Origin of the sequence: Tenacibaculum sp. IB213877 (genome assembly GCF_034043975.1) — a bacterium.
Classification (GTDB): domain Bacteria; phylum Bacteroidota; class Bacteroidia; order Flavobacteriales; family Flavobacteriaceae; genus Polaribacter.
In genome coordinates this window covers 57,672-173,014 of sequence record NZ_JAXCHH010000006.1, presented here as the reverse complement: position 1 = coordinate 173,014, position 115,343 = coordinate 57,672, and the positions used below count along the sequence as shown (strand labels likewise).

The 115,343-nt window shown below is 31.5% G+C and carries 116 protein-coding genes and 4 tRNA genes (2 of these 120 cut by a window edge); 69 read left to right on the top strand and 51 right to left on the bottom strand.

The genetic code is table 11. The features are described 5' to 3' along the window. From SLH33_RS08440 to SLH33_RS08425, 4 genes are all read right to left on the bottom strand, one after another. Positions 1–552: the 5' portion of an ATP-binding protein gene (locus tag SLH33_RS08440; protein ID WP_320418646.1), read on the bottom strand. It extends 99 nt beyond the left edge of the window; only the first 552 of its 651 coding nucleotides appear in the window; the start codon lies at positions 550–552; the stop codon falls past the left edge of the window. Beyond that, positions 513–1,145 carry a nicotinamide riboside transporter PnuC gene (gene pnuC / locus SLH33_RS08435; protein ID WP_320418645.1) on the bottom strand — a complete coding sequence of 211 codons (633 nt, stop codon included), beginning with the start codon at positions 1,143–1,145 and terminating at the stop codon, positions 513–515. The genes SLH33_RS08440 and pnuC overlap by 40 nt, the downstream gene beginning before the upstream one ends. Beyond that, positions 1,129–1,389: a thiamine-binding protein gene (locus SLH33_RS08430; protein ID WP_320418644.1), complete on the bottom strand. Its 261-nt coding sequence runs from the start codon at positions 1,387–1,389 to the stop codon at positions 1,129–1,131. The genes pnuC and SLH33_RS08430 overlap by 17 nt, the downstream gene beginning before the upstream one ends. Positions 1,390–1,539: 150 nt before the next feature. Continuing rightward, a complete protein-coding gene (locus tag SLH33_RS08425; RefSeq protein WP_320418643.1) occupies positions 1,540–2,166 on the bottom strand; it encodes a 4'-phosphopantetheinyl transferase family protein in 627 nt (208 codons plus the stop codon). Between the two features lie 61 nt (positions 2,167–2,227). Between SLH33_RS08425 and ahcY the strand changes: the two genes are divergently transcribed. Next, positions 2,228–3,544: an adenosylhomocysteinase gene (gene ahcY / locus SLH33_RS08420; protein ID WP_320418642.1), complete on the top strand. Its 1,317-nt coding sequence runs from the start codon at positions 2,228–2,230 to the stop codon at positions 3,542–3,544. 97 nt (positions 3,545–3,641) lie between these two features. Beyond that, positions 3,642–4,502, top strand: coding sequence for a hypothetical protein (locus SLH33_RS08415; RefSeq protein ID WP_320418641.1), 861 nt, complete (start codon positions 3,642–3,644; stop codon positions 4,500–4,502). A gap of 52 nt (positions 4,503–4,554) precedes the next feature. Here the strand turns inward: SLH33_RS08415 and SLH33_RS08410 are convergent, their stop codons facing one another. The 3 genes from SLH33_RS08410 to SLH33_RS08400 all read right to left on the bottom strand — a co-directional run bounded on the left by SLH33_RS08410 (position 4,555) and on the right by SLH33_RS08400 (position 7,639). Next, the gene (locus tag SLH33_RS08410; protein ID WP_320418640.1) at positions 4,555–5,556 is read right to left on the bottom strand and encodes a TlpA disulfide reductase family protein; all 1,002 of its coding nucleotides are present in this window, start codon (positions 5,554–5,556) and stop codon (positions 4,555–4,557) included. Positions 5,557–5,622: 66 nt separating this feature from the next. Next, on the bottom strand, positions 5,623–6,099 hold the full coding sequence (locus SLH33_RS08405; RefSeq protein WP_320418639.1) for a hypothetical protein: 477 nt from the start codon (positions 6,097–6,099) through the stop codon (positions 5,623–5,625). 4 nt (positions 6,100–6,103) lie between these two features. Continuing rightward, on the bottom strand, positions 6,104–7,639 hold the full coding sequence (locus SLH33_RS08400; RefSeq protein ID WP_320418638.1) for a YifB family Mg chelatase-like AAA ATPase: 1,536 nt from the start codon (positions 7,637–7,639) through the stop codon (positions 6,104–6,106). 187 nt (positions 7,640–7,826) lie between these two features. Between SLH33_RS08400 and SLH33_RS08395 the strand changes: the two genes are divergently transcribed. The 17 genes from SLH33_RS08395 (at position 7,827) to SLH33_RS08315 (ending at position 16,752) form a co-directional block, all read left to right on the top strand. Then, positions 7,827–9,443 carry a vitamin K epoxide reductase family protein gene (locus SLH33_RS08395; RefSeq protein WP_320418637.1) on the top strand — a complete coding sequence of 539 codons (1,617 nt, stop codon included), beginning with the start codon at positions 7,827–7,829 and terminating at the stop codon, positions 9,441–9,443. A gap of 118 nt (positions 9,444–9,561) precedes the next feature. Next, complete coding sequence (locus tag SLH33_RS08390; protein WP_320418636.1) at positions 9,562–9,729, top strand: hypothetical protein; 168 nt, start codon at positions 9,562–9,564, stop codon at positions 9,727–9,729. A 297-nt stretch (positions 9,730–10,026) separates the two neighbouring features. Continuing rightward, positions 10,027–10,266, top strand: coding sequence for a hypothetical protein (locus SLH33_RS08385; RefSeq protein WP_320418635.1), 240 nt, complete (start codon positions 10,027–10,029; stop codon positions 10,264–10,266). 90 nt (positions 10,267–10,356) lie between these two features. Next, positions 10,357–10,521, top strand: a complete 165-nt coding sequence (locus SLH33_RS08380; protein ID WP_320418634.1) for a hypothetical protein — start codon at positions 10,357–10,359, stop codon at positions 10,519–10,521. A 62-nt stretch (positions 10,522–10,583) separates the two neighbouring features. Further along, entirely contained in the window at positions 10,584–10,829 is a 246-nt protein-coding gene (locus tag SLH33_RS08375; RefSeq protein WP_320418633.1) for a hypothetical protein, read from the top strand. Positions 10,830–10,850: 21 nt separating this feature from the next. After that, on the top strand, positions 10,851–11,015 hold the full coding sequence (locus SLH33_RS08370; protein ID WP_320418632.1) for a hypothetical protein: 165 nt from the start codon (positions 10,851–10,853) through the stop codon (positions 11,013–11,015). 54 nt (positions 11,016–11,069) lie between these two features. Further along, positions 11,070–13,256: a peptidase domain-containing ABC transporter gene (locus SLH33_RS08365; RefSeq protein ID WP_320418631.1), complete on the top strand. Its 2,187-nt coding sequence runs from the start codon at positions 11,070–11,072 to the stop codon at positions 13,254–13,256. A 120-nt stretch (positions 13,257–13,376) separates the two neighbouring features. Next, positions 13,377–13,553: a hypothetical protein gene (locus SLH33_RS08360; protein WP_320418630.1), complete on the top strand. Its 177-nt coding sequence runs from the start codon at positions 13,377–13,379 to the stop codon at positions 13,551–13,553. Between the two features lie 6 nt (positions 13,554–13,559). After that, positions 13,560–13,736: a hypothetical protein gene (locus SLH33_RS08355; protein ID WP_320418629.1), complete on the top strand. Its 177-nt coding sequence runs from the start codon at positions 13,560–13,562 to the stop codon at positions 13,734–13,736. Positions 13,737–13,747: 11 nt separating this feature from the next. Continuing rightward, positions 13,748–13,960, top strand: a complete 213-nt coding sequence (locus SLH33_RS08350; protein ID WP_320418628.1) for a hypothetical protein — start codon at positions 13,748–13,750, stop codon at positions 13,958–13,960. Between the two features lie 119 nt (positions 13,961–14,079). Continuing rightward, a complete protein-coding gene (locus tag SLH33_RS08345; RefSeq protein ID WP_320418627.1) occupies positions 14,080–14,250 on the top strand; it encodes a hypothetical protein in 171 nt (56 codons plus the stop codon). 93 nt (positions 14,251–14,343) lie between these two features. After that, positions 14,344–14,505, top strand: a complete 162-nt coding sequence (locus SLH33_RS08340) for a hypothetical protein (protein ID WP_320418626.1) — start codon at positions 14,344–14,346, stop codon at positions 14,503–14,505. A 17-nt stretch (positions 14,506–14,522) separates the two neighbouring features. After that, positions 14,523–14,693, top strand: a complete 171-nt coding sequence (locus tag SLH33_RS08335; protein ID WP_320418625.1) for a hypothetical protein — start codon at positions 14,523–14,525, stop codon at positions 14,691–14,693. 17 nt (positions 14,694–14,710) lie between these two features. Continuing rightward, positions 14,711–14,896, top strand: coding sequence for a hypothetical protein (locus SLH33_RS08330; RefSeq protein ID WP_320418624.1), 186 nt, complete (start codon positions 14,711–14,713; stop codon positions 14,894–14,896). Positions 14,897–14,996: 100 nt separating this feature from the next. After that, on the top strand, positions 14,997–16,289 hold the full coding sequence (locus SLH33_RS08325; RefSeq protein WP_320418623.1) for an HlyD family secretion protein: 1,293 nt from the start codon (positions 14,997–14,999) through the stop codon (positions 16,287–16,289). An 81-nt stretch (positions 16,290–16,370) separates the two neighbouring features. Beyond that, the gene (locus SLH33_RS08320) at positions 16,371–16,532 is read left to right on the top strand and encodes a hypothetical protein (RefSeq protein WP_320418622.1); all 162 of its coding nucleotides are present in this window, start codon (positions 16,371–16,373) and stop codon (positions 16,530–16,532) included. Between the two features lie 28 nt (positions 16,533–16,560). Beyond that, a complete protein-coding gene (locus tag SLH33_RS08315) occupies positions 16,561–16,752 on the top strand; it encodes a hypothetical protein (RefSeq protein WP_320418621.1) in 192 nt (63 codons plus the stop codon). 109 nt (positions 16,753–16,861) lie between these two features. Here the strand turns inward: SLH33_RS08315 and SLH33_RS08310 are convergent, their stop codons facing one another. Beyond that, a complete protein-coding gene (locus tag SLH33_RS08310; protein WP_320418620.1) occupies positions 16,862–17,848 on the bottom strand; it encodes a P63C domain-containing protein in 987 nt (328 codons plus the stop codon). A gap of 2 nt (positions 17,849–17,850) precedes the next feature. Continuing rightward, positions 17,851–18,225 (bottom strand): hypothetical protein, encoded by a 375-nt coding sequence (locus SLH33_RS08305; RefSeq protein ID WP_320418619.1) that lies wholly within the window; start codon positions 18,223–18,225, stop codon positions 17,851–17,853. A gap of 377 nt (positions 18,226–18,602) precedes the next feature. Between SLH33_RS08305 and SLH33_RS08300 the strand changes: the two genes are divergently transcribed. The 3 genes from SLH33_RS08300 to SLH33_RS08290 all read left to right on the top strand — a co-directional run bounded on the left by SLH33_RS08300 (position 18,603) and on the right by SLH33_RS08290 (position 19,662). After that, on the top strand, positions 18,603–18,941 hold the full coding sequence (locus SLH33_RS08300; protein ID WP_320418618.1) for a roadblock/LC7 domain-containing protein: 339 nt from the start codon (positions 18,603–18,605) through the stop codon (positions 18,939–18,941). Between the two features lie 50 nt (positions 18,942–18,991). Continuing rightward, the gene (locus SLH33_RS08295) at positions 18,992–19,366 is read left to right on the top strand and encodes a hypothetical protein (protein WP_320418617.1); all 375 of its coding nucleotides are present in this window, start codon (positions 18,992–18,994) and stop codon (positions 19,364–19,366) included. An 89-nt stretch (positions 19,367–19,455) separates the two neighbouring features. Then, complete coding sequence (locus SLH33_RS08290; RefSeq protein ID WP_320418616.1) at positions 19,456–19,662, top strand: hypothetical protein; 207 nt, start codon at positions 19,456–19,458, stop codon at positions 19,660–19,662. Between the two features lie 195 nt (positions 19,663–19,857). Here the strand turns inward: SLH33_RS08290 and SLH33_RS08285 are convergent, their stop codons facing one another. The 9 genes from SLH33_RS08285 to SLH33_RS08245 form a co-directional block, all read right to left on the bottom strand. Further along, the gene (locus tag SLH33_RS08285) at positions 19,858–21,846 is read right to left on the bottom strand and encodes a protein-disulfide reductase DsbD family protein (RefSeq protein WP_320418615.1); all 1,989 of its coding nucleotides are present in this window, start codon (positions 21,844–21,846) and stop codon (positions 19,858–19,860) included. Positions 21,847–21,865: 19 nt separating this feature from the next. Next, the gene (gene tilS, locus SLH33_RS08280; protein ID WP_320418614.1) at positions 21,866–23,179 is read right to left on the bottom strand and encodes a tRNA lysidine(34) synthetase TilS; all 1,314 of its coding nucleotides are present in this window, start codon (positions 23,177–23,179) and stop codon (positions 21,866–21,868) included. A gap of 21 nt (positions 23,180–23,200) precedes the next feature. Beyond that, complete coding sequence (locus SLH33_RS08275) at positions 23,201–24,025, bottom strand: alpha/beta hydrolase (protein ID WP_320418613.1); 825 nt, start codon at positions 24,023–24,025, stop codon at positions 23,201–23,203. 1 nt (position 24,026) lies between these two features. Continuing rightward, complete coding sequence (locus SLH33_RS08270; RefSeq protein ID WP_320418612.1) at positions 24,027–24,539, bottom strand: hypothetical protein; 513 nt, start codon at positions 24,537–24,539, stop codon at positions 24,027–24,029. 21 nt (positions 24,540–24,560) lie between these two features. Next, on the bottom strand, positions 24,561–25,880 hold the full coding sequence (pabB, locus tag SLH33_RS08265) for an aminodeoxychorismate synthase component I (RefSeq protein WP_320418611.1): 1,320 nt from the start codon (positions 25,878–25,880) through the stop codon (positions 24,561–24,563). A 66-nt stretch (positions 25,881–25,946) separates the two neighbouring features. Continuing rightward, a complete protein-coding gene (locus tag SLH33_RS08260; RefSeq protein WP_320418610.1) occupies positions 25,947–28,364 on the bottom strand; it encodes a sodium-translocating pyrophosphatase in 2,418 nt (805 codons plus the stop codon). Positions 28,365–28,474: 110 nt separating this feature from the next. Next, positions 28,475–29,002, bottom strand: a complete 528-nt coding sequence (locus SLH33_RS08255; protein WP_320418609.1) for an inorganic diphosphatase — start codon at positions 29,000–29,002, stop codon at positions 28,475–28,477. A 98-nt stretch (positions 29,003–29,100) separates the two neighbouring features. Next, the gene (locus tag SLH33_RS08250; protein WP_320418608.1) at positions 29,101–31,608 is read right to left on the bottom strand and encodes a DUF5686 and carboxypeptidase-like regulatory domain-containing protein; all 2,508 of its coding nucleotides are present in this window, start codon (positions 31,606–31,608) and stop codon (positions 29,101–29,103) included. Positions 31,609–31,691: 83 nt separating this feature from the next. After that, positions 31,692–32,669: a pyruvate dehydrogenase complex E1 component subunit beta gene (locus tag SLH33_RS08245; RefSeq protein WP_320418607.1), complete on the bottom strand. Its 978-nt coding sequence runs from the start codon at positions 32,667–32,669 to the stop codon at positions 31,692–31,694. Positions 32,670–32,868: 199 nt separating this feature from the next. Here SLH33_RS08245 and SLH33_RS08240 point away from each other — a divergent pair, with 199 nt between their 5' ends. The 10 genes from SLH33_RS08240 (at position 32,869) to SLH33_RS08195 (ending at position 40,743) form a co-directional block, all read left to right on the top strand. Then, entirely contained in the window at positions 32,869–33,609 is a 741-nt protein-coding gene (locus SLH33_RS08240) for an electron transfer flavoprotein subunit beta/FixA family protein (protein ID WP_320418606.1), read from the top strand. Between the two features lie 58 nt (positions 33,610–33,667). Next, positions 33,668–34,621, top strand: coding sequence for an electron transfer flavoprotein subunit alpha/FixB family protein (locus SLH33_RS08235; RefSeq protein ID WP_320418605.1), 954 nt, complete (start codon positions 33,668–33,670; stop codon positions 34,619–34,621). Between the two features lie 164 nt (positions 34,622–34,785). Next, the gene (locus SLH33_RS08230; protein WP_320418604.1) at positions 34,786–35,403 is read left to right on the top strand and encodes a bifunctional nuclease family protein; all 618 of its coding nucleotides are present in this window, start codon (positions 34,786–34,788) and stop codon (positions 35,401–35,403) included. Between the two features lie 16 nt (positions 35,404–35,419). Next, positions 35,420–37,153, top strand: coding sequence for a NupC/NupG family nucleoside CNT transporter (locus SLH33_RS08225; protein WP_320418603.1), 1,734 nt, complete (start codon positions 35,420–35,422; stop codon positions 37,151–37,153). Positions 37,154–37,175: 22 nt separating this feature from the next. After that, entirely contained in the window at positions 37,176–37,535 is a 360-nt protein-coding gene (locus tag SLH33_RS08220; RefSeq protein WP_320418602.1) for a hypothetical protein, read from the top strand. 81 nt (positions 37,536–37,616) lie between these two features. Next, on the top strand, positions 37,617–38,441 hold the full coding sequence (locus SLH33_RS08215; protein ID WP_320418601.1) for a thymidylate synthase: 825 nt from the start codon (positions 37,617–37,619) through the stop codon (positions 38,439–38,441). Positions 38,442–38,502: 61 nt separating this feature from the next. Continuing rightward, complete coding sequence (locus SLH33_RS08210; protein WP_320418600.1) at positions 38,503–38,685, top strand: hypothetical protein; 183 nt, start codon at positions 38,503–38,505, stop codon at positions 38,683–38,685. A gap of 30 nt (positions 38,686–38,715) precedes the next feature. Next, a complete protein-coding gene (locus SLH33_RS08205; protein ID WP_320418599.1) occupies positions 38,716–39,204 on the top strand; it encodes a dihydrofolate reductase in 489 nt (162 codons plus the stop codon). Between the two features lie 87 nt (positions 39,205–39,291). Next, a complete protein-coding gene (gldA, locus tag SLH33_RS08200; protein ID WP_320418832.1) occupies positions 39,292–40,185 on the top strand; it encodes a gliding motility-associated ABC transporter ATP-binding subunit GldA in 894 nt (297 codons plus the stop codon). A gap of 27 nt (positions 40,186–40,212) precedes the next feature. Continuing rightward, a complete protein-coding gene (locus SLH33_RS08195; protein WP_320418598.1) occupies positions 40,213–40,743 on the top strand; it encodes an STM3941 family protein in 531 nt (176 codons plus the stop codon). A gap of 19 nt (positions 40,744–40,762) precedes the next feature. Here the strand turns inward: SLH33_RS08195 and dnaE are convergent, their stop codons facing one another. Then, the gene (dnaE, locus tag SLH33_RS08190; RefSeq protein ID WP_320418597.1) at positions 40,763–45,097 is read right to left on the bottom strand and encodes a DNA polymerase III subunit alpha; all 4,335 of its coding nucleotides are present in this window, start codon (positions 45,095–45,097) and stop codon (positions 40,763–40,765) included. Positions 45,098–45,371: 274 nt separating this feature from the next. Between dnaE and SLH33_RS08185 the strand changes: the two genes are divergently transcribed. The 4 genes from SLH33_RS08185 to SLH33_RS08170 all read left to right on the top strand — a co-directional run bounded on the left by SLH33_RS08185 (position 45,372) and on the right by SLH33_RS08170 (position 47,390). Beyond that, positions 45,372–45,563 (top strand): cold shock domain-containing protein, encoded by a 192-nt coding sequence (locus SLH33_RS08185; RefSeq protein WP_320418596.1) that lies wholly within the window; start codon positions 45,372–45,374, stop codon positions 45,561–45,563. Between the two features lie 175 nt (positions 45,564–45,738). Next, positions 45,739–46,236, top strand: coding sequence for a 30S ribosomal protein S16 (locus SLH33_RS08180; protein WP_320418595.1), 498 nt, complete (start codon positions 45,739–45,741; stop codon positions 46,234–46,236). A 15-nt stretch (positions 46,237–46,251) separates the two neighbouring features. After that, entirely contained in the window at positions 46,252–46,779 is a 528-nt protein-coding gene (gene rimM, locus SLH33_RS08175) for a ribosome maturation factor RimM (RefSeq protein WP_320418831.1), read from the top strand. 20 nt (positions 46,780–46,799) lie between these two features. Then, positions 46,800–47,390 carry a PhnA domain-containing protein gene (locus tag SLH33_RS08170; RefSeq protein WP_320418594.1) on the top strand — a complete coding sequence of 197 codons (591 nt, stop codon included), beginning with the start codon at positions 46,800–46,802 and terminating at the stop codon, positions 47,388–47,390. Positions 47,391–47,500: 110 nt separating this feature from the next. Here the strand turns inward: SLH33_RS08170 and SLH33_RS08165 are convergent, their stop codons facing one another. Both SLH33_RS08165 and SLH33_RS08160 read right to left on the bottom strand, forming a co-directional pair. Continuing rightward, positions 47,501–48,550, bottom strand: coding sequence for a nucleoid-associated protein (locus SLH33_RS08165; protein ID WP_320418593.1), 1,050 nt, complete (start codon positions 48,548–48,550; stop codon positions 47,501–47,503). A 33-nt stretch (positions 48,551–48,583) separates the two neighbouring features. Continuing rightward, positions 48,584–49,183 (bottom strand): ribonuclease HII, encoded by a 600-nt coding sequence (locus SLH33_RS08160; protein ID WP_320418592.1) that lies wholly within the window; start codon positions 49,181–49,183, stop codon positions 48,584–48,586. A gap of 70 nt (positions 49,184–49,253) precedes the next feature. Here SLH33_RS08160 and SLH33_RS08155 point away from each other — a divergent pair, with 70 nt between their 5' ends. After that, positions 49,254–51,221, top strand: coding sequence for a putative porin (locus SLH33_RS08155; RefSeq protein ID WP_320418591.1), 1,968 nt, complete (start codon positions 49,254–49,256; stop codon positions 51,219–51,221). Between the two features lie 35 nt (positions 51,222–51,256). On the opposite strand, the gene SLH33_RS08150 is transcribed toward SLH33_RS08155, so the two are convergent. After that, positions 51,257–52,921 carry a Na+/H+ antiporter NhaC family protein gene (locus tag SLH33_RS08150; protein WP_413818260.1) on the bottom strand — a complete coding sequence of 555 codons (1,665 nt, stop codon included), beginning with the start codon at positions 52,919–52,921 and terminating at the stop codon, positions 51,257–51,259. 81 nt (positions 52,922–53,002) lie between these two features. On the opposite strand from SLH33_RS08150, the gene SLH33_RS08145 reads away from it, so the two are divergent. After that, positions 53,003–54,028 (top strand): metal-dependent hydrolase, encoded by a 1,026-nt coding sequence (locus tag SLH33_RS08145; RefSeq protein WP_320418590.1) that lies wholly within the window; start codon positions 53,003–53,005, stop codon positions 54,026–54,028. Here the strand turns inward: SLH33_RS08145 and SLH33_RS08140 are convergent. Continuing rightward, positions 54,023–55,222, bottom strand: a complete 1,200-nt coding sequence (locus tag SLH33_RS08140) for an aminotransferase class I/II-fold pyridoxal phosphate-dependent enzyme (RefSeq protein ID WP_320418589.1) — start codon at positions 55,220–55,222, stop codon at positions 54,023–54,025. The two genes, SLH33_RS08145 and SLH33_RS08140, sit on opposite strands and share 6 nt — an antisense overlap. A 155-nt stretch (positions 55,223–55,377) precedes the next feature. Here SLH33_RS08140 and SLH33_RS08135 point away from each other — a divergent pair, with 155 nt between their 5' ends. Next, positions 55,378–55,836, top strand: coding sequence for an Lrp/AsnC family transcriptional regulator (locus SLH33_RS08135; RefSeq protein ID WP_320418588.1), 459 nt, complete (start codon positions 55,378–55,380; stop codon positions 55,834–55,836). Positions 55,837–55,868: 32 nt separating this feature from the next. Here SLH33_RS08135 and SLH33_RS08130 read toward each other — a convergent pair whose 3' ends face one another. The 4 genes from SLH33_RS08130 to SLH33_RS08115 form a co-directional block, all read right to left on the bottom strand. Further along, entirely contained in the window at positions 55,869–57,881 is a 2,013-nt protein-coding gene (locus tag SLH33_RS08130) for a DUF3857 domain-containing protein (protein ID WP_320418587.1), read from the bottom strand. Between the two features lie 5 nt (positions 57,882–57,886). Then, on the bottom strand, positions 57,887–59,851 hold the full coding sequence (locus tag SLH33_RS08125; protein ID WP_320418586.1) for a hypothetical protein: 1,965 nt from the start codon (positions 59,849–59,851) through the stop codon (positions 57,887–57,889). Continuing rightward, positions 59,841–61,760, bottom strand: a complete 1,920-nt coding sequence (locus SLH33_RS08120; RefSeq protein WP_320418585.1) for a DUF3857 domain-containing protein — start codon at positions 61,758–61,760, stop codon at positions 59,841–59,843. The genes SLH33_RS08125 and SLH33_RS08120 overlap by 11 nt, the downstream gene beginning before the upstream one ends. 76 nt (positions 61,761–61,836) lie before the next feature. Continuing rightward, positions 61,837–62,937: a DUF4407 domain-containing protein gene (locus tag SLH33_RS08115; RefSeq protein ID WP_320418584.1), complete on the bottom strand. Its 1,101-nt coding sequence runs from the start codon at positions 62,935–62,937 to the stop codon at positions 61,837–61,839. Positions 62,938–63,085: 148 nt separating this feature from the next. Between SLH33_RS08115 and SLH33_RS08110 the strand changes: the two genes are divergently transcribed. Continuing rightward, positions 63,086–63,652, top strand: coding sequence for a hypothetical protein (locus tag SLH33_RS08110; protein WP_320418583.1), 567 nt, complete (start codon positions 63,086–63,088; stop codon positions 63,650–63,652). A gap of 1 nt (position 63,653) precedes the next feature. Further along, positions 63,654–64,304: a DUF2490 domain-containing protein gene (locus tag SLH33_RS08105; protein WP_320418582.1), complete on the top strand. Its 651-nt coding sequence runs from the start codon at positions 63,654–63,656 to the stop codon at positions 64,302–64,304. Between the two features lie 34 nt (positions 64,305–64,338). Here the strand turns inward: SLH33_RS08105 and SLH33_RS08100 are convergent, their stop codons facing one another. Further along, positions 64,339–65,727: a dipeptidase gene (locus tag SLH33_RS08100; RefSeq protein ID WP_320418581.1), complete on the bottom strand. Its 1,389-nt coding sequence runs from the start codon at positions 65,725–65,727 to the stop codon at positions 64,339–64,341. Between the two features lie 136 nt (positions 65,728–65,863). On the opposite strand from SLH33_RS08100, the gene SLH33_RS08095 reads away from it, so the two are divergent. From SLH33_RS08095 to SLH33_RS08085, 3 genes are all read left to right on the top strand, one after another. Then, on the top strand, positions 65,864–66,361 hold the full coding sequence (locus tag SLH33_RS08095; protein ID WP_320418580.1) for a hypothetical protein: 498 nt from the start codon (positions 65,864–65,866) through the stop codon (positions 66,359–66,361). A gap of 114 nt (positions 66,362–66,475) precedes the next feature. Then, positions 66,476–66,557: transfer RNA gene (locus SLH33_RS08090), tRNA-Leu, on the top strand. A gap of 171 nt (positions 66,558–66,728) precedes the next feature. Continuing rightward, positions 66,729–69,485: a substrate-binding domain-containing protein gene (locus SLH33_RS08085; protein WP_320418579.1), complete on the top strand. Its 2,757-nt coding sequence runs from the start codon at positions 66,729–66,731 to the stop codon at positions 69,483–69,485. A 598-nt stretch (positions 69,486–70,083) separates the two neighbouring features. Here SLH33_RS08085 and SLH33_RS08080 read toward each other — a convergent pair. The 5 genes from SLH33_RS08080 to SLH33_RS08060 all read right to left on the bottom strand — a co-directional run bounded on the left by SLH33_RS08080 (position 70,084) and on the right by SLH33_RS08060 (position 74,514). Next, on the bottom strand, positions 70,084–70,893 hold the full coding sequence (locus SLH33_RS08080) for a DNA/RNA non-specific endonuclease (protein ID WP_413818259.1): 810 nt from the start codon (positions 70,891–70,893) through the stop codon (positions 70,084–70,086). Next, entirely contained in the window at positions 70,883–71,332 is a 450-nt protein-coding gene (locus tag SLH33_RS08075) for an acyl-CoA thioesterase (protein ID WP_320418578.1), read from the bottom strand. Before SLH33_RS08075 ends, SLH33_RS08080 begins: the two co-directional genes overlap by 11 nt. A gap of 138 nt (positions 71,333–71,470) precedes the next feature. Further along, positions 71,471–72,553, bottom strand: a complete 1,083-nt coding sequence (locus SLH33_RS08070; protein WP_320418577.1) for an ABC transporter permease — start codon at positions 72,551–72,553, stop codon at positions 71,471–71,473. Next, positions 72,543–73,649, bottom strand: coding sequence for a mechanosensitive ion channel family protein (locus tag SLH33_RS08065; protein ID WP_320418576.1), 1,107 nt, complete (start codon positions 73,647–73,649; stop codon positions 72,543–72,545). The genes SLH33_RS08070 and SLH33_RS08065 overlap by 11 nt, the downstream gene beginning before the upstream one ends. A gap of 175 nt (positions 73,650–73,824) precedes the next feature. Further along, a complete protein-coding gene (locus SLH33_RS08060; protein WP_320418575.1) occupies positions 73,825–74,514 on the bottom strand; it encodes a queuosine precursor transporter in 690 nt (229 codons plus the stop codon). A 71-nt stretch (positions 74,515–74,585) separates the two neighbouring features. Here SLH33_RS08060 and fabD point away from each other — a divergent pair, with 71 nt between their 5' ends. Then, complete coding sequence (gene fabD, locus SLH33_RS08055) at positions 74,586–75,473, top strand: ACP S-malonyltransferase (RefSeq protein ID WP_320418574.1); 888 nt, start codon at positions 74,586–74,588, stop codon at positions 75,471–75,473. A 53-nt stretch (positions 75,474–75,526) separates the two neighbouring features. Here the strand turns inward: fabD and SLH33_RS08050 are convergent, their stop codons facing one another. Genes SLH33_RS08050 through SLH33_RS08040 form a run of 3 tightly spaced genes read right to left on the bottom strand, consistent with a single transcriptional unit; the run spans position 75,527 to position 78,002 of the window. Further along, positions 75,527–75,823 carry a hypothetical protein gene (locus SLH33_RS08050; protein ID WP_320418573.1) on the bottom strand — a complete coding sequence of 99 codons (297 nt, stop codon included), beginning with the start codon at positions 75,821–75,823 and terminating at the stop codon, positions 75,527–75,529. A 2-nt stretch (positions 75,824–75,825) separates the two neighbouring features. Then, positions 75,826–76,833 carry a UDP-glucose 4-epimerase GalE gene (gene galE / locus SLH33_RS08045; protein ID WP_320418572.1) on the bottom strand — a complete coding sequence of 336 codons (1,008 nt, stop codon included), beginning with the start codon at positions 76,831–76,833 and terminating at the stop codon, positions 75,826–75,828. Between the two features lie 41 nt (positions 76,834–76,874). Beyond that, complete coding sequence (locus SLH33_RS08040; protein ID WP_320418571.1) at positions 76,875–78,002, bottom strand: DegT/DnrJ/EryC1/StrS family aminotransferase; 1,128 nt, start codon at positions 78,000–78,002, stop codon at positions 76,875–76,877. A gap of 219 nt (positions 78,003–78,221) precedes the next feature. Here SLH33_RS08040 and SLH33_RS08035 point away from each other — a divergent pair, with 219 nt between their 5' ends. Beyond that, positions 78,222–80,522, top strand: coding sequence for a penicillin acylase family protein (locus SLH33_RS08035; RefSeq protein WP_320418570.1), 2,301 nt, complete (start codon positions 78,222–78,224; stop codon positions 80,520–80,522). 27 nt (positions 80,523–80,549) lie between these two features. After that, on the top strand, positions 80,550–81,098 hold the full coding sequence (locus SLH33_RS08030; protein ID WP_320418569.1) for a hypothetical protein: 549 nt from the start codon (positions 80,550–80,552) through the stop codon (positions 81,096–81,098). A gap of 32 nt (positions 81,099–81,130) precedes the next feature. Here the strand turns inward: SLH33_RS08030 and SLH33_RS08025 are convergent, their stop codons facing one another. Genes SLH33_RS08025 through SLH33_RS08000 form a run of 6 tightly spaced genes read right to left on the bottom strand, consistent with a single transcriptional unit; the run spans position 81,131 to position 86,397 of the window. Continuing rightward, on the bottom strand, positions 81,131–81,865 hold the full coding sequence (locus tag SLH33_RS08025; RefSeq protein ID WP_320418568.1) for a nitroreductase family protein: 735 nt from the start codon (positions 81,863–81,865) through the stop codon (positions 81,131–81,133). Between the two features lie 19 nt (positions 81,866–81,884). After that, positions 81,885–83,258 (bottom strand): aldehyde dehydrogenase, encoded by a 1,374-nt coding sequence (locus SLH33_RS08020; protein ID WP_320418567.1) that lies wholly within the window; start codon positions 83,256–83,258, stop codon positions 81,885–81,887. Between the two features lie 4 nt (positions 83,259–83,262). After that, the gene (locus SLH33_RS08015; RefSeq protein WP_320418566.1) at positions 83,263–84,294 is read right to left on the bottom strand and encodes an alkane 1-monooxygenase; all 1,032 of its coding nucleotides are present in this window, start codon (positions 84,292–84,294) and stop codon (positions 83,263–83,265) included. Positions 84,295–84,325: 31 nt separating this feature from the next. Then, a complete protein-coding gene (locus SLH33_RS08010) occupies positions 84,326–85,012 on the bottom strand; it encodes an RluA family pseudouridine synthase (protein WP_320418565.1) in 687 nt (228 codons plus the stop codon). A 6-nt stretch (positions 85,013–85,018) separates the two neighbouring features. Continuing rightward, on the bottom strand, positions 85,019–85,630 hold the full coding sequence (gene yihA / locus SLH33_RS08005) for a ribosome biogenesis GTP-binding protein YihA/YsxC (protein WP_320418564.1): 612 nt from the start codon (positions 85,628–85,630) through the stop codon (positions 85,019–85,021). A 2-nt stretch (positions 85,631–85,632) separates the two neighbouring features. Then, positions 85,633–86,397 (bottom strand): alpha/beta hydrolase, encoded by a 765-nt coding sequence (locus tag SLH33_RS08000; RefSeq protein WP_320418563.1) that lies wholly within the window; start codon positions 86,395–86,397, stop codon positions 85,633–85,635. Between the two features lie 202 nt (positions 86,398–86,599). Between SLH33_RS08000 and mraZ the strand changes: the two genes are divergently transcribed. The 15 genes from mraZ to SLH33_RS07925 all read left to right on the top strand — a co-directional run bounded on the left by mraZ (position 86,600) and on the right by SLH33_RS07925 (position 102,582). After that, on the top strand, positions 86,600–87,064 hold the full coding sequence (gene mraZ, locus SLH33_RS07995) for a division/cell wall cluster transcriptional repressor MraZ (RefSeq protein WP_320418562.1): 465 nt from the start codon (positions 86,600–86,602) through the stop codon (positions 87,062–87,064). Beyond that, the gene (rsmH, locus tag SLH33_RS07990; protein ID WP_320418561.1) at positions 87,051–87,950 is read left to right on the top strand and encodes a 16S rRNA (cytosine(1402)-N(4))-methyltransferase RsmH; all 900 of its coding nucleotides are present in this window, start codon (positions 87,051–87,053) and stop codon (positions 87,948–87,950) included. Before mraZ ends, rsmH begins: the two co-directional genes overlap by 14 nt. Next, the gene (locus SLH33_RS07985) at positions 87,947–88,267 is read left to right on the top strand and encodes an FtsL-like putative cell division protein (RefSeq protein WP_320418560.1); all 321 of its coding nucleotides are present in this window, start codon (positions 87,947–87,949) and stop codon (positions 88,265–88,267) included. The genes rsmH and SLH33_RS07985 overlap by 4 nt, the downstream gene beginning before the upstream one ends. 58 nt (positions 88,268–88,325) lie before the next feature. Continuing rightward, a complete protein-coding gene (locus tag SLH33_RS07980) occupies positions 88,326–90,287 on the top strand; it encodes a penicillin-binding protein (RefSeq protein ID WP_320418828.1) in 1,962 nt (653 codons plus the stop codon). Next, complete coding sequence (locus tag SLH33_RS07975) at positions 90,288–91,751, top strand: UDP-N-acetylmuramoyl-L-alanyl-D-glutamate--2,6-diaminopimelate ligase (protein ID WP_320418559.1); 1,464 nt, start codon at positions 90,288–90,290, stop codon at positions 91,749–91,751. A gap of 4 nt (positions 91,752–91,755) precedes the next feature. Continuing rightward, positions 91,756–92,982 carry a phospho-N-acetylmuramoyl-pentapeptide-transferase gene (gene mraY / locus SLH33_RS07970; RefSeq protein WP_320418558.1) on the top strand — a complete coding sequence of 409 codons (1,227 nt, stop codon included), beginning with the start codon at positions 91,756–91,758 and terminating at the stop codon, positions 92,980–92,982. Then, complete coding sequence (gene murD, locus SLH33_RS07965) at positions 92,983–94,317, top strand: UDP-N-acetylmuramoyl-L-alanine--D-glutamate ligase (RefSeq protein ID WP_320418557.1); 1,335 nt, start codon at positions 92,983–92,985, stop codon at positions 94,315–94,317. Positions 94,318–94,330: 13 nt separating this feature from the next. After that, on the top strand, positions 94,331–95,521 hold the full coding sequence (locus SLH33_RS07960) for an FtsW/RodA/SpoVE family cell cycle protein (RefSeq protein WP_320418556.1): 1,191 nt from the start codon (positions 94,331–94,333) through the stop codon (positions 95,519–95,521). Continuing rightward, entirely contained in the window at positions 95,505–96,596 is a 1,092-nt protein-coding gene (gene murG / locus SLH33_RS07955; protein ID WP_320418555.1) for an undecaprenyldiphospho-muramoylpentapeptide beta-N-acetylglucosaminyltransferase, read from the top strand. Before SLH33_RS07960 ends, murG begins: the two co-directional genes overlap by 17 nt. After that, the gene (murC, locus tag SLH33_RS07950) at positions 96,596–97,936 is read left to right on the top strand and encodes a UDP-N-acetylmuramate--L-alanine ligase (RefSeq protein ID WP_320418554.1); all 1,341 of its coding nucleotides are present in this window, start codon (positions 96,596–96,598) and stop codon (positions 97,934–97,936) included. Before murG ends, murC begins: the two co-directional genes overlap by 1 nt. 7 nt (positions 97,937–97,943) lie before the next feature. Continuing rightward, positions 97,944–98,669, top strand: coding sequence for a cell division protein FtsQ (locus SLH33_RS07945; RefSeq protein WP_320418553.1), 726 nt, complete (start codon positions 97,944–97,946; stop codon positions 98,667–98,669). A 1-nt stretch (position 98,670) separates the two neighbouring features. After that, the gene (gene ftsA, locus SLH33_RS07940; RefSeq protein ID WP_320418552.1) at positions 98,671–100,029 is read left to right on the top strand and encodes a cell division protein FtsA; all 1,359 of its coding nucleotides are present in this window, start codon (positions 98,671–98,673) and stop codon (positions 100,027–100,029) included. 85 nt (positions 100,030–100,114) lie between these two features. Then, positions 100,115–101,968 (top strand): cell division protein FtsZ, encoded by a 1,854-nt coding sequence (ftsZ, locus tag SLH33_RS07935; RefSeq protein WP_320418551.1) that lies wholly within the window; start codon positions 100,115–100,117, stop codon positions 101,966–101,968. 83 nt (positions 101,969–102,051) lie between these two features. Further along, positions 102,052–102,498, top strand: a complete 447-nt coding sequence (locus tag SLH33_RS07930; protein ID WP_320418550.1) for a GatB/YqeY domain-containing protein — start codon at positions 102,052–102,054, stop codon at positions 102,496–102,498. Between the two features lie 10 nt (positions 102,499–102,508). Further along, a tRNA-Arg gene (locus SLH33_RS07925) sits at positions 102,509–102,582 on the top strand. A 44-nt stretch (positions 102,583–102,626) separates the two neighbouring features. Here the strand turns inward: SLH33_RS07925 and rpe are convergent. Further along, on the bottom strand, positions 102,627–103,283 hold the full coding sequence (gene rpe / locus SLH33_RS07920) for a ribulose-phosphate 3-epimerase (protein WP_320418549.1): 657 nt from the start codon (positions 103,281–103,283) through the stop codon (positions 102,627–102,629). 132 nt (positions 103,284–103,415) lie between these two features. Continuing rightward, entirely contained in the window at positions 103,416–104,279 is an 864-nt protein-coding gene (locus SLH33_RS07915; protein ID WP_320418548.1) for an RNA polymerase sigma factor RpoD/SigA, read from the bottom strand. 215 nt (positions 104,280–104,494) lie between these two features. Here SLH33_RS07915 and SLH33_RS07910 point away from each other — a divergent pair, with 215 nt between their 5' ends. From SLH33_RS07910 to SLH33_RS07900, 3 genes are read left to right on the top strand one after another with little or no spacing between them, the layout of a single operon-like run. Then, positions 104,495–105,070 carry a sigma-70 family RNA polymerase sigma factor gene (locus tag SLH33_RS07910; RefSeq protein ID WP_320418547.1) on the top strand — a complete coding sequence of 192 codons (576 nt, stop codon included), beginning with the start codon at positions 104,495–104,497 and terminating at the stop codon, positions 105,068–105,070. A 41-nt stretch (positions 105,071–105,111) separates the two neighbouring features. Next, positions 105,112–105,261, top strand: a complete 150-nt coding sequence (locus tag SLH33_RS07905) for a hypothetical protein (protein ID WP_320418546.1) — start codon at positions 105,112–105,114, stop codon at positions 105,259–105,261. Between the two features lie 35 nt (positions 105,262–105,296). Continuing rightward, complete coding sequence (locus SLH33_RS07900; protein WP_320418545.1) at positions 105,297–106,118, top strand: mechanosensitive ion channel family protein; 822 nt, start codon at positions 105,297–105,299, stop codon at positions 106,116–106,118. 191 nt (positions 106,119–106,309) lie between these two features. Here SLH33_RS07900 and SLH33_RS07895 read toward each other — a convergent pair whose 3' ends face one another. The 5 genes from SLH33_RS07895 to SLH33_RS07875 all read right to left on the bottom strand — a co-directional run bounded on the left by SLH33_RS07895 (position 106,310) and on the right by SLH33_RS07875 (position 111,343). Continuing rightward, positions 106,310–107,011 (bottom strand): porin family protein, encoded by a 702-nt coding sequence (locus SLH33_RS07895; RefSeq protein ID WP_320418544.1) that lies wholly within the window; start codon positions 107,009–107,011, stop codon positions 106,310–106,312. A 1-nt stretch (position 107,012) separates the two neighbouring features. Further along, on the bottom strand, positions 107,013–107,741 hold the full coding sequence (ubiE, locus tag SLH33_RS07890; protein WP_320418543.1) for a bifunctional demethylmenaquinone methyltransferase/2-methoxy-6-polyprenyl-1,4-benzoquinol methylase UbiE: 729 nt from the start codon (positions 107,739–107,741) through the stop codon (positions 107,013–107,015). After that, entirely contained in the window at positions 107,734–108,630 is an 897-nt protein-coding gene (locus SLH33_RS07885; RefSeq protein WP_320418542.1) for a NifU family protein, read from the bottom strand. The genes ubiE and SLH33_RS07885 overlap by 8 nt, the downstream gene beginning before the upstream one ends. 87 nt (positions 108,631–108,717) lie before the next feature. Continuing rightward, complete coding sequence (locus tag SLH33_RS07880) at positions 108,718–110,070, bottom strand: hemin receptor (RefSeq protein WP_320418541.1); 1,353 nt, start codon at positions 110,068–110,070, stop codon at positions 108,718–108,720. Between the two features lie 25 nt (positions 110,071–110,095). Beyond that, the gene (locus SLH33_RS07875; protein WP_320418540.1) at positions 110,096–111,343 is read right to left on the bottom strand and encodes a hypothetical protein; all 1,248 of its coding nucleotides are present in this window, start codon (positions 111,341–111,343) and stop codon (positions 110,096–110,098) included. 148 nt (positions 111,344–111,491) lie between these two features. Here SLH33_RS07875 and proS point away from each other — a divergent pair, with 148 nt between their 5' ends. From proS to rpsT, 4 genes are all read left to right on the top strand, one after another. After that, complete coding sequence (gene proS, locus SLH33_RS07870) at positions 111,492–112,970, top strand: proline--tRNA ligase (protein WP_320418539.1); 1,479 nt, start codon at positions 111,492–111,494, stop codon at positions 112,968–112,970. Positions 112,971–113,043: 73 nt separating this feature from the next. Beyond that, positions 113,044–113,115 (top strand) — tRNA-Glu (locus SLH33_RS07865). A 125-nt stretch (positions 113,116–113,240) separates the two neighbouring features. Continuing rightward, positions 113,241–113,312: transfer RNA gene (locus SLH33_RS07860), tRNA-Glu, on the top strand. Between the two features lie 35 nt (positions 113,313–113,347). Further along, positions 113,348–113,599, top strand: a complete 252-nt coding sequence (rpsT, locus tag SLH33_RS07855; protein WP_320418538.1) for a 30S ribosomal protein S20 — start codon at positions 113,348–113,350, stop codon at positions 113,597–113,599. A gap of 101 nt (positions 113,600–113,700) precedes the next feature. On the opposite strand, the gene rodA is transcribed toward rpsT, so the two are convergent. After that, the gene (gene rodA, locus SLH33_RS07850) at positions 113,701–114,978 is read right to left on the bottom strand and encodes a rod shape-determining protein RodA (protein ID WP_320418537.1); all 1,278 of its coding nucleotides are present in this window, start codon (positions 114,976–114,978) and stop codon (positions 113,701–113,703) included. Then, positions 114,941–115,343: the 3' end of a penicillin-binding protein 2 gene (mrdA, locus tag SLH33_RS07845; RefSeq protein WP_320418536.1), read on the bottom strand. The gene runs 1,496 nt beyond the window's last position; 403 of the gene's 1,899 nt are visible here — the last part of the coding sequence; the start codon falls outside the window, past its right edge; the stop codon is at positions 114,941–114,943. The genes rodA and mrdA overlap by 38 nt, the downstream gene beginning before the upstream one ends.

Genomic DNA, 115,343 nt, shown 5'->3' with positions numbered 1-115,343 from the left:
TAATTTATCAATGACTCCAACTGCTTTTTTTAATCGAGTTTCCTTATCGCCTTTTAATAAAACATAAGGTCTGTTGTATTTTTTCAAAGCATTTTCAAACGCATTGAACATCTCTAAACGTTGCTCGGGTCTGTCACGTAAATCATCGGCTTCCCAAGGAGTATCTATGTAGGTTAAAAAGTAAATGTCGTAACTATTCCCAATGGCAGCTTCGTCTAACAACGGATCTACAAATCCGCCATAATATTCTTCAGAATATACTTTGGTTTCTAGCAAATCGGTATCACAAATAAGTAACTTGTCTGCTTTTTTAGCCAATTGATTTTCCAATCGCATTTGTCCTTCAGCAATCGGAATCAAATCTTTTTGCTCACAGGTTTTACGTTCGTTATTCCATTTGTCTTGCAAATATTCACGGGCATATTCAGGAGCCCATACAGTATGGTAATGACGAGCTAACTGACCAGAAAGTGTTGTTTTTCCAGTGCTTTCAGGCCCAAATAAAACTACCTTTACAAGGTTGATGGGTTGTTGTTTAAGTGTTTTTTCCATGCTAAATATCCAGCTACTGCTATAAAGGTAAAGATTAAATATTGAAAACTCGTAAAGGTAAAACCTTTGTAAAAATACAATGGAACCGAAATGATGTCACCAATAATCCAGTAAATCCAGTTTTCTATTTTTCGTTTTGCCATCAACCACATTCCTACAAAGAAAATGGCGGTGGTAACGGTATCTACATAAGCCGTCCAACTCGTCCACTTATCAAAAAACGTATATACTAAATACACAAAAACAAGGGTTGCTATAAAAATGAAAACACTTTGTTTTTTTTCTTTGTATGTAGTTTCAGAAATGGGTGTTACATGCGTTGCATCTACTTTTCGAGTCCAAATATACCAACCATATACACTCATGATAAAATAGTAACCATTGATCATCATATCGCCCAACAATTCCCATTTTAAAAGTAGATACACAAAAATGGCGGTGCTAATCATTCCCGTAGGGAAAACCCAAATTTTATTTTGTTTTGAATACCAAACTGATAAAAAACCAAAGATTACCGCTATAATTTCCAGCCAAATATCTAACGTTTCATATTCGGCATATTGACCGAAGAAAAAATCAAAAAGTTGGTTCATAATCGCTACGATCAGATTTTACAATTTTCATGTATAAAAGTCCTCTGTCAATCAATTCAAAAGCTTCTTTTATTTCGGTAGTTAAAAGCTGCATTACTTTATCATAATCACCGTACACTTGAGTACTCAACGGATTTTCGAGCACAGTTAAACCTGAAGCTCGTAATTTTTTAATAAAGTTGATGATGGGTTCTTCAAATTCGTTTTGAAGTGGAGTTAAGGTTAGTTCTACGGAGATTTTCATAGTTTTTTTGAATTGAAAAGAAACAAAGTTACAAAGATTAATAATGTCATTCCTGCGCAGGCAGGAATCTTTTAATAAGGAAATAGATTTTATGATATTAGCTTACGCTGAAATTATGTTTCTATCTAAGCGGGAATGATAATTATATTTTTAAAAAGCATACACACAGGTAAATCCATCCATTTCTAAGAAGTGTACATTATATGCTGATGTTTCTCCTGCGTATCGAATTTCACCAGTAGTTTTCTCGTCTTCAAAAGAAAAATCTTCAATATATATGTCGTGTAAAAACAGCAATTTTTTCTTTCCGTAGATTTTGTATAAACTTTCTTTTGCACCCCAAACAATAGTTAATTTACTAACCAATGCATCATGGTTGGCAATAGATTTATATTCTTCTATAGGAGTGAATTTATGAGCAATTTTTACAATTTTATCACGTTGCTTTTCAATGTCAATTCCTACCGGTTTTTCATCAGAAACTATTAAAGCAGAAAAGATGAACGAGTGTGTGATAGAAATGTATTTTCCGTTTTTTAAATGTGGTTTTCCGTACTCGTCATACCAAAGATCATCATCAGAATATCCTACTTCCTTAAGTAAATGACGCACACTTAAAAAGCCTCTTCTGTGTATTTCTGACTTCATAGAATTTACTCTATCAGTGCTATTTTGGGTAAGTAAAATTCCGTCAGACAATTCATCAAAAGATTCTTCAATCTTCCAAATCAATGCTTTAGTGTTATCGTTTACCGTTAATGTTTTGTAAAGAGGCATATATTAAAAAGTTATTCCGTAATTTTGCAATTCTAAAAATAGAATTAAATATACAAAAAATATGAGCACAAAAACAGCTGCATACGTTCCTTACAAAGTTAAAGATATTTCTTTAGCAGACTGGGGAAGAAAAGAAATTGAGTTGGCAGAAGCAGAAATGCCAGGGTTAATGAGTTTACGTGAAGAGTACAAAGATGAGCAACCTTTAAAAGGAGCACGCATTGCTGGATGTTTACACATGACCATTCAAACAGCGGTTTTAATTGAAACATTAGTGGCTTTAGGTGCTGAGGTTACCTGGAGTTCTTGTAATATTTTCTCTACGCAAGATCAAGCTGCTGCGGCAATTGCTGCTGCTGGAGTTCCTGTGTATGCTTGGAAAGGTATGAATGAAGAAGAATTTGATTGGTGTATTGAACAAACGTTGTTTTTTGGTGAAGATAGAAAGCCATTAAACATGATTTTAGATGATGGTGGAGATTTAACCAATATGGTGTTAGATAAATATCCAGAGTTAGCACCGGGAGTTAAAGGTATTTCTGAAGAAACTACCACAGGGGTTCACCGTTTATATGAAAGAGTTAAGAATGGTACATTACCAATGCCGGCAATCAATATTAATGATTCGGTTACCAAATCTAAATTTGATAACAAATACGGATGTCGTGAATCTGCAGTAGATGCTATTCGTCGTGCAACAGATGTAATGTTAGCAGGTAAAAGAGTAGTAGTCTGTGGTTATGGAGATGTTGGTAAAGGTACTGCTGCTTCTTTTAAAGGAGCGGGTTCTATTGTAACTGTTACTGAAATTGATCCTATTTGTGCTTTACAAGCGGCAATGGACGGTTTTGAAGTGAAGAAATTAGAAACTGTTGTGGGTAATGCTGATATCGTAATTACTACTACAGGTAACAAAGATATCGTTCGTGCAGAGCATTTCGAAGCGATGAAAGATAAAACTATCGTATGTAACATCGGTCACTTTGATAATGAAATTCAAATGGCTTGGTTAAATGACAACCACGGAGCGTCTAAAGTAGAAATTAAACCTCAAGTTGATAAATACACTGTGAACGGTAAGGATATTATCATTTTAGCAGAAGGACGTTTAGTAAACTTAGGATGTGCAACTGGTCACCCAAGTTTTGTAATGTCTAACTCATTTACCAATCAAACCTTAGCGCAAATTGAGTTATGGAAAGATGGTGATAAATATGAAAACAAAGTATATATGTTGCCAAAGCATTTAGATGAAAAAGTAGCGAAATTACACTTAGCTAAGATTGGTGTTGAGTTAACAGAACTTAACAAAGAGCAAGCTGAATATATTGGTGTAACGGTTGAAGGGCCATTTAAGCCTGAATATTACAGATACTAATCTTAAGAGTTAAGACTCATAGAGTCAAGAATCAAGATAAAGCCCTTACTATAAATTGTGAGGGTTTTTTTATATTTATAAGTATAATCAGTTTGTTATGTTAAACACAATAATTAATATCATTCTTGTACTAATTTTACTTTATACAAGTTACTTATTATGGAAAATTGGAAAAAAAAGGAAAGTTAATGGCTTATTATTTAAAATGATTTCATTGTTCATTTTAATTCATGTCGTGATTTTTCCAATTATTTACATTCTAATTATAAATAATGATCCAACTAGTATTGAAATTGACAATAAGATTCTTTCTCTTGAAAAAGAAGCTAAATTGAAAGGTTTAGAGTCAGAGTATAATATAAAAGATATAGAATATCAGGAATTTATTATAGAGGACATATTAAAATCTGAAACTGAATTATTAATAGAGAGCAATATTTATTGGTCTGATAATAATGAGACTTTTGATGAAGATGAGCCTGATAATTTTATAATAACTAAGAATAGCACATTGTATTTTTATGAGAAATATAGAGAAGCCCCAAAAGATCCTTATGGAAGGTTTATAGTTATCAATCCCAAAAATGAAGATTATAAAAAAATCGAATTGAAAAGTGGGTTTAATGTAAAAGCAATAGATATATTGAGGAAAAAGCTAGAAGAGCTAAAGCTATTAAAAAAGCAAAGGTTTACTCAATTAAATATTATCAATTCTAACAAATTTTGGAGTTATAAAGAAGTCCTTCCATATACTATTAATATATTATTTACAGATAGCTTTAAACCGAATAATAGAACTTCACAAATAGTTCATTTTCTCCATAATATTATAGTGCTAGTTTTTTTATTAAGTTTAATAGTTAGTTTGTTACAGAGTTATATTACTAAAGACGTTAAAATTACAAGTGTTGAAGAGAGACTTGATAGAATCGAAAAATTGCTTAACAAAGAAAAATAAAAAATCCCGCAACGTAGTTGAGGGATTTTTTTATTTACTATTATTTTGAATTTTATAAACTCAAAGTGTTCAATAATTCTACTAATTTAGGACTTGATGGTCTTGGAGCATTTGCATCTACAATTTTTCCTTCAGCATCTAGTAAAATAAAACGTGGAATTCCGCTTACTTTATAAGCATCAACAAATGTTTTATCGTCTCCTGCATACAGTTGAGTTCCTCCTAAATTCTTTGCTTCAACCATTTCTTTCCATTCAAAATAATCTTCTTGACTGTCTAAAGAAATACTAACAAACTCAATATTTTTATCATGAAACTGCTCTTCAACTTTTTGTAAAAACGGAATTTCATTTTTACATGGTTGGCACCAAGTAGCCCATAGATCTATATACACATATTTACCTTTTAAATCATCTAAAGAAGTTTCTCCTCCTTTAAAATTTTCATAATTAGCAAATTTTGGAGAGTCATTTCCTTTTGCTAATACAGTAGCTATATAATTCGTTTCTTCATATTTTCTGTCTACAAATTTTTGTAAACCTTCAATATTTCTTTTTTGAGCACTTACAAAAGCAGTATCTAAAGAACTTCCAGTCAAACGGCTGTTAAAATCAGTTACAAAAGCATCTATTTTACTTTTAAATTCTTCTTTAGGTAAAGTAAACATTGTTTGATCTTTAAAAAATGCTTCTTGGTTTAAAGCAGATTTTGCTAAAAAGTTACTTTCCTCAGCACCTTTACCAGTAAAGGTAATACTTTCATCAAATTCTTTAGCGTTTAAAGACATATTGATGTTGTCACCATTCTCTAAATAAACAGTAGCATATTCTTTTCCGTCAAAGACAGAGAAAAATCCGTTTTCAACCTTCATGGTGTCTTTAAAAGCACCGGTTTCGTCTAATTTAATTACTTTTTTGAATCCAACTTGGGGATTAGAAACTACTAATGAATCAGAGTTTTGATTGGTAACTTTACCCGAAAAAGTTACGTAGTCATTTTTTTTACAAGAAACAATTGCAAGGGTAAAAATTGATAAATAAACAAGTTTTTTCATTATATACTTTTTTGTTGGGAATGGTAAAAATACATTAAAAATTGACATAGAAAATTAAATAAAACGTTAATTACAATGAATTTTCCTGAATGTGTTTACTTTTTCTATGGATACTTTTTCACCATCTATTTCATATTCGTTTTTGGCTTTAGGAAAAAGTAAGGCAATAATTCTATTGATAATTATAAGCAGAGGAATGCAAAAAATAATGACTAATAGAAACAATAAAACCTTAGAGAAAAAGTGACCTTCATCAAATTGCTCTTCTTTGTCATAACAATAAGCAACAAAACAATGTTTGATGCCATCAATAGGTTTAAAGGTAAAATCAACAATACCTTCTAAAATTGCCCAATACGCACTTGGATTTCCGTTTTCATTGTGCATAAAATATCCAATTCTTGCAGATATGGTATTATCTGGATTACCTCTGGCTAGTGTGTTTCCTAATTGGTCTAATGAAACTAAAACGTTCATAAACCAACTGGTTTTACGCTCTATACTTTTTTCACTAATTAATTGGCAGTAATTGTGTTTATCCATTGTTTTAGCTTAACCAACCTTCTCTATCTAAACTTCTGTACTGAATTGCTTCTGCAATATGATTCGGTTCAATGTTTTTTGAACTGTCTAAATCAGCAATAGTACGAGATACTTTTAAAATTCTATCGTATGCACGTGCTGATAAATTGAGTTTTTCCATAGCATTTTTTAATAAATTCTTGCTTTCTTCGGATAGTTTGCAAAACTTCCGTATTTGTTTAACGTTCATTTGCGCATTATAATGTGTGTTCTCGTACTCTTGAAATCTTTCCGATTGTAATTCTCGAGCTTCAGTAACTCGTTTTCTAATATCTACACTATTCTCTCCTTTTCTTTCTTCGGAAAGTTTTTCAAAAGGAACCGGAGTTACTTCAATATGAATATCGATACGATCTAACAACGGCCCCGATATTTTACTTAAATACCGTTGCATTTCGGCAGGAGATGAGGTAACCGGACTATTTCCATCGTTAAAATATCCTGACGGACTCGGATTCATGCTCGCCACCAACATAAAACTACTCGGATAGTTTACCGTGAATCGTGCTCTTGAAATTGTAACTTCTCGGTCTTCCAACGGTTGACGCATCACTTCTAAAACCGTTCTTTTAAACTCTGGGAGTTCGTCTAAAAACAATACGCCATTATGAGCTAACGAAATTTCTCCAGGTTGCGGATATTGTCCGCCACCAACTAATGCGACATCCGAAATTGTATGATGAGGTGAACGGAAAGGACGTTGATACATTAATCCAGAATTTTTCACTTTACCAACTACTGAATGAATTTTGGTAGTTTCTAAAGCTTCATGTAAGGTCATAGGAGGCAGGATTGAGGGTAAGCGTTTTGCTAACATGGTTTTTCCTGCTCCTGGTGGACCAATTAAAATAATATTATGTCCGCCGGCAGCAGCAATTTCCATGCAACGCTTAATGCTTTCTTGCCCTTTTACATCGGCAAAATCATGTTCTGGAAAATCTATGTTTTTATAAAATTCAGCACGAGTATCTACAATAGTAGGTTCTAGTATCTCTTTTCCATTAAAATGATTAATGACTTGCAGAATATTATCTACTCCATACACATTTACATCATTTACTATAGCTGCTTCTTTTGCATTTTCTTTAGGAAGGATGAAATTTTTAAAACCTTCTTCTCGAGCTTTAATAGCTATGGGTAATGCACCTTTTATGGGTTGTAAGCTTCCATCGAGAGAAAGTTCTCCCATAATAATGTAGTCTTCAATGTTTTCTGATTGTATTTGATTGGAAGCAGCAAGAATTCCGATTGCTAAGGTTAAATCATACGCGGCGCCTTCTTTTCTGATATCAGCAGGCGCCATATTTATAATGATTTTTTTCCCGGGAAGTTTATAATTATTATTAGCAAGTGCAGCGGAAATTCGATAAGAACTTTCTCTTACAGCATTATCGGGTAACCCTACTAAATGATATCCAATACCTTTATCAATATTTACTTCAACGGTAATTGTAGTTGCTTCTACTCCAAAAACTGCAGATCCATAGACTTTTACCAACATACTTTTTCTTTTGGTTAAAGATATAAATATGTATTTAATAAACAATAAGTCTTTTGAATGGTATATGTGTTGATAAAATTAAACTATGTTAACAAATGTTTAAAAAATTGAATCAAATAATGAGATTATGTAAAAATATGTATATATTTGGGTAAATTGTATTAATTTTCAAAACGTCCCCCGCGCTATGAAAGACACGCTATTTATTCTAGTGCAGCGATTGCTGTCTAGAAATAAAATCTCGTACGATAAAAACGAGTTATCATTTCAAATTCAGAGTCATCCTTCTTACCCAAGTTTACATGCGGTAACAGGAGTTTTAGATCATTTTAATCTAGAAAATGTTGCTGCAGAAGTACCAGTAAATTCTGAGACCTTAGAACAATTGCCCAATTGTTTTTTGGCACAAATAATTACCGATAAGGGTAATGATTTGGTGGTAGTTGAAAGACTAAAGAAAGCTACACAATACAAGGTTTTTTTAGCTAATAAAAAAGAAGAAATTTTTACTGAAGAAGAATTTCTAAAAAAATTTACAGGTATTATTGTTGCTGTTGAGAAGACAGAAGAAAGTGCAGTAACTTCTATCAATAGAAGCACTAAAAATATTGTTTTTTTAGGGGTAGTTTTGGTAGCGTTATCTGCTTTCTTGGTCAAAGTAGATATTACTTGGCATTCTTTGATTCATTTAACTTTATCTGTATTAGGAATTTTTATCAGTTATAGTATTTTAAAACAAGAGCAGGGGCAAGAAACGGCTATCGGAAACGCTTTTTGTTCAGGAAATACTGAAAAGAAAGATTGTGACGCTGTATTAAGTTCAAAAGGAGCAGAAATTATAAAAGGTCATAAACTAAGTGATTTAAGTTTAGTGTTTTTTTCTGGGCTTTTTCTATCTAGCTTGTTTTTATTGCCTCATTTCCAAGAGCCCTACTTAATAAGCTTATTGGCGTTACCTATAACCATTTATTCAATTTACTATCAGTATGCAGTGGTTAAGAAATGGTGTTTGTTATGTCTGTCTATCGTAGGAGTGTTATGGTTGCAGGCAATCATATCTATACCTTATTTTGATTTTTCATTTACTACAATTGTTAATTATCAACCTTGGGCAATACTAGTGATTGGTTTTACATCGGTTTACTTAGTATGGAGTTATTTAAAGCCAATGTTTACGGATTTAAATCTCCTTAAAAAGGATAAAATTGAGTTTGTTAAATTTAAAAGAAACTTCAATTTATTTAATAGTTTACTTCAAAAATCACCAAAATTAAACACGAAACTTTTCACTAAACAAAAGGAGATTGTTTTAGGGAATACAGAGTCAAATTTAGAAATTGTTATAGTTACCAATCCTTTTTGTGGGCATTGTAAACCCGTGCATAAAATGGTGAATGCTCTTATGGAAAAATATCAAGATAAGGTAAAAGTCGTTCTTCGATTTAATGTTCCTCTGAATGATCATGAATCAAAAGGAGTTGTAGTAACAACTAAATTGCTTGAAATATACAATACTAAAGGAATATCAAATTGTTTAGAGGCTATGGATGAGATTTACGGTAATATTGGTTATGATGAATGGTTAAGTAAATGGGGAGTAACTGAAAATAAAAATATTTATATAGAAACAGTAAAAGCTCAAAAAGAGTGGTGTACTGAAAATGCTATTAATTTTACCCCAGAAATATTAATTAATGGTAAATCTTTTCCAAAGGAATATAATAGAGAAGATTTATTATTTTTTATTGAAGATTTAGAAGAAAACTGTTGTAATGAAACAGTAAATGTATCATTTATAGAATAAAATAGTAATGCCCCAAATGGGGCATTACGTTTTTTGAACATATTCTCTCGCGAAGAATAGACACAAACGGTGAGTGTCTTAAAATGTTCGCCGCAAAAGTAACTTTAAAATTTTAATTATGAAAACACAAATTTTAAACTTAGGAAAGGCTTTGAATAAAGATGAGCAAAAGCAAGTTAAAGGAAGTGGTCGACCACGCTACATTTGTAATGAAAATGGGCCTATAGTAGTATGTACATACCCTAAAGTTTGTACGCTTGGGTCTAACGGTTGGTATTGTAGCTAAAAACTGAATTTTAAAATTTTTCTCGCAAAGAATAGACACATACCTTGAATGTCTTAAAATAATCAAGGATTTACACTATTTTAAATCTTATTTATTATGAAAAAAACAAATTTCAAACTTAGGAAAGGCTTTAAATAAAGCTGAACAAAAATTGGTTAATGGAGGCAGACATGGATATTGTGGTTCAATCTACTGTTCATCTGACCTCGACTGTGAAATAGTTGATGGATTTTGTACCCCAGCAGGGTTGTGTTTGTATTTGTCGAGTATTGAGGATTGTGATTAAAAAAAGAAAAAATGAAAAAAAGAATTTTAAATCTGGGGTTGCTTTTAAATAAAACTGATCAAAAATTAGTTAATGGAGGAATTCCAGTAGCATTTTGTGAGGCTGATGGAAGTTGTCCGCAAGGGTATTATTGTGAAGGTTATTTTTGTCATAAGGAAGATTCTGGAGGTTCAGGTGGAGGTAACCCAGGAGGAGGATGTGTTCCGGATAGATTTTGTGTAGATGAGTTCGATACATGTTGTATAGGATAATAAATACAAAAAATATTTCGCGGAGAATAGACATAAACCTTGAGTGTCTTTAAATGATCAAGGGTTTAATAATTTTAAATCTTAATTAAAATGAAAAAATCAATTTTAAACTTAGGAAAGACGTTGAACAAAGATGAGCAAAAGCTAATAAATGGAGGAGTACCTCCAAAACGTTGTGATTTACCAGATCATACTCCGTGTCCAGGAGGAGGGTGGTGTTGGAAAGGAATTTGTGGTCCTGTAAACCCTAATTAAGAGCTATAAAAAGAAGTAGGAAGTCTTTCTTTATAATGTTATTAATATAAAAACTAATAATTATGAAAACACAAATTTTAAGCTTAGGAAAAGCTTTAAATAGAACTGAACAAAAGCTAATAAATGGTGGTGGACCATTATCATTTTGTGCTGCTGACGGAAGTTGTCCAGAAGGTTATTATTGTGAAGGTTATGTTTGTCTAGAAGATAATTCAGGAGGCTCAGGAGGTACAGGTGGAGGTAATCCAGGAGGATGTGTTCCAGATAGATTTTGTGTAGACGAGTTTGATACATGTTGTATTGGTTAATTTAATTTTAAAATATTAAAAATGAAAAATTCAATTTTAAGCTTAGGAAAATCTTTAAATAAATTAGAGCAACAATTAATAAAAGGAACTGGAGCTGGATTTTGTTGTGAATGGTGTCCTGATGGTAGTTGTTTAGACTGGGTAAGTTCACCAAGAGAACAATGTCCCATTTCAGCTGGATGTTAGTTTAATTATTACATAGACTCCTGTAAAACAGGAGTCTTAAATTCTTAAAAAAGATTGAAAAAATTCCCTCATTACAAACAAACTGAAGCTAAAGATTGTGGGCCTACCTGTATTAAAATTTTAGCAAAATATTACGGTAGAACCATAAACACACAACAATTAAGAAATTTAAGTGAAACGACTCGTGAAGGTAGTAGTTTGCTTGGTTTAAGTGAAGCAGTAGAGTCCATTGGTTTTAAATCCTTAGGGATTAAGTTAGCTTATAATAAGTTATTAGAAGCACCATTGCCTTGTGTAGTTCACTGGAATAAAAACCACTACGTTGTAGTGTATAAAATTAAGAATGATACCGTGTATATATCCGATCCTGCTCATGGTTTAATAACTTTTACCAAGGATGAATTTATTCAGCATTGGATTGGTAATAATGCAGATGAAAACACAGAAGAAGGTATAGCTTTGTTAATTGAGCCAACCCCAAGATTTTATAGCGAAGAATTTGAAGAAGATGAAAAATTTGGTTTTTCATTTATTTTTAAATACTTGATTAAGTATAAAAAATTCATTGTTCAACTTGCTGTAGGTTTACTAGCAGGAAGTTTACTACAATTAATTCTGCCTTTTTTAACGCAAAGTGTGGTTGATGTTGGTATCAAAAACCAAGATATCAATTTTGTGTATTTGATTTTATTTGCTCAGTTGTTTTTGTTTATAGGAAAAGCGTCATTAGAAATTATTAGAAGCTGGATTCTACTTCATTTAAGTACTAGAATCAATATTTCATTAATATCGGATTTTTTCATCAAGTTAATGAAGTTGCCTATTTCCTATTTTGATGTAAGGATGACGGGGGATTTACTGCAAAGAATTAATGATCATAAAAGGATAGAAAGAATTTTAACCACATCGTCATTAACTGTTCTTTTTTCTCTTTTTAATTTGATCATTTTCAGTTTGGTGTTGGGATATTACAGTTTACAGATTTTTGGAGTTTTTGTGTTAGGAAGCTTACTTTATTTTGGATGGGTATTGTTTTTTTTCAAGAAAAGAAAAGAGCTTGATTACAAACGTTTTTCGCAAGTAAGCCAGGAACAAAGTAAGGTAATTGAACTTATTAATGGGATGCAAGAAATTAAATTACATAATGCAGAAAAAAGAATGCGTTGGAATTGGGAGTATGTACAAGCTCGATTATTTAAGATTGCTACCAAAAGTTTAGCGTTAGAACAAACACAAAGTGTAGGCTCTAATTTTATCAATGAACTTAAAAATATGTTTATTACCATTTTATCAGCAAAATTGGTAATTGATGGCGAAATTACATTGGGTATGATGATGGCAATTACTTACATTGTTGGACAACTGAATTCGCCAATTACTCAGCTAATTAGTTTTATGAGAGATGTTCAAGATGCTCAAATTTCTTTAGATAGGTTAGGAGAGATACATAATATGGAAGATGAGGAAAAACCAGGAGATGAAAAAGTAACCAACATTCCGGAAGATGCATCTATCAGAATTCAAAATATTTCCTTTCGTTATACAGGTGGTTTAGAGCCTGTTTTAAAAGATTTATCATTAGAAATTCCAGCTAATAAGACTACTGCTATCGTTGGGGTGAGTGGAAGTGGAAAATCTACTTTAATGAAGTTATTGCTTGGTTTTTACAAGGTTGATAAAGGAGAGGTTTTAATCAATAATTTCAATTTGAAAAGTATTTCACAAAAAGTTTGGAGAGATCACTGTGGAGTAGTGATGCAAGAAGGATATATTTTTAATGATACTATAGCGAAAAATATTGCAGTTGGAGAAGATTATGTAGATAAAGAAAAGCTAGCGCATGCAATTCATGTAGCCAATATTTCTGATTATATTGATGGATTACCACTCGGTTACAATACTAAAATTGGATCTGAAGGGTCTGGATTAAGTACAGGTCAAAAACAGCGATTGCTAATTGCTAGATCAGTGTATAAGAATCCAAAATTCTTGTTTTTTGATGAAGCAACATCAGCTTTAGATGCTAACAATGAAAAGGTAATTATGGAAAAGCTGAATACATTTTTCAAAAATAAAACAGCCGTGGTAATTGCACATCGATTAAGTACTGTAAAAAATGCACATCAAATAGTGGTGTTAGATAAAGGAAAAATTATAGAAAAAGGAAACCATGAAGAGTTGATTGCTTTAAAAGGAAATTACTTCCATTTGGTAAAAAATCAACTGGATTTAGGTAAATAAAATGTCAGGTTGAGCGCAGTCGAAACCAAAACAATAAAAATATTTTTTCGCGAAGAATAGACATACACCTTGAGTGTCTTAAAACGATCAAGGATTTAATCAAATTAAATCTTACTTATTATGAAAAAACAAATTTTGAATTTAGGAACAGCTTTAGAAAAAGTCCAGCAAAAAGAAATTAGTGGAGGACGTATGTTTACATGTGAAGAGTTTTGCAATGCTTCACCATTAGTGCAACAACTTCAGTTAGATCTCTATGGTTATGAGGCTTTTAGTAAATGTCCGTGCTTATTATAATTTATTATGAAAAAATCAATTTTAAATTTAGGAAAGGCTTTGAGTAAATCAGAGCTGTTGCAAATTAATGGAGGTGCTCATGAATTTTGTATAACACACAAAGATTGTCCTGCAGGTCAAGGTTGTTGTCTTGAACTAGGATTATGCTTTAGAGATGATTATCCAAGATGTGATTTAATTTAAAATATAGAATTATGAAAAAACAAATTTTAAACTTAGGAAAAGTTTTAAATAAAGCTAAGCAGAAACAAATTTCTGGAGGAATATCAAGTTGTGATACATATTCTGGTCCTTCATGTTATGGTAGCGTCTCTGGAATGAGATGTGGTACTTGTGAGGCATATCATGCATTACCAAATGAACACAAAATGTGTGTATTAGTTAGTGTTGATTGTTTTCCAATGTAAAAAATAAGGAGCCTGATAATCTCCTTTTATTAACTAGTATTAAAATATTTTTTGAATAGACACAAAACTTGGATGTCTTTAAATAAACAAGGACTTAATTATTATAAATCTTATTTATTATGAAAAAACAAATTTTAAACTTAGGAAAGACTTTAAATAAAAAAGAACAGAAAGAAATATTAGGAGGAAATTATAAAACCAAAGAAGAGTGTGATGCTGCTGGATGTTTTTGGGGGCAAGATGGAATTACTGGTGAGTGGTATTGTACATGTCCACCAATATTTCTGTAAAAATTATAAAAATATTCTTTCGCGAAGAATAGACACAAGCCTTGAGTGTCTTAAAATAATCAAGGATTTAAATAATTTAAATCTTAATTTATTATGAAAAAACAAATTTTAAATTTAGGAAAAGCTCTAAATAAAGTAGAGCAAAGACAGGTTAATGGAGGTAAAGTAGTTAATTGTTATGACTATCCAGAATGTCCGCCATATGATGAAATTGCATGTATTATTATCGCAGGGACTTGTAGATATATGGGCTAATCTAAATCTTAATTATTATGAAAAATTCAATTTTAAATTTAGGAAAGACTTTAAACAAGTTAGAGCAACAACAGATAACAGGAGGATTTCCTTGTTACTGTAATGGGAGTTATGTAGGAGATGCTTCTTCTGTATCTCAATGCTGGAATATGTGTCCAGCCGATAAAGAATTAGAACAAGCTTATTAATTATAAAATAGTTTATTATGAAAAATTCAATTTTAAATTTAGGTAAAGCTTTATTAAAAGCAGACCAAAAGAAAATTAAAGGAGGGGCAGGGTATTCATGCTATCAAGATGGTAGATTATGCTGTCAAACAGGACCATCAGGGTTCACTATTTGCGATGCTGGAGTTTGTAATTATCCAGGGCAAAGATGTATGTTCTATTAAAAGATGCATGCTCTTTTAATTTGAGTTAAGCAAATAAAGTAAGGAGAAATATATATTCTCCTTACTTTATAAAAAAGTAATGAATAGAATTTAAAATAGAATGCCGCAAAACAACCAAGACATACAAATTCGTAGTGAAGAAGTACAGGAAATATTAAGTTACGTGCCCAATTGGATGATACGTTGGGGCAACACTTTAATTTTTTTATTGATCATTATGTTACTTTTTCTTACATGGTTTATAAAATACCCCGATATCATTTCAACAGAAGTAATGTTAACTACTTCATTACCTCCGGAAAAATTGTATGCAAAAACAGGCGGGCAGTTTGAAACTTTTTTAGTTAAAGATGGAGAAGAAGTTTCAAAAAATAAAGTTTTAGCAATTTTAGAAAATAGCGCTTCTTACCAAGATGTATTATTTTTAAAAAGTATCATAGATACTATTAGTATTGATAAAAATAAATTTGCTTTTCCATTAAATGATATACCACCGTTAGTATTGGGAGATATAACTTCCAGTTTTTCACAATTTGAAAATGATTATTCAGAATATATCTTAAATCAAAAATTAACTCCATTTAAATCAGAAAACATCGCTAATAAAATGTCGGTGATTGAAGCAAGAGGTAGATTACAAATCTTACTTTCTCAAAAAGAAATTAATCTCAAAGAACTCGAGTTTAAACAGAATGATTTGGGTAGAAGTAGAAAAATGTTTGAACAAGGAGTAATTTCTGAAAAAGAAAAAGAATTAAAAGAAGTAGAGTTTTTACAAGCAAAAAGAGCTTATAAATCGCTTGAAACTTCTATTTCACAAATAAGAGAATTAATTAGTAACTCTAATAAGAATTTAGAAGGAACTACTATTAAAGAAACTCAAAATAATATCAGATTACAAAATAAAGCTATTCAGTCATTTTTGTATTTAAAAAAAGCTATTAGAGATTGGGAAAAGACCTATGCACTAACATCTTCTGTAAGTGGTAAAGTTTCTTATTTATCGTTTTGGGATAAAAACCAAACAGTAAAATCTGGCGACTTGATTTTTACAATTGTTCCAGGAAGTAGCGATAATTCCTTTATAGGTAAAATTAAGGCACCTGCACAAAATTCCGGAAAAATTAAAAAAGGACAGAAAGTGCAAATAAAATTATTGAATTATCCATCTGATGAATTTGGAGAGATCAACGGAAAAGTAATGTCAATTTCAGTAATTCCTGATGAAAAAGGAAATTATTTAATTGATGTAGCTGTTCCGCAAAATTTGGTTACTACATATAAAAAACAAATAAATTTTAAACAAGAAATGATGGGTACTGCAGATATAGTTACTGAAGATTTACGATTGATAGAACGTTTCTTCTATCAGCTTAAAAATATAATTAGTTAAAATATTCTTTCGCGAAGAATAGACATACACCTTGAGTGTCTTTAAATAATCAAGGATTTAACAATTTTAAATCTTTTTATTATGAAAAATTCAATTTTAAATTTAGGAAAAGCTTTGAATAAAGCAGAGCAAAGAACTATTAACGGAGGTAAAAAACAATGTATTCTTCCTTGGGGAGATGGAACTTGTAGTGAGTATGGATTACAATGTGCGGAAAGACAATGTCAATTACTTCCTTTATAAGGAATAATAATATTTTAAATCTTTTATTATGAAAAAACAGATTTTAAACTTAGGAAAAGTTTTAAGCAAGTCTGAGCAAAAACAAGTTAATGGTGCTGTATTTGGTGCTTGTGATGGCTTTGAAATGTATTATGTAGATGACTGTAGTCAATGTGAAAATATTTTACTTCCTGGAGCACCTACATTATGTCATAATAATTGTTGTGTAATGGCCTATTAAAGAGGGTTGTTAATAGATATGATTTAAAAATATTTTTGAAAATAATTTAAGCCGCTTATATGATTAAGCGGCTTTTCTATCTTTTAAGTTAGAATAGAAATAGTAGTTATCAATTGTTCTTAGGATTAAAATTTAGTGCTATCCTTAGTTTTTTATTAAAGTCTGATAAAAAGCTTTCTTCAATAGGCTCTATAGTTTCACCTTTTTCATTAAATAGAAATGGTGATTTTACTTTAACTCTTTGATGTAGTTTTAATGTGTTTATATGATTCCACGTATCGTACATATTTTCAGAGATTTGAAAAAGTGTTATAATTTGATTTAATTGACCTTTTAAGTGTGAATTTCCAATGCTTTCAGTAATAAGCCAATTTTTAAAGTTGTAATTGTTTAAATTTTCAATTTTTGGATCTTTTTCCTTTAATTCAGTTGAAATACTTTGAGGAAGCTGATCAAATACAAGCGTTTTTATCCAGGTAGCAATAATACTAGGTCTTTTTTCTATTTCTAACACCGTAAAATCCCAACCATTGTTGCGAAAGAGTTCTATATAAAATAAAATTGGAATTACTTTTATCCATTCATAAATATCACTTTCAAAAAAAGGAAGAAGTACGTTTAGCAACTTTTTATATTCTTTCTCAAAAGAATAATTAAGGTTGTAATAAATTAATTGATGTATATCTACTTTAAATAAATCATTAAGTATTTTTTCTCCTTCAATTGCTATGACTTCTTGACTTGGAGGGAGCTTACTGTCACGTTTTCTTTTTGTGTAGATTTTAGAAAGATCTTTTAATATTTCAGCAGGATACCCTTCTGTATTTTGATTCTTTAGTGTTTTGTAACTTGTTGAAGTTAGTTTTTTTATAAGCTCTTCATCAAGTAAATCAGAAAAAAGATCAATATTAACAAAAGAGAGAATTTTTTTCTTTTCATTTTCTTTACTTAATCTGCCTCTTCTTGTTTTTCCAAAAACTTTATATACAGAAACGTGGTTAATCAGTTTCATTCCATTTTCTAAAATAGCAACATCTAATTTCTTATTGTTTATAGTAATAAAACCTTCGTAAGTAGCATTTAATATCTGATTCATAGTTAGTTGGGTTGATAACATTTTTTAATACGAGTCAACATAAACCAAGCGCTTTTTTGTGAGATGCCTAAATATTTACTTAATTCAATAGAATTAATATTAGGTTTGAATGAAGTAACAATCCATATAGCTATAAACCATTTTTGTAATGATGTTTTGGTATTGTCAAACATAGTACCAGTTCTAACGTTAAAATATTTTCCGGTGTTTTTACATCTGTATTTATTTGCTTTACATTTATAGACTTTTGAAGAGTTATCAAACGGACTAATAACTTTTTTATTCCATCTAATTCTTTCTAGATGGTAAATACAAACTTGTTCGTTGGGAAATGTTATTTTTATTTCAGATATATTTTTAAACTCACTGTTAAACATATAGTTAATTTTATGAAAATTAAAAATAGTATAATTATACATATATTTTATTTTTTTTTGTGTAAAATAGATTTATACTTTTTTAAGTAACTGAAAATCAAGATAAAAAAGATGATTTTAATTATTTTTTTAAAAAAAGTTTGTTTGAAGTGACTCTTGTAAAAAAAATGTGTCATATATTTGTACTGTTAATAAATTTAACGAGAAAGAAATTAGTTTACTTCCCCCTTCAATTTAAATTAATGTAATTCTTGTTTCACCTTGATAATGCAGTAATGGTTTTTGGTGATGATGAAGAATTAAAAAACTCTAAAAAAATGAGTTTATATATAATTTAAATTTCAACAATCTATACATACACAGTTTTATTTATACATATGGATAAACAATTTGATTTAGCAGAATTCCTTAAAAGGACAAATGCAGACGGTGCAATAATAATTAATTCTGGAGGAGAGCTTATTGAAGCGGAAAATGTTGATTATGGCAATAACTTTGCTGCAATGATGGGAGTTATGACCAAAATGGCAGAAGACTTTACAGATGATATTAAAATTGGTAAGTTAAGACAAGTAGTTTTTAAAGCTACTGAAGGAGTTTTTGTGTTGGATAAATTTGATGAAGACTTTATAGTGGGAATATATTCAAAAGACTTGGCAAAGGCTGGTATGATTATGATGTTGATGGATAATTTAACCAAAAAGAAAAAAGCTTAAATAAAAATAAGAATACAAATAAATAATTAATAACCAATAATTTTTTTACCATGAATGATGTATTAAATACTTTTATTGAGAACATGAAAAATAATGTTCCAGGTTTCATCGCAGTTGCAGTAACAGAAATTGAGTCGGGTGTGGCTTATGAATCAGTAACTGTTGATGATAATTTTGATCCTAATTTAGCATCTGCTTATAACTTAGAAGTTGTTAAAGCTAAGTTAAATGCAGTAAAAGCATTAGGATTATCAGAAAATATTGAAGATATTACAATTACATTATCAAGTCAGGTTCATATTATTAACATTGCTCCTAGTGGTGCTTACTTTATTTATTTAGCTGTAGATTCAGCTAAGGCTAATTTAGGAATTACTAAATCATTGTTAAATAAATTCAAAAAGGAACTTAATGAAGTTTTATAATAATTAAACTGTTGATAGTTTAATTATTAAGTTTTTTTGTCCCCCTAATTCTATTTTAATTAAGATGTTTAATAAAATATTTAATTATTATGAATGTGTATACATTACCTATAGAAGAAGGGTTAAAACAAAAACTAGATTCATTTTTGAAAGAATATGAATCCTATAGATTAATTCATGGCAATCTTGTCAACAACAAGCTTTCTATAAGTAAAAAAGAAAGTAAAGCTATTGAAAAGAAAAAAGCTAATTTCTTTAGTAAGTTTTTCTTTAGCGAATTTGATAAAGCAAGCTGAAAATAATTTTAAAATACTAAACCCTGTTGTTAAAACAGGGTTTTTTTGTTTCTACTAATATCTAATTGCATCATCATTGATAGGATAATTAATGAACGTCAAATAATTTAATTATGGTATATTAGAGTAGAAGCGGATAAAAAAAAGCCGAAGAATATTATTCTTCGGCTTATGCATTATAACTAAACTTACGTTTTAGTTACTTCCATATTTTTGGTAATTCTGTAATCCTTCTTTTAACCAATCATAATAAGTAGATTTGTCTGTATATTGCTGAGGTGAGTTTAAGACTTCTAAATCAGGACTCATCAATACATAGTATGGTTGAGATGCATTTTTAAAGTTTACAGTTTGTAGAGTTGTCCATTTGTCACCATAGGTTTTTATTTTTTTAACTCTACCGTTAGGTTTAACAAAATCAAATTGTTTATCTGCTGGAAGTTTATTTTCGTTATCATCTACGTATAAAGAGATTAAAACATATTTATCTTTTAATGTTCTATAAATATCTGCTTGACTCCAAACATTTTCTTCCATTTTACGGCAATTAACACAAGCCCACCCTGTAAAGTCTAATAAAACGGGTTTATTAACAGATTTAGCATATGCCATTCCTTCATCAAAATCTTTAAAACAAGTTAATGCAAGCGGACAGTTGTTGTCTTGTTTGTACACGCTGTAAAATTGAGGAGGAGCAAAACCACTTAATAAATTTTGGTTCCAAATAGGTTTTTTAGTAACACCTGGTGCTAAATAAACAGCAAAGCCTAACATTAATAAACCTAAAAGGACTCTAAATCCAGCTACTCTTCTAATTCTGGCGCCTCCAGGAAAGACTAATCTACCGAATAAAAATAATGCAGATAATAGAGCTATTAAGATCCAAATACCTATAAAAATTTCTCTTTTAAATACATTCCAGTGTCCTACTAAATCTGCATTAGACAAGAATTTAAATGCCATTGCTAATTCAATAAAACCTAACATTACAGTAATCATGTTCATCCATGAACCTGATTTAGGTAATGAGCTCAGTAAATTAGGGAATAAAGCAAAGAAAGCAAAAGGTAATGCTAAAGCTACACCAAAACCTCCCATACCAGCAGTTAACTGCATAGCACCACCATCAGAAGTTAAAGATCCTGCAAGTAATGAACCTAAAATAGGGCCCGTACAAGAAAAGGACACAATAGCTAATGTTAAAGCCATAAAGAAAATTCCTATTAATCCTCCAATATCTGAAGCACTGTCAATCTTTGTTCCCCATGAACTTGGTAATGTAATTGTGTAAAAACCAAAGAAAGAACCTGCAAAAAATACTAGAACAATAAAGAAGAATAAATTCAACCAAATATTTGTTGAAATAGTATTTAATATTTCAGGATCTAATGAATCCATATAATGGAAAGGAGCACTTAATAATAAATATATAGCAGCAATAAAGAAACCATACAACAATGCGTTTCTTACTCCTTTACCTCTTGTTTTTGCTTGTTTTGTAAAAAATGATACCGTTAAAGGTATTAATGGGAATACACATGGAGTTAAAAATGCAAGTAAACCACCTGCAAAACCTAATAAGAAAATTTGAAGCAAATTAGCTTGTTTTTCATCGTCATTACCAGTTGGTTTGTTTCCCTCTAATAAATCAGTGTTTTTTAAATCTAATTTTAAAGAATTAGACATTGCTTGACTTTTTTCATCAACTTCAGCAACTGTAGCAACTACCGCTCCTCCGTCTAATGAAAAAGTAAAGTCTTCATCATATGGCAAACAAAACGTTTTACAAACCTGTGCATCCATATTTAAAGTAACTTGTCTTAAAGTTGGGTCATCAAGCTTAATACGTTGTGTTATTACTGCTTCTTCAACAAAAAATATTTCATCTACACCCCATATATCACTAAATTCAGTATGGGTTTCACTTTCTTTAGCTTTACCTACCAATGTAAAACCTTTCTCGCCTTCTGCAGGCTTTATACTCATGGGTAAGGAAGCATCTTCTGGATTGTACTGAGAGTACAAGTGCCAATTTTCATCAATAAATACTTCAAAAACTAAATCATACTCAGTGTCAGATACTTTAACGACCCGAGTTTCTATTTCAACAGGAGCTTCATCTTGAGAAAAAGTTGATAATGAAAATCCTAAAATACATAAAAATAGGGTAATGACTTTTTTCATATTACAAAGGGGGTTGGGATTATTTACTTATTTTAATTATATTACTTGTTTTGCTGTTTGCTAAGAACCTTCTGTCCTGTCTCATGCCAATTATCCAAACAATTTCATCTTTTGAAGTGCAAAGTAACCAAGTTTTATTTTTTTCAAACATTGATAATTTTTTGTCTTTAAAAAACTTGCTTACTTTTTTTTTACCCTGCATTCCTGTAGGATAAAACACATCTCCATTTTTCCACTTTCGAATAATGAGTGGGAAAAATAATAAATTTTTATCAACTACAATAGAATTTTTCGATTCTATAGCGTTTTGATCTATTTCTTGTATGGTTAATTGAATAGGATGATTTATTTTTTTTGTTCCCTCATCAATTTTAGAAATTGATTTTTCATTTAAATCACCTCTCTTAGTGGGCGAAAATAATAAAAATTCTCTGTTTTTCAAGAGGATATGAGATTTTGTTGAAATAAATTTACCAGATTGCGCATGTAATAAGTTGTAAATTTTATCCCATTCATTAAAACCATAACCTTTTAAAAATTGATATAAATATGCTTTCGGATTGGAAAGTTGTAATAGTTTTTCTATGTTAAATTGAAGGGTTTCATTGTTTTTTGTAGTAACTTTCTCAGCAACTTCAGAAACTCTATCATCAATAATTTGGTGACTTTCTTGTAAATAGGTAGAGGTGTTATTAAAGCTTTGGATTAATTTGGGGTTGATTTCTTTAAGGATAGGAATTACTTGATGTCTAATTTTATTTCGGAGATATTTAGCAGAAGCATTGCTTGCGTCTTCTCGCCAGCTAATTGAATTCTGTTTGGCGAAATTTTCAATTTCTTCTCTTGAAAAAATAAGAAGTGGCCTAATAATATTCCCGTTTTGTGCAGGAATTCCAGTTAAGCCTTCTAAACCTGTACCACGAGTTAAATTGATTAAAAAGGTTTCTAAATTATCATCTGCATGATGCGCAGTAGCTATAAAATCAAATTGATTTTCTTCTGTAAGTTTTTGAAACCAATTGTATCGTAGTTCTCTAGCTGCTAGTTGGGTAGATAGTTTTTTTTCTTCAGCGTAATTAGTTGTATCAAATTGAGTGCTGAAGATAGTAACATTCAAATCCTTTGCTAATTCTTTTACAAAAATTTCATCGCCATTACTTTCTTCACCTCGTAATTGAAAATTACAATGAGCCAGTGAAAAAGAGATATGTAATTGATGAAATAAATGAGCAAGCACAACACTGTCTATACCTCCAGAAATAGCAAGTAAAACTTTCTTATCTAAAAGAAAAGGAAAGTTTTGATGGATATGTTGTGTGAACTTTTCTAACATCAAGTACTTGTTTAATTGTAATTATAAATGAGAGTTTAACCAATTAGTTACATCTTGTAAAACTTCTTCTTTACAAAGATCATTATGTAACTCATGGTAACCATTTTCATATAGTTTTACCGTAGCTAAAGGTGTGTTCTTAGCAAAATCAATAGATCCTTTATAATCAATAATTTTATCACCTGTACCATGAATTAATAATAGAGGTACGGTTAATTTGTTAGCATTTTTAATTGCCCACTCACCAGCATCTATAAACGGTAAGGAAAAATTAGGACTCACTTTGTCATGTACCAGCGGATCAGCAATGTATTTGTCAACTTCTTCTTTGATACGAGAAACATCGTTAGGATCAAGCTCATTACCTAACGTGATGGACGGAGCAATTTTCAACATCATCTTACCTAAAAACATTTTCCATGCTGGTGGCTGAAACGCTAATCGTAAAAAGGCACTTGAAGCGATTACTCCTTTAACTTCGGATTGTCTTCTCAATACATAATTAATAACAACATTTCCCCCCATAGAATGCCCATATAAAAATATAGGTTTGTTAGGGTAGAGTTCCTTAGCTTTTTCAATGGCAGAAGCAACACTATTTAATACGGCATCATAACTTGGAGCATGACCTCGTTTTCCTTTAGTTTTGCCATGACCAAAATGATCAAAACTTACGACAGCAATATTATTTTCAATCATTTTAGGAACTACGGAAGTGGTATATCTTGTAGAATGTTCTCCCATACCATGCACTAAAACAACCACTACTTTAGTGGTTTCAGGTTGCCAATACTGACCAAAGAAATCAATGTTGTTTAATTGAAAAGTAAATTCTTGATGCATCATTTTATTCTCTAGTAATTTGACCGTTTTCTAAAATATTAAATTTAATAGTGGATGGATTTTCAGAAATATACTCAGTCAAAACAATACTATCTTTATATATTGTTGAAGTTGTTTTTAACATACTTTCAGCAATTTCATCATAAGCTAACATTTGACTGTTAATGATATTGAATTTTTCATCGTAATTAACCAACATAACCAATAATTCTGATTGGTTTGGGTAGAGATAATACACAACCGATTGATAGTTTTCTGAAATTTTTGGGAGGTAAGAAATTCCTACTTTAGTGTTTTCACCTTCCAACTGACCTTCAAAAATTACAGGTAATTTTAAAAGCTCTTGCTCTTTTTTGCTTAATAACTTCCCTTCAACATGATTGCTAAAGTTTGTGCTATCAATAACCGGAACAGTTTTTACAGGATAATTACTTAAAAAAGAATATTTATTGGTTTTACAAGAGGTAATTGCAGTTACTAAAACAACGATTGCCATTAAGTTTTTAATTTTTCTCATCGTATAAATATAGTTAAGTTTTTAAAGGTTAGAATTTAAAAGTACATATTTCATAGCTTTTGCTTTAAGCAAACATTCTTCATACTCTTTTTCGGGAGTAGATTTGGCGGTAATAGCCCCACCTACCGAATAGGAAACGTATTTTTTTTCTTCATTGTATAAAATACTTCGGATAATTACGTTGAAATCAAAATCACCCTCAGGAGTAAAATAGCCAACAGTACCGGAATACAATCCACGTTTGGTTTCCTCTAACTCTTCAATAATCTGCATTGCAGAAACTTTTGGAGCACCCGTCATACTTCCCATAGGAAAAGTGTCTCTGATAACATCAACAGAGTGAGTCGTGTTTTCAACTTCTGAAACAATTGTTGAAATCATTTGATGCACTTGCTTAAATGAATACACTTTACATAACTCCTCAACTTTTACCGATCCTTTTTTGGCAGTTCTTGACAGATCATTACGAACCAGATCAACAATCATAATATTTTCCGATCGCTCTTTTTCATCTCTAGCCAAATCAAACGCAATTTTATCGTCTTGAATAGTATCAATTAACCGTTTTGCTGTCCCTTTAATAGGTTGTGAAATAATTTTGGATCCTTGTTTTCTGATATAGCGCTCTGGCGATGCGGATAGCAAATATTTCTCATCAAATTTTACAAAAGTAGCAAAAGGAGGTTCAGATATTTCGTTGAGTTGTTGATAGATTTTATACGGATGAATGGTTGTGTTTTCAGCAAAAAACTCCTGACAAAAATTGGCTTCGTAAATATCACCTCGATGAATATGTTCTAAAACTTTACTTACTTTTTCATGGTATTCATCTTTGTGAATACGAAGTTTAATTTTAATATCTTTTGTTGATTTTAATGTGATCTCGGGTAGCACATTCGGATTCGTTTCAAAAATATCTTCAAAATCTTCTTCCAACTCATCATCTATCATTTTTAAATAATGAAATTCTGCTTTGTCACCTTTAATAAAGATGATTTTTTGAGGTTGAAAAAAATGTAGATCGTCAAATTCTAAACCATCAAAATTATTAGAAGTCAGCTTTTCTACATCATTTTTTACATCATAACTAATGTAACCAAAAATATAATCTTTGCTAAATGATTGATATTCTTTTAGCTTATCAAAGGCACCATGATAATCCGTTTTGATAGAGGTAAACTCTTCTACAGCTAAAGCGCAATCAAATGATGAATAGGTTTGATCGTATTTGTTAGAATCTAACCAAACCACAGTTTCAAATTGTTGCGCCCAAACCAATAATTTTTCTTTAAAGGTTTGTGGATTATCGATTGCAAAAGATTGATGTGTTCTTACAGACATGTAGCAAAAATAAGAAACCCGATAGAAATTAAAACTATCGGGTTTTGCTTTATTGTTGTTATTGATTTATTCTACTTTTTCAACATCTACTTTGATCTCTTTGGTAACCGTTTCAGCTTCTTTTTTAACATTTACTTCTACGATTTCGCCCTCTTTCTTAGCTTGTGCTTCGATTTCTTGAACAGTACCTTCTAAGTTTTTAACTTCTGTAGTAATTTCACCATCTTTTGTTGTGGTAGTGGTTATAGTAGCTTTAGCTAATTCACTATCAGAACCTGAAATTTCTACTTTTACTTCTTTTTTAACTTCATGTGTAGCATGACTTTCAGAACCATGTCCGCTTCCTAAAATAGGAGCGATTACTAAACCTACTAAACATGTCAGTTTAATTAAAATATTCATCGAGGGGCCAGAAGTATCTTTAAAAGGATCTCCAACTGTATCACCAGTTACAGCTGCTTTATGAGCGTCACTTCCTTTATACGTCATTTCCCCATTTATTTCTATTCCAGCTTCAAAAGATTTTTTAGCATTATCCCAAGCACCACCGGCATTGTTTTGGAAAATAGCCCACATAACACCACTTACACAAACACCTGCCATATAACCACCTAATGGTTCAGCACCAAATAATAATCCGATAATAATAGGGGTGATGATAGTAATTAATCCAGGTAATAACATTTCTTTTAAAGCAGCTTTAGTTGAAATGTCTACACATTTAGCATAATCAGGAGTTCCGGTTCCTTCCATAATCCCTGGGATTTCTTTAAACTGACGGCGTACTTCATGTACCATTTCCATGGCAGCTTTACCAACCGATTCCATAGCTAAAGCAGAAAAAATAACAGGAATCATTCCACCAACAAATAACATTGCTAATACATCGGCTTTAAAAATGTTAATTCCGTCAATTCCTGTAAATGTTACATAAGCAGCAAATAAAGCTAAAGCTGTTAATGCTGCAGAGGCAATTGCGAAACCTTTACCAACTGCTGCAGTCGTATTTCCAACAGAATCTAAAATATCTGTACGTTCACGAACATGGTCTTCTAATTCACTCATTTCAGCAACACCACCTGCGTTATCAGCAATTGGGCCAAAAGCATCAATAGCTAATTGCATTGCAGTAGTAGCCATCATAGCAGACGCTGCTAATGCAACTCCGTAAAATCCAGCTAAAGCATACGAACCAAAAATGGCCGCAGCAAATAAAATAACCGATAAAAATGTAGATTTCATCCCAACCGCTAAACCAGCAATAATGTTAGTGGCAGCTCCTGTTGATGAGTTTTGAACAATATGCAATACTGGTTTTTTACCTAAACTGGTATAATACGCAGTAACTATCGAAATTAAAGCACCTACCGCTAAACCGATGCATGCAGCAAAAAATACATTCATTGATGATACTTCTCTAAAACCTTCTCCGAAGAATTTCATGTTGATGGTTTCTGGCAACATCCATTTGATTAAAAAGAAACTTGCAGCTAGCGTTAATATGATTGATACCCAGTTACCCAAATCTAAAGCCGATTGTACCTGAGCTTCTTTTGCGTTATTATCTTTAATTCTCACTAAAAACGTTCCGATAATAGAAGCTACAATTCCTACACCAGCAATCACTAATGGTAATAAAATAGGTCCCATTCCGCCAAATTCATCTGTAAATGAACTGTTCACCGACATGTCTCTGATTACATAATTTCCTAATACCATGGCAGCTAACACGGTAGCAACATAACTACCAAATAAATCGGCCCCCATACCAGCTACGTCACCCACATTATCACCAACGTTATCAGCAATAGTTGCTGGGTTACGCGGATCATCTTCTGGGATTCCTGCTTCTACTTTTCCTACTAAATCAGCACCTACATCAGCGGCTTTGGTGTAAATTCCTCCACCTACACGTGCAAAAAGAGCAATAGATTCAGCACCTAATGAAAAACCTGCTAGCGCTTCTAGAGCCATGGTCATTTCGTTGTAAAAGTCGCCTCCATTGGTTACAAACATTTTTAGAAATAATAAAAAGAATAAACTTAATCCTAAAACCGCTAAACCCGCTACGCCAAGCCCCATTACAGTTCCGCCTCCAAAAGAAACTTGCAAGGCTTTTGGCAAACTCGTTTTTGCGGCTTCTGTTGTGCGAGCATTAGCATCGGTTGCTATACGCATACCAATGTTTCCTGCTAAAGCAGAAAAAAAGGCACCTACTATAAAAGCGATTACAATAATCCAATGCGTGGTGGGGACTATAGTTGAAATGATAAAAAGAGCTATAGAAGCAACAATTGCAAATACAAAAAGTAAACGGTACTCTGCTGATAAAAATGCTAAAGCACCATCTTTTATGCTTTTTGAAATGGATTTCATTTTATCTGATCCAGCGTCTTGTTTTTTTACCCAAGACATTTTAATGAACATAAAAATCAATCCTAAAACGGCCAAAATAGTTGGCACATACATTATGTTTGTAGTCATAAGTTTGTTGTTTGATTAGTTAATATTGATGATAAATATAACAAAATCAACAACTAAACAAAAAGCTCGTTAGAATATTCTAACGAGCTTTTTGTTTTTATAGTAAAAACTTAGATTTTAAAATCGTCTGTTTTTTTATTTTCACTATTAGCATAACGTTCTATACATTTATCTAAAATGTCATAAGCTTCATCTGCATTACCCCAGTCTCCAATATCAACTTTTTTCTTCTCTAGGTCTTTGTAAACTTGGAAGAAATGTGTAATTTCTTTTTGACGATGAGGGTTTAAATCTGCAATGTCATTATATCTATTCCAGATAGGGTCAGATACGGGTACGCAAACAATTTTTTCGTCTGGACCCTTTTCGTCTGCCATATGGAAAACCCCAATAGGTTTTACTTCCATAACACACATTGGAAAAGTAGGTTCTGCACCTAAAACTAATACATCTAACGGGTCACCGTCTAATGCTAAAGTTTCTGGAATAAATCCATAGTCTCCTGGGTACATCATTGATGAGAATAGCATTCTATCAAAACGAATTTTCTTTAATTCGAAATCGTATTCATATTTGTTTCTGCTTCCTTTAGGAATTTCAATTAAAACGTCTACTGTTTTTTTCTCTTTTGCAGTCATATTTTCGTTCTTCGTTTCTAAAATCGGGAGGCAAAAGTACGGAATTTTAACGTTTTTTTACTAAAAAAGTTAGGTTATTTTAAGGTTAAATTAATGGATTACAATCCAGGACGTATTCCTAATCGAATAGCAAATGTTGGTGTTGGTTCAGCAATACTGCCAGGAGCGGGTGTATAATCGCTTCTCCAAATGGCATCAATTCTTAAAAAACGTAAATTTCCATAACCAATATTTTCAAGACCTACACCATATTCGTAATATACTTTATTTGGCGCATTATAATTTAAATTTGATTGATTAATGTCAATGTTTTCATCAGAAATAGTTCCGTAAGCAGCTCTAAATGTTACTAAACTTCTTAAGTTGAGTTTTTTTAGTAATGGTATTCTGTTTAGAATAAAACCATTAAAATGATGCTCTAAATGAGTAGCAGCATAAGTATCTGTAACAAAATCATAATAATTCATTAGAGCAAATGTGTTTTTTACTAATGAAAATGATTGATTAGCAGGAATTGGACTTAACAACGAAATAGGAACTGTTCCAAAAGTTTTACCACCTTCTATAGTTGCATCTAATAGTCCAAATTTTCCTAATAAGATTGGTTGACTGTATTTAATTTGAACTTTATCATAATCATGAGTTCCTCCAAAAACTCCTTTATAACCATGACGATAGTTTACAACTATACTTGGAAATATATTCTTTCCAAAACGTTGTTGAACTCCTAACCCATATACAAATCGTCCAGGAGTAAATGACATGTAAACATCTGATGCTACATTGGTAACGGAATTTTGTAGGTTACCATTATCATCAAAATAATTAATAGAAAAGTATTCTTCAGTAGTAGCAGATTTTATTTTAGATCGAGTAAAATTAAATCCGATATGAAAATTATTATGAATAGCATAGTCAAAGTTTGCTGCATATTTAACAACACTCGATAAAAAATAGTTGTTACCTCTTGAGAGGATAGCAGATGAACCAAATGACCTTCCTAATAGTTGATTGGTGTTTAAAAGAGTACTACCTAATTGTTCAATATCATCTTGATAAGCAATATTTGTGGTAATTCTGGGTTTATAAGAAAGAAGGTATTGTGCTTCGGCACCATAGTTTACTTTTTTATTGCCAAAACCATACGCAACATGACCGGAAATTCTGAACCTGTCATCTTTTGTTTTGAAGGAACGGAAGCCTAATTTAGTTCTGAAACCTTCAACCTCATTGTATGCAAAAGCTGTCCATAAAGGCCCTAGTTGCAGATTTAGAGGTAGATTTACATATCCACTTGCTATGGTGTTTATTAATCCTGTAAGCTTTTTAATTTTCTTTTTTCCCTTAACGGTTTCAATGAGCTGATAAGTAGATTGAGTATCTGTATCTTGATGATTATTCCAAAATTCTTGATTTTTTTGAAATTGATCAGGTCTTATTTTTACCTGTTCAATATCGTAGAAGTTTGCCGGTTTTGGGGTATTTAAAATGTAGTTTTTAAAACCTACTGTTTTTTTGATAGTTAGTCCTTTGTTACTATCACTTTTATCAACTAAAGTAAAATCACCTGCATATGCGTTTTTTGTAGGTAAATAAATGCTGTCATTTTTTACTTCAAATTCTTTATCAAAAGTTAAACCACGAACAAAATTTAAATTAGCGCCTTTGGTAACTTGCATTTTAATTTTTTTGATAGCAAAATTTTTATCAGCTACCCAAAAATTACCTTTAAAGGCTAAATCTTGATTTCTTATAGGGAAAAAGTAAATATTATATAACTTTTTATCATTTTCAACTACACTATCATATAAAACATAATCATAGGTAGCGAAACCATCGGTAGATAAGGGGCTTACAAATGCTTTGTTTAATAAAGTAATGTTGTTTTCAAATACATCAATATTATTAAAAGTGTTAGACATTCTATCAAAAATAAAGCCTTGAGCACCTAAGCCTTCTTCTTTTTCTGCTTCTATATCTTCTTTTATTTGATTGGTATTATTATTACCATATACTTTTGAAATTTTTTCAGAAAGATATATAGGTATATAATAGTTTATTCCATCACTATCGTAATTAATTTTTGAGATTACTTCATTATATTGTCCATTAAAAATGGTTTTTATAAAAGCTGTATCTAAGTTATTTAACCCAATTTCGATTAATTCATGCTTTTTATATTGATAATGATCTACTAAGGCTACTCCATTTTTGCGTTTACGTTTCCAGATTTCTTTTAAGATTCTATAGGCAGGATTTTCTTTCTTTTTTAATCTTTTTTTTGGTTTTGTAACTACAATTACTTCTTCTAAAACATTAGAACCTTCTTTTAAAACAATGTTTAAAAATTTTGTTTTGGGAGTTACTTTTAGGGTTTGTGTTTGAAAACCTATAAAAGAAACCTCTAAAGTTCCTCTTTTTTTCTTCATCCAGAATGAGAAGCGACCTTCATCATCAGTAGTGGTTCCGTAAGGAGTTCCTTTTATGTATACATTTACAAAAGGAAGAGGGTTTTTAAATTCGTCAACAACCTTTCCTTTTAGTGTTAATTGTGCTTGAATTGTGGTGGTAAGCAGCAATAATAAAATAGCAAATTTTAATTTCATGGGAGGTATTTAAGTCAAAATCCTTTTGGTAAAAGAGTATTACCAAAAGGATTTATTATTATTTCATTGATTAAATTAGTTTTTTAAAGATATAGTACCTCTTTAACTGCTTTAACAACATCGTTGGCATTAGGTAGCCATTTTTCTAATAACACTGGAGAATAAGGAGCAGGTGTATCTGCTGTGGTTATTCTTTTAATTGGAGCATCTAAATAGTCAAATGCTTCGTCTTGTACTCTAAATGTAATTTCTGAAGCTACACTTCCAAATGGCCATGCTTCTTCTAAAATTACTAACCTATTTGTCTTTTTTACAGATTCTAAAATTGTTTTATGATCCATTGGACGTACGGTACGTAAATCGATAATTTCAATAGAAATTCCTTCTTTAGCTAACTCATCGGCAGCTTTGTATGCTTCTTTGATTATTTTTCCAAAAGATACTACAGTAACATCTGTACCTTCTCTTTTAATGTCTGCTACTCCGATAGGAATAATATATTCCCCTTCTGGAATTTCCATCTTATCTCCATACATTTGTTCCGATTCCATAAAAATTACCGGATCATCATCTCTAATAGCTGCTTTTAACAAACCTTTAGCATCGTATGGGTTTGAAGGAACAATCACTTTTAATCCAGGACAGTTAGCGTACCAACTTTCAAAAGCTTGAGAGTGTGTAGCTGCTAATTGACCAGCCGATGCTGTTGGCCCACGAAAAACAATAGGGCAGTTAAATTGACCACCACTCATTTGACGAATCTTTGCTGCATTGTTTATAATTTGATCAATTCCAACTAAAGAGAAGTTAAAGGTCATATACTCTACAATAGGGCGGTTACCATTCATAGCAGACCCTACTGCAATACCACCAAAACCTAATTCGGCAATAGGAGTATCAATAACTCTTTTTGAGCCAAATTCATCTAACATTCCTTTACTGGCTTTATATGCACCATTATATTCGGCAACTTCTTCACCCATTAAGTAAATGCTTTCATCTCTGCGCATTTCTTCGCTCATTGCTTCACAAATAGCTTCTCTAAATTGAACTGTTTTCATTTGTTTTATAAAGTAGTTGTTTATTTAATTGGCAAAAATAATAAATTTAGTGGTAACCCCGAGGTTAGATATTTTAAAATTATCATTAAATGAATTTTTAAAAGCTTTTTACGAATAAAATTTATTATGCATGCATAATAAATTAAAAAAAATGTGTAAATTCGTCGCATAAAATTAAGTTTCTTTAAAACAACGATATATGAAAATATTAGTATGTATCAGCCATGTGCCAGATACCACTTCAAAAATTAATTTTACAGATAACGATACAAAGTTTGATACTAACGGTGTACAATTTGTTATTAATCCATATGATGAGTTTAGTTTAACACGTGCTATGTGGTTTAAAGAAAAGCAAGGAGCGTCTGTTACAGTAGTAAATGTTGGTGGACCAGAAACCGAACCAACTTTACGTAAGGCATTAGCGATTGGGGCAGATGATGCAATTCGTGTAAATACTCAACCAACTGACGGTTTTTTAGTAGCAAAAGAATTAGCAGAAATAGTTAAAAATGGAGGATTTGATTTAGTATTAGCTGGAAAAGAATCTGCTGATTATAATGGACAAATGGTTCCAGGGATGTTAGCTTCTTTAGTAGATTTTAACTTTGTAAACGCTTGTGTAGGAATTGAAGTAGAGGGAGCAAATGTTACTTTAGAAAGAGAAATTGATGGAGGAGAAGAAAAATTATCTTCAACTTTACCAATAGTGGTAGCAGGACAAAAAGGAATTGTAGAAGAAAAAGATTTACGTATTCCTAATATGCGTGGTATTATGATGGCACGTAAAAAACCTTTAAGTGTTGTTGAGCCTGCGGGAGCAAATGCTACTACAGCAACTCAATCATTTGAAAAGCCTGCACCAAAAGGAGCAGTAAAATTAGTGGATAATGTGGATGAATTAATTAATTTATTACACAACGAAGCAAAAGCAATTTAATTTAAAAACCATACATTTTAGATGATATATCATTTAAAATCAAAAAAATATTAAAAATATGTCTGTATTAGTTTTTGCCGATTCATCGGAAGGAAAATTCAAAAAAACAGCTTTTGAAGTTGTTTCATACGGAAAAAAAGTAGCAGAACAATTAGGAACAAACGTAGTTACTTTAACAATTAATGGAGGCGATGCTTCTGAATTATATACATACGGAGCCGAAAAAGTAGTAGAAGTAAAAAATGAGTTAGCTTCTTTTAATGCAAAGGCGTATGCTTCAATTATTAAGCAAGTTGCAGATGCCCAAGAATCTGATGTAGTTGTAATAGATTCATCTGTAGATGGATTAACAGTTGCGCCATTAGTAGCTGTTGAGTTAGAAGCGGGTTATGCATCAAACGTAGTTGCTTTACCAAGTAGTACTAGTCCGTTTGTGGTTAAACGTAAGGCTTTTTCTAATAAAGGGTTCAATAATACTGAAATAACTACAAACAAAAAAGTAATAGGAGTTGCTAAAAACTCATACGGAGCTCATGAAAATGTAGTTTCAGGTTCAGCTGAAAGCTTTGATGCAACTTTACCAGAAATGGGAGTAAAATCTGAAGAAATCAGTAGAGCTAAAGGAAAAGTAACAATTGCTGATGCAGATATTGTTGTATCTGCCGGTCGTGGATTAAAAGGTCCTGAAAATTGGGGAATGATTGAAGAATTGGCAGAGGTTTTAGGAGCAGCAACAGCTTGTTCTAAACCTGTTTCTGATTTAGGATGGAGGCCTCATAGTGAGCACGTAGGGCAAACAGGTAAGCCAGTAGCATCTAACTTATATATAGCCATTGGTATTTCAGGAGCTATCCAGCATTTAGCAGGAGTTAACGCTTCTAAAGTAAAAGTGGTTATTAATAATGATCCAGAAGCTCCTTTCTTTAAAGCTGCTGATTATGGTATTGTTGGTGATGCTTTTGAAGTAGTACCGCAATTAATAGAAAAATTAAAAGCTTTTAAACAGTCGTAAAAAAAGCTTAAAAAAATAAAATATAAAACCTCGAATTGAAGTAATTCTTTCGAGGTTTATCTTTTTTAAGAATAAAATCATACAAACTCATAATTTTTAGTAAATTGTGCCACCTTTTGAGCTGTCTGAATAAGGCGGTTTTTTGTATGATGAATAGATAATGAATGAGCCTAATAAGATTAACGATTAAAGGAATTTCTTACAGTCAAACCCAAAGCGGAGCCTATGCATTGGTGTTAAGTGAAATGGAAGGTACTAGAACTTTACCAATTATTATAGGTGCGTTTGAAGCACAATCAATAGCCATAGCACTTGAAAAAGAAATTCGCCCTCCTAGACCACTTACCCACGATTTGTTTAAAACCTTTGCTGATACTTTTAAAATTGAAGTAAAACAAATTATTATTCATAAGTTGGTAGATGGTGTTTTCTTTTCTAGCTTAGTTTGTGAAAGAGATGGCGCAGAAGAGGTAATTGATGCCCGAACTTCAGATGCTATTGCTTTAGCTGTACGTTTTCAAGCGCCAATTTTTACGTATGAAAATATTTTAGATAAAGCAGGAATTTATTTAAAAATGGATGAAGAACTTCTAGATGATGCACAAGAAGAAGAATTAGAGGAGGAAGATGAATTAGAGATTGATTTTGAGCAAGAATCTTCTGTAAGTGATTTTTCTACACTATCATTACAAGAATTACATAAACAACTTAATGAGGCTGTAACAAATGAAAACTACGAATTAGCAGCCAAAATTCGAGACGAAATTAGCAAACGCTCTTAATTTAATATATATAATAATGAAGAAGTTACCTATCTTGCTATTACTTTGTATGTCAGTATTTAGCTTTGGACAGAGTATAGAAAAGAATTGGAATTTTATATCGGTAAAAGATACCCAAGGGAACGAAATTTTTACCACTTCTAAAGAAGATACATTTAATCTATCTAATGGTCAATTTAATTATTTATTAAAAGATAAAGATAGTTTTGAACTTTCAGGAACCTACATTCATCAAAATAATTTATTAATATTTAATCAGACACAACCCAAAGATACAGTTAGGTATTTTAATGTAGTGGAACTATCTGATAACAAACTGACCTTGTCAGAAAAAAATAATATATATAACTTCACAACTCAAGAAGTAATAAATTCATCTATTATTGATTCTGTAGCAGATAATGCTAGTGAAGTAAAAGTTAAAGAAAGTAAAATAATTCCAAGTCAAGGATTTTCTTTTAGTAGTCTATGGAGAGGAATTTTAGGAATGATAGTCCTTCTAGCTTTGGCCTTTTTATTTAGTTCAAATAGAAAAGGAATTGATTGGAAAACAGTAGGTGTAGGTTTAATATTTCAATTATTAATTGCTATTGGAGTATTAAAGGTGCCTTTTATTCAAAAAGCATTTGAATTCATAGGAGGACTTTTTGTAAGCGTACTTGATTTTACAAGAGCAGGTAGTAAATTTCTATTTGAAGGTTTAGTTGTTGATATGGATACTTTCGGATTTATCTTTGCGTTTCAAGTATTACCAACCATTATATTTTTCTCAGCGTTAACATCATTGTTGTTTTATTTAGGTGTTATTCAAAAAGTAGTAAAAGCGCTAGCTTGGTTACTTTCAAAAGGATTAAAAATATCAGGAGCAGAAAGTTTATCAGTAGCAGGAAATATTTTCTTAGGTCAAACTGAAGCACCATTATTAATTAAAGCCTACTTAGAAAAAATGAACCGATCTGAAATTTTATTAGTAATGATCGGAGGAATGGCAACAGTAGCAGGAGCTGTATTAGCGGCTTATATAGGTTTTTTAGGAGGTGATGATCCAGAAATGCGATTAATGTATGCGAAGCACTTATTAGCGGCATCTGTTATGGCAGCACCGGGTGCAATTGTAATTTCTAAAATGCTATATCCACAAACAGAAGAGGTAAATACAGAAGTAAAAGTTTCTTCAGAAAAAATAGGGTCAAATGTGTTAGACGCTATTGCTAATGGTACTACTGAAGGATTACAATTAGCAATGAATGTAGGAGCTATGTTATTAGTTTTTGTAGCATTTATAGCTATGTTAAACGGAATATTAGGATGGTTTGGAGATATAACTTCATTAAATGATTGGATTGCAGTAAACACCCCTTACCAAAAATTTTCTCTTGAAGCTGTTTTAGGATATATTTTTGCGCCATTAATGTGGTTAATTGGTGTAGCTACAGAAGATATGGCTTTAATGGGACAGTTATTAGGAATTAAATTGGCAGCGAGTGAGTTTGTTGGATACATTCAGCTAGCAGATTTAAAAAATGTAACCAACGTTACACATTTAACTTATAATAAATCAATTATTATGGCTACCTATATGCTATGTGGTTTTGCTAATTTTGCTTCAATTGGAATACAAATTGGAGGAATTGGATCATTAGCGCCAGGGCAGCGTAAAACGTTGTCAGAGTTTGGAATTAAGGCACTAATTGGAGGTACTATTGCTTCATTGATGTCAGCAACTATTGCAGGTATGATAATAGGATAGATTAAATTAAACCTATTTTGTTGTGGAAGCTGTAATTGTCTTTTTAATTGGTTTAACGGCTGTTACAATATATGATATTGTAGGTTCTATAATGTCTAGAGTTTTAAATTTTCAATATGTATGGCTAACTTTTGGTTCTTTTATTATTTACGGAGCCATAGCGTTATACTTACAAAGTTATGCTGGTTTTTTGATGGCTATTGCAGGTAGTTTTATTGTTGGGGTTTATGATTCTACCATCGGTCTCTTAATTTCAATAAAACTAAAGGCAAATATTAAAGAAGAAGATTTATATGTAGTTAGAATTAGGCCTTCGTTGGTTTTAAGAATGGGACTTTTAGCTTCAATAATTGGATTTTTGAGTATTGAGTTATTTAGTTAATAACTTATGAATATAATTTTAAAAAGCATCAACAATTTTTGTTGATGCTTTTTTATTTTTACCAAAATCAAGATTGAAAAGATGAAGCAGTATTTAGATTTAGTAAAACACGTTTTAGAAAACGGAAATGAAAAAAGTGATAGAACAGGTACAGGTACTAAAAGTGTTTTTGGGTATCAAATGCGATTTGATTTAAGCGAAGGGTTCCCTATGGTAACCACCAAAAAATTACATTTAAAATCCATTATTTATGAATTATTATGGTTTATAAAAGGAGACACTAATGTTAACTATTTACAAGAAAACGGCGTAAGAATTTGGAATGAATGGGCAGATGAAAATGGTGATTTAGGTCCAGTTTATGGACATCAATGGAGAAATTGGAATAGTGATGAAATTGATCAGCTGCAAGAAGTAATAGAAACATTAAAAAAGAATCCCGATAGCAGACGTATGTTAATTTCTGCATGGAACCCAAGTGTTTTGCCAGATACTTCAAAATCATTTGCAGAAAATGTAGCCAATAACAAAGCGGCATTACCACCATGTCATGCTTTTTTTCAGTTTTATGTAGCAGATGGTAAATTATCTTGTCAATTGTATCAACGAAGTGCAGATATTTTTTTAGGAGTCCCTTTTAATATTGCTAGTTATGCATTGTTTACTATGATGATTGCTCAGGTATGTGGTTATGAACCGGGAGAATTCATACATACCTTTGGAGATGCACACATTTATAACAATCACTTAGAGCAATTAGAGTTACAGCTATCAAGAGAGCCAAAACCGTTGCCAACAATGAAAATAAATCCGAAGATAAAAAATATTGAAGATTTTACTTTTGAAGATTTTGAATTAGTAGATTATGATCCGCACCCACACATTAAAGGTGTGGTTGCAATATAATTTAACTTTATTTTTTGCAGTTTGTTTAGTAAATTAGTAAACTAAAATAAAAGCTATAAAAATGACTACACAAACAGATATTATTAAAGATACTATTTATGAGAGAATAGCTGAAATTAATGATGAAAATGTATTAAATGCTATTAAAACATTGATAGACAATTTAGAAAATCAAGCAATAAATCAAATAACTTCTAAAAGAGACCTTACAGGTTACATTAAAGAGTGGGTAAAAAGCATGTAAATGCTTAAAATTGTTCCTTTACAATAAAATATGATTACAATTATTGCTGCAATAGGTAAAAACTACGAATTAGGAAAAGATAATGACTTAATTTGGCACTTACCTGCAGATCTTAAAAGGTTTAAAAAAATTACATCGGGTTTTCCTATTTTAATGGGACGAAATACTTTTGAAAGTATAGGAAAACCTTTGCCAAATAGAACTAATATTATTATAACATCTCGTGATGATTATTTTGTAGATGGTTGTTTGATTGCAAACTCTATTAAACAAGCAATAGAACTGGCTGATAATGATACTATTTTTATTATAGGAGGTGCGCAAATATATAAACAAGCTATTAAAAACAATATAGCAGATAGGTTAGATATTACCATTGTACATTCTTCTTTTAATGCAGATGTTTTTTTTCCAGAAATTGATGAAAATAATTGGAAAGAAGTTTCAAGAGAAGATTTTAAAGCCGACGAAAAAAATAAATTTGACTATAGTTTCGTTACTTACGAAAGAATACAATAAAATTGCTATTCCTATGAAAGTAGGAATCTCATGAATCATATAACGAATACTTTAAAGATTCCTGCCTTCGCAGGAATGACAAAGAAAATGTCTATACAACTTACCCAAATATCAAAAAACTACGGAGAACAAAAAGCTGTTAATCAAATATCATTTTCAGCTAAAAAAGGTGAAGTAGTTGGCTTTTTAGGCCCAAATGGAGCAGGAAAATCTACAACTATGAAAATCTTAACAGGCTTTATCAAACCTACGGAAGGATCTGTTTTAGTTAATGATGTAGATGTAGTGGTAAATCCTATTGAAGCTCAAAAAAATATTGGGTACTTGCCAGAGCACAATCCGTTGTATTTAGATATGTATGTGAAGGAATATTTGCAGTTTAGCGCAGCTATTCATAAGATAGATTTATCAAAAATAGATGAGGCTATTGAAAAGGTTGGCTTGGAGAAAGAAGCTCATAAAAAAATAGGACAACTTTCTAAAGGATACCGTCAACGTGTTGGGTTAGCTGGAGCCATTTTACACAATCCGGATGTGCTGATTTTAGATGAGCCTACTACAGGGTTAGACCCTAATCAATTGGTTGAAATCCGCCAGTTGATAAAAGAATTAGGAAAAGACAAAACTGTATTGTTTTCTACTCACATCATGCAGGAAGTTGAAGCGGTATGTGATAGAGTTATCATTATTAATAAAGGAGAAATAGTTGTTGATAAACAATTAAAAGAGTTAAAAGAAAGCAATAAACAGGTAATTACAGTTGGCTTTGATTATAAAATTGAAGAACAGTTTTTACAACGATTACCAAATGTTGATTCTATTAAGAACAATTATGATAATTCTTGGACCATAACTTTTGTTTCAAAAGAAGATATGCGCCCAAAATTGTTTGATTTTGCTCAAGAACATGGATTAAAAATCCTTGAGCTTAATTCTGAAAACAAGAATTTAGAGAGCTTGTTTAGAGAGTTGACACAATAATTTTATTTTCTTCTTAAATCCTCAATAATGAAAGAAATTAAACTTTATAAATCAAAGAAAAAGGCAATACAAATGATGTTGCTTTGTACGCCATTTGTATTGATTGGAATATGGATGATTCCTGAAAAACCAATTTTAGGTTGGTTGAGTATTGCTTTATTTGGTTTGGCTTATCCTTTTGGAATTTTCAATTTATTTGATAAAAAACCAATCATAATTATAAATGAAATTGGTATTTATGATAGAAGTACAAATACCGATTTTATAAACTGGGAACTAATTCAAGATGCTTATCCGCTAGATATAAACGGACAAAAATTTGTGTGTTTAGTTATCGATGAAAAATACAAGCCTTCAAATAATAAAAGTTCATTATATAAAAACGCAGTAAAGCTTAATGAAGCTATTGGAGCTCAAGAACTGAATATTCATTTAGGGCAAATTCAAAAAATAGATGAAGTTAAACTAACTCAATTTATTCTTGAAATGTCTAAAGCCAATAAAACAACCAAAGCAGAAATGATTAAAATGCTGCCAAAGAACAAACAGTTTTTATAACTTGAAAGTTAGATGAAGCTTAATTCAATTTATAATTTATAAACTGATCGTCTAAAGCTTTTAAAAAGCCATTGGTTATATTAACTTTTGTTGTTCTGCTTGGTACTTCTAGCTCAATTTTTTCTTCCACATCGTAAATCACAAATTTTAAAGTATGTGATCCGCCATTGGTAGCAAAAATGTGTTGAAGTTCTTTTATTGTGTTTTCCTTTACGTCTTCTAATGGTAGCTTAACCGTAATTTTTTTACACATCTTCTCCATGATATCATGTAAAAGTAAAAATTCTGTAAACTGAACTCTAGGTTCGCCTTTAACACCATCTTTATTCGTCCAACCGGGTTTAATAGTAGTTTTTACATACAAAAACGAGTTAGGAACCAAAAAGTGTTTGAATTTTAAGTAATCTTCTCCAAAAATCCTGAATTCAAAATTATCATTGTAATCTTCCATGGTAAAAGCAGCCCATCCTTTTCCTGCTTTAGAAACTCTATGTTGAACGTCGGAAATAGTGCCGCCAAAAGAAAGTCCCATTCCTTCATATTTAGCCAAATCTTTAAAGTGACTTAAAGTAGCATTACAAAACTTTAATTCGTTCTTAAAATCATCTAACGGATGCGCAGAAATATACATTCCTACCATTTCTTTTTCTTTGGCAAGAAGTTCCATGGTTCCCCAATGTTCGCAATCTGGAATTGGAGGTTCTGGTAAATCAACTTCAGAAGCTTCTCCAAAAAGAGAAACTTGAGAAGAATTCTGATTTTCTTGAAACTTATTACCGAATCTTAAGGCTTTTTCTAAAAAGGTTTGTCCTTTCTCGTCAGTTACATAATATTGAGCTCTATGAGTATCTGAAAATGAATCAAATCCGCCGGCTAACACCAAACCTTCAAAAGCTTTTTTGTTGGCTACACGTAAATCTACACGTTTAGCAACATCAAAAATAGATTTGTAAGGGCCGTTTTCTTTTCGTTCGTCAATAATTGCTTTAACAGCTGCACCACCAACTCCTTTAATAGCAGCCATTCCAAAACGAACAGCTCCATCTTTGTTAACAGAGAATTTAGAGTAGGATTCATTGATGTCTGGACCTAATACTTCTAATCCCATACGTTTGCATTCTTCCATGAAAAAAGACACCGACTTTATATCGTTCATGTTGTTAGAAAGTACAGCGGCCATATATTCGGCAGGGTAATGAGCTTTTAAATAAGCAGTTTGGTAGGCTATCCACGCATAACAAGTAGAATGCGATTTGTTAAATGCGTACGATGCAAAAGCTTCCCAATCCTTCCATATTTTTTCTAGCTTTTTTTCATCATGACCGTTTGCTTTTGCTTGTTCTACAAACTTTGGTTTCATTTTAGCAAGAACAGCAGCTTGCTTTTTACCCATGGCTTTACGTAATACATCGGCTTCACCTTTTGTGAAATCTGCTAATTTTTGAGAAAGTAACATAACTTGCTCCTGGTAAACCGTAATTCCGTAGGTTTCTGCTAAATATTCTTCCATAGCAGGAAGATCATATTCAATTTCTTCTACACCATGCTTTCTGTTAATAAACGAAGGAATATATTCCATAGGCCCTGGTCTATAAAGGGCGTTCATGGCAATTAAATCTTCAAAAACAGTAGGTTTTAAAGATCTCATGTGTTTTTGCATTCCAGGAGATTCGTACTGGAAAATACCAACAGTTTCTCCTCTTTGGAATAATTCATATGTTGGAACATCATCCAAAGGAAAATTCTCAGGGTCTAACTCAACACCATGACGCGCTTTAACAATTTTAACCGTGTCTTTAATTAATGTTAAAGTTTTTAAACCAAGGAAATCCATTTTTAATAATCCTGCACTTTCTACTACCGAGTTATCAAACTGGGTAACGTACATGTCAGAGTCTTTTGCTACAGAAACCGGAACAAAGTTGGTAATATCATCAGGAGTAATAATAACCCCACAAGCATGAATACCAGTGTTGCGAACAGAACCTTCTAAGACGGAAGCTTGGTTAATGGTTTCGGCTTCTAGACCAGTGCCTTGAGCAATGGAGCGAAGTTCTTCAACCATTTCTCTTTCTTCGGAACGTAGTCCTGCAACTTTTCCTTTACTTTTATCATCTTCACCAAAAATATTTCCAAGTTTAATTCCGGGAATTAATTTGGCAATTCTATCAGCTTCAAATAAGGGTAAATCAAGTACACGAGCAGTGTCTCTAATAGAAGATTTAGCTGCCATTGTACCATAGGTGATAATTTGAGCCACCTGATTTGCACCATATTTGTTGATTACGTAGTCCATCACTCTACCGCGACCTTCATCATCAAAATCGATATCAATATCGGGCATGGATACACGTTCAGGATTTAAAAAACGCTCAAAAAGTAAGTCGTACTTAATAGGATCAATATTGGTGATCCATAAACAATATGCAACTACACTTCCTGCAGCAGATCCACGACCGGGACCTACTGAAACATCCATATTTCGGGCTTCTCGGATAAAATCTTCAACAATCAAAAAGTATCCAGGATATCCAGTTTTAGCAATTACATCCAGCTCAAAATCTAATCGTTCTTTAATGCTTTCGGTTATTTCACCATATCTTTTTTTTGCACCTTCGTAGGTTAGGTGTTTTAAATAATTGTTTTCTCCTCGTTTTCCTCCGTCTTCTTTATCAGCTTCATCTTGAAACTCTTCAGGAATATCGAAAGCAGGTAATAATACATCGCGAGCTAAGGTGAACGCCTCTATTTTGTCAACTATTTCTTGAATATTACTGATAGCATCAGGAGTATCAGCAAATAGTTTTTTCATCTCTTCAGATGACTTGAAGTAATATTCGTTATTAGGTAATCCATATCTGTAACCACGACCTCGGCCAATTGGGGTTGCTTGTTTTTCTCCATCTTTTACACAGAGTAAAATATCGTGGGCATTAGCATCTTCTTTCTCTAAATAAAAAGTATTATTAGTCGCAACAAGTTTTACGTTGTGTTTTTCTGAAAACTCAACTAAGGTTTTGTTAACCACATCTTCATCCTGTTGCCCGTGGCGCATTAATTCAATATATAAATCATCACCAAATTCTTCTTTCCACCACAATAAGGCTTCTTCAGCTTGTGCTTCCCCAACATTTAAAATTTTACTAGGAACCTCACCATATAAATTTCCAGTTAGTACAATAATATCTTCTTTGTACTTTTTGATGACTTCCTTGTCAATACGTGGAACATAATAAAATCCATCTACGAAAGCAATAGATGACATTTTTGCCAAATTGTGATAACCATTTTTATTCTTTGCAAGCAATACAATTTGGTATCCGTTATCTTTTCTTGTTTTGTCAGTATGGTCATCACAAACAAAAAACTCACATCCTACTACGGGTTTTAAAGGTTTTTCTACGGATTTATTATAGTTATTAACCGCAGAGGTAAAATGAAAAGCGGCCATCATATTACCAGTGTCAGTCAAAGCTACAGCACTCATATTGTCTTTTGCAGCAGCATTTACTAATGCGTTTATTTGAATGGTAGATTGTAAGACCGAAAATTGTGAATGATTATGCAAGTGAGCAAATTGTACATCTTTTAAAACAGCTAAACCCTCTGAAGTAGAAATTGTATCAGCATCTTTTGTTTGTTTAGCTATGCGAGTACGAATTTTGTCACTTTCAGCTTTTAAGTTTAGGTGTTTTAATCCAATAAGCTGAATTGGCATCGGATTTTCTTCCGAGTATTTTTGAAAATAATCTTCCGTTACATCTAGCTGTTCTTTGGTATAATGTTTTAAACGAACAAGTTCTAAAAAACAACGTGTAGTTGCTTCAACATCGGCAGTAGCATTGTGTGCCTCGTTAAATTCACTTCCAAATAAATGACTATGTAATTCGGTTAGGGTAGGTAGTTTGAATTTTCCTCCACGCCCTCCAGGAATTTGACATAATTCAGCAGTTTCTTCAGTACATGTATCTAAAACAGGTAATTCAGTTAAATTGTTTTCAACACCTAAACGATGGAATTCACATCCCATAATGTTTACATCAAAGCCAACATTTTGCCCTACAATAAATTTGGTTTTACTTAAGGCTTCTTTGAAAAGTTCTAACCCTTCGATTAAAGTAATTCCTTGTTCTTGGGCAAGTTCTGTTGAAATACCATGAATTCTTTCTGCATCAAAAGGAATGTTAAATCCATCTGGTTGAATCAAAAAATCATTATGCTCCACCAAATTACCCATTTCATCATGGAGTTGCCATGCAATTTGAATGGCTCTTGGCCAGTTGTCAGTATCAGTAATTGGAGCATTCCAACTCTTAGGTAAACCTGTAGTTTCGGTGTCAAAAATTAAATACATGTAACGTGTAAAGTTGTTGAGATTTATGCTGAAAAATAGAATGTAAAATTACGCTTTTTAGTTGGTATTTTTTTAGGAAGTTATTAACTATCTATTAAAAAGTAATATGGAAATAATGAAAAACTATTTTATAATAAGCGACAGTATTTGATTTTTTTAAATCAACAATTAAGAATTTAGTGGAAACCAAAAAAATAAAAATTATTTTTCTCAAAATGAGCAGATAACAAATTTTAAGTGTACCTTTGTTTTTTTTAATTTAATATTTTTTATAATGAAACAAGGAACGGTAAAGTTCTTTAATGAATCTAAAGGATTTGGATTTATTACTGAGAAAGGTACGAACACAGATCATTTTGTACACATTTCTGGATTAGTTGATGATGTAAATGAAGGTGACGAAGTAGAATTTGAGCTAAAGGAAGGGAAAAAAGGATTAAACGCTGTTAACGTTAAAGTAATTTAATATATATCAAAGATTTAATTTTTTTAAGCATCTGTTTATCAGATGCTTTTTTGTTTAAATAAGGTGAATTTTTGTATCTTTTTATCAAAAAGATTTTATACATTTGCGCCCACTTACTACGAGATGGTAAGATTTTTAATAATCAAGGTCGCGTACCTTAAAAAATTAATAAATTATGTCTGTAAAAATTAGATTACAAAGACACGGTAAAAAAGGAAAGCCATTTTACTGGGTAGTAGCAGCAAATTCAACTGCTAAAAGAGACGGTCGTTTCTTAGAAAAAATTGGAACGTATAATCCAAACACGAACCCTGCAACTATTGATTTAGATGTTGATGTTGCTGTAAAGTGGTTACAAAATGGTGCTCAACCAACTGATACTGCAAGAGCAATCTTATCTTACAAAGGAGCTTTATTAAAGAATCATTTAGCTGGTGGAGTAAGAAAAGGAGCTTTAACTGAAGAGCAAGCAGAAGCTAAATTTAATGCTTGGTTAGAAGAAAAAGCAGCTAAAGTTGCTGGTAAAGCAGATGGTTTAGCAAAAGCTGAAGCAGAAGCTAAGGCAAAAGCATTAGAAGCTGAAAAAGCAGCTAATGAAGCACGTATTGCAGCAAAAGCTCCTGTAGCTGATACAGAAGATGTAGCTGAAACTGCTGGAGATAGCGAAGAATAAATTCGTTATACGATGATGCAACTTAAAGATTGTTTTTATCTTGGCAAAATCGTAAAAAAGCATAGCTTTAAGGGTGAGGTTATCATAAAATTAGATACCGATGAACCCGAATTGTATAGAAATATGGAATCAGTATTTGTCGAATTAGGCAATAATCTGGTTCCATTTTTTATTGAAAAATCTTCTTTAAGTAGAGGTACTATGCTTCGTGTTAAATTTGAAGATGTTGACACGGAAGAAGATGCTGAGGCAATAATGAAATCGGGTATATACTTACCACTCGATTTACTTCCAAAACTAACCGGAAATAAATTTTATTACCATGAAGTAATTGGTTTTACAGTTGTAGATGCCAGTTATGGTGAAGTGGGAAAAATTACCAACATTAACGATTCTGCTGCGCAACCCTTGTTTGAAATTGATAGGGATGGACGAGAAGTCTTTATTCCTATGATTGATGATTTTATCAAAAAAATAGATAGAGAAAATAAAGTGGTTGAGGTAGAAACTCCGGAAGGATTAATAGCGTTGTATTTAGAATAATACAATCATAAAATTACAAAATGAGTTTATTACAAGAGTTACAAGATAGAAGCAGTAATCAATGTGAGTTATGTGCTTCAAAAGATAATTTAAAAATATATGAAGTACCCCCTATTTCAACAGGTGGTGTAGATGGAAGTTTGTTGGCTTGTGAAACATGTATTGATCAAATTGAAAATCCGGAAAATACAGATGCTAATCATTGGCGATGTTTAAATGATAGTATGTGGAGCGAGTTTAGAGCAGTGAAAGTAGTGGCTTGGAGAATGCTAAACAGGCTAAAAAAAGAAGGTTGGCCTCAAGATCTGTTAGACATGATGTATTTAGAAGATGAAGAATTGCGTTTTGCTGAAGCTACCGGTGAACATTTAGATGAAAGTGAAAAAGTAATTCACAGAGATAGTAACGGAGCTATTTTACAAGCGGGTGATAATGTAGTATTGATTAAAGATTTAAAAGTAAAAGGATCTAGCATGGTGGCAAAACAAGGTACCGCTGTTAGAAGAATTTCATTAGACCCTGAAAACGCAAAATATATAGAAGGTAAAGTAGATGGACAAACCATTGTAATTATTAGCGACTACGTTAAGAAAATGTCTGAGAAAGAGTAGTTTTTTAGTCTCAAAGTAGCAAAGGTTCAAAGAATAAGATTTAACTTTTGCTACTTTGCTACTTTGCTACTTTGCTACTTTGCTACTTTGCTACTTTGCTACTTTGCTACTTATTTCTCAGCGTTATAATACACTTTGTAGTATTTCATTTTTTTCTCTTCATCATACCCTCTTTCCATATATTCTGAAGCGGCATCCGGCGCATCCACATCAATTTTTATTTGAATGTTAGTGTCGAGTTTTATTTCCGTTTTAAACTTGCTTTTTTCCTTTTTTAATACAATGTCAGAAACTTCAAAATTGTTTCTAATTAATACATCGTTCAGTTTTTCAAAGTGTTTTTTATAGTCATCAAACAAGTCACGATGTTTGTCTTCTTCAAAAATTTCATCTTTAAAAGTATGATAATCTACATTTTCATGCTCTTTAAAATAATCAACTGTGTTAGCTAAAAAGTTACTTTGTTCGTGTTTTCCGTATTCAGGTTTAATCACTTCTTCAGAGAATTCTTTACACATTTCTAAATAATTTTGTGTGTGTAAATTTCGATCATCAGCAAATTTTACACTTAAAAAATTCTTAATCCAATATTGAGCATCATAATTGTTGTTATCTACCGATAATACAACGGTACCTTCTGTATCAGAAGAATTTAAAATCAAACAACCTTTATCCAGTTTATTAGTTGAAATTCCTTTTTGAACCACCACGTCAAAACTATCCTCATCTAAATAAGTTTGAAAAAAGTCTACTTTACTTTCAATTTTAAAAATACCAACAGCTTCAGTTAGTACATCTTTATATTCAATTCCTTCAAACAATACTACTAACACATCACCTGTTTTGATTTGTGCAGAATTTGATTGTTCGTATAAATGATTGACGATGTTTTTAGAATGATCAATAAACGTATTTTCATCTTCAAAAATATCTGAAGTATACTTGTTAATTTCATTTAATCTAACATCGGCATGATGACTAAAACGATAACTTTGAGTAACCGTACCAAAGGGTTTTAGTAAAAAAGGTAGCAATAACTCATAACTTTCCTCATCAAAACGAACTAAATTCTCTGATAAGGAATTACTTCCGCTATTGTACTTGTTAGCCACTTTATGAATGATACACTTCGTTATTTCGGCACGAGTTCTTTTTATCATGATAACCAAATTTAGATGGCAAAAATAGAAAAACTAAAATTCCAATTTTAATTGCTCGGGTAATAATTTAAAAGATTTTCGATGATACTTAGTAGCACCAAACTCTCTTATAGCATTTCTGTGTTGTTGGGTAGGGTAACCTTTATTTTGTTTCCAGTTATATTCAGGATGTTCTTGATGAATTTTTTCCATAAACTCATCACGATAGGTTTTTGCTAACACTGAAGCCGCAGCAATACTCATGAATTTAGCATCACCTTTTACAATGGTTTTATGTTCAATATTTGGATAGGGATTGAATTTATTTCCATCTACAATAATAAACTCCGGAATAATTTTTAATTGTTGGATAGATCGATGCATTCCAGTAATTGAAGCTTGCAAAACGTTAAGTTCATCCACTTCCTCATTATGAATAAAAGAAACGGAATATGCCAACGCGTTTTTTTCAATAAACGGACGAAGTTCTTGTCGTTTTATTTCTGAGAGTTGTTTTGAATCATTTAACAAAGGATGTTCAAAATTTGCAGGTAAAATAACTGCTGCCGCTACTACTGGTCCTGATAAACATCCTCTGCCGGCTTCATCAGTACCTGCTTCTAAAGTAAATCCGCTATAGTTTAGTGTAAGCATGCAACAAATTAACAGTTTTCAAAGTTATTATTCACATTAATTTTCGTTTTAATGTTCTATTTTTGTTTTTATGAAGAAATTTTTTGTCCTGTTAATAATTGCAGTAACTCCAACACTTGTTTTATCGCAAATTAGACAATTAGATAAAGGTTTAGGTAGTTTTGGAAGAACAAATCAAAATCAATCTTTAGATTCCTTATCCAATGATGAAATTAGTGTGAAGTTGAGCGGTAAAACAAAGTATACTGATTATAAAATTATCAGTCATAAAAATGACACAACGTATATTGACACTACCTTAACTATTCAAAAAGAATATAAATTTAACTTTAGAAGAAAGGATAATTTTGAATTGTTACCTTTTCATAACCAAGGACAAACATTCAATAATTTAGCGTACGATTTTAATAGCTTATCTCAATTTCCAGATATTGGTTTTAAAGCCAAACAATTCAATTATTTAAATATTGAAGACATTAATTATTACCATGTTCCTACACCTACAACAGAAATTATGTACAGAACTGGGCAGGAACAAGGACAAGTGTTAGATGCGTTATTCACTTTGAATTTTAACAAAAGATTGAATTTTAGCATTGCTTATAAGGGGTTACGATCTTTAGGACAATATCGTCGTTCGTTGGCAAGTACGGGGAATTTTAGAACAACGTTTACTTACAGTACACCAAAAGACCAATATGCAATTAGAGCACATATAGCTACACAAGATTTTACCAATCAAGAAAGTGGAGGATTAACAGACGTAGCTTTACAAAATTTTATAAATAATAATCCTAACTTTACTGATAGAGGAAGACTTGATGTTAACTTAAATGATGCCGAAAATGTTTTTGAAGGATCTCGCTTTTACGTGGATCATAATTACAAACTTTTTTCAAGTAAAGATTCAACCCATCAAAAAGATTTTAGTAATTTAAAATTAGGACATGTTCTTTTGTATGAAAAGAAAAATTACAATTTCAAACAAACCACAACAACTACTTCATTTTTTGGAGATACTTATGGTGTAACGGGTAATGTTAATGAAACTTCAAATTATAGTTTAACAAATAATCAAGCTTATTTAGAATTCAATTCAAAATACATTTTAGGGAGATTCAAAGCTAAAGTTAATTACACTTCAGTAATGTATGGTTATGATAGTTTAGTGAATCCTTTTTCGGGTATTGACAAAGTAAAGTTAAAAGGAAAAGCGGTTTCAGTAGGAGGAGAGTGGAGAGGAAACATAGGTAATTTTCAAGTAAATGCAGATGCTGTATTAACTCCAGGAAGTGGTCATTTAGCAGGGAATTATTTAAACGGGGAAGCATTTTACAAAAAAGATAGTGTATTTACATTAAAAGGAAGTTTACATATATCATCAAAAGCCCCCAATTTTAATTATCAACTTTTTCAAAGTAGGTATAATGAATATAATTGGAGTAATGATTTTAATAATGTTGGAACTAGAAATCTTGGTTTTTCTTTTCTCTCTAAATGGGGAAATGCCTCTGTAGATTTTACCAATATTGAAGATTATACATATTTTAATGAGAATAATAAGCCTCAACAATCAGATGAAGCTGTAACTTATGTAAAAGTTAAGGCAAATAAAGAATTCAAATTCTTTAATAATTTTGCTTTAGACAATACATTGATGTATCAAAATGTATCAAGCGGAAGTAGTGTGTTTAGAGTTCCTGAATTTGTAACAAGAAATACTTTGTATTATACAGGAGAGTGGTTTAGAGGAAAGCCACTGTTAGTACAAATAGGAGCAACATTCAATTATTTTACAAAATATAAAATGAATGCATACAATCCGTTGTTAGCAGAATTTACTTTACAAAATGATTCAGAAATTGGATATCCGACCTTGGATGTATTTTTTAATGCAAGAGTGCGCAGAACCAGAATTTACTTTCAGTTAGATAATGTAACCTCTAGTTTTGCTAAGAAGAATTATTTTTCAGCTCCTAATTATCCTTATAGAGATATGTCTATTCGTTTTGGAGTTGTATGGAATTGGTTTATTTAGAGCAATAAAAAAGCGTCTGAAAAGACGCTTTTTTATTATTTTGTTATTTCTCTTATTTTAATTCTTAAAGCCGCAAATAACAAGGTCATAAACGGGCTTAAATAATTAAATACGGCATACATAAAGTATTCACCTACACCAACTCCTAAAACACCCGATTGATATGCGCCACAAGTATTCCAAGGAATTAATACGGAGGTTACGGTACCTGAATCTTCTAGGGTTCTACTTAAGTTTTCAGGAGCTAAATTTTTATCTTCAAAAGCTTTTTTAAACATTTTTCCAGGTATTACAATTGCTAAATACTGGTCAGAAGCAATGGCATTTAATCCTAAACAACTTACTACAGTACTTGTAAATAAACCAAAAATTGAAGTAGCAATAGATAATAAAGCATTAGTTATTTTTGCTAAAGCACCAATAGCATCCATAATACCTCCAAAAACCATGGCACAAACAATTAAAAAAATGGTCCAAAGCATACCATTCATTCCTCCGGCACTAAATAATTTTTTAAGTTGTTTTATGGTAATTAATTTTTCTACACTTTCTACCTTACTATTAATAACGTCTTGTGTATAAGTTTCTGAAGAAAAAAATGAAGTTAATTTCTCTTTAGAGAATACTCCTTCCAAATCATTATCGGTAAATAAGTTTTTTAATTTACTATCCTTATTTATATTAACAATATCTTCTTCAGTAAGTTGAGCAATATATTCTGAATTATCAATAGGAATTGAAGTGTCTGTGAAAACTGAAGTTATAATTGTTTTTGTGCTGGATTCTGTTAATGAGTTAATTAGTTTAGGTTGAAAAACTAAAGCAAAGATTCCGGCAAGAACAACACCAGACCCAAGAGCAACCAAAGGTTTGGTTTTTAATAATATCATACCTATAACTACTAAAGGCACTACAAATAACCAAGGTGAAATTTTAAAATATTTATCTATGGTTTCTAATATAAATGAGGTGTTAGCCGCATTTCCTGTAGTATCTATTGTTCCGCTTAAAACCGTAAAAACAATAAGAGTAATAATAATTGTAGGCACTGTGGTATAGGCCATATATTTGATATGGGTAAAAAGATCTGTTCCTGCCATAGCCGGAGCTAAGTTTGTTGTATCTGAAAGCGGAGACATTTTATCGCCAAAATAGGCACCTGAAATTACAGCTCCGGCAATCATTCCTGAAGGAATTCCTAAGGCGCTACCAATACCCACTAAAGCAATACCTACCGTTGCAGAAGTGGTCCATGAACTTCCTGTTGCTATAGATATGATGGCAGCAATAATTACTGAAGCAGGTAAAAATATTGCTGGACTCAAAACTTGCAATCCGTAGTAGACCATAGCAGGTATAATACCACTTACCAACCATGTTCCTGCAAGAGCACCTACTAAAAATAAAATCATAATAGGAATAAAAACACTTTTCCAGTTTTCCCAAACCTCACTTACCATTCTTTGAATAGAAACCTTGTTTAAAAAACCAACAATTGCAGCCACTAAACCTCCAATTAATAATATAAATTGATTAGAGTAATCTCCTAACCAAGCACCATCTTTGTAAAAAATATTATAGGCTAATAAACCCATTAATATCACTACAGGAGTTAGGGCTTCCCAAATATTTAGTTCTTTATTATCAATGATTTTCTGATTATCAATATTAATTTCAGAGATATTGTTGCTTTCTTGCATATTTCTTGGTTTTTCGAGGTGTAATGTTACGATTTTGAAAAGAATTACACAAATGAAAACCGTTTGCTACTTTTGCCATGTATGGATTCATTAACTCAAATTGTTTTAGGTGCTGCTTGTGGGGAAGTAGCTTTAGGAAAGAAAATAGGAAACAAAGCCTTGTTGTTTGGTGCTATTGGAGGAACCATACCTGATTTAGATGTAATTTTAGGGAGTCTCTTTTACTCGAATTCTCTAGATCAATTAGCTTTTCATAGAGGTTTTATGCATTCTGTAATGTTTGCTTTTATAGCTTCTTTTGTTTTAGGAATGGGAGTTTATAAGTTGTATGATCTTGGGAAAAAGAGAAAAAATACAACCACTCAAAAAGATTGGATTTGGCTTTTCTTTTTATCGATTTTTACACATCCTGTTTTAGATAGTTTTACTCCTTATGGAACGCAATTGTTTTTGCCTTTTTCAAACTATAGAGTTGCTTTTAACAATATAGCAGTAGTAGATCCATTGTATACATTCCCTTTTTTATTTTGCTTAATTATAGTGTTGTTTTATAATCGAAAATCAAATAAAAGAACGTGGTGGAATAGAGTAGGGATTTACATTAGTTCAGCTTATATGATTTTAACTTTGATAAATAAATTATATGTTGATAGTGTATTTAAAAAATCATTTAAAGAAGCAAAGGTTAATTTTAGTCGATTTTCTGCTCAACCAACTATTTTTAATAATATTTTATGGTACGGAATAGCAGAAACAAAAGAGGATTACAAGATTGCTTTTTTTTCATTGCTAGATGATACTGACCCTTTAGAGAATATTATTTCTTTGCCTAAAAATCATCATTTATTAGATATTGAAAATGACGATATAAAAACCTTACGATGGTTTAGTAATGATTATTTTAATGTGCATCAAGTTGATAGTTTAGGAACTTTTCGATACAATGATTTAAGATATCCTTTATTAAATCCTGAAGATAAAAATTCATCTATTTTTAGTTTTAGGTTACAAAAAAATGGCAATCGCTGGGAAGCGTTGCCATTATATGATAGAGCGCCTAATAAAAAGGATTTACAAAAATTTTGGGAGCGTATTAAAGGATTATAAAATACCAACTTCTTTCATACACGATTTCATAATTTCATAAGTGCGTTCTATATCATTGTCAAGCCCTATAGAAAAACGAATCAATCCATCACTTAAGCCCATTTCTTTTTGTTCATCTTCTGGAATTTCTGATGAAGTGGATGAACCAGGAGCAGAAAATAATGTTTTGTAAAAACCTAAACTTACAGCCAAATAACCTAAATTTTTCTGTTGCATTAGTTCCATTAATTCATTGGCTTTATCTAAAGAACCTACATCAATAGTTAACATGCCTCCAAAGCCATACTCTTCATTCATCATCGATGTAAACAATTTATGAGATGGATGAGAAGGTAACCCAGGATATACTGTTTTTAAACCTACTTTTTCAAAACATTCAGCTAAATACATTGCATTTTTACTGTGTTGTTTCATGCGGATATGTAATGTTCTTAAATTCTTTAAAATAGAGGCTGCTCGTAAACTATCCATAGTAGAACCTAATAACATACATGCTCCGTCATTTACATTTCGTAAATCATCAATAAATTGCTGAGCTCCACAAACTACACCTCCAACAGTGTCAGATGAACCGTTAATAAATTTGGTTAAACTGTGAATAACCACATCTGCACCTAATTTTACTGGTGAAATTGATAATGGTGAAAAAGTATTGTCAACAATTAATTTTAAGTTGTGTTTTTTAGCAAGAGCTGCTAAACCTTTAATGTCTGCAACTTCTAATAAAGGATTGCTTACACTTTCACAGTATAAAACCTTAGTGTTTTTATTGATGGCTGCTTCAACAACGTCTAATTTAGTAATATCAACAAAAGAGGTTTCAATATTTAATCTAGGAGTAAAGTTTTTTAAGAAAGCGTATGTGCCACCGTAAATTGTTCTACTAGAAACAATATGATCTCCAGCTCCGCATAATTGTAATAAAACAGGGGTAATGGCTCCCATACCGGAAGCGGTAACATTAGCAGTTTCTGTTCCTTCCATTTCTGCCAATGCTTGTCCTAAATATAAATTTGAAGGAGAAGAATGACGAGAATATAAGTAACATCCGTCAGCATTTCCTTCAAAAGTATCAAACATGGTTTTTGCGGATAAGAACGTATAGGTAGAAGAATCTGAAATAGATGGATTAACTCCACCAAACTCACCGAAATACTGTAAGTCTTGAATTTTGTTTGCAGGTTTGAATTTCATGGTTGTTAGTTTTTGTTCTTCAAATTAATGTTTTAAATGAATAAAAATCAATTTTTTTTGATTTATTCAGAATAATATTCTGTTTTTATGTGTCTTTTTGGATTAATAATTTGTTCTTTTGTTAAAACCAATCAATAGATAGAAATATTTTCATTATGAAGTTAGATGTTATAGATAGAAAACTAATTAACTTACTACAAAAAGATAGTAAACAAACTACAAAGCAGTTGTCATTACAATTAGATTTGTCGGTAACAGCGGTGTATGAACGTATAAAAAAACTAGAAAAAGAAGGGGTAATTTCAAAGTATGTTGCTTTAATAAATACAAAGAAAATTAATAAATCTTTTCAGGCTTTTTGTCATGTGAAGTTAATACAGCATTCCCGTGAGTATTTGTCAGTTTTTGAGCGTGAAATTTTAAAACTTGATGAAGTTGCGGAGTGTTTTCATATAGCAGGAGATTATGATTATCTTTTAAAGATTTATGTAAAGGATATGGAAGAGTACCGTGAGTTTATGGTAAATAAATTAACTACCATTAAACATATAGGTAGCACACAGAGTTCTTTTACTATTGGAGAGGTAAAAAATTCTACAGAGATATTGTTATAGAAAAAGACGAGCATTTGCTCGTCTTTTTTTGTTTATGAGTTGTCTTTTACCAAAACAATTTTTTCTGATTGCTTAGAAACCATTTTTGCATAAAACTCTTTTAGTGTTTGATAATATTGTGGAGAAATGATTGATTCATTCACTTGTAAAAGTGAATGTATACTTAATTTATTACCCGACTGAACTGCTTTGAATTTAAAAAAACCAAGATCATCGGGTAGACCAATAGCTATAGTTTCAGGAATAAAATCAACTTTATAGCCATCTGGAATAGATATTACTACTGAACTTTTATCTTTCCAAGGAGCGGTAAAATCTACCGGAAATTTTCTTTCTGTTGATTTAAAAGGGTTTTCTGTGTTTGCTAAAAACAATAAAGGATGTATATATAATTTACTATTTATTTTTTCAATTAGATTGTCACTATTAAATTTGATACTTACACTTATAGGTTTATATATTTCGTTTTGATTTAAAATTTTATAATCTTCGATTTCAATTTGAAATCTTTCTTCTAAATTAGATAATATTGATTCTTCTTCAAGACTGTTGTTTTTTAATCTATAATTCAAAGCGTTTAAATTATCATATGAGGTTTTAATAAGGCCTTCTAAAGTATTTTCAGGTGTTATTTTTGCATATATCTTATTGTCTTCAGTTGAATGTTCAGGTGGAGTTAGTTTAACCCAAGAAGAAGAGCCATCTTTTGTTACTTTTCTTCCATTCCAATTTAGTGCTCGTGCTGGTAAAATATTAGGAACACTTAAAGGTTCGGTTGCATCTAAAAGAATATATGAATTATCTGAAAATTCTACCATAGAAATAACATAATTAAAACCATCTATAGTAGGAAAAAGTGGAATTCCGTTATTTTTAGAACTTACTAAAACAGGATTCGCATTTAAGCCAGCTTCACGTAACATTGAAGTTAACATTAAGTTTATGTCAGCAACATTTCCAACACCTTCTTTGTATGCTTTTCTTACACCTGAATCAGTATATTTCCCATAATAACCATTCCATTTTATTTTTGATTTAATAAATTGAAAAATAGTAAAAGTTTTATCGATATCATTCTTAGTATTTGCAATTAGACTAGTAAGGTCTTTTTTAAAGTATCCGGTTTTGTTTAATTCGCTTCCGAAGTTTGTGTATTGATATATTTTTTTACTTACATCTTCCCAAGTTGTAGCATAGTGCTCTCGAATTGAATTAGGAAATTTAACTGAGGATAATTCAAAAGAAATACCTCCTCTGTAGTTTTTTATATTACCAACAAAAGGCTCATTATCTTTCAAGGCAGGTATATCTGTAGCGATAAATGTGTTATTTTCTGTTTTATAATCTACTTTTGAGGTCTCCCAAGTTGTATTATGCCCAGGATTCCTGTTTTTTGAAGAGAAATTTATAGATTTTACAGAACTAGACTCTTCTGGAGCTATATAATAAAAACCTTTAATATTTTTTCTAAAAACATAATATTCAGGGATTTGTATTTTGGTTGTGTAATTTTTTACAGGAATTGCAAATTGGAATTCAATATCATCTATCTGTTTTGTAAAAGGGGACTTTAATTCATATTTTAAATCGATGATAGATCCTACTTTTACAGTTGGCATTGCTATTTTTTTATTTCTTCTAAATTTTGATTTTTTTTCATCAAAAATATGTTTGTTTGATAGCTTTTCTTTTAAAATTTTCCCATTTTCTAGATTAAAAGTATATCCTTTGATACTATTTATTTTTTGTTTATCTCCATTTTCTGGTTTGTAATAAGATATTATTTTGTTTGCATAGTTTAACCCTTCTTGGTTGTAAATTTTTATTCTTTCATAAACTTGAGTAATAATATTAAAACCATCATTTTGAGTATAATCATAATAGGTGCTTCTATATTTATATAAATAGGCAGCACTTGCAGTTGAGTCTAAAGGATAATGCTTTTCTTCTAATTCTTCTTTTGAGACTTTCCCGAATTTTATTTCCTGTGAAAAAGAAGTGAAAAAAGAAAATATTAATAGTAGTGATAATGTGGTCTTTTTCATAATAATTAGTTTTTAGAAGTTGTTTTTTCTAATTCAATAGTACTTTTTTGTGTTTTTATAATTTGATTAAAAAACTCTTTTAAATATGGGTATTCTTGTGCAAAAAATGTCTTTCTATCTATTTGATACTTTATATAAATAGAAATACTATTTTCAGTACTATTAACTTTTAAAATATATTTTCCACCCTTATTAGGTAATGAAATAGCTTTATTGTTAATAGATTTAGTTACTTTAAATCCTTCAGGAATTTTAATGTTTATTAGATAAGTATCTGACCAAGCATAACCAAAATCAACAGGGTAATTTCTTTCGTTTAATTTGAATGGATTTTTAGATATTCTGCTTATTAAAAACGGGTTGAATTTGATTTTTTTATTTGAATAATTAATGTCGTCTACATTAACTTCATAAATAATTTTTAAAGGTTTTTCATTATCAGTGTCATTTGAAATTTCAACATTATCAACCTCTATATTGGGGAACTTAGTTTCAAAATAGTCTAAATATTCATCTGTATTTTTACCACTAATGTTTTTTCTTTGCGTTAAGGCATAATAGCCCTTGTCTATTGATAGAATTTCTCCAGACAATGTATTGTCTTCATTAAGAGTTAATTGAATTTTTGTTCTTGAAGCATTTCTAAATCTTGATTTAATTACCTCCCAGTAACTACCTTTTTCAAAGTCTAAAACTCTTCCTTCACCATTTAAACATCTTACAGGGACTTCTCCAAAAGGTAAAAATTTATCTGTAGCGTCTAAAAAGTAATTTTCATTATTAATAACAGCTTTAACTAGAACATAATTAAAATCGTCAACAACTGGGTGAAGTTTTGTAGGTAAACCATTGTTTCTGGTTGAGGCCATTACAATATAGCTTTCAATACCTCCAGCTTGCAGAGCATTAAATAGAGTTAAGTTTATAGCGTCAACACTACCTGTTTTTTCATTGTATATATTTTTTACTTTTAATTTTTCTGAAGTCCAGTATCTTTCGTTCCATGACATTCTATCTTGGATGTGATAATAAATGTCCTTAGCTTTTTGAAATTGATTAGGATTGTCTAGGATATTGAGAGGCAAATTTTTCCTGAAATAATTTTTTTTAGAAGTTTGTCCATCTAAAAAGTTTCTTTTTAATGTTTTATCTGCGTCTTCCCAAGTTTTAGTGTATTTAGTAATAACCCCTCTAGTATTGGTAAAAGAAATTAATTCAAATGCTAAACGGGATAAAAAATTTTCTTCTGAAAGCATATAGTCTTCCTTTTTAAAAGTAGGAACATGATCCATTCCATACTCTAATGCCGCACAATCACCTTCACCAATACCTGGTATGTATATGCAACCTTTTTTTACAGAAGAGTTTTGTCTGTCTAGTTTTTTATAGCCTATTTTTCGTATGCTATATTTCCAATTACCAGGAATAGAAGAAAAATAATCACTTTTTAGTTTAGGGATATCGGATTGAAAATACCAATCATCTAACCTTGAATAAGGAGAAAGTACGCTGTATTTATATTCAATTACAGATCCTTCTTTGACGTTTGGCATTGTAAATGAAATCTCTTTGTAATTTTCTGAAATTTGTTTAGTGTAGACTTTATCATCTGAAAGAAAAATCTTTTTACTGTTTTCTCCAACTAAGTTATAGGTTGTGGCTTCAACATTTTTTACAAACTCATCTTTATATAAGCGAAGTTTTATTGTAGCTCTTTTGTATTCTTCCTTATTGAAAATTTTTATTCGGTAGTAATAATCTGTTCTAAATTTGTAATTGTTTTTTTCATCGATATAAACATTAGCATGTTCATATAATACTAAAGCATTGGCAGTAGAATCTTTATCGTAAATTCTGAGTTTTAATTCATCAATAGTAGCTTGTCCTAACTTTAAAGTTTTTTCTTTTTGAGCATAAGTTGTGTTAAATAATAGGAATGCAGATAATAGTAGAGTAAGTTTATTTTTCATTATTATTTTTTGTGATAGCAATTCTTGAATTTTCGTGTTTTACAATGCTTTTTAGGAATTTTCTGTAATTTTTATATTCTTCTTTTGGGTAGATACCTTCTTTTAATAAAAATCGTTTTTTGTATAATAAGGTGCTATTATCAATCTTCTCCAGAGAAATTTTATACGATCCAAATTTAGACTTGATTTCTTTTGGTTGTGGTAAAAAACCGATTGTGTAGTTTTTAGGTATTTTAATAGTAAATTCATCAACATCTATAAAACCACGCTCAACGACTAACGGTTGTTTTCTATTTCGGTATCTTTTAGGGATGTAAGAAAATTTATTAAAAACATTTAATCGAAAAATGTATTCATTTTGAGTTATAGAGGCATATTCACCTATAGTAGTTTCAATTTTTTCTGAGAAAACAACATTTTCTTTGTCGTTAGTAATATCAATTGAAGCTATTTCAAGATTGTTATTATAATCCCATACTTGAGATTTATAATATTTTTTTAACTCTTTATCAGATTTACCTTCAATACCAAACTTATTATCATATTGAATACCTTTAGAAACACGATTAACGTTTGCTTTTAAGTTGCCATTTTCATCTAAAATAATATCCACTTTTGTTGTTTGAATATTTGTTTCATCTTTATAAGCAGGTGTTCTTTTAATTACACCTCCTTCTGGAGTTACAACTAAAACATCTCTATCATCGGTAAAATCTCCTAAAAACCCAAAAGGCATAGTTTGGTTTGTACACTCTAACCATAAATCATCACCATTATTAGGAAGATTAAGAATTACATGATTCCCTTGAATTGAAGAGAAGTTTTTGTCTATATCTCTTCTGTTTTTTGCATATACAACTGTATAATATGATTCAACCCCAATAGCATCTAATAGAGCTTTTGTATAATTAGTTAATCCTTTACAATCACCATATCCCATTTTATCAACTTCGGAAGCACTTATAGGTTGCCACCCGCCAATATCAATTTGAACACTAATATATCTTGTACGGTTTTGAACATAGTCGTAAACGATTTTCGCTTTTTCAATATCATTTTTTGCGTTTTTAACTAGTTCTTTTACTTCATTTACTGTATTAGTAGGTAGTTGATTTCTTCCTAGTAATAGTTTATCGTACATCCACTTCCCAAACTCTTTCCAGTTCTCACCAGTGCCTTCTATTCCTTTTAATGTGAAGTGATTTAAAGCTAAAGCTACACTTGGCATAAGTTCTGCATGTGGTAAACTGTATTTTTCATATTTAGTAGCTGGATGATTCTTTAATTCATAATGGAAATTTCCATTTTTAGAAAAATCGTTTATTGCTAAGTTTTCAAGCTTTTTTTCTCTTTTTCTAATAGTTAAGTTTTGAAAGTTGTTGACTTTATATGTACTTTTTTGAATTGAAATACTATAGTTCTCAATAGGATACCAAGGATAGATAAATCCTGTTGAAGAGTTTTCAATTTCACTTTCAAAAACAACAGTATAAGGATAGGTTGTAGGAGTGTATTCAACATATTTTACTCGAGCATCTGAGTATAGAGTACCTCTACTAACAGCATTAATATCTATGAACTTATTTTTAGAAAACTTTTTTAACAGATTACCAGTTCCATCATAAACATGCACAGAAAGTTCATTTATTTTAGTGTCATTATTATAATGTTGATATAAATCAATTTGATCATCACCAAACTTATTTAAAACAGTTACTATTTTTCTATTTTTAATGGTTTGCTTATTAAAAGATTCAATGTTTATTTCCAGTAAACTTTCTCTAAGAACAGCATTTGCATTTGTTGTTAAACTGTCGGGAATTAAATAAGCGGCTAATTCTGTTTTTTGGGCAAAACCTGTTATACTATATAGGAATAATAGTAGAAGTAGGGGATAATTCTTTTTCATGCAATAATAATTTCATTGCAATTATAAAGAAAAGGAATTAAATAGTAAAATACTTATCTATAGTGTTAGAAATCATTTATAAAATATCTTGTTGATTTTTATAAAAAGAATCTGCTTGCAATTTCATAAGGTTACGAGCTATTTTTTGTTTGTAATTGTATAGTTCTTCTTCTGTTTTTAAATCAGAATAAATTCTATTGTTGAGTTCTACATCAGTTTTTAAAATAGCTTCTCGTTGATGAACTTGTTGTTGTATCCAAGTTTTAACCAATGATTCCTGATTTTCTAATTTATAATCATATTCACTTTTTGAGCTTATCAATTTTGCAAAAATTGGTGCTGTTTCAATAGCTAAAAACAATAAAAAAATAAAAAAGGATGGTAGCCAAGGTAATTTGTTTAAAGCATTCACTCGAGCCATAAGTCCGTCGAAATTAGAAATAATAGGTTGTGTTTTTGTTTCGTACTCTTTTTGCTGCTGAATTAAACTCGTAATAGCATCTTCTTTAGATTTGATTTTTTCAACATTGTCTTTTTTAAGCTGACTTAATTCTGCTAATGCAGCATCATGTTTTTCTCTTTTTTCTTTATAAACAGGACCTTTCCCTAGTAGTTTTGTTCCTTTTCTACCTTCTGCTTCTGCAATATACGTTTCATACAAAGTATTTACTTCATTTTCTTTGTTTGTAATCTCTTCTTTTAAAGAATTTATTTCTGTGTTTATTTTTTCAATTTCAGGAGTGAATTGTTGTGCAATCTGTGTTTTGTTGTCGAGTGTCATCTGATTTTTTTCCTTCAACAAAACCTGATTGATTTCTTTTTCAAAGATTTTTAATTCCAACGGTTTTGAAATTACCACTGCTATTATCATGGCCAAAATCAATCGTGGAATAACTTGAATAATTTCTTGACGTTTAGAATGTCTCTTTTTAATGGTAGAAACAATGAATCTGTCGAGATTAAAAATCAATAGTCCCCAAAGAATTCCAAAGAAAATAGAAGTAAAAATGTTATCAAAAACAGTATATAAAGCGTAACTGCTGGCTATGGTTGCCATTAAAGCAGTAAAAAATACGGTAGCACCAATACCAGCGTATTTATTTTGTTCTCCGTTTGAGCAATCTTTAATTAAATTTTGATCAACTCCAGAACAAAGAAGGAAAAAATCTTTAATCATTTATATAAGCTTATACTATAAGAACGAAAGGTTTAAATAAATGTTACAAATTGTTTGTTTATAAATGAGATATTAACAAAACATTATAAAACCGTGGAATGAAAGTTACATTTTATAAATCGTTATTTTTGATTTAAATATCAATTGAATGAAAAGAATAATTATTTCCTTTTTACTACTTCTTTTATCAGGTTTTTCAGTGTTTTCACAAGTAAAATTTGAAAAAGAATACAGAGTATCTTCAAGTGAAGTTCCTCAGAAAGCTTCAGAGTTTATTTCTCAATGTAATTTTAAAAAGAAAGTAAAATGGTTTACAGAAGAAAGTCAGGATGGAAAGACTTTTGAAGCGAAAGCATGTCATAAAAATCATAAGTTAAGTATTGAGTTTTCTGAAAAAGGAGATTTGATTGATGTTGAAAAAACTGTCAAATTCTCAAAATTACCAAAGGAAGAAAAGGAGCTGATCAATTCAGTTTTTAGACAACAGTTTTCAAAATTTAGGATAAAGAAAGTTCAACTTCAGTATACTGGTTCAGATGAAAAAATACTGAATATTATTCAGAATAATCAACCATCAGAGTATAATTTTGAAGTTGTTGTAAAAGGGAAGAAGACTAAATCATATACATTACAGGAGTTTTTAATCAATCAAAAAGGAGAGGTTGTAAAAGAACTAAAATTTGTTCCTATGAATTCAGACAATTTAGAGTTTTAATATGAGGAAGTTTTTATTTGTTCTACTATTGATTCCTCTGCAGTTTTTTAGTCAATCAGATACTAATTTTGGTTGGTTGCCAAAAATCAATTTATCTTCAAGAATAGCTTCTGAAATTAAATGGGTGAATAGTATTGAGGTTAGAGAAGTTTTGTTTGATGAAGAATATCAATTTACTCATAATTTGTTGGATGTTTCATCAATTGTATCTTTTAAAACTAATTTAAATCAATCGTTCAATATTGGTTATATTGTTCGTTTTGATAAAAAAGAAACTGTTCACAGATTTGTTCAGCAGTACAATTTTATAGGTAACATAAATAGTTTAAAATTAGCTCATAGATTAGGGTTCGAACAGCATTTTCCGTCTAAATCAAAATCATTTTATAGAGCTAGATATAGGGCTACATTACAAAAACCACTAAACGGAGAAAAAGTTGATGTTAAAGAGTTTTATGTAAAATTAGGAAATGAATATGTATATAATTTTACCGATGAAAATTTAGAAATTAGAGTATCTCCTTATTTAGGGTACAGATTAAGTGAAAAAGATAAACTTGAATTTGGACTTGAATATAGAGGAAGTAGTTTAGTTGATGAATTTAATAAACACAGACTTTGGTTAAGAACAACTTGGTATATATCGTTATAAAAAAATCCGCTCTATTTTGAGCGGATTTTTGTTGTTATTTAGATAATTCAGTAAAATATTGATAGAAATAAGGAATGGTTTCTATTCCTTTTAAGTAGTTCCAAACTCCAAAGTGTTCGTTAGGAGAGTGAATAGCATCGCTATCTAATCCGAACCCCATTAAAATAGTTTTACTCTCTAACTCTTTTTCAAATAAAGCTACAATAGGAATACTTCCTCCACTACGTTGCGGAATAGGTTTTTTACCAAATGTTTGTCCATAAGCTTTACTTGCTGCTTGGTACCCGATATTATCAATTGGAGTCACATAACCTTGTCCACCATGATGAGGTTTTACTTCCACTCGAACTCCAGCAGGAGCGATACTTTCAAAATGTTTTTTAAACAATTGTGTGATTTCTTCCCAATCTTGATTAGGAACTAATCGCATAGAAATTTTAGCATAGGCTTTTGAAGCGATTACCGTTTTTGCACCTTCGCCAGTATATCCACCCCAAATTCCGTTTACATCTAATGTTGGGCGAATTGAATTACGCTCGTTAGTAGTGTAACCTTTTTCACCATACACATCATCAATATCTAACGCGTTTTTATATTTTTCTAAAGAAAAAGGAGCTTTAGCCATTTCATCTCTTTCTTCTCTTGATAATTCTTCTACATTATCATAAAAACCAGGAATAGTAATATGATTGTTTTCATCATGTAATGAAGCAATCATTTTAGTTAATACGTTAATAGGATTTGCTACTGCACCTCCGTACAAACCTGAGTGTAAATCACGATTTGGACCTGTAACTTCCACTTCAACATAACTCAATCCACGTAAACCTGTTGTAATTGATGGAATATCATTAGCAATCATTCCAGTATCAGAAATTAAGATAACATCGTTAGCTAATTTTTCTTTGTTTCTAGGTACAAACCACGCTAAACTTTCAGATCCAACTTCTTCTTCACCTTCAATCATAAATTTTACATTACAAGGTAAATTTCCAGTTGAGGTCATGTATTCTAAAGCCTTTACATGCATATACATTTGTCCTTTATCATCACAGGCACCGCGAGCATAAATGGCTCCTTCAGGGTGTAAATCTGTTTTTTTAATAACAGGCTCAAAAGGAGGAGAAGTCCATAAGTCAATTGGATCTGCAGGTTGCACATCATAATGTCCGTACACTAAAACAGTTGGTAAATTTTCATCAATGATCTTTTCTCCATAAACAATTGGGTAACCCGGAGTTTCACAAAGTTCTACTTTATCGCATCCAGCTTTTTTGAGAGAGTTCATAACAGCATCGGCAGTATTTAAAACATCTTGAGAATAGGCTGGGTCTGCACTAACAGAAGGAACTTTTAATAGTTCAATAAGTTCGTTTATAAATCGGTCTTTGTTTTGAGAAATATAAGATTGTATGTCTTGCATTATTTTTAAATAAATGTTAAGCGAATTTAGGGTATTTTTTTAGAAAGAAATTTTTACAGTATAAAAATATAAAATTAAATGGCTATATTTCTAGACAAAGAATTTAAAAAGAAGATCAAAAACATAAAATGCACTTATGAAAAAAATTATTTTATTACTACTGTCTTTTGTATTTCTTTCTTGTTCAAAAAATGATGAAGATATGGAGTCTAGAGGAGGAATTACAGAAGAAACAATAAGTTATTTACACAATAACAGTTCTAAAAAATGGAAAATAACGCATTATTATTCAAATTATGAAGAACAAATATTGGATGAAGCGCTAACCAACTGTATGAAAGATGATGTGTACATTTTTTATTTTGATAGTAATGAGTGTGAAGTAACATTTGGAGATAGCAGTTGTTACGCTAACTATACAGATGTGGTTGCTGAAACAGCAGCTGCAGAATATAATTTTTATTCTAGTCAGAAAAAATTGTATCTGAGTTTTGGTAGAGGAGCTTATAATGATCTTAATGTTCAAACTTCATGGTCAATAACTACTTCATGCTTATTGCTAAACCCCGAGAAAATGATTTTTACTAATGGAAAAGATAATAGTGGTGTAGGAATAGTTTTTGAGAGGATATAACTTGCTGATATTTAAGCTTAATAAAAAGTTACTTATTTTTTAAGACTCTTTTATGTCTTTTAGATATGTAAATTAAATAGTTTGTGTATATTTGCACGCACAATTCAAAAACACGCGGGTGTGGTGGAATTGGTAGACACGCTAGACTTAGGATCTAGTGCCGAAAGGCGTGGGGGTTCGACTCCCTTCACCCGTACAAAGCCGAAGTAACTTCGGCTTTTTTTATTTTCTTTTTTTAAAAACAACTGTTTTTTTGGGTATATGAATGGTTTTATATACATAGGTTAAAATTTATATTATTTTTTAATCTTTAAACAGGCTTCTCTTAAATTTAAACTACTTTTACATAGAATTTTTCAAAAAAAATATGAAAAAAATATCGAAAATTATTGCTTTTTTATTGGTAAGTATTTTGTTATTAGGATGCTTTACTGTAAAAAAAGAAAGAAAATATACTATAGGCTTTTCTCAATTGACAAATAAAAATGATTGGCGAAAAGCAATGAATAGGTCAATGCAAATTGAAGCAGGATTCTACAGTGACACACAACTTATTATTAGAGATGCTAAAGCGAATGTAGATAAGCAAATTGAAGATATTGAAAAATTTATAAAAGAAAAAGTAGATGTTATTATAGTATCACCCATAGCGCCTAAGCCCTTAAAAGGAATTCTTGATAAGGCAATAAAATCTGGAATACCAGTAGTTGTTTTAGATAGAAAAATTAGCAATATAAATTATAGTTCTTTTGTAGGAACCGATAATAAAGAAGTGGGTGTAAATGCAGCTAATTTTATAGCTAATAAAAATATAAAGGCAAATATACTTGAAATAAAAGGATGGGCAGGAACTACCCCCACTTTATTAAGAAGTGAAGGTTTTGAGTTAATTGTAAACAACAACGCAAATCTAAAATTAGCAGGTTTTATTCAAGATAGGTATGATAGTCCGGGGATAAAAGAAGCTTTTGAAAAATTTATTAAATCAAACCCAGATATAAATTATGTATATGCTCATAATGATGATTTAGCGTTTCAAGCATATGAAGTAGCTAAAGAATTGCAATTAACCAAATCACTTAATTTTATAGGAATAGGCGGGGTAAATGTTGAAAAAGGCGGACTGTCATATGTAAAAAAGAATATCTTAGAAGCCTCAGTTCTATATCCTACTGGAGGTAAAGAAGCTTTTAAAGTTGCTATTGATTTGTTAAACAATAAAAAAGTAAAAAAAGATATCATTTTACCATCTGTTGTTATTAGCTCATCAAACGTAGATCTTTTACTGCGTCAAGCAGAATTAATCACTAACCAAGAAGTTGATATAGAAAAGCAACAAGCTAAAATTGATGAACAAATTAAATTATATTCTTCTCAAAAGAATTTTTTAATTGCAACTTTAATATTTCTAGCAGTCATTGCTCTTTTACTATTTTTTACATTTAAAGATAAAATTAAACTTAGTAAACAAAAAAAATTATTAGTTGAATTAATAGATCAAATAGCAAACCAAAAAAATGAAATAGAAAGAATAGCGGAGGATTTAAGAATAACTAATGAAGCTACAAACAATTTCTTTACAGGAGTTTCTCATGATTTTAAAACACCTATTTCGCTTATTTTATCATCTACAGAATCATTGCTTACCAAAGACAATGAAAAAAAGCCAATAGAATTTAGTTTAATTTATAACAACTCTAAAAGGTTGTTAAGAATGATTAATCAACTGTTAGATTTTAGAAGGGTTGGTAGTAAAAAATTCAGATTAAAAGCATCTAAAACCAATATTTTTAATTTTGTAAACTCAATTTATCAAGATTTTAAAGCAGAAGCAAATAAAAAAGAAATTGAGTTTAAATTAACAACCAATACAGAAAGTACAGAACTCTACATAGATAGAGATTTGTTTGATAATGTATTGTTTAATTTACTATCTAACGCTTTTAAATTCACTCCAACTAAAGGAGTTGTAACAGTAAATATCAAAGATCAAGAAAAAGATGTTGTAATTTCTGTCAAAGACTCAGGAATAGGAATTCTTCCATCAGAAAAAGACAAAATTTTTAATCAGTTTTTCTTAGGTTCTAATAACAAGCAAACCAGTTCAGGAATTGGATTGTATTTGACCAAAGAATATATAAAGCTTCATAGAGGTACTGTTGAAGTACATTCAAAAGAAGGAGAAGGAGCAGAATTTGTAATTACAATTCCTAAAGGACATGAACACTTTAAGGCAGATGAAATTATTGTAAGTGATGAAATAAAAGCATCTGAAAGTATTGATTTTAAAGCAATAATTTTTGATGAAACAACACCTAATACAAACACAGATGAAGAAAAAGAAAGTGTTTTAGTAATTGAAGATAATACAGATTTACGTAACTTTTTAGTAGCTAAATTATCAGAACAATACAACGTATATGAATCTGACGGAATTAATGCAATTAATAAAGCTTTAGAAGTTATTCCAGATATAATAGTAAGTGATGTTAACTTGCCAGAAAAGAATGGATTTGAAATATGTGAAGCCCTTAAAAATGATGTAAGAACGTCTCACATACCTGTTATCATTTTAACAGCTTTATCTTCTGATGAAGCACATTTACAAGGCTTAAAATCTGGTGTAGATATGTTTTTAACTAAGCCATTTAATCTCTCGGTTTTAAATCAATCGTTAAAAACACTTTTATACAACCGAAAAAAACTTCAAAGATTTTATAATGAACATCTAGCTACGGTTATTCCTACAGAAATTGTAAAGAAAAAAACAACTAAAAAAACAGAGAAAAGAAAAGATATAGAAAGAGAGTTTCTTGAAAATATAAATTCTCTAATTTTAAAAAATCTTGATGATTCCACTTTTACCGTTGAAATTCTTGCAGAAGAATTAGGTATTTCTAGAGTTCAGTTATATCGAAAAACAAAAGCAGTATTAGGATTAAGTATAAGCGATCATATGCAAGGTATTAGGTTACAAAAATCTAAAGAAATGTTACTAGATGATTCATTAAGCATTGCAGATGTAGCATATTCGGTTGGTTTTTCATCTCCTAATTATTTTTCAACAGCATTCAAGAATAAATACAACAAATCTCCAAACCAATTCAAAAAAGATAAACAATAAAAATTTTGGTAACAAAATTAAATAATGATTAGTAATTTTTTGATTTACAAGGTTTTTTTATTTCAAAAAAATGTAACATTATTGAAATAATAATTTATTCAAAGCAATTATTTTTGACAAATATCTTTCTATTACAAAGTAGTAAATCATAGGGGATTTAAAACTTTTAAAAAAGCTTAGAAAAAAGTTTGTAGGGGATTTTTAGTATAAGCTTTATCTGTAAAGAAAGACATGTAAATATGAGCGTAGTGTTTAACTACGCTTTTTTTATTGTATAAATTTTTATAAAAAATACGATGTTACATATTTAAAATTTAAAAGAAAACATGAATCATAATATATTGATAATGAATTATTTAATTTTTTTTAGTATTATTGTAACAATATTAAAATTGCATTGTGTTTACTCAATGTATATTTGTAGAGTAATTATGAAGCGTTGAAATTTTTGGGGGATTATTTCTATACGTTCATATTTACAAGGAAGTAAATAAAAAAGCAACTCAATTGAGTTGCTTTTTTATTTTTTGGGTGTCCCGTCCTGAAATAAGTCTTTTTTATGTCAACCTATTTCAGGACGAATTAGGATAATTTTATATTATCTAAACGACCAGTTTTTATAATTGCTAGAAGCCTCTAGTTTAGTTTCTATGTTATCAGGTAATTCAGGAAAGAAGTCAATATTGGTTTTTTCTTCCAATTCATCAATAGATACTACAAACTCATATAAAGGTCGGTTACTCTCTTTATGAGGCAATAAAAAAGCAATCGCTTTAATTTCAGGCTCTGTGTAATCCAATAAAATTTTATAAAAAGTATTAGGCACAGAAACTTTTTCTTTGCCAATTTTTTTTAAGGATTTTTCTGTTAAAATTCCACCCGTAACTACATATAAATGCTTGTATTTTTTTGCCCAATAGCGAGTTTTTTGTTCTAATAAATTCCAAATACCCGAATTAAAATCATGGTTTTGAGGAGAAACATTTGAAGTGTAAAAAGTTTCATCATATAATTTTTTAGTAGCTCTTCTATCTCCAGCAGGACATAAATGACCTTTGTCATAACCCGATTTTTTGTAATTTCTCCAATCTGCCGATTTACTTCTCACTTTAGGGTCTTCAATAAAAAAAGGACGTTTTCTATTCGTATAAGAAATATCATTTATACTTAAAGAATAAGCCACCCATTCAGCTTGTTCATGTTCTTCATTATAAGATAAACTATATCCGTTATGATGAATAATTTGTCCGGTAGTGGAAGTAGGGTAAAAGTTAAAATCAGAAACAGATACTATATCACCTGAAGAAACAAAAACACTAGATGCTTTGTTTTCTCGTTGATTGATAAAATAAGCAACAATTACAATTAAAAGACTTATTATAGATAGTAACTTCCTTTTATTTATCACTTCTTAAAATAATTTCTTCGAAATTTTCTGTTTTATCTGCGCTATCAAAAATATGCTGAAACTTTGCAGGTGGCACAGTTAATTTACGCTTTATCAAATCTAACCAAGCTCCGTATACCGTAATAATTGCTGATAATTTTCCTTGTCCGTTAAAAACTTCATGTTGAATTTTCCAACGTTCCCCTTGGCTAGATAATCCTATAATTTTCAAGTTAACACTAATGTCTTCACCCATGTGAATTTCTTTTAAAAAGCGAGTGTTTTCTTCAAATAAAATTGGCCCTACTTTTTCCTTGGTAAAATCATGAATCGTAATTCCAAACTCATTAAAAAAACGCAAACGTGCCTCAGCACAGTAATCGTTATATGCTGTATGACGCATATGAATGTTGGCATCAAAATCTGCCCATCGTGTAGTAAAATTTACAATAAAACTCATTAAAAATATTTTTAAGAAGAAGCGAAGTTACAAATTTCTTTTGGGCGTTCCCACCTTGTGGTCGCGCTTTTCACTATATCTTTTACAAAAGTTTAGTTTAAACTTTTGTAAAAGGATGTCGTTGCAATCGCTAACGCATTAGCTTTTTACATCCAACGCATCTCTTAACGTGTTTCCTAAGAGCATAAACGACATTACCAAACTCATAATAGCAATACCGGGAATCAAAGCTAAAAAAGGCTTTCCTAAAATAATGTAGTTGTAATGATTTTTAATCATCGCTCCCCAAGACGGAGTAGGAGGTTGCGCGCCAATACCCAAAAAACTGAGTCCACTTTCAATTAAGATAGCTGCGGCAAAATTAGCAGCCGAAATCACAATGATCGGAGCAAGAATATTAGGCAAAATATGCTTAAAAATAATTCGTATGTCCGAAAAACCTAAGGCTTTGGCAGCTTCAACGTATTGTTGTTGCTTGGTGGAAATTACCTGACCACGAACCACACGTGCCACTTCAACCCACATAGTTAATCCCACCGCTATAAAAACTTGCCAAAATCCTTTTCCTAATGTAAGGGTAATGGCAATTACCAATAATAAGGTTGGAATGGACCATGTAATATTAATGATCCACATAATAAAAGTATCTATTTTTCCTCCAAAATAACCGGCAATTGCACCAATAGGAATGCCAATTAGTAAAGAAATAAACACAGCAATAAACCCGATAAAAAATGAAATGCGTGCGCCAATTAACAGTCTGCTTAGTAAATCACGACCATATTTATCGGTTCCAAAATAAAAGGTTTTGTGTTGAATGAACTTTTCTGGATTATTATTGAATTGTTGCAAATCAAATTCTTTAGGCAATCCATCAGCATATTTTATAACTTCTAACTTGTTATTTTCTATAGAATATGATTTTATAGGAAGTTCACTATCTGTGGTTTGTTTACCGTGTAAAAAAACCGAAAACCACGATTGTTTGGTTTTGTCTAAATTCGGAATTTGTAACATCTGAATTGAAAAACCAGGTGGTTTTGAATGAATTTCTAAATGCATTTGATTAGCTGAATTACTATTATCAGGAGCTAAAACATAACAAAATACAGCAATCAATCCGCAAAAAACAATAAACCAAAAACTAAACATTCCTGTTTTACTTTTTTTGAATTTTATAAAAGCAAGCTTCCATAAAGATGTAGATTGATTATTTTTCAACAGTATTTTGATTTTTTAAATTTATGATATCTACACTTGAAGGATTTTGAAAAACCTCTAAGTCAAAATATTTTACTGAGGCTAAAATATGATCAAAAATATTGGCCATAACACGTTCATAATCTTGCCATACTTTTTCCCTGCTAAACGCATATATTTCTAAAGGAATTCCATCTGGAGTAGGCTCTAACTGACGAGACATTAATAACATATCTTGATTTATCTGCGGATGGTTTTCAATATACTTATCTAAATACACTCTGAATGTTCCAAAATTGGTAAGATTCCTACCATTTAGTTGTATAGATTTATCAATATTGTGTTTTTCATTATACTTCTTAACATCGGTGCTGCTTTTTTCAATGTAGTCAGAAATCAAATGAATTTTTTTATAGTACTCAATATCTTCTTCAGTTAAAAAACGGATACTATTTATTTTGATTAAAATAGCTCTTTTAATTCTTCTTCCACCAGAGCTGTTCATAGTTCTCCAGTTTTTAAAAGAATCTGAAGTTAAATAGTATGTTGGAATACTTGAAATGGTATTGTCAAAATTTTGAATAATTACCGATGTTAAATTGATTTCCACTACATCACCATCAGCACCATATTTTTCCATTGTAATCCAATCTCCAATTCTTACAGTATCATTTATAGAAACCTGAATACTTGCTACAAAACCCAAAATAGTGTCTTTAAAAATCAATAAAAGAACTGCAGAAAAGGCACCAAGAGCAGTTAAAAATTTAATAAGAGGTTTGCCGGTAAGTATAGAAATTGAAGAGATAACAGCAATTAACCAAATAACCACCATAAATATTTGTACATAACTCTCTAAAGGTTTGTCCTTAAACGTGTTTATGGTTCTTAAAAAGTCTTTGGTAGTCATCAAAATACTTTTAATAAACCAAATAGTAGAAAAAATTATGGCAATTGTTATAATTCGCTCAGCATAGTTGAGTAGATCTGGAAAATCAATAAGAATACCTTTTAAAGAATTGTAAATAATAATAAAGATTACAATTCTTGATAAGCTTAAAAAAACGCGATTCTTGATAAGGAGGTCATCAAAACGAGTTGAGGTTTTTGATGCCATTTTATTTACTATTTTTCTACCAAAAAAACGAAATACTTTAAATAATATATAGCCTAGAACAACAAATACAACAAGGTTAAAAATAAGATTCAGGTAAATAGAATTTGTTTCAGAAAAGGATAATTGATTTTTAAAAAAACGATAAAAAAACTTGTTTAGCATAGGTTGTTATTTCTTATAAAAGTTTTATTTCTTCTCCTATTTTTAGATTGAATTTTCTTCTAAAAATATATACCAGTCCGTATAAAATAGGTGTATCTAAAGCGGCAATAATTATTTTAAATAAAAATCCGCTTGCCAATAAACTCAAAAATAAATTCCAAGGAATTATTTTAAAAGAACACAATAAAAATAAAACTGTAAATGTGTCAATAAATTGAGAGGTAAAAGTAGAGAAATTATTACGCAACCATAAGTGTTTACCTTTAGTTAGATCTTTCCAAAAATGAAATATTTTTATGTCAACAAACTGAGCGAACAAATACGCTAGCATAGATGCTAAAACCGCTAAAGGAGATAGTCCGAAAACTTTTGAAAAAGTTTGATTATTTACAGGAGAATTATCAATAGCAGGAACAAAATCAGCCACAAGAATTATTAACATTGAAAAAAAGGATGCAAAAATACCAGCTATTACTACCTGATTTGCTTTCTTTTTACCGTAAATTTCTGAAAGAACATCTGTAATTAAAAAGGTAATCGGATAAGGTAAAATTCCGACTGAAATTTCAAATCGAAACAAACCAAACGGATTCCAATAAAAAAACTTCTGAAATATTAAATTAGAAGCTACAAGTGATGCAATAAATAAAGCAGCCAATATCAAATAGACATTTAACGCCAGTAGTTTGTTTTTCTCGGTCATGAAAACGAAAATAACAAAATTAAAATTGATTATGTTTGCAAAATAAAACAAACAGCAAATTATTTTTTTAGATGAAAGCATATATTTTTCCGGGTCAAGGAGCGCAGTTTACAGGAATGGGATTAGACTTATATGAAAAATCACCATTAGCACAAGAATTATTTGAAAAAGCCAATGATATTTTAGGGTTTAGCATTACAGATGTAATGTTTGAAGGAACGGATGAAGAATTAAAACAAACTAAGGTTACACAACCGGCAATTTTTTTACATTCTGTAATTTTAGCAAAAGTTTTAGGGGATGATTTTAAGCCAGAAATGGTAGCGGGACACTCTCTTGGAGAACTATCTGCATTAGTAGCTAACGGAGTTTTATCTTTTGAAGACGGTTTACAATTAGTTTCAAAACGTGCTTTAGCAATGCAAAAAGCTTGTGAAATGCAAGAATCAACCATGGCTGCGGTTTTAGGTTTGGAAGATCAAGTAGTAGAAGATGTTTGTAATGAAATCGATGGAGTAGTAGTGGCAGCAAATTATAATTGTCCTGGTCAGTTAGTAATTTCAGGTGAAATTGAAGCTATTAACAAAGCTTGTGAAGTTTTAAAAGAAAAAGGAGCTAAAAGAGCATTAGTTTTACCGGTAGGAGGGGCTTTCCATTCACCATTAATGGAGCCTGCAAGAGAAGAGCTAGCTGCAGCTATTGAAGCAACAACTTTTAACGAGCCTACATGTCCGGTATATCAAAATGTAACTGCCAGTGCAGTAACTAGTCCGGAGGAAATTAAAAAGAATTTAATGGCGCAATTAACAGCTCCGGTACGTTGGACACAATCTATTCAGCAAATGATTGCTGATGGAGGAACAGAATTCGTTGAAGTAGGTCCAGGTAAAGTATTACAAGGATTAATGCGTAAAATAGATAGAAATGTAACTGCAAGCGGAGCTAGTTTTGAAGAGTAAAACTTAGAGGATTGATACATAATAAAAAGAGCGACTCAACGGAGTCGCTCTCTTTATTTGTTAAAGTGTTTTCGGTAGTAAATTTTTTGCAATTGCCTTTCAATTATTAGTTCAGCAAGTATAATTCCAGCAGACCTATTTTCAGGATTAGTAGCTAAGGCTTTACTTATTTTATGTTCGTCAACATCAATTCTATATAAAATATTCAAAACTTTATTAAAGTCTGATTGAATGAGCTCATTTAGTTCTTCTGAAAGAATTTTTACCAGCTGTTCATAAGTAATATTTGCATCTTCAGGTTTTTGAAGATGCAAAGAATCAAAAGCCAATAAAGCAGCTTCTTTTTTCATTTTTATTGATTTTTCTGCCATTCCCAAGCTGACTTTAGTGCTTCTTCTAAAGTTTTTTCAGCTTTCCATTTCAATTCTTCATTTGCAAAAGTTGTATCGGCATAAATTGCTGCAATATCGCCTGGTCTTCTATCAACGATCTTATAATTCAGTTTTTGGTTAGTGGCTTTTTCAAAAGTTTTTACAATTTCTAAAACCGAGCTTCCTTTTCCTGTTCCGATGTTAAACAATTCAAAGTTCTGCTTATTTTGTTTGTTTAGTAATCGTTGTAAAGCAATTATATGTGCTTTGGCTAGGTCTACTACATGAATGTAATCTCTAATAGCGGTGCCATCTTCTGTTGGGTAATCATTACCAAAAACAGATAGTTGTTCTCTAATTCCTGCTGCTGTTTGCGTAACAAAAGGAACTAAATTTTGTGGTACTCCGTTAGGTAATTCTCCAATTTTTGCACTTTTATGAGCACCAATAGGATTAAAATAACGTAAGGTAATAGCATGCAAGTCATACGCATCACAACTTTCTTGTATAATTTCTTCTCCTATTTGCTTGGTGTTAGCATACGTTGATGCTGCTTTGTTAGAGGGTGTTTGTTCTGTTATAGGTAACTTTTCCGGAGTTCCATAAGCCATACAAGATGAACTAAAAATAAAATTATCAATATTTTTATGTTGCATTTCTTGTAAAAGATATACCAAACTTCCAATATTATTTTCATAATAGTCTAATGGCTTTTTAACACTTTCACCCACAGCTTTAAAAGCGGCAAAATGGATAATACCGTCTATTTTATTCGTGTTAAAAAAATGAGTTATATCTTGTTTGTTGCGTAGATCAATTTGGTAAAAATCAGGTTTTATTCCTGTTAAGGAAGTAATATTGTCCAAGACTTTTATAGACGAATTTGATAAATTGTCGATAATAACCACATCAAACCCAGAATTTTGTAATTCAACAACGGTATGCGAGCCTATAAAACCTAAACCTCCTGTAACTAATATTCTTTTCATATTGCTAAAATAGAAAAGCTCAGTAAAAACTGAGCTTTATGTTATTTTACAAAATCGTTAACTGTTTTAGTGATGAATTCTAATTGCTCATCATCTAATTCTGTATGCATTGGTAATGAAATAACAGTGTTTACTAATTGGTTGGTCACTTTAAAGTCATCTTCATTATAGCGCTCATCAGTATACGCTTTTTGTTTGTGTAACGGTACTGGATAATAAATAGCATTTGGAATGCCGTTATCTAATAAATGTTGATGTAAAGCATCGCGTTTTTCATTGGTAATTTGTAAGGTGTATTGATGAAAAACATGTGTAGTAAAATCACTAATTTTTGGAGTGATAATATGCTTGTTGTTTGCAAAAGCATCTGAATAATAGGCAGCCGCCTTTCTTCTTGCGTCACAATATTCGTCTAACAAAGGAAGTTTAGCTTTTAAAACTGCTGCTTGAATACTGTCTAGTCTTGAGTTTACACCAACTACATCATGGTAATAGCGTTTATACATTCCGTGGTTTACCATTCCACGAAGCGTATGTGCTAATTCATCATCATTGGTAAAAATAGCACCACCATCACCATAACAACCTAAGTTTTTAGATGGGAAGAAAGAAGTGGTACCTACATTACCCATGGTTCCTGCTTTCTTTTTTGTTCCGTTACTAAATGTGTAATCAGCACCAATAGCTTGTGCATTATCTTCAATAACATATAAATCATGTTCTTTTGCTATTTCTAAAATAGCTTCCATATTAGCACATTGACCAAATAAATGAACAGGAACAATCGCCTTAGTTTTTGGAGTAATGGCTTTTTTTAAAGCTTTAATATCTATATTAAACGTATCTGGTTCAACATCTACTAAAACCGGAGTTAACTTTAATAAACCAATTACTTCAACTGTAGCGGCAAAGGTAAAATCGGCAGTAATTACTTCATCACCTTGCTCTAAACCAAGTCCCATCATTGCAATTTGCAATGCATCGGTACCGTTGGCACATGGTATTACATGTTTTACACCTAAATATTTTTCTAAATCTGCTTGAAATTCATGAACATAAGGACCGTTTATGTATGCAGATGAGTTTAAAACTTCTTGAATTGAAGTGTCAACCACTTCTTTTATTTTTTGATATTGACCCTGTAAGTCAACCATTTGAATTTTCTTCATGAAAATAAAATTTAGTGGTTCAAAAATACGAACAATCTTTCATTGTATAGGTATAGCTTCTGTAATAAATATGATTTAATAAGCACTTTTACAATCGAAGTTAATATCTTTATATTTGAACAAATCTCTAATCTAATGAAACTACTTAAAAAACTTTTCAAATATCTTTTTTTGCTTGTTGTTCTTTTACTAATTGTAGCTTGGTTTGTGGCTCAAAGCATGAAACCAAAATACGATGGTGAGCTGGAATTAAAAAATCTATCAGAAAAAGTAACTGTTTTTTATGATGAAAACGGAGTTCCTCATATTTATGCTAACAATCAAAAAGATGCATATACAGCGTTTGGTTATGTACATGCTCAAGATAGATTATGGCAAATGGAATTGGTTAGAAGAATTGCTGCCGGAAGATTAAGTGAAGTTTTTGGAAAAGATCTGGTTAGAGTTGATAAGTTCATGTCAGGTTTAGGAATTGAAGAAGCTGCCTATAAAACCATTGCCGATTTAGATAAAAATGAACCTTCGTATCAATATGCAATGGCGTATTTAGATGGAATCAATCAGTTTATTGAAGAAGGAGCAACTCCGTTGGAATTTAGATTGGTGGGATTAAAAAAAGAAAAATATACTATTAATGATATTTATAACGTATTTGGGTATATGGCTTTTAGTTTTGCTGCGGCTCATAAAACCGATCCGTTGCTGAATGAAATTAAAGAGAAATACGGAGTAGAATATGTGGAAGAATTAGGTGTGCCGATGGAACATTCTACTTTAATGAAAAACACAAAAAGACCTGAAATTACAGCAGAATTTACAGCGGCTATTAATGAAGTTATGGACAAACTTCCTGTGCCAAGTTTTATAGGAAGTAACTCTTGGGTGTTAGGTCCTGATAAAACCAAAAACGGAAAAGTAATTTTTGCGAATGACCCGCATATCAACTATTCTCAACCTTCGGTTTGGTATCAAAACCATATTAAAACACCCGATTATGAAATGTACGGATTCAACTTGGCGTTAACTCCGTTCCCGTTGTTGGGTCACAACAAACATCATGCATATGGATTAACCATGTTAGAAAATGATGATATTGATTTTTATGTAGAAGAAAATAATCCGCAGAATGATTTAGAATATAAAACGCCAGAAGGCTATACGCGTTACAAAACGTTTGATAAGCATATTAAGATAAAGAATGGTAACGATACTGTTTATCAAATAAAAGAGAGTAAACACGGACCGGTAATGAACGGTTTAATTGACTTTTTACAAGATGAAAGACCTATAGCAATGCAATGGATTTATACGCAGCTTCCTAATCAGTTATTAAAGGTGGGGTATGAAATGTCTCACGCTACTAATATTACTGAATTTAAGAACGGAGCTGCTAAAATTCATGCACCAGGTTTAAATGTTATGTATGGAGATGCTAACAATAATGTTGCATGGTTTGGATCTGCAAAATTGTATAAATACAGAGATAGTTTAAGTACCAAAACGTATTTAAACGGAGCATCTGGCGAAGATGAAATTGTTAGGTATTTAGATTTTGAAGAAAATCCGCAGGCCATTAATCCGCGATGGGGCTATGTATATTCAGCAAATAACCAACCCGATTCTACTGCAAATATGTTATATCCTGGTTATTATTTACCGGAAGATAGAGCTAAGAGAATTGTAGATTTGGTAGAGCCGAAATTCGATTTTACCAAAGATGATGTAGCAAAAATGATTTATGATGTAAAATCTCCTGTGGTTAATCAAGTTATAGCAAATACTGTTGAGGTTATCAACACTAATGATTTGTCTATTTCAGAACAAAAAGCTTTAGAAATATTGAAAAAATGGCATGGAAACTATTTTAAAACAGAAGTAGCGCCAACCATATACAACCGATTTATCTATGAATTTTTTGTCAATACATTTAAAGATGAAATGGGTAAAGGATTTACGCAGTTTATGAGTGGAGCACCACTACATAAAAAAATGATTGCTGTACAAATGAGTAAGTTGCAATCGGTATGGTGGGATGATGTTACTACAGAGAATATTGTGGAAGATAAGAAAGCTATTGTAAACAAATCATTTAAGAATGCGGTGACTTTTTTGACTAACCAACTAGGTGAAAATGTAGAAGGATGGACATGGAATCGTGTGCTTTCTGTAGAACATGAACACGCTATAGGAAAAGCAGGAGGAATTTTACGTACCATTTTTAACGTTGGGCCTTTTGAAACCAGAGGAGGTAATGAGGTGTTAAACAATCATATTTTTGATTTAGATAGCACGGGTTATTACAAGGTAAAAGGAGGTCCATCTACTCGTAGAGTAATTGATTTTTCTGATATTGAAAATAGTATTGCTATTTTACCAACTGGACAAAGTGGTAACCGATTTAGCGAGTTTTACAAAAATCAAGCAGATAAATACGTAAATGGTGAGTTTGTAAAAATGAAACTCAACAAAACAGAAATTCAACAATCAGAAAATAGGTTGGTGTTTTTGCCGAAGGAGTGAATGAGTTTGGAAAAATTTTAAAAAGGAATGAAAACCATCTTGTATATATTAGTCTTCATAATTTTTTTTCAATTTACATCTTGTGTCAAAAAAGTGAACATTCAGGTTATAAAAGATTTATCATTTGAAAGAAAATTAGAAAAATATATTAATGAATTTCCTATTACTTCAGATATGATAAATTTACCTCATGGTAAGATTGCCTACCCCTCTTATCATGCTTTTTTTAATATATTAGATAGAGATACGATCATTACTTTTAAACTTTTGCCACATTTAACATCTTTTAATATCTTGGAGATTTCAGACTCAACACATAGTGATGATTTTATTCATAAAGAAAATGCTGATATTAAATTTTTCTTATTCAAAAAGCATCCTGTAATTATAATTGACCCTAATAAACTTAGTAAGAATATTATAGATGTGAAAAAGTTAATAAAAGAAATACCTGATAGTTTAAAATATGATTTAGATAAAATATCAAGCCATATTAAAAGTAAAATAGTTAGTTATAAGTTTAATAAAGGTGAATATAAACTATATGTCCAAAGTCATCATGATACAAATCTTTAGATAAACTTATTAAAGAATTAGGTATTAGGAACTTAAACCTCCTTATACACCTCTTCAAAAGGAATTCTAAAACGTTCGCCATATACACCTTCGGGTTTTCTAATTCCGCAAGAAATAATCATATTTATTTCAGCAGAAAAAGGTAAGCCTAAAATGTTTTTAACTCTGCACGTGTCAGAACCTTCCATTGGGCAAGTGTCGTAGCCCATAGCGGCCATACTTACCATAAAATTTTCAGCAGCTAAAGCAGCACTTTTATGAGCTACAATTCTCATATCGCTATTACGCACTTGTCGATAAATAGGCCTGAAAATTCCAGTAATACTCACCATTAATAGTTTTAACCAACCAAAAATTCCTAAAAAATCAGCATAGGTAAACGGAATGAGTTTTCCGTAGTAATTACGCACCATTTTTTCTCTACCACTTTGTTCAGATTTTGGATTGTTTTTACCGTACAAATCATCAACAAAGTCCAAGTTTGCTTTAGCTCGTTTGCTCCATAAATCTTTTCTAACCACTACAACTACCAACTGTTGTGCAGTTTTAGCAGCATTTTGGTTAAAACACAACGGAGCAATTTTTTTAAGAATATCTTTAGAAGTAATATGATAAAACTCCCATAATTGCATGTTACTACTATTGGGTGCTAATACAGCTTGTTCTATACATTTTTTAACAACTGAGTTGTCAATAGGTTGCTCAGGATCGTACACACGTACCGATCTGCGATAATGAATTGCTTCTGAAACAGTTTTTTCTTGCATGTTTAGGGGAAAAATAAGGTTATCCAAACTTTAGCAATGTACGTAACATTTTTAACTTTCCTTTATAAGGAGCATAACGAGTGGTAATATCTAACCAATTATAGCGTTTTACCACACCTTTACTGTGTGAAAAAGTATCAAAAGTTTGCTTACCGTGGTAACCACCAATGCCGCTTTCACCCACACCACCAAAGGGTAGTCTATCATTAGCAAAATGTACGGTGGTGTCGTTAATGGTTCCGCCACCAAAAGAGTATTTTTTAATGATTTTTTTAGCAAAATCATTCTTTGTAGTAAACACGTATAAAGCTAATGGTTTTTCATAGTTGCTGATGATTGCATCAATTTCTGCTTCTGTTTCATAAGATATAACAGGTGATATAGGTCCAAAAATCTCTCCTTTCATTACTTCACTATCTAAACTTGGTTCATCAATTAGCGTAGGAGCAATATAACATTCTTCACGGTCGGTTTCACCGCCTAATAGTATTTGCTCATTTTCTAACATTTTAGCAAGTCTATCAAAATTTTTGGTGTTCACAATCCTTGGAAAATCTGGTGAGTTTTTAGGAATATCACCATATGCTTTTTGTAACTCGATTTTAAAAGTATCTACTAGTTTTTGTTTTACAGATGAATGAACAAGCCAATAATCAGGAGCAATACAGGTTTGACCTGCATTAATACATTTACCCCAAACCAACCTTTTAGCAGCTAATTGTATGTTGGCAGTTTCATCAATAATACATGGGTTTTTTCCTCCTAATTCCAGTGTTACCGGAGTTAAGTATTGAGCTGCTGCTTTGGCCACAATTTTACCTACGGTTACACTTCCGGTAAAGAAGATATAATCCCAACGTTGTGCTAATAGTTCTTGAGAGGCTTCAACTCCACCTTCAACCACAGTAACGTGATTTTTATCAAATACAGCTTCAATAATCTCTTTACTGATTTTACTCGTATTTGGAGTTAATTCAGATGGTTTTAAAACCACTGTATTTCCAGCAGCTACAGCACCAATCAAAGGTGAAAAACCTAATTGATACGGGTAATTCCATGGCGCAATAATCAATGTAGTTCCAAAGGGTTCTTTATAAATTTTTGCAGAAGAAGGAAAATTCAATAATGATGGAAAAACATACTGAGGTTTTGCCCACGAATTAATGTTTTTAATCGCTTTTTTTAACTCGGAAATTACAATTCCGGTTTCAGTCATTACACCTTCATATTCAGATTTTTTAAAATCAGCATATAAAGCTTTTAAAATATCCTCTTCTCTCTTTATTACTTCTTTTAATAGTTTTTGTAAACTATTTTTTCTGTAGTTGATATCTTTGGTTTGTTGTGTTGCAAAAAAATCTTTTTGCGATTGCACAAGTTGTGAAATGTTCATACAATTAAATTTCTTGAAGTTTTTTATTCATCAATTTAAACCATAACGGCGGAACTAAAGAAAGTAGCATCATTCCCGGATATCCTGTTGGCATTTGCGGACTCTCAGGCAATGATTTTAAAATCTGATAGTGTTTACTTCCGTTATAATGATGATCTGAATGACGAGACAGATTGAATAATACTAATTTACCAATTACATGGTTAGAATTCCAAGAATGGATATGTTTTACGCGTTCATATCTGCCACGTTCGTTTTGCTTACGGAGCAATCCGTAGTGTTCAATATAATTGATAGTTTCTAATAATACAATACCAATAATTGCTGCTGCTAAAAAAGCAAAAAGCACATTCAATCCAAAGAAAAAATAAATAGCACTTAACAAAATAAAATGACAAATGGTATAAATAATCATTTTGTTTTGTGGATGAAACCAGCTTCTTTCAGAAGTTTTCATGCGTCTGTTTTCCAGTTGCCACGCTTGAATATAGCTCATAATTTGTGAGCGAAACCAAAAAACATACACAGGTTCATTTTTTCTTGCAGTTGCAGCATCGTTTGGAGTAGCTACATTAAAATGATGGCCTGCATTATGATATGGTAAAAAATGAGTTTCTAAAGAAGTCATTAAAAGAATTTCGCCTAAAAGTTCTTCTAATCGATTGTTTCTGTGTCCTAATTCATGACCAACATTAATACCAATAACCCCACACATAATCCCCATAGCAAAAATTCTTCCTGTATAATCAATAAGGCTAAGTCCGCTTTCTTGAATTACAAAAAAGAATCCTATTAAAAAGCCTATTTGTGTAGGTAGAGTTAGGTATAGTATATAGTTGTATAGTTTATTGTTTTTTTCAATTTCTTCTTGTTCTTTGTTAAAATTGGATGCATCAACAGCTAAAAATAAGTCAGAAATAGGAACAACAAAAAAAGTATAGATTAGAGGTATGTATGTCAACCATCCAGTGGAAGTAAAAGAAATATATACTGTAATTGGAATAGTAAAAACTAGTAAATATTTTAGTGCTTTCATTTTTGAGGGTTGAAAGGACTAAATATACAAATTACTTGCATGCTTCCCAAATAGGATCTTGAGGTGTTGGTGCGGTTATTGCTACTTTTTCTTTGCTTACAGGATGAATAAAGCTAATTTTTCTTGCGTGTAGGTGAATGCTTCCATCTTTATTGCTACGCGGAAAACCATATTTTAAATCACCTTTTATAGGAAAACCAATAGAAGAAAGTTGACAGCGGATTTGATGATGACGACCGGTTTCTAAATCAACTTCCAGTAAAGAATAATTATCAAGTTTTTTTAGTAGTTTATAATGTAATATTGATTTTTTGCTCCCATCAATTTCTTTATTGTAAGCAGTAGATTTATTGTTCTTCGGATTTTTCTTCAGGTAATTTAGTAGAGTTTCAGAGGTTTTAGAAGGTGTTCCTTTCACTACTGCCCAATACGTTTTTTGTATAGTTTTATCTCGCAACATTTTGTTGAGTCGCTCTAAAGCTTTAGAGGTACGAGCGTAAATAACAATTCCGGTAGTGGGGCGATCTAATCTGTGTACAGTACCTAAAAAAACATTTCCGGGTTTTTGATATTTGTCTTTGATGTATTCTTTAACCACATCACTCAAAGGTTTGTCTCCAGTTTTATCACCTTGAACAATGTCTCCTGCACGTTTGTTAACGATAATTATATGGTTGTCTTCAAATAAAACCTGAAGATTTTCTTTGGTAGAGTGCATCAAAATTTATTTAAAATCGTCAGCAACGTCTTTATTAACTTGATCTATAAAATCCAAAAATTCATCACGTCCCATACCTGTAGAAGATGAGGTTACGAACGATGTTGGAACTTCTTCCCAAGTATTTAATAATTTCTTTTTATACGAAGTTATTTGCTTATTTAGTTTTGAGCTACCTAATTTATCTGCTTTTGTAAAAACAATACAAAACGGAATTTGATTTTCTCCTAAAAAGCGCATAAACTCAAGGTCAATCTTTTGTGGATCATGACGAGAGTCAATTAAAACAAAAGTGCAAACTAATTGTTCACGTTCTTTAAAATAGTTTTCAATAAAATATTGAAAAATTTGTCGTTTCTTTTTAGAAACTTGTGCGTAGCCATACCCAGGTAAATCAACCAAAAACCATTCATCATTAATTTTAAAATGATTGATTAACTGTGTTTTTCCTGGTTTTCCAGAAGTTTTTGCTAAATCTTTACGCTCCATCAGCATATTTATCAAAGAAGATTTACCAACATTTGAACGTCCAATAAAGGCGTATTCAGGTATTCTGTCTTTTGGAGCTTTTGTAACATTGCTGTTACTCATTACAAATTCAGCACTTTTAATTTTCATGTTTAAATATTACGCTCTTTAAACCAATTTTCTAGTATAGAATTGAACTCAGCAGGATGCTCCATCATGGCTGCATGACCACACTTGTCAATCCAAAATAAATCGCTATCAGGCAAAAGTTTATGAAAATCATCAGCTACCTCTGGCGGAGTAACAGTGTCGTTCTTACCCCATATAATACAAGTTGGTTGTTTCATATTAGGTAAATCTTTAGCCATATTGTGGCGTACAGCACTCTTGGCAATTGCTAGTGTTTTTACTAATGTATTTCTGTCATTAATAACATCGTACACTTGGTCTATAAGTTCATCTGTAGCAATAGCTTTGTCATAAAATACTTCTTGTGTTTTTTTGCGAACAAATTCTTTATCTCCACGTCTTGGGTAGTTGTTACCCATTGAATTTTCATACAATCCAGAGCTTCCAGTTAAAACCAAAGCGGCTACATCTTGCGGATAATGTTTTATGTAGTATAAGGCAATGTGCCCTCCTAAAGAATTCCCTAATAAAACAACTTCTTCCAATTTTTTGTATTCAATAAAATCATGTAAAAAACTAGCAAGATTTTTAACGTTTGTCTTAAGTAATGGAAGGGTGTATAAAGGGAGTTCTGGAATTAAAACTTTGTACCCGTTTTCTGAGAAATGCTTGAAGGTTTCATCAAAATTACTCAATGCTCCCATTAATCCATGTAGTACAATTAATGGCCTGCCTTCACCAGCTTCGGCGTATGTAAACTTTCCTTCTGTTTTTAAAAAATCAGTCATTAGTTAATAATTGGCTCAAACGCAAAAGTAATTCTTTTTTATTAGAAACCAATTTCTTTTAAGGTAGATGGTTTTTAACAACACTAAGTACTTGAACTGTTTGTTTTTACTTCTTGAAGAAGAATTTATTAACAATGTGGTAAAAAGTGGTAAAAAGTGGTAAATATTTTTTATTTTTGACACAAAACTATATAATTTAAGAGTGGTAAACCTAATTGGGACATATGAATGTAAGGCAGATGCTAAAGGTAGATTGATGTTGTCTTCTCCTTTAAAAAAGCAGCTGGACGCAGTGTTGCATGAGGGTTTTGTACTTAAAAGATCTGTTTTTCAGCCTTGTTTAGAGTTGTATCCAATGCAAGAGTGGAATTTGATGATGGCAAAAATCAACAAGTTAAACAGGTTTGTAAAAAAGAATAATGATTTTATCAGACGCTTTACGGCAGGGGTAAAAATGGTTGAAATGGATGCTTCGGGTAGAATTTTAATTCCGAAAGATTTATGTGTGTTTGCTGGAATTGAGAAGCAAATTGTATTGTCTAGCGCGGTGAATATTGTTGAGATTTGGGATAAAGACAAATACGAAAAAGTTATTGAAGATGTTTCTGATTTTGCTGATTTGGCGGAAGAAGTTATGGGAAATTTTGATGTAGATGAATTATCATAAGCCGGTTTTATTAAAAGAAAGTGTTGATGCGCTCAATATAAAAGAGGATGGAGTGTATGTAGATGTAACCTTTGGAGGTGGAGGGCACTCAAGAGAGATTTTAAGTAGGTTGGGAGAAAAAGGAAGGTTGTTTGCTTTTGATCAAGATCCTGATGCGCAGCAAAATAAAATTGATGACGAACGATTTGTGTTGATTGGGGAAAATTTTCGCTATATCTCTAGGTTCTTGCGTTTTTATGGGATAAAAAAAGTGGATGGAATTTTAGCTGATTTAGGAGTTTCATCACATCAGTTTGATGAGGCAGAAAGAGGTTTTTCTACTCGTTTTGATGGTGATTTAGATATGAGAATGAATCAGAAATCAGAATTGTCAGCAAAAAAAATCATCAATAAATATGGTGAAGATGAGTTGGCGGATGTCTTTTATTTGTATGGCGAATTAAGAAATGCTAGAGCTTTAGCAAAAACAATTGTGGATGCTAGGGTGAAAGAAGAGATAAAAACCAGTTTTCAGTTAAAAGAAGTGTTGCAAAGACATTTGCCAAAGGCTAAAGAGCATAAAATATTAGCGCAAATCTATCAGGCAATTAGAATAGAAGTAAATGAAGAGTTGGAGGTGTTGAAAGAGTTTTTGAATCAAGTACCAGAACTGTTAAATGAAAAAGGGAGGTTGAGTGTGATTTCATATCATTCTTTAGAAGATAGATTGGTAAAGAGGTTTGTACAAACAGGTAAGTTTACTGGTGAGGTAGAAAAAGACTTTTATGGTAACACAAACGAGCCGCTTAAAAAAGTTGGGAAATTAATTGTGCCAACTGCGGTTGAAATTAAAGAGAATAATAGAGCTAGAAGCGCTAAATTAAGGATAGCAACGTTGAAGAAATGACAAAATCAGGGGTTTATGATATTTTAAGAGGGAGCTTTCTTACCGATGATTCGGCAATGAAAAATTGGCGGATTATCATTTTTATTGTAGGGCTGTTATTGGTAATGATTTGGAGTGCACATTTAGCGGATGCTAAAGTGGTGAAAATAGCAAAGTTGAATAAGATTAAAAGGGAGTTAAGGGCAGATAATATTGATACCAGTACTAGACTTATGAGGATGAAGTTGGAGAGCTCGGTCAGGTATAAGGTTCAAAAAATAGGGTTGGCGCCCTCAAAAACTCCACCACAAAAAATTAAAGTTAAACTAAAAGAATAATACATTGGCAACAGCAAAAAAAAGCATATTAAACAAACTTTACGTAGTTGCGGTTTTAATGACGCTTTTTTTGGTTGTTATAGCGGTTAAAATTTTTGATTTACAGTATGTAAGTGGAGATAAGTACCGAAAACTAGCCAAAGAAACTACTGTTAAAAACGATACTATTTTTGCACATAGGGGTAATGTGTATGCTTCTGATGGTAATTTGTTAGCAACATCTATGTCTAAATTTACAATAAGAATGGATGTTGTAGCGGTAGATGATAATGTTTTTGAAAAGAATATTGCAGACCTTTCTAAAGAACTTTCTAAGTTATTAGGGAATACGCCTAAATACTATCAAAATAAGCTTCGCGATGCTAAAAAAAGACGAAATCGTTATTTGTTGTTGGCGCGTAATGTTGGCTATAATGATTATGTTAAAATGAAAAGCTTTCCTATTTTCAATTTAGGGGTGTATAGAGGAGGCTTTATAGCCGAACAACGAACAGTTAGGGCGCATCCTATAGGTAAAATTGCTGAAAGAACCATTGGTTATGATGATCATAGAGGTGGGGCTGGAATCGAAGGAGCTTTTACGGATTTTATGGATGGAAAAAACGGTTGGAGATTGAAGCAGAAAATTGCAAAAGGTCAATGGAAACCAATAAATGATGTAAATGAGCAAGAGCCGGAAGATGGGATTGATGTAATTACTACTATTGATGTGAATATTCAGGATATTACACATCATGAATTATTAAAACAATTGGAGCTTTTTGAAGCAGATCATGGTTGTGCTGTGGTAATGGAGACTGAAACAGGAGAAATTAAAGCCATTTCGAATTTAGGGAGAACTTCAAGAGGCAAATATTACGAAAAAAGAAACTATGCTGTTTGGGAAAGTCATGAGCCAGGGTCAACTTTTAAATTGGCAAGTTTGATGGCTGCTTTAGAGGATAAAGTAATCGATACGTCTACAGTGGTTGACACAGAAAAAGGAAGGATTTTTATCAGGGGAAGAAAGGTGGAAGATAGTGAGTATGGTGGTCATGGAAAAATTTCAATGGCACGAGTGTTTGAAGTGTCATCAAATGTTGGAATTGTAAAGGCTATTCAAAAGCATTATGATAAAACTCCTGAAAAATTTATCAAAAGAATAAAAGAGTTTGGATTGGATCAGCAAACCGGAGTAAAAATTAAAGGAGAAGGAAAACCTTTTATTCCAACTCCTGATGCTAAACAATGGAGTCCTATAGCATTAGAATGGATGGCTTGGGGTTACGGGGTGTCATTAACACCGTTACAAACATTGGCCTTTTATAATGCAGTGGCTAATAATGGGGAATTGGTAAAACCGCGTTTTGTTAAAGAGCTTAGAGCTGGAGGTAAGGTGGAAAAAAGTTTTGGGAAAGTAGTTGTAAAAGAAAAAATTGCTTCTCAACAAACAATTGATAAGATGAGAAAAGTAATGGAAAATGTGGTGAAAAGAGGTACTGCAAAAGATATTTATTCACCTAATTTTTCAATGGCAGGAAAAACAGGAACTGCTAAAAAATACATTCCAAGATATAAAAATGATAAAGGAGAATATGAAGGAGGGTATTATTCTAGTCAACAGTATGTAGCGTCGTTTGCAGGTTTTTTTCCGGTAGATGAGCCTAAATATTCATGTATAGTGGTAATTCATAACCCTAAGAAAGAAAAAGGGTATTACGGGTCAACGGTAGCTGCACCAGTTTTTAAAGAAATAGCACAAAAAATCTATACCACAACACCAGTTAATATTCAGTCAATTACAGATTCAACTTCCATAGCAAAACTAAATAAAGATTATGATAATTATTATGGTTTGTTGAGGAAGTATAAAACCATTATGCCAAATGTGCTAGGAATGAGTGGTATGGACGCAGTTTCTTTATTAGAAAACATGGGGTTGAAAGTGAAATTTTCAGGTGTGGGAAAAGTTACTGAGCAATCAGTTAACAAAAGTGAAAGAGTACAAAAAGGAGCAACAATTTATTTAAAACTATCATAATTGAAAAAGTTACGAAACATATTAGTAAACATACCGGTTATTTCTGTATTTGGGGACATAGATGCAGGAATTAACCGGTTAGTTTTCGATAGTAGAGAAGTGTCAACTAATGATGTATTTGTAGCTCAAAGAGGAGTGCATGTTGATGGGCATGCTTACATTGATAAAGCAATTGATGTAGGGGCAGCAGTAATTGTTTGTGAAGAGCTTCCTTCTGTGATTAAAGATGAAGTAATTTATGTGTTGGTAGCAGATGCCAATGTTGCGTTAGCAATGTTGGCATCTAACTACTATGAAAATCCATCATCAAAGTTAAAATTAGTAGGCGTTACAGGTACAAATGGTAAAACAACCATTAGTACATTATTGTATCAATTATTTAAAAAAGCAGGTTATAAAGTTGGACTGTTATCTACAGTGAAGGTAATGGTTGATGATAAAGAATATCCAGCCACTCATACCACGCCAGATTCTGTTGCTATTAATAAGTTTTTAGAAGAAATGGTTGATGCTGGGGTCGAATATTGCTTTATGGAAGTCAGTTCTCACGGAATTCACCAAAAACGTACTGAGGGTTTGCATTTTGTTGGGGGAATATTTACCAACCTGTCTCATGATCATTTAGACTATCATTCAACATTTGCAGAATACAGAGATGTAAAAAAATCATTTTTTGATCAGTTGCCAAAATCAGCATTTGCTCTGATGAATATTGATGATAAAAATGGTTCTGTGATGGCGCAAAACACCAAAGCAACCAAATATTCATACGCCTTAAAAACATTAGCTGATTTTAAAGCAAAAATATTAGAAAAAAGCTTTTCAGGGACATTGGTTGCTATCAATAATACTGAGGTGTGGACTAAGTTAATTGGAGAATTCAATATTTATAATCTTTTAGCAATTTATGGTACTGCGGAATTGTTAGGGTTAGAAAAAATGAAAATTTTGACTTCTATTAGTGAATTGGAGAGTGTAAGCGGTCGTTTTCAATATGTAGTTTCTAAAGAAAGTGTAACTGCAATTGTAGATTATGCTCATACACCAGATGCTTTAAAAAATGTGTTAGAAACAATTAATGATATCCGTACCGGAAATGAAAATGTTATTACGGTAGTAGGTTGTGGTGGAGATAGAGATAAAACCAAAAGACCAAAAATGGCGCATATTGCTTCGCAATTAAGTAATCAAGCCATTTTTACATCAGATAATCCAAGAACAGAAGATCCTCAGTCTATCATTGATGAAATGGAAGATGGGGTTTCTGCTGAAAATTATAAAAAAACATTGTCGGTTTTAGATAGAAGACAAGCTATTAAAACAGCTTGTAAGCTAGCAAATCCTGGAGACATTGTTTTAATTGCGGGAAAAGGACATGAAAATTATCAAGAAATTAACGGAGTTAAACATCATTTTGATGATTTAGAAGAGGTTTCTCTGTGTTTTAATCAACTAAAAAACTAAAAGAATGCTGTACTATTTGTTTCAATATATAGAAAATGAGTTCCATTTAACAGGAGCTAGTGTATTTCAATTTATCACATTTCGTTCAGCGTTGGCGTTTATTTTATCATTATTGATTTCAACAATATATGGTAAAAGAATTATTAACTATTTGCAAAAACAACAAGTAGGAGAGAGTATTCGTGATTTAGGGTTAGAAGGACAAGTGCAAAAAGCTGGAACTCCAACAATGGGAGGAGTCATTATCATTTTAGCAACCTTAATTCCAGTGTTACTATTAGCAAAACTTGAGAATATTTACATCATTATTTTGTTAATTACCACAGTATGGATGGGCTTAATTGGTTTTGCGGATGATTATATCAAAGTATTTAAAAAAGACAAGCAAGGATTAAAAGGAATTTTTAAAGTAGTTGGGCAAGTTGGTTTAGGATTGATTGTGGGGTCAATGTTGTATTTCCATCCAGATGTTGTTATTAAAGAACAATTACCTGTAAAACAACAAATAGTTCAGCAAGATGGAAAGAAAAAAGTGTTTGGAGATGAACATAAATCAACAAAAACGACAGTTCCTTTCTTTAAAAACAATGAATTAGATTATTCAAATGCACTTAGTTTTTTAGGAGATGATTACCAAAAATATGCATGGCTTATTTTTATTCCTATCGTCATTTTTATTGTGACTGCTATTTCAAATGGAGCAAACTTAACAGATGGAATTGACGGATTAGCAGCAGGTTCTTCAGCTATAATGGTAGTGGCGTTAGCGGTTTTTGCATGGGTGTCTGGTAACATCATTTTTGCTGATTATTTAGATGTAATGTATATCCCAAAATCTGGTGAAATGACTGTATTCATTTTGGCTTTTGCAGGAGCGTTAATTGGGTTTTTATGGTACAACACATATCCAGCACAAGTGTTTATGGGGGATACTGGTAGTTTAACTATTGGTGGAATTATAGCAGTTATAGCCATTGCAATTAGAAAGGAATTATTGTTGCCAATTTTAGCAGGAATTTTTGTTGCTGAAAATTTTTCAGTGGTATTACAGGTTGGATATTTCAAGTATACAAAAAAGAAATATGGAGAAGGAAGACGTATATTTAAAATGTCGCCATTACATCACCATTATCAAAAGTTGAATTACCACGAAAGTAAAATAGTTACACGTTTTTGGATTGTGGGTATTCTACTTGCGGTATTTACAATAGTAACGTTGAAGTTAAGATAAATGAAACGATTGGTAATACTTGGCGGAGGAGAGAGTGGAGTTGGTACCGCCATTTTAGGTAAACAAAAAGGATTTGAGGTGTTTGTTTCAGATAAAGGAGCAATTGCCGAAAAGTATAAAAAAGTTCTTGTACATCATAAAATTGATTTTGAAGAAAAACAGCATACAGAAAGTAAAATTTTTAATGCTGATGTGGTGATGAAAAGTCCAGGGATTCCTGATAAAGTTCAGTTAATTCAAGAATTGAAATTGAAAGACATTAAAGTTATTTCAGAAATTGAATTTGCTGCACAATATACAGAGGCAACCATTATTGGTATTACAGGTTCTAACGGTAAAACCACCACGACTATGTTAACACATTATATTTTGAAATCAGCTGGTTTTAATGTGGGAGTTGGAGGAAATATAGGTGATAGTTTCGCACAACAGGTTGCGGAACAAAACTATGACCAATATGTGTTAGAGTTGAGCAGTTTTCAATTAGATGGAATTGAAAAATTTCGTCCGCATATAGCAATCATCACCAACATAACACCTGATCATTTGGATAGGTATGAGTACAAATTTGAAAATTATATCGCTTCAAAATTCAGGATTACACAAAATCAAACTAGAGATGATTTTTTGATCTATGATGCAGATGATGAAGCTATTCAAAACTGGTTGAAGGATCATAAAGTAGAAGCAAAATTAGTTCCGTTTTCAATTGAAAAAGAAGTAGAATACGGAGCATTTTTAAAAGAAGATAAAATTATAACAAGATTAAATTCAGAAGAATATATAATGAGTATTTCACAATTATCATTACAAGGAAAACACAATACTAAAAACGCAATGGCGTCTATGTTAGCCTCTAAATTATTAAAGGTTAGAAATCAAACATTGGCAGAAAGTTTAGAAGATTTTGAAGGAGCTGAGCATCGTTTGGAAAAAGTGTCAAAAGTTAATGGTGTACAATATATAAATGATAGTAAAGCAACTAATGTTAATGCTACTTTTTATGCCTTAGAATGTATGGATACCCCAACTGTTTGGATTGTAGGTGGAGTGGATAAAGGAAATGATTATACAGATTTGATGCCATTGGTTAGAGAAAAGGTAAAGGCTATTGTTTGTTTAGGTTTAGACAACCAAAAAATCATGGATACTTTCCAAAATGTAGTGGATGTTATTGTGGAAACAGCAGGAGCTGAAGAGGCGGTTAAAGTAGCACATAAAATAGCAAAAAAAGGAGATACAGTGTTATTGTCGCCTGGGTGTGCAAGTTTTGATTTGTTTGAAAATTATGAGGATAGAGGAAATAAATTTAAAGAAGCGGTAAGAAATATTTAATTTTTTAAAGTAGATGAAAAGCATTTTTCAACATATAAAAGGAGATAGAGCTATTTGGGCTATTGTAGCTATTTTAGCAATATTCTCATTTATGCCTGTGTACAGCGCAAGTACAAACTTGGTGTATGTGGTGGGAAATGGATCTACTTTTGGGCACTTAATAAAACACATTGTTCTGTTAATTTTTGGTTTTGCAATTATTTACGGAACACATAAAATTCCGTATAGATATTTTAGTGGAGGATCGGTATTAATGATTCCTGTGGTAATTGTACTTTTGTTGTTCACCTTAGCTCAAGGAACAATTATTGGAGGGGCAAATGCCAGCAGATGGATTAAAATACCCTTTGTAGGAGTTGGTTTTCAAACATCTACTTTAGCAGGATTAGTACTTATGGCATACGTGTCAAGATATCTGGCTAAAAACAAAGAGAAAAAAATAGAGTTTAAAGAAAGCTTAATAAATCTTTGGTTGCCTGTAGGGCTTATTCTTATTCTCATTTTACCAGCAAACTTTTCAACTACCGCTATCATCTTTAGTATGGTGCTAATGTTAGCTTTTATTGGTGGATATCCATTAAAATACATCGGATACATTTTAGGAATGGGTTTATTTGGACTCATGTTTTTTGTATTGGTAGCAAAAGCATTTCCAGGGGCAATGCCTAACCGTGTAAATACATGGCAGAGTAGAATTGAAAGCTTTTGGAAAGGAGATGCGCAAGAAGATTATCAGGTTGAAAAAGCAAAAATAGCTATTGCTACAGGAGGTGTAACAGGTAAAGGTCCGGGAAAAAGTGTACAAAAGAACTTTTTACCACAATCTTCATCCGATTTTATTTATGCAATTATTGTGGAGGAATATGGTCTTGCAGGAGCATCAATAGTTATATTCATCTATTTTTTATTGATGTTCAGAATACTAATAGCAGCAAGAAAAGCAACCACCATTTTTGCAACACTATTAGTTATTGGTGTGGGCTTTCCTATCATTTTTCAAGCAATAATCAATATGGCGGTAGCGGTAAATTTATTTCCTGTAACAGGGCAAACGTTACCTTTAATAAGTAGTGGAGGTACCTCTATATGGATGACTTGTTTTGCACTGGGAATGATTTTAAGTGTAAGCGCGTCGAAAAACGAAACAGAAGAAACTATAATGGATGATAATCCTTTAGATATTTTACATGAAACAATCGATTAATGTCATAATTAGCGGTGGAGGAACCGGAGGACATATTTATCCGGCCATAGCAATAGCTAACGAAATAAAGTTGCGCTATCCTGAGGCTAATATCTTATTTGTGGGTGCTAAAGATAAAATGGAAATGGAAAAAGTACCACAAGCAGGATATGATATTAAAGGGGTATGGATATCTGGAATTCAGCGTAAAATAACAGTTGGTAATTTAATGTTTCCGTTCAAGTTGTTAAGTAGCCTGTGGAAAGCAAATAAAATTATAAATAAGTTCAAGCCAGATATTGCTATAGGCACCGGTGGTTTTGCAAGCGGACCTACTTTGTACGTAGCAAACGCTAAAGGAATTCCTACAGTTATACAAGAGCAAAACTCATTTCCGGGAATAACCAATAAATTATTGGCTAAAAAAGCAAAAGCAATTTGTGTTGCCTATGATAATTTAGAGCGCTTTTTTCCGGAGGATAAAATTATAAAAACAGGAAATCCTGTGCGTCAAGATTTGTTGTTTATTCACTCTAAAATAGAGGAAGCTAAAGAGTTTTTTAAGTTAGATGAAAGTAAAAAAACAGTATTAGTTATAGGGGGAAGTTTAGGAGCAAGACGTGTAAATCAATTGGTAGAAATGCAATTAGATTTCTTTAAAAAACAAAATATACAACTGATTTGGCAATGTGGTAAGTTGTATTATGATGAATATAAAAAGTATGATGAAAGAGAAGGTGTTCAACTGTATCCTTTCATTCAGCGAATGGATTTAGCGTATGCAGGTTCAGATTTTATTATTTCTCGTGCTGGTGCAAGTTCGGTATCAGAATTATGTATTGTAGGAAAACCAACAATTTTTATTCCGTCGCCAAATGTGGCAGAAGATCATCAAACAAAAAATGCAAAATCTATTGTAGATAAGCATGCTGCAATTATGGTAAAAGAATCTGAATTAGAGTCGTTTCCAATTGTATTTGAAACATTGTTAAAAGATAAAGGCAAACAAGAAAGTTTGTCAGAAAATATAAATGCATTGGCGTTACCAAATGCAACAAACAATATAGTTAACGAAATAGAAAAGTTACTTAATTAGTGAAGCTTAGTAGTATACATAACGTTTATTTTGTGGGTATTGGAGGTATTGGTATGAGTGCCTTGGCGCAGTACTTTGCCAAAAATGGTAAAAAAGTGGCAGGGTATGATAAAACTCCTACACCCATTACGAACGCATTGAAACAATCCAATATTGAAGTTCATTTTAAAGATGAAGTAAAAAATATTCCTATTTCATTTTTAAATGAAGAGCAAACGTTGGTGGTGTATACTCCAGCAATACCTAAAGATCATTTACAGTTAAACTATTTTCAACAAAATGGTTTTACAGTGATGAAAAGAGCTGAGGTTTTAGGGAAAATAACTGAGAATACTTTTTGTTTAGCTGTGGCAGGAACTCACGGAAAAACAACCACTTCTTCTATTTTAGGACACATAATGCAACCGTCAAAAGCAACCGCTTTTTTAGGTGGAATAGCTGAAAATTATAATTCAAACCTGATTTTAGGTGAAGATAAGATATCGGTGGTAGAAGCTGATGAGTTTGATAGATCGTTCTTGCAATTATCACCAAACATTGCTTGCGTAACTTCCATGGATGCTGATCATTTAGATATTTATGGTGAACATGAAATGTTGTTGCAATCGTTTAGGGATTTTGCAGGTAAAGTGTCAGATACGTTAATTGTTGCCAAAGGGTTGCCTTTGGAAGGATTAACTTATGCGGTTAATGAAAATGCCGATTATAAGGCATTTAACGTGAAAATAGTTGATGGAGCTTACATTTTTGATGTGCAAACACCCACAGAAATTATAGAGAATATAGAATTCCGGTTACCAGGAAAACATAATATGATGAATGCTTTAGCAGCATTAGCCATGGCAGATGTTTATGGAGTATCATCACAACAAATAAAGGAACAACTATCAAGTTTTGATGGAGTGCAAAGAAGATTTTCATATAAATTAAAATCTGAAGATGTAGTGTTGATTGATGATTATGCGCATCATCCAACAGAAATTGCAGCTGTTGAAAATTCAGTCAGAGAAATGTATCCAAATGACAAGGTAGTAGCAGTTTTTCAACCACATTTATTTAGTAGAACTAGAGATTTTGCTGAGGATTTTGCTGCTGCACTTTCAAAATTTGATGAAATTATTTTGTTAAACATCTATCCAGCCAGAGAATTACCTATCCAAGGAATAACTTCTGAATGGTTGTTAGATAAAATTGAGAATCCAAATAAAAAGTTATCAACCAAACAAAATTTGATAAAAAATATACAACTCTCTAATTCAAAAGTAGTTGTAATGATTGGAGCCGGAGATATCGGTTTGTTAGTAGACGATGTAAAAAAAGCATTAGAAAAAAGAAGTTAAAAAGAGTATGAAAAAAGTTACAACATACTTATTTTTGCCGCCCTTAATTGGGTTGTTACTGTTTGTGTATGGATTTTCTTTAGATAGAAATCAGCATAAAAAAGTAAAAAATATTGAAGTAGAATTTGACGCAGGTACAAATTCATTTTTAACGCATGAATCGGTTAATAAGTTGTTAATACAAAATGAAACAACAGTTAAAAATCAGCCGAAAAGTGTTATAGATTTATACAGTCTAGAAAATAGCGTGTTATCTAATCCTTATGTTGAAAAAGCAACCGTTTTTTTAACACCCGACGGATTATTAAAAACACAAATAAAACAGCGCGAGCCAATAGCTCGAATTGTTGATGTAAAAGAAGATTTTTATGTTGACAAGCAAGGGGGAAAAATGCCATTATCAATAAATTTTTCGGCAAGAGTGCCTTTGGTTTCTGGCGTTAAATCATCAGAAGAAATTAGAGAATTAACCCAATTGGCTAAGGTTATTTCTGAAGATGATTTTTTGCATAAAGAAGTTGTGGGTATACATAAAACAACCTTTAACGAGTACGTTTTTAATGTGAGGAGTGGTGATTTTGTAATTGACTTTGGAAAATTTGATCATGTTGATGTAAAAATTAAAAAACTTAAAGCATTTTATAACAAAGCGTTGTCAGACAATACAATTAAAGAGTATAAAAAAATTAATGTAAAATATCACAACCAAGTGGTGTGCACAAAACAACAATAGGATGGAAAACAATAAAATAGCAGTTGGTTTAGACATTGGTACCACCAAAATTGTTGCCATGATTGGTCGCAAAAATGAATACGGAAAAATTGAAGTTCTAGGTATTGGTAAAGCGAAAAGTTTAGGTGTTAAACGAGGTGTGGTAAATAACATAACTCAAACAATTCAGTCTATTCAGCAAGCAGTTGACGAGGCAGAAAGTGTTTCGGGACAGAAAATTGACGATGTAGTTGTGGGTATTGCAGGTCAGCATATAAGAAGCTTGCATCATAGCGATTATATTACACGTCCGAATGCAGATGAAGTAATTACGGAGAGTGATATTGAAGAGTTGGTAAACCAAGTTCATAAACTGGTAATGTTACCTGGTGAAGAAATTATTCATGTATTACCGCAAGAATTCAAGGTAGATAGTCAACCAGATATTAAAGAGCCAGTAGGTATGTACGGTGGCAGGTTAGAAGCTAATTTTCATGTGGTAGTTGGTCAAGTTTCTTCTATCAGAAACATTGGTAGATGTGTTAAGAGTGCTGGTTTAGATCTTTCAGATATTACTCTAGAACCACTGGCATCTGCATCCGCAGTATTAAGCCAAGAAGAAAAAGAAGCAGGTGTAGCTTTGATTGATATAGGTGGAGGTACAACGGATTTAGCAATTTTTAAAGACGGAATCATTCGTCATACAGCGGTTATCCCTTTTGGAGGAAATGTAATTACTGAAGATATTAAAGAAGGATGCTCAATTATTGAGAAACAAGCGGAATTACTTAAAATTAAGTTTGGTTCTGCGTGGCCTGGTGAAAATAAAGATACTGAGATAGTTTCTATACCTGGACTAAGAGGTAGAGAACCAAAAGAAATTACGCTTAAAAATCTTTCAAAAATAATACATGCACGAGTACAAGAGATTATTGAGCATGTGTATTTAGAGATTAAAAATTACGGTCACGAAACCCAAAAAGGAAAACTAATTGCAGGAATTGTATTAACAGGAGGAGGATCTCAGTTAAAACATTTACGTCAGTTAGTAGAATATATCACAGGTATGGATACTCGTATTGGTTACCCAAACGAGCATTTAGCTGGTGATAGTGATGATAATTTGTCAAGTCCGGCATATGCAACGGCAGTTGGGTTATTAATGGAAGGCTTAAAAAGGCAGGATAAATATATTGAAGAGCCTGTTTTTGTGCCTAAGCAAACACAAACCTCTTTTGAAGATGAATATTTTGAAGATGATGAAGAAGAAATAGCTGAGAATGTAGCTAAAAAAGAGGTATATAAACCTAGAAGGAAAGACAAATCATTTTTTGAAAAGTTTACAGAACGGTTCAAGGAATTTTTAGATAACGCAGAATAAAGAAAAGAAAGTGTCCAAAAGTTAAATCCCCATTATACAAAGGACAAACCATAAAAAAGATTAAAACTTAAAAAAGAAAGTTATTATGAGCGCAGAATTTGATAACATTTCATTTGATTTACCAAAAACACAATCCAATGCGATTAAAGTTATTGGTGTTGGTGGGGGTGGTAGTAATGCAGTAAACCACATGTATAGCAAACAAATTCACGGAGTAGATTTTGTTATTTGCAATACAGATGCACAAGCATTAGAAAACAGTCCAATCCCTAATAAAATTCAATTAGGAGCACATTTAACCTCTGGGTTGGGTGCTGGAGCAAATCCAGAAATAGGAGCGCAAGCAGCAGCAGAGAGTATTCAAGAAATTCAACAAATGCTGAATACACATACCAAAATGGTTTTTATAACTGCAGGTATGGGCGGTGGTACTGGTACAGGTGCGGCACCTATTATTGCTAAAATTGCTAAAGATATGGATATATTAACGGTAGGAATCGTTACTATGCCATTTCAGTTTGAAGGAAGAATGCGCTCAAAACAAGCTCAAAAAGGAATTGATGAATTACGTAAAAATGTAGATTCTTTAATTGTAATTAATAATAATAAATTACGAGAAGTTTACGGAAACTTAGGTTTTAAAGCAGGTTTTTCAAAAGCAGATGAGGTTTTAGCAACAGCGGCTAAAGGAATTGCAGAAGTAATTACACATCACTATAAACAAAACATTGATTTACATGATGCTAAAACAGTATTGTCTAATAGTGGTACAGCTATTATGGGGTCTGCAAAAGAAACAGGAGCCAATAGAGCAAAAAATGCTATTGTTAAAGCATTAGATTCTCCGTTATTAAACGATAATAAAATTACTGGAGCCAAAAATGTGTTGTTATTAATTGTATCTGGAGGCAATGAGGTAACCCTTGATGAAATAGGTGAAATTAATGATTATATTCAAACAGAAGCAGGGTTTGATGCTAACATCATTATGGGTATTGGTGAAGATGAAGCTTTAGAAGACGGAATAGCAGTAACAGTAGTTGCTACAGGTTTTGCACCCGACCAGCAATCAACAATTACAAATACAGAGGTGAAAAAAATTGTTCATACTTTAGAAGATGAACAAAAAGCAACGTATAATTTTGATACTACTCCATTAACTACAGCCAAAATAGTTGATGAACCTATAGCTACAAATAAAAAAGTAGTGCATGTTTTAGATGTAGAAGAGGAAACAAAACCTAAACAAGACCTCATAAAAACTACTGAAGCAATAAGAAATATTAATGTAACTTTTGAAGAGGTTGATATTCATAATGTATCGGAAGAGGATTTTGTTATCACAAACATAACACAAGTTGTTGAAGAGGAAAAGATTGAAGCTCCAATTCAGCAAGATCTATTATTTGACTTACCATTAAATTCTTATGAAGAAATAAAACCAAATAGCAATTTAATAGATACAACAGATGATATAAAAGATATTGAAGTAAAAGCAGAAGAAGTTGTAGTACAAAAATATGAAAAACGTTATGTGTTAGACGATTTTGATGTACAGCCTACTATAGGAAAAAGCTCAACACCATCCATAACTAAAGAAGTTGAAGAAGAATTACAATTTGAGGTCAAAACTAAAACAATAGACGATTCTTCTAATATTGAGAATGGTCAAGAAGCATCACCATTAAGTTTAACAATTTCTGAGTTACAAAAAAGAGCACAAGAAAGACGTGAAAAAATGAAAGGATTCAACTATAAATTTACCGATCAGGTAAGTAAAAATATTGATGAAATTGAGCGTCAGCCAGCATATAAACGTTTAGGTGTAGATTTAGATGTTAACAGTAAAATTAGCGAAGCAAAGACTGCTTTGAATAACAATGAGGAGGATATCCAATTGCGATCAAACAATTCTTTTCTTCATGACAATGTCGACTAATTTTAATACATTCATTCATGGTAAAAATTCCTGAGAAATCAGGAATTTTTTTATTGGTATATTTGAGTTCAAAAACAAAAATTATGAGCATTCAACAACAAGTAACGGATAAAATGAAAGAAGCTATGAAGTCTAAAAACACAGTAGCTTTAACTGCTTTAAGAGCCTTAAAATCGGCTTTTATGTTAGCTCAAACAGAAGCTGGAGCTGGAGATTTGTCTGAAGAACAAGAATTAAAGATTGTTCAAAAGCAGGTAAAACAAAGAAAAGACAGCGCCAAAGTATTTCAAGAGCAAGATAGAGAAGATTTAGCAGAACCAGAATTAGCAGAAGCAGCCGTATTAGAACAGTTTTTGCCAGAAGCTCTAAGTGATGAAGAAATTACAGAAGTAGTTGAGCAAACTATTGAGAAAACAGGTGCAAGCGGAATGAAAGATATGGGAAAGGTAATGGGAATTGTGTCTAAGCAATTGGCAGGGAAAGCAGATGGGAAAACTATTTCAGCAATTGTAAAAGAAAAATTGTCATAACTTTTATTATGGCCCCATAGTTCAACTGGATAGAATATCAGATTTCGGCTCTGAGGGTTGGGGGTTCGAATCCTCCTGGGGTCACAAAAAAATAAACCTCGAAGCTTACTTCGAGGTTTATTTTTTTATTAGTTTATGATGGATTTCAAATTTGCAATTGTGGCAGTAGGATCTTCACTTTTAAAAACAAAGCTTCCAGCTACTAAAGCATCTGCTCCAACTTCTATTAGTTTGTTAGCATTTTGATCGGTAACTCCTCCGTCTACTTCAATTAGCGTATCAGTTTCACTAAATTCAATTAAATTTTTTAACTGCTGAATTTTTTTGTACGTATTTTCTATGAATGATTGTCCGCCAAAACCAGGATTTACACTCATAATAAGTACTAAATCTATATCATTAATAATATCTTCTAAAACAGCAATGGGTGTATGCGGATTTAAAGCTACACCAGCTTTCATACCCGCAGCTTTTATTGCCTGAATAGTTCTGTGTAAGTGTGTACACGCTTCGTAGTGAACAGTTAAAATATCTGCACCTAAATCTGCAAAAGTTTGAATGTATCTATCAGGATCAATAATCATTAAATGTACATCTATTGTCTTTTTTGCGTGCTTAGTAATTGCTTTTAAAACGGGCATTCCGTAAGAAATATTCGGAACAAAAACTCCGTCCATAATATCAATATGAAACCAGTCGGCATCACTATTGTTTACCATTTCAACATCACGCTGTAAATTGCCAAAATCTGCAGCTAAAATTGATGGGGCTATTAGTTTACTCATTGTATTTTGTTGTGTTGTTATTTTGCGCGTAAAAGTACAATATAAAAAAGAAAACTCTCAAAAAATTGAGAGCTTTCCATTCATTAATCAAAAAACGAATAGTTGTATAACTATTTGTTGTGTTTGTATGTTTTAACCTAAATAGGTCATTAAAATTTTACTTCTAGAGGTGTGTTTTAACCTTCTAATTGCTTTTTCTTTAATTTGACGAACACGCTCACGTGTTAGATCAAATGTTTCACCAATTTCTTCTAAGGTCATTGGCTGATGTTCTCCCAATCCAAAGTATAATTTAACTACATCGGCTTCACGAGGAGTTAATGTTTCTAAAGCTCTATTAATTTCAATTCGTAAAGATTCATGTAATAAAGTTTTATCTGGGTTTGGAGATTCTCCAGAGTTTAATACATCGTATAAGTTAGAATCTTCTCCTTCAATTAAAGGAGCATCCATTGATACGTGGCGCCCAGAGTTTTTCATTGATTCTTTTACATCGCTTACAGTCATATCTAACTTCTTCGCAATTTCTTCTGCACTTGGCGGACGCTCATTTTCTTGCTCTAAAAACGCATACATTTTATTGATTTTGTTAATAGAACCAATTTTGTTTAATGGTAAACGTACAATACGAGATTGTTCAGCCAATGCTTGTAAAATTGATTGACGAATCCACCATACAGCGTAAGAAATAAATTTAAAACCACGAGTTTCATCAAAACGTCTTGCGGCTTTAATTAACCCTAAGTTTCCTTCATTAATTAAATCAGGTAAGGTTAATCCTTGATTTTGGTATTGTTTAGCTACAGATACTACGAAACGTAAATTTGCTTTGGTAAGCTTTTCTAAAGCTCTTTCATCACCTGCTTTAATTCTTTGTGCTAATTCTACTTCTTCATCAGCAGTGATAAGATCTACTTTTCCTATTTCTTGCAAATATTTGTCTAAAGACGCGGTTTCTCTATTAGTAACCTGTTTTGTAATTTTAAGTTGTCTCATGTACTTAAAAGGTAATTTAAATTAATTATTAATTGACCTGCATTACTTTATACGTTTAAAAAACAATGAATGTTACAAAAAAGTAAAGTTTTTTTCTAAAAATATTTTTATTGTAATAATTAATACTAAATTTATAAACAGTTTAAGTACAAAAAGTGACTTACTATTATATTGTGTGTCTAATAAAATATATCCTACTTAGTAAGTAATTGCCTTTGAAAACTATCGATGCTACAAAATTGAGCGATGAAGAGCTTGTTAAGAAAATAGTAGAAAATAATGATACTCATTTATTCGCTATTTTATATGACAGGTATGGTCGTGTAGTGTATAATAAATGTTACGGATTTTGTAAAAGTAAAGAAGAAGCACAAGATTTGGCACACGATGTTTTTGTACAACTCTTCGTTAAAATAAGAATGTTTAAAGGAAAGTCTAAGTTTTCTACTTGGTTGTATTCCTTTACTTATAATTTCTGTGTAAATTACGTTCAAAGAAATAGCGCCAAAAAGAAAGAAAAGAATACCATAGTAACAGATGTTATTAAAGATGAAGATATTAATGACAACCAAATTGATGATGCATCTTTATTTGAAATGAAGTCTGATTTACTTGCTAAAGCGCTTGAAATAATAGATCCGGCAGATAAAATGATCTTATTAATGAAATATCAGGATGATATGAGTTTAAAAGAAATTCAGGAATCTTTAGATCTGAAAGAAAGTGCAGTGAAAATGCGATTAAAAAGAGCAAAGGAAAAAGTAGTTAAAGCGTATAATGAATTATTGTAATTATGGATAATCCGTTTAAAAAAATATTACATAATGAGGAGTTGCCAGAAGTACTCAAGGAAAGAGTGCTTAACGATGTGGCAATGATCAAATTGTCTATAGATATGGCGGATTTATTTGTAGTTAAATATCCTAATACTATAGGAGATCTTCTTACTGGAGGAGAAAGAAACGACAAGAAAGAAAACTAAACTAAACTAAATAAAACTAACTTAAGCTTAATACCATGTCAGATTTTAAAAATGAAATTTTAGCACCCTTTCAAAAAATATTTGAAGATATACTTAATGCACTACCAACGTTATTCAAGTTTTTAGCATTTGTAATTTTTGCATGGTTATTTATAAAAATAGTTATTTATGTAATTAGAAAAATATTATCAAAAACAAATATTGATCAATGGTCAAAAAAATTAAGTGAAACTAAAATTTTTGGAGATACTACTATAAACATAGTGTTAACCAAAGTAATTTTAGGAGTATTAAAATGGTTTTTGATTTTCATTTTTGTAATGGTGGGAGCAGATATGTTTGGTATGGATGCTGTTTCTGATGGAATAAGAAGCTTTTTTGCTTATTTACCCAAACTATTAACTGCTTTAGCAATTTTTGTTGGAGGAGCTTATTTAGGCACTGTTGTAAAAAAAGCTATACAGTCTACTTTTAAGTCATTAGATTTAACAGGAGGAAATTTGGTAGGTAATATTGTCTTTTACATTATTGTAGTTTTTTTATCCATTACAGCATTAGATCAAGCAGAGGTAGATACTTCTATTATTAAAAGTAATGTTACTTTATTATTAGGATCTATTTTATTAGCTTTTACCATAGCCTTTGGGTTGGGAGCAAAAGATGCTGTTGCAAGATTATTATTTGGTTATTATTCAAGAAAAAATATTGAAATTGGTTCAGAAATTAAAATTGGCGAGGTAGAAGGAGTAGTGGTGGCTATTGATAATATTTGTGTAACCGTTGCTACAGCTAAGGGAGAGAAAATAATACTACCTATTAAAGAAGTTGTTGATACTAAAATAATTATAAAAAAATAAAGCGGATTTAAAAAAATAACTATATTTGTTATATAGTTTATCATAATGGACTTGTTTTTAATTCAATTTGAATATACAAATTCAATTAAAACCAAAATACTAATTGGTAGATTTCGGGGGACTTCTATCTAATTTGCTGTAAGAAATTACAGCCAAAAAGGGTTGCTTTAGCAACCCTTTTTTTATTCGTTTTACTCAAAAGCAAGATGGATGAAAATACCTCGAGTTCCCATAAAATCAATTGGATCTGTCCAAGCACTCGGACTTCTATTGTCATATTTTAACTCGTTATTAATAGCAAAAATACCACGAATAGATGGTGAAAATTTAAAGTAAGGCAGGTAAAAATCCATTCCAATACCTAATTCATACATGAAGTTGCTTGATTTTTGTCTGAATTCACCAGAAAAATTATCATCCTGATTACCTTCATTGCTTGAAAAGTTGTAATCATATGAAATACCACTTAAAACATAAGGTCTAACATTGTTTAATCTATTTGTACTAAACTTAAAAATTAAAGGAACGTGTAAATAAGTGTTTCCTGCTTCTCTTGTACCTTCATTTTCGTTAGCAATATGCTTAAAACGGAGTGTTTTAGTGTTTGATATCAACCCAGGCTCAAAACGTAGGTTGATATTGTTGTGTAAACGCAAATCAGCAATTAAACCAACATTAAAACCAACAGAAGCTTCAACTTCAACTTCAGGATTTGTTGTTATGGTTGTTGGTTTGTACGCTACTTTAAAATCATTTTTATTCAAACCCAAATAAAAACCGTAATGAAACAAAGGCTTGTCAAAATTAGGAAGGTTTAAAACTTTTTCTTTTTGAGCAAAAGAGTTTTGTATAACTAATAGTAAAAAACTGAATAAAAAGATTTTCTTATGCATATTACTTGGTTGATGTATAAATAGAGGCAACTCCAAAGGTTACCGGTAAATTCTTTGCATTCTTAAACCCGTTTTTTTCTAAAATATTGTTAAATGCTTTTCCAAAAGGGAAAGAATTTGCACTTTCAGATAGGTAAGAGTATGCAACTTTGTCTTTTGAAAACATTTTACCTATGGTTGGTAGAATAAAGTTTGTGTAGAATTTATATCCCTGTTTAAAAGGAAATTTTGTTGGATTCGAGGTTTCTAATACTACAAATTTTCCTCCTGGTTTTAATACTCTATGTATTTCGGTAAGTCCTTTATCTAGGTTTTCAAAGTTTCTAACACCAAAAGAAACAGTAATAGCATCAAAAGTATTGTCTTCAAAAGGAATATTTTCGCTATCACCCACAACCATTTCAATAGTGTCTGATAAATTTGCTTTGGCAATTTTTTGTTTTCCAACCTCTAACATTCCTTGAGAAATATCTAATCCAACTATTCTGATAGGATGTAAAGAAGCCATCATAATAGCCAAATCACCAGTTCCTGTAGCAATATCTAAAATTTGTTTAGGATTGTTTTCTCCAACAAGTTTTACTACTTTTTTTCGCCAACTAACATCAATTCCTAAAGATATTACACGATTTAATTCGTCGTAATTTTCAGAAATATTATCAAACATTTGAGCTACTTGCTCTTTTTTACCTAGTTCTGAGTCCTTGTACGGTTTAACTTGTTTACCCATTAATTGCTACTACTTCGTTTATTTGGTTTGGTAACATTTCTTTTAACATGGTTTCAATACCATTTTTTAAAGTGATGGTAGAAGATGGACAGCCACTACATGCACCTTGTAATATTACACTTACTTTTTTACTATCTGTATCGTATGCTTTAAAAGCAATGTTTCCTCCATCAGATGCTACAGCAGGTTTAATATATTCATTTAAGATATCAACAATTTTTGCAGAAGTGTCATCAAGGTTCTCTTTAGAGATTTCAACATTTTGTTCAGTTTCCTTCTTCGGTAGTTCTGCTATAATTGTTTTTCCTTCTTGAATATAATTACGAATAAATGTACGAACTTCTTGATAAACGTCATTCCAATCTACCATGTCATACTTAGTAATAGAAATATAGTTCTCAGAAATAAAAACTTCTTTTATAAAAGGAAAGTTAAATAACGCGGTTGCTAATGGAGATGATTTGCTAGCCTCATCAATATTTTTATATTCAACATCTGTTTGAGTTAAGGGCTTGTTAGTGCCAAACTTCATAACTGTTGGGTTTGGCGTTACTTCTGCATACACTTCAACAGCTTCTTTTTTAGTTGCAGCCTGTTCATTAACAACTGCATTGCCATCTTGTAAATAAGCTTCTATTTGTTCTCTAACTTCTTCTTCTACATCATTCCACTGTACTATATCATAGCGTTGAATTGCTATAAAATTAGCTGTAATAAATACCTTTTTTACAAAAGGTAAATAAAATAATTGCTGTGCTAAAGGAGAGTTTTTAGCTTCGTCTATGTTATTATATTCATAACTACCGCCATTTATTAAAATAGTATTGCTTATAAATTTTAAAATAGTTTCGTTGGCAGTTTCTTGTATATTAATTTTAATTGTACTCATAAAAAATAAATGAACGACAAAATTACGGTAAAAAACTGATATTTTAAGGTATAAAAAAATCCTGTTTTAAACAGGATTTTTTTATTCTTATAGGTTAAATGTGAGAGTTCCGGATATTCTTGAGGTATTATTGTCTAAAACAACATCACCATTGTTATACAAAGAATAGAACTCTTTGTTTTCTGAATTTGTATATCCTAAATCGAATTTAACATTACCAAAATTATAACCTAAACCGGCTGAAAAACCTCTAACATTATCTTTATTAGTATTACCCCCTGCTAAAAGATTAGGATCTTTTTCGTAGTGGTATCCTGCTCTTACTCTCATTTTGTCAAAACGCCATTCTGCACCGATGTTTAAAGCGTGAGTTCCTCTATAATTATTTGTAAAGTTTGAGTTTTCTTGTTCAAAACCTGGATCTCTATATTTTATATTCTTGTAATCTTTATAAGTATAGTCAACACTAATCAAACCATCTTTACCAAAAATATAAGCACCACTGGCAGTAAGTCTACTTGGAGATTTGAATTTATATACATATAAATCAGCAATAAAAGTATCATCATAGGTTTCAAGATCTAAATTTGACACACCGTCCATTGTTAATCTATTTGCATAATCCTCAACAATCTCTTGATACCATGTTGGTGTTTCATATGCTAATCCCAAACGTAAGTTTTGGTCGAATTTATAAATAAATCCAAAACTTAAAGAAAATCCACTTCCATCATAAATAATATCTTCAACTTCTGCAATATCTAATATATTACCATCAACATCATCATTTATTTCATTTAGGTATGCAGTTTGATGATATCTCAAGTCATGAAAATTTAAGGAAGCACCTACAAATAATTTATTTTGATGTACTGCGGAAAATCCAACATTAAAAACGCTTGTTTGACCGCTTGTTGAACTTTCAGCATATTGGTCGATACTTCTATCAAATTGAGTTGGTGTAGCACTATTATCAGAAAAGTGTTCTGGGTAGAATAAAGCCCCACTGTTACCTTGCACTGAATAATACCCATCAAAGTCTTTTTTCATTCTATAGTTAAAGGTAAAAGCAAAACGGTTCCAATCAGAATTATAGGCTGTATCAAAACTTAAAATTCCACCTGCTTGTGAAATATTAAAATAATCATCTTGGAAAGCAGTATTGTTTCCGTAGTATGAAGAGGAGTAATCTGTATTTCTGTTATTTAAAGTAATAGAAAATTTATTGTTAATGGCAACAGCACCACCTGCTGGGTTAATTCCTGTTGCAGAAACATCTCCACCTAAGGCTCCAAAAGCACCGCTCATGGCTTCAAAACGAGCTGTTCCGTAATTGTCATCTTTAGAGAATAATACTCCTAAATCATTATAACTTAATGATTGAGCAAAGGACGTAAAAGTCACGGTAGCTAAAGCTACAAATGTTAAAACTTTTTTCATTTTGCGTTTTTATATTAGGTGTTTGTTATCTTCTTGATCTTGAGTTTCTTGATGATGATCTGCTTGAAGAACTCCTGTTTGAGGCAGAATTTCTGGAAGAACTACGATTACTTGAGTAGCTTCTGTTATTACTTCTCGAAGAGCTTCTATTAGAATAGTTACGAGAAGAGCTATTATTTCTGTTAGAAGACTTGTAAGATTTAGTTCTGCCACTTTTTTCTGTTGAATAACTTCTGCGAGTTCTTTTTGTAGTTTCTTTTGTAGAACGTACTTTATCAGAAGTTGAATAGTTATTAGCTTCACGAGTTTTTACTCTTCTTGAATCATTTACAGTTTTATAACCTCCTGTAACGTAGTGAGATCTTGTTCCTCCACGAGTAGATCTTATAGTTCTAGTACCTCTTGTGCTTCCAGAACTTCTACTTGGACTGTAAGTTCTGGTTCTAGAACCACTTCTGTCAATTCTTGTTGCTCTTTGAGAACGAGTTGATGGAGTAGTAGATCTTCTGTAAACATTAGATGATCTTCTTGAGGTTGTAGCTTTTCTATAAGTTGATCTTCTCGAACTTGTTCTTGCAGTTACTGAAGAGCTTCTTCTGTATGGATTTGCTCCTCTGTATACATTTCTTCTATAATATCTATCATTATAATATCGGTTGTATCTGTATGGATAACCGTAATTTCTGTAGTAAGGGTAATAATAAGGATTGTAATAACCTGCACCAACATAAAAACCTGTATTCCAATAGTAAGGAGAATGATATGGGTGCCAGTAAGGATTGTATCCCCAACTATAGCCCCATCTAGATCTCCAAGGACGATACCAATAATAATCGCTCCAGTAAGGATCGTAGTAATTCCATCCATTATAACCACCAAAAGTGTTAACGTTAATTACCACATCCGTACCTGAATTATAACCCCAAGGTTCGTTTGTATTGTAAGTGATTTGTGTTTCAGGTTCTTGTTCTTCTATAACATCATCGTATTCATATTCACCTGAATTATAATCTTCAATGTCTGTTAAGATATCAGTACCATTCAATTCATCCAAACGCTCTAATTCTTTAGTAAAGTAGTTATCATTGTATTCTTGATATTCCCTTTGATCGGTAACAATTACCCTACGCTGCGGTTGTTCAATGTCGTCGGCATAAATTCCATCATCACTACCAGTAACCGTTTGAGCTGTTCCGCAAGAAACAAGTAGCGTTACTAAAAGAAATGATAAAATATAAAGTGGAAGTTTGGCGTTGGTGTAATATGACTTCATATCTTAAATAATTTAGGTTTGAATTTATTCATTTTGTAAATGATATGCAAAATTTAATTTCTTTGTTGGGCTTATTACCTTTTTAACGTAGTTTTGCAAACACAATTTACGCATAAAAATACACAATATTTATGCCAAACTTTTGATTATGAGTAAACATTTAACAAAAAGAGCAGAAGACTATTCAAAATGGTATAACGAGCTAGTTATAAAAGCTGATTTAGCTGAAAACTCAGCTGTTAGAGGGTGTATGGTAATTAAGCCCTACGGATTTGCAATTTGGGAAAAAATGCAGGCAGAATTAGACAGAATGTTTAAAGAAACCGGTCACCAAAATGCGTACTTTCCTCTTTTTGTGCCCAAGAGTTTGTTTGAAGCTGAAGAAAAGAATGCAGAAGGTTTTGCTAAAGAATGTGCGGTAGTTACTCATTATCGTTTACAATCAGATCCTGATAACGAAGGAAAATTAAGAGTTGACCCAGAAGCTAAATTAGAAGAAGAATTAGTAGTAAGACCTACTTCAGAGGCTATTATTTGGAATACATACAAAGGATGGATCCAGTCATACCGAGATTTACCATTATTAATAAATCAATGGGCTAATGTAGTAAGATGGGAAATGCGTACACGTTTGTTTTTGCGTACAGCAGAATTTTTATGGCAAGAAGGGCATACTGCTCATGAAACTAAACAAGAAGCATTAGCAGAAGCACGCCAAATGCAAGAAGTATATGCAAATTTTGCTGAAAATTTTATGGCAATGCCAGTAATTAAAGGAGCCAAAAGTGAAAGTGAACGATTTGCAGGTGCCGATGATACGCTTACTATTGAAGCCTTAATGCAAGATGGAAAAGCATTACAAGCAGGAACATCTCACTTTTTAGGTCAGAACTTTGCTAAAGCATTTGATGTTAAATTTACTTCAAAAGAAGGAAAACAAGAATATGTTTGGGCTACGTCTTGGGGAGTTTCTACACGTTTAATTGGAGGGTTAATTATGACACATTCAGACGATGCAGGATTAGTTTTACCACCAAAGTTAGCACCTATTCAGGTTGTAATTGTTCCTATTTATAAAGGAGAAGATCAATTAAAAGTTATTTCTGATAGAGTAGATACTATTGTTAAAGAATTAAGAGCAAACGGAGTTTCGGTTAAATTTGACGACAGAGACACTATGCGCCCTGGAGCAAAATTTGCTGAGTATGAATTAAAAGGAGTGCCTTTACGTATTGCTATGGGAAATCGTGATTTAGAAAATGGCACAGTAGAAATAGCAAGAAGAGATACATTTGAAAAGCAAACTATTGATCAGGATGATATTACTAAAACAGTAATTAAGCTTTTAGATGAAATTCAAGAGAGTTTATACAACAAAGCTTTAAATTACCGTAATGAGCATATTACAGAAGTAAACACATTTGAAGAGTTTAAAGATGTAATCAAAAACAAAGGTGGATTTGTATCAGCACATTGGGATGGAACAGCAGAAACTGAGGATAAAATTAAAGAATTAACCAAAGCAACTATTAGGTGTATACCTAATGATGTAAAAACTGAAGAAGGAGTTTGTGTGTTAACAGGTTCTAAATCAACTAAGAGAGTTTTATTTGCAAAAGCGTACTAAAAAAAATAAAAAAAGTTGTTGTGCAAATTAAAAACAGTTTTTATATTTGCACCCGCAATTGCAAAAAAGCAATGGTCCGTTCGTCTAGGGGTTAGGACGCCAGGTTTTCATCCTGGTAACACGGGTTCGATTCCCGTACGGACTACAAGTTCTATAGCTTCGAAATTAATATCGGAGCTTTTTTTATCAAATTGATAATTAAAGAAATAAAAATGTTGCAGATATAAAAAAGAGTTGTATATTTGCACCCGCAATCAATAAGATTGTACTGGTCCGTTCGTCTAGGGGTTAGGACGCCAGGTTTTCATCCTGGTAACACGGGTTCGATTCCCGTACGGACTACAAAGGTTTTTATAAACAATTAAGAATTTTACAAAATGGCAAATCATAAGTCAGCATTAAAAAGAATTAGAAGTAACGAAACGAAGCGCTTAAGAAACAAGTATCAGCATAAAACTACACGTAATGCTGTTAGAAAATTAAGAGCTACAACAGATAAGAAGGAAGCAGAAGGAATGTTTTCGTCAGTTGTTTCTATGCTAGATAAATTAGCAAAAAACAACATTATTCATAAGAATAAAGCAGCAAACTTGAAGTCTAAGTTAGCTAAACATGTAGCTGCTTTATAAGAGTTTTAAGGTTAGTTAATATAAAAAGCATCACATAATAAATGTGATGCTTTTTTGTTTTATAAATATTTTAATTACTTGGCTTTAATTTTCTTATAAAATTACCAATCATATTTTTTGTGTGCGTCTAGTCTTATAAAAATAAATAGAAGTAATGTAAATCCCCATAGACCTGATCCTCCATAACTAAAAAAAGGCAATGGAATTCCTACCGTTGGAAGCAAGCCTATAACCATACCTATATTAACAATTATATGAAAAAAGAGGATTGATGCTAAGCCGTATCCATATATGCGTCCAAATTTGTTAGTATGTGTTTCAGCAAGGTAAATAATTCTGTAGAGTAGCCCCATAAATAAAATAATTACTAAGCTGCTTCCCCAAAAACCCCATTCTTCACCTACAGTACTAAAAATATAATCGGTGTGTTGTTCGGGTACAAAATGCCCTTGAGTTCTATCTCCTTGTAAGTATCCTTTTCCCCAAAAACCTCCAGAACTAATAGTTAATTCTGATTGATAAGAATTGTATCCTATGTTTTTGGTATCAATTTTTCTACCTAAAAGAACATCAAAGCGATCTCTATGTCTTTGTTCAAATACACTATTGTAAGCAAAACCTACGCCATATACAAAAAGACCTACTATTGCATATATAGTTAGGAAGCGTAAAAGGTTAAATCTTAAAAACTGTCTTTCTTTATACATTCCATACAGCAATGCTAATGTAATTAATATAAAACAGGCTAGTAATATGATTTTAGTGCCAAAGTAGAGGGTTAATATAAATAGTAAAATAGCTAAAAAGCCTAAAATGATATATGATAATGTTAAACCTTCTCTATTTAATACAAAAAAGAAAGAAAGATAAATAAGTGCAGATCCTGGGTCTGGTTGTAAAGTAATTAAAAAGGCAGGAGTAAAAATGATGATAAAAGCTTTTATCTGATTTTTAATTAGTTTTAAGCTATATTGTCTATCGCTCATTAATTTAGCAACTGCCAAAGCAGTAAAGGCTTTAGCAAATTCTGATGGTTGTAAACCAACTCCGCCAAAATTATACCATGATGTTGCTCCGTTGATATTTTTTCCAAAGAGAAAAAGACCTACTAGTGAAGTTAAAGATATTAAATAAAGCACGCTTGCAAAGCGTTCGTAAAATTTTGAATTAAAAAAGAGAATAAATATAATTAAAGGAAAACTTAAAAAAATCCAAAGAATTTGTTTACCATATTTAGTTGAAAAATCAAACACTTCTCCAGAGGTATTGGTTGATGAGGCTGCATATATATTCATCCAGCCAAAAGCCACAAGTATAAAGTACAATAGAATTAAAACCCAATCAAGGTTTAAGAAGATGTTGTTTTTTTCTTGTCTCAAGAGAGTCTGTTTTTTGAATTTGTTTATCGTAAATATTTTGTAAGCTCATATTAATCATTCGCTCTTCAATATGTTTTCTAGAAATATCTCCTTTCAAATATTTTTCAATCATTAAACTAGTAATGGGAGCAGCAATAACAGATCCGTAACCGCCATTTTCTACAAAAACGGCCATAGCTATTTTAGGGTTTTCTTTAGGGGCAAAAGCCACGAGTATTGAATGATCTTCAAGTTGCACTTTTTCGCCATTTACTTTCATGTAATTTTCTACCGTACCTGTTTTTCCGCAAATTTCAATACCTTTAACTTGACTCCATTTACCGGTTCCTGTTTTAAAAACTTCAAGCATTGCCTCTACAGCAGGG

Bases quoted from the DNA above. Each gene is read 5' to 3' on its own strand.
- SLH33_RS08400 (WP_320418638.1), bottom strand. From the start codon at position 7,639: ATGTTGGTAAAAGTCTATGGATCTGCAGTTTTTGGAGTAGAAGCAACT.
- murD (WP_320418557.1), top strand. From the start codon at position 92,983: ATGAAACGATTGGTAATACTTGGCGGAGGAGAGAGTGGAGTTGGTACC.
- ftsZ (WP_320418551.1), top strand. From the start codon at position 100,115: ATGAGCGCAGAATTTGATAACATTTCATTTGATTTACCAAAAACACAA.
- SLH33_RS08380 (WP_320418634.1), top strand. From the start codon at position 10,357: ATGAAAAAATCAATTTTAAACTTAGGAAAGACGTTGAACAAAGATGAG.
- SLH33_RS07885 (WP_320418542.1), bottom strand. From the start codon at position 108,630: ATGAGTACAATTAAAATTAATATACAAGAAACTGCCAACGAAACTATT.
- gldA (WP_320418832.1), top strand. From the start codon at position 39,292: ATGTCTATACAACTTACCCAAATATCAAAAAACTACGGAGAACAAAAA.
- SLH33_RS08085 (WP_320418579.1), top strand. From the start codon at position 66,729: ATGAAAAAAATATCGAAAATTATTGCTTTTTTATTGGTAAGTATTTTG.
- rpsT (WP_320418538.1), top strand. From the start codon at position 113,348: ATGGCAAATCATAAGTCAGCATTAAAAAGAATTAGAAGTAACGAAACG.
- SLH33_RS08230 (WP_320418604.1), top strand. From the start codon at position 34,786: ATGAGCCTAATAAGATTAACGATTAAAGGAATTTCTTACAGTCAAACC.
- SLH33_RS08270 (WP_320418612.1), bottom strand. From the start codon at position 24,539: ATGAGAAAAATTAAAAACTTAATGGCAATCGTTGTTTTAGTAACTGCA.
- SLH33_RS07895 (WP_320418544.1), bottom strand. From the start codon at position 107,011: ATGCATAAGAAAATCTTTTTATTCAGTTTTTTACTATTAGTTATACAA.
- SLH33_RS08155 (WP_320418591.1), top strand. From the start codon at position 49,254: ATGAAGAAATTTTTTGTCCTGTTAATAATTGCAGTAACTCCAACACTT.
- SLH33_RS08355 (WP_320418629.1), top strand. From the start codon at position 13,560: ATGAAAAAATCAATTTTAAATTTAGGAAAGGCTTTGAGTAAATCAGAG.
- SLH33_RS08125 (WP_320418586.1), bottom strand. From the start codon at position 59,851: ATGAAAAATAAACTTACTCTACTATTATCTGCATTCCTATTATTTAAC.
- SLH33_RS08010 (WP_320418565.1), bottom strand. From the start codon at position 85,012: ATGCACTCTACCAAAGAAAATCTTCAGGTTTTATTTGAAGACAACCAT.
- SLH33_RS07875 (WP_320418540.1), bottom strand. From the start codon at position 111,343: ATGAAGTCATATTACACCAACGCCAAACTTCCACTTTATATTTTATCA.
- SLH33_RS08290 (WP_320418616.1), top strand. From the start codon at position 19,456: ATGAATGTGTATACATTACCTATAGAAGAAGGGTTAAAACAAAAACTA.
- SLH33_RS08195 (WP_320418598.1), top strand. From the start codon at position 40,213: ATGAAAGAAATTAAACTTTATAAATCAAAGAAAAAGGCAATACAAATG.
- SLH33_RS08360 (WP_320418630.1), top strand. From the start codon at position 13,377: ATGAAAAAACAAATTTTGAATTTAGGAACAGCTTTAGAAAAAGTCCAG.
- SLH33_RS08180 (WP_320418595.1), top strand. From the start codon at position 45,739: ATGTCTGTAAAAATTAGATTACAAAGACACGGTAAAAAAGGAAAGCCA.
- SLH33_RS08410 (WP_320418640.1), bottom strand. From the start codon at position 5,556: ATGAAAAAACTTGTTTATTTATCAATTTTTACCCTTGCAATTGTTTCT.
- SLH33_RS08105 (WP_320418582.1), top strand. From the start codon at position 63,654: ATGAGGAAGTTTTTATTTGTTCTACTATTGATTCCTCTGCAGTTTTTT.
- SLH33_RS08095 (WP_320418580.1), top strand. From the start codon at position 65,864: ATGAAAAAAATTATTTTATTACTACTGTCTTTTGTATTTCTTTCTTGT.
- SLH33_RS08250 (WP_320418608.1), bottom strand. From the start codon at position 31,608: ATGAAATTAAAATTTGCTATTTTATTATTGCTGCTTACCACCACAATT.
- SLH33_RS08035 (WP_320418570.1), top strand. From the start codon at position 78,222: ATGAAACCAAAATACGATGGTGAGCTGGAATTAAAAAATCTATCAGAA.
- yihA (WP_320418564.1), bottom strand. From the start codon at position 85,630: ATGAAAATTAAAAGTGCTGAATTTGTAATGAGTAACAGCAATGTTACA.
- SLH33_RS08295 (WP_320418617.1), top strand. From the start codon at position 18,992: ATGAATGATGTATTAAATACTTTTATTGAGAACATGAAAAATAATGTT.
- SLH33_RS08205 (WP_320418599.1), top strand. From the start codon at position 38,716: ATGATTACAATTATTGCTGCAATAGGTAAAAACTACGAATTAGGAAAA.
- SLH33_RS08415 (WP_320418641.1), top strand. From the start codon at position 3,642: ATGTTAAACACAATAATTAATATCATTCTTGTACTAATTTTACTTTAT.
- SLH33_RS08065 (WP_320418576.1), bottom strand. From the start codon at position 73,649: ATGGCATCAAAAACCTCAACTCGTTTTGATGACCTCCTTATCAAGAAT.
- SLH33_RS08370 (WP_320418632.1), top strand. From the start codon at position 10,851: ATGAAAAATTCAATTTTAAGCTTAGGAAAATCTTTAAATAAATTAGAG.
- SLH33_RS08165 (WP_320418593.1), bottom strand. From the start codon at position 48,550: ATGATAAAAAGAACTCGTGCCGAAATAACGAAGTGTATCATTCATAAA.
- SLH33_RS08285 (WP_320418615.1), bottom strand. From the start codon at position 21,846: ATGAAAAAAGTCATTACCCTATTTTTATGTATTTTAGGATTTTCATTA.
- SLH33_RS08030 (WP_320418569.1), top strand. From the start codon at position 80,550: ATGAAAACCATCTTGTATATATTAGTCTTCATAATTTTTTTTCAATTT.
- SLH33_RS08000 (WP_320418563.1), bottom strand. From the start codon at position 86,397: ATGACTGATTTTTTAAAAACAGAAGGAAAGTTTACATACGCCGAAGCT.
- pabB (WP_320418611.1), bottom strand. From the start codon at position 25,880: ATGTCTGTAAGAACACATCAATCTTTTGCAATCGATAATCCACAAACC.
- dnaE (WP_320418597.1), bottom strand. From the start codon at position 45,097: ATGTATTTAATTTTTGACACCGAAACTACAGGTTTACCTAAGAGTTGG.
- ahcY (WP_320418642.1), top strand. From the start codon at position 2,228: ATGAGCACAAAAACAGCTGCATACGTTCCTTACAAAGTTAAAGATATT.
- SLH33_RS08385 (WP_320418635.1), top strand. From the start codon at position 10,027: ATGAAAAAAAGAATTTTAAATCTGGGGTTGCTTTTAAATAAAACTGAT.
- proS (WP_320418539.1), top strand. From the start codon at position 111,492: ATGAGTAAACATTTAACAAAAAGAGCAGAAGACTATTCAAAATGGTAT.
- SLH33_RS08135 (WP_320418588.1), top strand. From the start codon at position 55,378: ATGAAGTTAGATGTTATAGATAGAAAACTAATTAACTTACTACAAAAA.
- SLH33_RS08275 (WP_320418613.1), bottom strand. From the start codon at position 24,025: ATGATGCATCAAGAATTTACTTTTCAATTAAACAACATTGATTTCTTT.
- ftsA (WP_320418552.1), top strand. From the start codon at position 98,671: ATGGAAAACAATAAAATAGCAGTTGGTTTAGACATTGGTACCACCAAA.
- SLH33_RS07930 (WP_320418550.1), top strand. From the start codon at position 102,052: ATGAGCATTCAACAACAAGTAACGGATAAAATGAAAGAAGCTATGAAG.
- SLH33_RS08060 (WP_320418575.1), bottom strand. From the start codon at position 74,514: ATGACCGAGAAAAACAAACTACTGGCGTTAAATGTCTATTTGATATTG.
- SLH33_RS07945 (WP_320418553.1), top strand. From the start codon at position 97,944: ATGAAAAAAGTTACAACATACTTATTTTTGCCGCCCTTAATTGGGTTG.
- SLH33_RS08315 (WP_320418621.1), top strand. From the start codon at position 16,561: ATGAAAAAACAGATTTTAAACTTAGGAAAAGTTTTAAGCAAGTCTGAG.
- SLH33_RS08235 (WP_320418605.1), top strand. From the start codon at position 33,668: ATGTCTGTATTAGTTTTTGCCGATTCATCGGAAGGAAAATTCAAAAAA.
- SLH33_RS08430 (WP_320418644.1), bottom strand. From the start codon at position 1,389: ATGAAAATCTCCGTAGAACTAACCTTAACTCCACTTCAAAACGAATTT.
- SLH33_RS08050 (WP_320418573.1), bottom strand. From the start codon at position 75,823: ATGAAAAAAGAAGCTGCTTTATTGGCTTTTGATTCTTTGCATCTTCAA.
- SLH33_RS08215 (WP_320418601.1), top strand. From the start codon at position 37,617: ATGAAGCAGTATTTAGATTTAGTAAAACACGTTTTAGAAAACGGAAAT.
- galE (WP_320418572.1), bottom strand. From the start codon at position 76,833: ATGAAAAGAATATTAGTTACAGGAGGTTTAGGTTTTATAGGCTCGCAT.
- SLH33_RS08335 (WP_320418625.1), top strand. From the start codon at position 14,523: ATGAAAAATTCAATTTTAAATTTAGGAAAGACTTTAAACAAGTTAGAG.
- SLH33_RS08145 (WP_320418590.1), top strand. From the start codon at position 53,003: ATGGATTCATTAACTCAAATTGTTTTAGGTGCTGCTTGTGGGGAAGTA.
- fabD (WP_320418574.1), top strand. From the start codon at position 74,586: ATGAAAGCATATATTTTTCCGGGTCAAGGAGCGCAGTTTACAGGAATG.
- SLH33_RS08340 (WP_320418626.1), top strand. From the start codon at position 14,344: ATGAAAAAACAAATTTTAAATTTAGGAAAAGCTCTAAATAAAGTAGAG.
- ubiE (WP_320418543.1), bottom strand. From the start codon at position 107,741: ATGGGTAAACAAGTTAAACCGTACAAGGACTCAGAACTAGGTAAAAAA.
- SLH33_RS08210 (WP_320418600.1), top strand. From the start codon at position 38,503: ATGACTACACAAACAGATATTATTAAAGATACTATTTATGAGAGAATA.
- SLH33_RS07960 (WP_320418556.1), top strand. From the start codon at position 94,331: ATGAAAAGCATTTTTCAACATATAAAAGGAGATAGAGCTATTTGGGCT.
- SLH33_RS08110 (WP_320418583.1), top strand. From the start codon at position 63,086: ATGAAAAGAATAATTATTTCCTTTTTACTACTTCTTTTATCAGGTTTT.
- SLH33_RS08320 (WP_320418622.1), top strand. From the start codon at position 16,371: ATGAAAAATTCAATTTTAAATTTAGGAAAAGCTTTGAATAAAGCAGAG.
- SLH33_RS07880 (WP_320418541.1), bottom strand. From the start codon at position 110,070: ATGAAAAAAGTTTTAACATTTGTAGCTTTAGCTACCGTGACTTTTACG.
- SLH33_RS08310 (WP_320418620.1), bottom strand. From the start codon at position 17,848: ATGAATCAGATATTAAATGCTACTTACGAAGGTTTTATTACTATAAAC.
- SLH33_RS08300 (WP_320418618.1), top strand. From the start codon at position 18,603: ATGGATAAACAATTTGATTTAGCAGAATTCCTTAAAAGGACAAATGCA.
- SLH33_RS08305 (WP_320418619.1), bottom strand. From the start codon at position 18,225: ATGTTTAACAGTGAGTTTAAAAATATATCTGAAATAAAAATAACATTT.
- SLH33_RS08140 (WP_320418589.1), bottom strand. From the start codon at position 55,222: ATGAAATTCAAACCTGCAAACAAAATTCAAGACTTACAGTATTTCGGT.
- SLH33_RS08405 (WP_320418639.1), bottom strand. From the start codon at position 6,099: ATGGATAAACACAATTACTGCCAATTAATTAGTGAAAAAAGTATAGAG.
- rimM (WP_320418831.1), top strand. From the start codon at position 46,252: ATGCAACTTAAAGATTGTTTTTATCTTGGCAAAATCGTAAAAAAGCAT.
- SLH33_RS08325 (WP_320418623.1), top strand. From the start codon at position 14,997: ATGCCGCAAAACAACCAAGACATACAAATTCGTAGTGAAGAAGTACAG.
- SLH33_RS08350 (WP_320418628.1), top strand. From the start codon at position 13,748: ATGAAAAAACAAATTTTAAACTTAGGAAAAGTTTTAAATAAAGCTAAG.
- SLH33_RS08075 (WP_320418578.1), bottom strand. From the start codon at position 71,332: ATGAGTTTTATTGTAAATTTTACTACACGATGGGCAGATTTTGATGCC.
- SLH33_RS08260 (WP_320418610.1), bottom strand. From the start codon at position 28,364: ATGACTACAAACATAATGTATGTGCCAACTATTTTGGCCGTTTTAGGA.
- SLH33_RS08020 (WP_320418567.1), bottom strand. From the start codon at position 83,258: ATGAACATTTCACAACTTGTGCAATCGCAAAAAGATTTTTTTGCAACA.
- SLH33_RS08170 (WP_320418594.1), top strand. From the start codon at position 46,800: ATGAGTTTATTACAAGAGTTACAAGATAGAAGCAGTAATCAATGTGAG.
- mraY (WP_320418558.1), top strand. From the start codon at position 91,756: ATGCTGTACTATTTGTTTCAATATATAGAAAATGAGTTCCATTTAACA.
- SLH33_RS08160 (WP_320418592.1), bottom strand. From the start codon at position 49,183: ATGCTTACACTAAACTATAGCGGATTTACTTTAGAAGCAGGTACTGAT.
- SLH33_RS08330 (WP_320418624.1), top strand. From the start codon at position 14,711: ATGAAAAATTCAATTTTAAATTTAGGTAAAGCTTTATTAAAAGCAGAC.
- SLH33_RS08185 (WP_320418596.1), top strand. From the start codon at position 45,372: ATGAAACAAGGAACGGTAAAGTTCTTTAATGAATCTAAAGGATTTGGA.
- SLH33_RS07915 (WP_320418548.1), bottom strand. From the start codon at position 104,279: ATGAGACAACTTAAAATTACAAAACAGGTTACTAATAGAGAAACCGCG.
- tilS (WP_320418614.1), bottom strand. From the start codon at position 23,179: ATGTTAGAAAAGTTCACACAACATATCCATCAAAACTTTCCTTTTCTT.
- SLH33_RS08025 (WP_320418568.1), bottom strand. From the start codon at position 81,865: ATGCAAGAAAAAACTGTTTCAGAAGCAATTCATTATCGCAGATCGGTA.
- SLH33_RS08225 (WP_320418603.1), top strand. From the start codon at position 35,420: ATGAAGAAGTTACCTATCTTGCTATTACTTTGTATGTCAGTATTTAGC.
- pnuC (WP_320418645.1), bottom strand. From the start codon at position 1,145: ATGAACCAACTTTTTGATTTTTTCTTCGGTCAATATGCCGAATATGAA.
- SLH33_RS08395 (WP_320418637.1), top strand. From the start codon at position 7,827: ATGAAAGACACGCTATTTATTCTAGTGCAGCGATTGCTGTCTAGAAAT.
- rsmH (WP_320418561.1), top strand. From the start codon at position 87,051: ATGAATTATCATAAGCCGGTTTTATTAAAAGAAAGTGTTGATGCGCTC.
- SLH33_RS08375 (WP_320418633.1), top strand. From the start codon at position 10,584: ATGAAAACACAAATTTTAAGCTTAGGAAAAGCTTTAAATAGAACTGAA.
- rpe (WP_320418549.1), bottom strand. From the start codon at position 103,283: ATGAGTAAACTAATAGCCCCATCAATTTTAGCTGCAGATTTTGGCAAT.
- murG (WP_320418555.1), top strand. From the start codon at position 95,505: ATGAAACAATCGATTAATGTCATAATTAGCGGTGGAGGAACCGGAGGA.
- SLH33_RS08015 (WP_320418566.1), bottom strand. From the start codon at position 84,294: ATGAAAGCACTAAAATATTTACTAGTTTTTACTATTCCAATTACAGTA.
- SLH33_RS07980 (WP_320418828.1), top strand. From the start codon at position 88,326: ATGACGCTTTTTTTGGTTGTTATAGCGGTTAAAATTTTTGATTTACAG.
- SLH33_RS08240 (WP_320418606.1), top strand. From the start codon at position 32,869: ATGAAAATATTAGTATGTATCAGCCATGTGCCAGATACCACTTCAAAA.
- SLH33_RS08120 (WP_320418585.1), bottom strand. From the start codon at position 61,760: ATGAAAAAGAATTATCCCCTACTTCTACTATTATTCCTATATAGTATA.
- SLH33_RS08245 (WP_320418607.1), bottom strand. From the start codon at position 32,669: ATGAAAACAGTTCAATTTAGAGAAGCTATTTGTGAAGCAATGAGCGAA.
- SLH33_RS08115 (WP_320418584.1), bottom strand. From the start codon at position 62,937: ATGATTAAAGATTTTTTCCTTCTTTGTTCTGGAGTTGATCAAAATTTA.
- SLH33_RS08040 (WP_320418571.1), bottom strand. From the start codon at position 78,002: ATGAAGAAAATTCAAATGGTTGACTTACAGGGTCAATATCAAAAAATA.
- SLH33_RS07900 (WP_320418545.1), top strand. From the start codon at position 105,297: ATGTCAGATTTTAAAAATGAAATTTTAGCACCCTTTCAAAAAATATTT.
- SLH33_RS08390 (WP_320418636.1), top strand. From the start codon at position 9,562: ATGAAAACACAAATTTTAAACTTAGGAAAGGCTTTGAATAAAGATGAG.
- SLH33_RS08150 (WP_413818260.1), bottom strand. From the start codon at position 52,921: ATGCAAGAAAGCAACAATATCTCTGAAATTAATATTGATAATCAGAAA.
- SLH33_RS08255 (WP_320418609.1), bottom strand. From the start codon at position 29,002: ATGACTGCAAAAGAGAAAAAAACAGTAGACGTTTTAATTGAAATTCCT.
- SLH33_RS08345 (WP_320418627.1), top strand. From the start codon at position 14,080: ATGAAAAAACAAATTTTAAACTTAGGAAAGACTTTAAATAAAAAAGAA.
- SLH33_RS08100 (WP_320418581.1), bottom strand. From the start codon at position 65,727: ATGCAAGACATACAATCTTATATTTCTCAAAACAAAGACCGATTTATA.
- SLH33_RS07985 (WP_320418560.1), top strand. From the start codon at position 87,947: ATGACAAAATCAGGGGTTTATGATATTTTAAGAGGGAGCTTTCTTACC.
- SLH33_RS08130 (WP_320418587.1), bottom strand. From the start codon at position 57,881: ATGAAAAAGACCACATTATCACTACTATTAATATTTTCTTTTTTCACT.
- SLH33_RS08425 (WP_320418643.1), bottom strand. From the start codon at position 2,166: ATGCCTCTTTACAAAACATTAACGGTAAACGATAACACTAAAGCATTG.